The following is a 114,640-nucleotide window of genomic DNA, read 5'->3' as shown; positions in this document are numbered from 1 at the left end:
TCTAGACGGGGCCGCAGGCCACCAGCAACGGCAGGAACGGCGCCGCGACCGAGGCGACGACCACCCCGATCCAGGTCAGCCGGCGGGGCCGGTCCTGCGGGGTGAGGATGCGGCGGAGCCTGATCAGGGCCCCCGAGCCGCCCGCGCCCAGCGCGGTCCGCGGCGCCCGCCCCGCCGCGACCTCGCACATGGCGGTGGCCAGGGCGTCGCGCGAGTGGAGCCGCAGGGCCCGGTCGTCCGCGATCATCTCCAGCAGCAGCGCGGTCTGCTCATGGGCGTGCCGGGCGAGCGGCAGCCCGGGGAAGGCGCGGGCGAACGCCTTCGTGGCGACCTGGACGAGGTGGTGCCGGCCGCGGATGTGGGCCTTCTCGTGTTCCAGTACGGCCCGCAACTGCTCATCGGTCAGCCGCTCCAGCGCCCCGCGGGTGACGACGATCCGACGGGCGCGCCCGGGCAGGCAGTACACCGCGGGCGCCTGGTGCTCGACGACCGTCACCCCGTACTCGGACGCGTCCGAGCCGATCACGGTCAGCAGGTCGGCGTGGCGCCGCCGCTCCCGGCCGGCCTGCCACGCCGTCCACCCCAGCCAGCCGAACGGCAGCGCCAGGATGGTCAGCGGGGCCATCAGCAGACCGACGTCGGCGAGGGAGGCCGGGGAGCTCACGGGCTGCGCGTCCGCGGCCAGCCCGCAGGCCGACAGCAGCCCCACCAGGCCCTCGTGGACGTGCTGCTCGACCAGCACCAGGTGGTACACGGACGAAGCGGTCGCCACGACGAAGGTGAGCATCAGGCCCTGCCAGGCCAGTACGGCGACGGTGGGGGCGCGATGGGCCCACCGGGCGCCGGCGAGCGCGTACGGGACGGCGGCGCCGACCAGCAGCGCGTACCCGGCGAGCGCCGCGGCCGTGATCACGAACCGCTCCGCCGCTTGGCGGCGCGCAGCGCGGAGCGCAGGGCCTGCACCTCGTCGGCGGAGATCTGTTCCACGAAACTGAGCAGCACGCCGGCCGGGTCGGGGTTGCCCTCCAGTGCGTCCTGCATCCGGGCCGCCGCGTACTGCTGACGGGTGCAGGTGGCCCGGTACACCCAGGCCCGCCCCTCCTTCTCGCGGGTGAGCATGCCCTTGTTGTAGAGGATGTCGGCGACCGTCTTCACGGTGCTGTAGGCGATGGGGCGCTTCCTGTTGAGGTCGTCGCGGACCTCCCGGGCGGTGGCGGGACGCCCCCAGTTCCAGAGGCGGTCCATGATCTCCGCCTCCAGGTCACCCAGCTGTCGCACGCCCACTCCCTTCGTCGGCGGCCTCGACACCCCCGCCGTCCAGGCTGCTCATCGTAGTGGTCGCACCGGGGGCCGCCGGGCCGCCGGAGCGGTCGATGGCCTGCTCAGGGACGGCGCAGGCGTTCGCGGTGCGCAGCCGGCGCACCAGCGCGTGGGCCAGCAGCGCGAGGGAGATCACCGCGAGGACCGGTTGCGCCGGGGCCCAGTAGGTCATCGCGCCGCTCATGCCGAGCGCCAGCACGACCAGCTTGTTGCAGACGGGGCAGCCGACGGCGAAGACCGAGAGGACTCCCGCGGCGATCGCCCGGGCCCCGCGCGGCCGGGGCGCGGTCCGGGGCGTCGGGCCGCCGGCGTAGGTGGCGACGAGGAGGCCCATCAGGATCGAACTGCCCGCCCACACCGGGTAGTTCCACCACACGACGGGGGTCATCCGGGTGTAGAGGGAGGACGGTACGACCCCGGTCGGCACCCCGATCACGGCCGCCGCGAGGACGGCCACGACCACCGCCACGGCCCACTGCCGCGGCCTCCACGCTCCCAGCCCCATCAAGGCTCCCGAGCCCATCGCGCCCTCCTTCGTCGACAACGCCAAGGAGCTTAGTAGACCCTGGGTGGCCGAAACACCGGAGGGCACCCTTCGGTATGGTCGGGTCCGGAGGTCACGTGGTGCGTACGGGCAAGTCGATCAAGACAGCGGGTGTCTGGGGACATCTGCTGCTGGTCGTGCTCGCGCTAGGCGTCTTCGCGATGCACACCGTGGGGCACCCCGACGCCGACTCCGGCGCGTCCCACGGCGGCGACCGGATGGCCGCCGCCTCCAGCACGTCCGCCGTGCTCGCCGTACCGTTCGGTTCCGCCGGGCCCCTTCCCTCGGCGCTCTCCCCCGACGGGCCCCACGCCGCCGCGCCGGCGGCGCCGGCCGCCGCAGACGCCGGCGGCGACCACGACGCGGCCGGCTCCGGCATGGCGATGGACATGCTCTCCCTCTGTCTGGCCGTGCTCGGGACCTGGTTGCTCGCCGCCCTGCTCAGGGCCGCGCTCACCCGTAGCGCGGACCGTTCCCGACGCCCGCGCGCGAGTGTCCTCGTCGCTCCCCTGCGGGGTCCGCCGCCGCGCGGCCCCGATCTCTCCTCGCTGTCGATCCTGCGGATCTAGGCCGTACCTCCGCGCCGCGGGCCGCTTTGGCGTGCCCGCACACGGCTTTCGTACGACCTTTCCGACCCTCTCGATCCGGATCCTTCCGATCTTGCGATCTTGCGATCACAGAAGACAGCAAGAGGTAGTGACGTGACTGCTGAGAAGCACACTGAGATGACGCCCGCCCCCGCCCGGGGCCGTCGGGCGGTGCGGCGCGGCGCCCTGGTCGCCGCCGTCGCGGCGACGGGGCTGCTGCTCGCCGCCTGCGGCAACGACGACGACATGGGCGACATGGACCACGGCAAGAAGGACTCCGCCGCCTCCGCGGGCGCGCAGCCGGGTGACAACCCGGCGCCGGGCGCCTTCAACGACGCCGACGTGATGTTCGCGCAGATGATGATCCCGCACCACGAGCAGGCCCTGGAGATGTCCGCGCTGGCGAAGGACCGGGCGCAGGACGCGCAGGTCATCAAGCTCGCCGAGCAGATCGCGGGGGCGCAGGACCCGGAGATCCAGAAGATGAAGTCCTGGCTCGCGGCCTGGGGGAAGCCGGAGTCCGGCGGTTCGATGCCGGGCATGGACCACGGCTCGTCCGGCGGCTCGGGCGACTCCGGCATGGACGGCATGATGACCGACCAGGACATGGCCGCCCTCAAGGCCGCGAAGGGCAAGAACTTCGACACGCTGTTCGCGCAGCTCATGGTCAAGCACCACGAAGGCGCGATCACCATGGCCAAGGACGAGCAGAAGAACGGCAAGAACGCCACGGCGAAGAAGCTCGCCGGCGAGGTCGTCCAGGGCCAGCAGGCCGAGGTCGACGAGTTCACCGCGATCCTCAAGCGGCTCTGACCACGCGGGCCCACCGGGCGCCGGGCCGCCGCAGCGCGGCCCGGCGTCCCCCGGTGCGACGGGCCCGTACGCCTGCGTGCACCGCCTCCGTACGCGGCCGTACGTCCGGTACGTCGCCGCGCCTCCTCCCTTCCGTCTCCACACCCCACGACCTGATCAGGAACCCATGAAGAAGCGCCTCATCGCCCTGTCCGCGTCCACCGTCGCCCTCGCCCTGACACTCACCGCCTGCGGCGGCGACGGCGACGACTCCGACGGCGGGAAGTCCGCCGCGTCCGTCGACATCAGCCACATCCACGGCGTCGGCGTCCACCCCACCGACGGCAAGCTCTACGTGGCCACCCACAACGGCGTGTACACCCCGGGCGAGAAGAACGCGCCCGTCCTCGTGGGCGACCGCAAGGACGACTTCATGGGCTTCACCATCACCGCCGACGGCACCTTCCTCGCCAGCGGGCACCCCGCGCCCGGCCGGGACGCCCCCGCGAACCTCGGTCTGATCGAGAGCGCCGACACCGGCAAGACCTGGCAGGACAAGTCCCTCACCGGGGAGGTCGACTTCCACTCCCTCGACCACGCGCACGCCACCGTCTACGGGTACGACAGCACCAACGGGCTGCTGCGCGTCAGCAAGGACGGCTCCACGTGGGAGACCCGCAGCGAGCTGAAGGCCCTCGACCTCGCCGTCAGCCCCACCGATCCCGACACCGTGCTCGCCACCACCGAGTCCGGGGTCGTCCGCAGCACCGACGGGGGCAAGACCTTCGGCCCCGGCGCGAAGCCCGTGATGGCGTTCCTGTCGTGGTCGGACGCGAAGGCGCTGTACGGCGTCGACCCGGCGGGCAAGATCAGCGTGAGCGCCGACGGCGGGAAGACCTGGAAGGAGACCGGCACGGCGCCCGGCGGACAGCCCCAGGCGCTGACCGCGATCGGCGCCCAGCGGCTGATCGCGGCGACCGGCGACGGCGTGTACGAGTCGCAGGACGGCGGCGCCACCTTCACCAAGCGTCTCGACGTCTCATCGGGCGGCGGCCACTAAGAAGGACGGACCGAGCCGGGGCCCAGGTCGTGTCCGCAAGGCCCCGCGCACGGCCCGCGCCCCTGTTTCACTGCCCCCGTCATGCGCCTGCGGGCCGGGGGGAGGCGTTGAGGAGCGCTGGGGGTCCCCCCACGCCCTTAGGCGTAGGGGGAGGAACTGCGCGAACGACCCGCCACCGGGCCGCAGGCGCCATCCCGGCACGCCGTCACGGCGCTACTGCGTCCGTCGAGGGCTGGGCGGAAGGGCCACGCGGGACGTAGCGGACACGCCTAAGGCACGCCTGAGGCACGGCTGCGGGCGCGGCTGCGGATGCGGGGCGGTTGCGCCGGGCGTTGACTGGAGCCGTGCCGCCCATCGCCCGTCGTACCCGCGGCGCCCGCATCGAAGGATGACGACCCCAGGTGGCCGCACCGGACCCCGACCTGCCGCGCTCGCTGCTCCGGGCGGTCCTCGCCGACCCCGAGCACCTGCCCGAGCACCTGGCCCGGTTCGCGCTGCGGCACATGGGGCCGGTCGCGGACCGCGCGGTGGCCAGGACGCGCGAGCAGCACCCCGGCGCCGAGCCGGCGGAGCTGCGCGCCCTGGTCGTCGCGCGCGGCCGGCGCAACACCGTCACCGAGGGCGCGTTCGTCGGCGGGCCCTTCCTGCTGCTGATCCCGGTGGCGTTCTGCGCGGCGCTGCTGAACCAGGCCCGTACGGTCCTGGAGTTGGCCGGGCTCGACGGTCGGGATCCGACGTCTCCCGAACGGGCGGCTGAGCTGCTGGTCCTCATGGGGGTCCACTCGGACACCGCGAGCGCCCGTGCCGCGCTGGCGGCTCCCGCAGCGCCCCGGGCGGGGGCGCGTCGGACGGTGCTGCGGCCCGGGGCGCTGGGGCGCCTCACACTGCGCATGGCCCGACTGCTCGGGCTGCTCGGGCCGCCGGGCACGGACGGTCACCAGCGGGTCCGGTGGCGCCAGTGGGCCGTGGTCCTCATCCGGTCGGTGACGGTGGGGCTGGTGTTCGTGGTGGGGCTGGTGGCGCCGCTGGTCTGGCTGCCGTACATGGCAGTCTCGTACCACGCGGCGACCGGACGGCTCACCGACCGGGCCGCGCTCTTCTACTTCAGCGAGCCCGCGCCGGCGCGCACGCGGCGGGGCGACCGCAGCGTGCCGGGGCTCGCCCACGCGTACGCCAAGGCGCTGGGCTCGATGGTGCTGCCGGCTCTGGTGACGTTCCTCGTCCTGGTGGCGGGGGTGCGCATCGAGCACTCGCAGTGGCCCGTTGTGACCATGGCGCTGGTCCTGCTCTCGGTGGCGACGGGTGCGTTCTGGCAGGCGCGCCGGGGCCGTCGGCGCCCGCGCCGGGAGTGAGCGCGCGGCACCCGGCGCGTGCGTACGCGGTGGGTGCGGGCCCGCACCCGGCCCCCGACGCGTGCGGGCCCGCCGAAGGCGGTCCGTCAACTGCGGTGTGCCCCGCCCACGCGGGTACCAAAGTATGCGTGGATCCGTCCCGTTCCCATCCCGGGAACCTGGGGGTTCGCCCTAGCCTGCGCGGGTGACTCCAGCTCCCCGCCCCAAGCCCTCCCCCGCCCCGGACCCCGCGGTGGCCCGGCGCGCGCTCCTCGGCTCCCTCGACCGGTCGTTGCGCGCTCTCGGCCCCGGTCGCGACGGCGGCGCGGCGCCCGGCGCGCCGGTCTTCCTCGACGTGCTCCGGGCCTGCGCAGATGCACTGCTGCACGCCGTGCCGGCGGACGTGTGGTGCGCCGTGGCCCTCGATCCGGCGACGCTCTTGGACACCGGCGGGCTGCACGAGCACGGGTTCCCGCAGAGCGTGATGCCGCGCCTGTTCGAGATCGAGCACGCCGACCAGGTCGGGGTGGACAACGTCCGCGCGCTGGCGCGCCGCAGCGCCCCGGCCAGCCTGCTGAGCGCCTCCATGCAGGGGCGGGTGGCGCAGAGCGTGTACTGGCGCGACGTGCTGCGCCCGGTGGGGCTCGCGGACGAGTTGCGGGTGGTGTTGCGCGACGGCTCCCGCACCTGGGGCCTGTTCGTGCTGTGCCGGGGCGCCGCCGCGCTGCCGTTCACGGCCGCGGAGGTCCGACTGGCCTCGGCGATCAGCGCACCGGCCACGGTCGCGCTGCGCCGTTCGCTCCTGCGGACGGGGATCGACCGCGCTGACGTCCCGGACGCGGCGGGGCTGTTGGTGGTGGACGACGAGGGGCGGACCCGGCTGTGCACGGCCACCGCCGAGCGCTGGCTGGCGCTGATCCAGGAGGCCCATCCGCCGCCGGGGCAGCGCTTCCCGTACGCCCTGACGGCGCTGGTCAACCGGGCGCGCACGGCGGGGCTCGGCGTGCAGGTGCGGTCCCGGGCCATCAGCCTGACCGGGCACTGGGTCACGCTCAGCGCCTGGCGGGAGGCGCCGTACGACACCGGGCGGGGCGCGGACGGCGTCGACGACGAAGCCCTGACCTATGTGTCGCTGGCCGCCAGCCACCCGCGGGAGCTCACCGCCATCGTGCTCGACGCGTACGGGCTGACGCCGCGGGAGCGTCAGATCGCCCAACACGTACTGCTCGGGCACTCCACGGCCGAGATGTCGGCGCGGCTGCACATCGCCGAGTACACCGTCCAGGACCATCTGCGGAAGGTCTTCGACAAGGCGGGGGTGCGCAGTCGCCGGGACTTCAGCGGGGAGCTGTTCCAGCGCTGCTACCTGCCGCGGCTGGACGATCCGCCGCTGACCACGGACGGTCGGATGCGCGAGGACGACGGGCGCGGGCGCGGTCCCGGGGCGTGAACGGGTCCGCCCCGCCTCCGGCGGGTGGCTGCCGGGGGCGGGGCGGGAGTGCGCCGGGACGGGACCGGGGCACGCCCGGTCCCGTCGCCGTCGGTCAGCCGAGCGCTGCGATCGCCTGGTTGAACGTCTGGGACGGACGCATGACGGCCGCCGCCTTCGCCGGGTCGGGCTGGTAGTAGCCGCCGATGTCCACCGCGGAGCCCTGCACCCCGAGCAGCTCGGAGACGATGGTCTCCTCCTGCTCGGACAGCGTCTTGGCGAGCGCCGCGAACGCCTCGGCGAGCTGCGCGTCGTCGGTCTGCCGGGCCAGCTCCTGCGCCCAGTACAGCGACAGGTAGAAGTGGCTGCCGCGGTTGTCGATGCCGCCGACGCGACGGGTCGGCGACTTGTCCTCGTTGAGGAAGGTGCCGGTGGCCCGGTCCAGGGTCTCGGCGAGCACCTTGGCGCGGGCGTTGCCGGTGGAGGTGGCCAGGTGCTCGAAGCTGACCGCGAGGGCCAGGAACTCGCCCAGGCTGTCCCAGCGGAGGTAGTTCTCCTTGACGAGCTGCTGGACGTGCTTGGGCGCGGAGCCGCCGGCGCCGGTCTCGAAGAGGCCGCCGCCCGCCATCAGCGGGACGACCGAGAGCATCTTGGCGCTGGTGCCCAGCTCCAGGATGGGGAACAGGTCGGTCAGGTAGTCGCGCAGCACGTTGCCGGTGACGGAGATGGTGTCCTCGCCGCGGCGGATGCGCTCCAGGGAGTAGCGGGTCGCGTCGACCGGCGCCAGGATCTCGATGGTCAGCCCGTCGGTGTCGTGCTCCGGCAGGTACTGCTTGACCTTCTCGATCAGCTGCGCGTCGTGGGCGCGGCCCTCGTCCAGCCAGAAGACGGCCGGGACGCCGGTGGCGCGGGCGCGGGTGACGGCGAGCTTCACCCAGTCCTGGATCGGCAGGTCCTTGGTCTGGCACATCCTGAAGACGTCGCCGGCGGCTACCGGCTGCTCCAGGACGGCGGTGCCGGCGGCGTCGACGACGCGGACGGTGCCGGCGGTGGCGACCTCGAAGGTCTTGTCGTGGCTGCCGTACTCCTCGGCCTTCTGGGCCATCAGGCCGACGTTCGGCACCGAGCCCATGGTGGCCGGGTCGAAGGCGCCGTTGGCCCGGCAGTCGTCGATGACGACCTGGTAGATGCCGGCGTAGCTGCTGTCCGGGAGGACGGCGAGGGTGTCGGCCTCCTGGCCGTCGGGGCCCCACATGTGGCCGGAGGTGCGGATCATCGCCGGCATGGAGGCGTCGACGATGACGTCGCTGGGCACGTGGAGGTTGGTGATGCCGCGGTCGGAGTCGACCATGGCCAGCTCCGGGCCGGCGGCGATCTCGGCGTCGAAGGACGCCTTGATCGCGGCGCCCTCGGGCAGGGACTCAAGGCCCTTGAAGATGGTGCCGAGGCCGTCGTTCGGGCTCAGGCCGGCCGCGGCGAGCGCCGCGCCGTGCGCCGCGAAGGTCTTCGGGAAGAAGGCGCGCAGCACGTGGCCGAAGACGATCGGGTCGGAGACCTTCATCATCGTGGCCTTGAGGTGCACGGAGAACAGGACGTCCTCGGCCTTGGCGCGGGCGACCTGGGCCGTCAGGAACTCGCGCAGCGCCGCGACGCGCATCACGGAGGCGTCGACGACCTCACCGGCGAGCACGGGGACCGACTCGCGCAGCACGGTGGTGGTGCCGTCCTCGCCGACCAGCTCGATGCGGAGCGAGCCCGCCTCGGCGACGACCGCGGACTTCTCCGTCGAGCGGAAGTCGTCGGCGGTCATGTGCGCGACGTTGGTCTTCGACTCCGCGGACCAGGCGCCCATGCGGTGCGGGTGGGCCTTGGCGTAGTTCTTCACCGACGCGGGGGCGCGGCGGTCCGAGTTGCCCTCGCGCAGCACCGGGTTCACGGCGCTGCCCTTGACCTTGTCGTACCGGGCGCGTACGTCGCGCTCCTCGTCCGTCTTGGGGTCGTCCGGGTAGTCGGGGAGGGCGTACCCCTTCTCCTGGAGCTCGGCGATCGCGGCCTTGAGCTGCGGGATCGAGGCGGAGATGTTCGGCAGCTTGATGATGTTGGCGGCCGGCGTCTTGGCCAGCTCGCCCAGCTCGGCGAGGGCGTCCTCGATCCGCTGGCCCTCCTCCAGGCGCTCCGGGAAGTGGGCGATGATGCGGCCCGCCAGGGAGATGTCCCGGCTCTCCACGGCCACCCCGGCGGTGGCGGCGTACGCCTTGATCACCGGCAGGAACGAATACGTCGCCAAGGCCGGGGCCTCGTCGGTGTGCGTGTAGATGATCGTCGAATCAGTCACCGGGTGCTCCGCTCCACTCCACGTCTGCAACATTGCTCGATGTCAAGATATCCGATTGCTCGATGTCAAGATATCTGGTGCTCGTCCCCCTCCCGACAGGCCCCCGCCCACCGGTCCCGAAGGGCCCCTGCCCGCCTGGGGACTGCCGAAGACGTGAGCTGGGTCTCCCGGCGGAGATGGCTTCATGGTTCACTGATCAAGAAAAGCTTTTGGCTCGCTCCAGGAGGCGCCTCCATGCCCGATCGTGACCCCCGGCTCGCTTCCACCGCCGACGTGCGCGCCCGCATCGACACGGGCAAGCCGCACTCCGCCCGCTTCTGGAACTACTTCGTGGGCGGCAAGGACAACTACGAGGTGGACCGGGAGATCGGGGACCAGATCAAGCAGATCTTCCCGGGCCTGGTGGACGTGGCGCGCACCAGCCGGCACTTCCTGGGGCGCGCGGTGCGCCATCTGGCCACGGAGCGGGGCGTCCGCAACTTCCTGGACATCGGCACCGGCCTGCCGACCGCCGACAACACCCACGAGGTGGCTCAGCGTGTGGCGCCCGACGCGCACATCGTGTACGTGGACAACGACCCGCTCGTCCTCGCGCACGCCCGCGCGCTGCTGACCAGCACGCCCGAGGGGAAGACGGCGTACATCGACGCGGACCTGTACGCACCGGAGAAGATCCTCCAGGAGGCGGGCGCCACCCTGGACCTCTCCCAGCCGGTGGCCCTGATGCTCCTCAACGTGCTCGGGCACGTCGCGGACCACGAGCAGGCGAAGGGGCTGGTGTCGTCGTTGATGGCGGGCCTGCCGTCGGGCAGCTTCCTGGTGATCAGCGACTCCACGGCCACCAGCGACGGGATGATCGCCGCGTCGAAGGCGTACAACGACAGCGGAGCCGTGCCCTACTACGTGCGCAGCGTGGCGGAGTTCACCGGCTTCTTCGACGGCATGGAGCTGCTGGAGCCGGGGGTCGCGCAGGTCACCCACTGGCGGGCGGAAGGGGGCGCGGTGCGTGAGGACGTGGACGCCTACTGCGGGGTGGCCCGCAAGCCGTAGGGCGCGCGCCGGGGCGGGACTTCGCGCACGGTTCGTGCACGGTTCGCAGACGGTCTCGGCGCGAAGTCCGGCGTGCGGCGGGAGCTGCGTCGGTCCCCTCCGGCGCCTCGGCCCATGGTTGGCAGGGGGGCGCGGCGGCAACCACCCACGGTCGTACGCCGTCGCTGCCCGGCACCTTCTGAAGGTGCATGACGCGACCTCCCACGGGCTGACGCGGAGCGGGAGTTGTACGCCCTAGCGTCTATCGCATGATGCGACTCACCCGCACCGCCACGGCGGTCGCCCTCAGTTTGAGCCTCGCGCTGCCGGTCGCCGTGGCGTCCTCGGCGTCCGCCGCCTCGGCGCCGTCGGCCGCCCAGTCGGCCCAGGCCCCCCGGAAGCAGGCTCTGCAACTGCCGCGCCCGACAGGTCAGTACGGGGTCGGCAGCTCGGTGCTCCATCTCGTCGACCGCTCCCGCAAGGACCCGTGGGTGCCGACGGCCGACGGGCGCGAGCTGTTGGTGACGGTCCACTACCCCGGGGCGCGCCGGGGCGGTGGCGGCGCCCCCGCCCGGTACGCGACCACGGCGGAGGCCAGGGCGATGGTCGACGGGTTCGGGGTCCAGGGGGTGCCGCCCGAGGTGTTGAGCGCGACGCGCACGCACAGCCGGGTGGGGGCGCGGCCCGCTCCCGGGAAGTTCCCGTTGGTGGTGCTCTCACCGGGCTTCAGCGCCTCCCGGTTCACCCTCACCAACGTTGCCGAGGACCTCGCCAGCCGGGGCTATGTGGTGGCCCTGGTGGACCATGCGTACGAGTCCTTCGGCACCTCGATGCCGGGCGGGCGGACGCTGCCTTGCGTGGCGTGCAAGGCGCTGGACGTGGACGGGGTGCCCGCCAGCGTGGTCACCTCCACACGCGCCAAGGACGTGTCCTTCCTGCTGGACCGGTTGACCGGGCGCCAGGCGGAGCGGCACCACCCCGACTGGTCGAAGCTCATCGACCGCCGCCGGATAGGCATGGCCGGGCATTCGATCGGCGGCGCCAGCGCAGCGTCGACGATGGCGGGCGACCGTCGCGTGCTCGCCGGGGTCAACATGGACGGGGCGTTCTGGGAAGACCTGCCCCCGCAGGGGCTCAGCGGCCGACCCTTCATGATGCTGGGCACGGACGACGACGTGCACCGCCCGGGCGGCCGGGACACCACCTGGGACCGGATGTGGCCCACGCTGGACGGCTGGAAGCGCTGGCTGACGGTGGCCGGTTCGGACCACGGCTCCTTCTCCGACTTCCCGCTGATCCTGGCGCACTTCGGCCAGCCGCAGCCTCCGCTGCCCGCCCCGCGCGCCGCGGACCTGGTGCGCACCTATCTCGCGGCCTTCTTCGACCAGCATCTGAAGGGGGTGGAGCAGCCGGTGCTGGCGGGGCCTTCGGCCCAGCATCCCGAGGTGGTCTTCCACCACCAGCGGTGACGGGTGCCCGCCGTCCGGCGTCCCGTCGGACGGCGGGTCCGCCGCCCCTTCCGTAGCTCCGTCTGGGACCTCAACTCCCCTTTGGTCCAGACCTCTTGACGATAGGTCTGGACCAACCTACGTTGTGCCCAACACCCCCACGTACGTCCTCCAGGCCCCCCACAGTCCCAGGAGGTGAGCGTGCTCGGCCGCACTCCCCCCACACCCCCCTTCGACGCGCCCCGCCCCCTGTCCCCGGTCGCTCGTCGCCGACCACCCGCTGCGGGCGATCTGTGCGGACAGGAAGGGAGCACAGCATGAGAGGTCGTCTGTCCCGGCTGCTCGGAGCCGGCCTGGCCGCTGCGATCGCCGTACCGCTGCTCGCCGCGGTGGCCCCCGGCCAGGCTTCCGGCACCGACGTCACGGAGCGCACCACCGAGCTCCGCGACCGACAGGGCGTGTCCTGGACCGCACCGCAGCGCGCACCCGAGGTGGTGCCCCAGACCGGGGTGCGGGCCGCGGCGCGCGCTTCGGCGGCGGAGACCTGTCCGGTGAAGTCCAAGCCCGCCGGCAAGGTGCTGCACGGCTACTGGGAGAACTGGGACGGCGCGGCCAACGGCGTGCATCCGCCGCTCGGCTGGATCCCGATCACCGACTCCCGCATCCGGGCCCACGGCTACAACGTGCTCAACGCCGCCTTCCCCGTCATCCGCTCGGACGGCACCGTCCTGTGGGAGGACGGCATGGACAGCACCGTCAAGGTCGCCACCCCCGCGGAGATGTGCCAGGCCAAGGCCGACGGCATGACCATCTTGATGTCCATCGGCGGCGCCGCGGCCGGCATCGACCTGAGCTCCAGCGCGGTCGCCGACCGGTTCGTCGCCACCGTCGTCCCCCTGTTGAAGAAGTACAACTTCGACGGGATCGACATCGACATCGAGACCGGGCTGGTCGGCAGCGGCAACATCAACCAGCTCTCCGCCTCCCAGGCAAACCTCATCCGCATCATCGACGGCGTGCTGGCCCAGATGCCGCCGAACTTCGGCCTGACCATGGCGCCGGAGACCGCGTACGTCACCGGCGGCAGCGTCGTGTACGGCTCGATCTGGGGCGCATATCTGCCGATCATCAAGAAGTACGCGGACAACGGCCGGCTGTGGTGGCTCAACATGCAGTACTACAACGGGAGTTACTACGGCTGCTCCGGCGACTCCTACCAGGCCGGCACGGTCGCCGGCTTCCGGGCGCAGACCGACTGCCTCAACCGCGGGCTGGTCATCCAGGGCACCACGATCCGGGTTCCGTACGACAAGCAGGTCCCGGGGCTGCCCGCACAGCAGGGCGCCGGCGGCGGATACATGCCGCCGAGCCTGGTGGCCCAGGCGTGGAACGGCTACGGCGGAGCCCTCAAGGGCCTGATGACCTGGTCCCTGAACTGGGACGGATCGCGGAACTGGACCTTCGGCGACAACGTCAAGGCGCTCCAGGGCCGCTGACGCCCCGTTGAACCGGTGGGCCGCCCTCGCTCTGGGGGCCGGGCGGCCCACCCACCCCCTCCCTATCCCACCGAGCCCACCGAGCCCACGGGCGCGCCTGCCGCCGCCCGGCGCTCCCAAGCCCCACCATGGGCGCGATGAGTGCATGGGAACCGGTGCTGGTCCTGCTGGGCGTCGTTGCGGCGGGCGTCGCGCTCCTGTACGCCGGGGGCGCCTGGCTCGCCGTCGTGCGCCGGCCCCTGGTGGCGGCCCCCTTCAGCGGCGGGCTCACCCCGCGTGAGCACGCCTTCTCCCGCTACCACGCTCGCTGGTACCCGGTCACGATGGTCTTCCTCGCCTTCGACATGGAGATGTTGTTCATGTACCCGTGGGCGACGGTCGTCGTCGACGTGGGGGCGAGCGCGGTGGTGGAGATGTTCCTCTTCCTCGGCATCCTCTTCGCCGCCGTCGGCTACGCCTGGCGCGAGGGGGCGTTCCGATGGGCCTGAGGGCCGCGCTGCGGCGGGCGGCCGTGGCCCGGCCCGGCGTGCTGCTCGTGGCCCTCCCCGGGGCGACCGCCGTGCGGCTCGCGGCGGAGGCCGAGCTCCGTCGGCGTGGCTGGCCGCAGGTCACGGCGCCGGCCGCGGCCAATTTGCTGGTGGTCGCGGGCGACGGCGCGGACGAGGACGGCTGGGTGGAGGCGGTGTGGCGGCAGGTGCCGGCGCCGCGGGCCAGGGTCGGCCTTCCGGCGCCCTCGTCGGTCGCGGCCCGGCTGGACGCGGGAGCGGCGCTGCTGACCCGGCCCCCGACGCCGCCCGGCCCGTACGCCCCTGACGCCACCGGCGCCGTGGAGCGGCCGATGGCGGACCGCGCCGACGACCGCGACGGACTACGGCTGGATCTGCTCCACCTCCCCCTCGGGCCCGCCCTAGCCGACTGGCCGAGCGGACTGGTCCTGCACACCGAGCTCCAGGGCGACGTCGTCCAGCGCGCCGAAGTGGGTCACGTCCCCGCGCCCGAGGGCACTGACCCGTACTGGAACGAGCCCTGGCTGCGGGCGCTGCGCGGGGAGGCGGTGACGCGGGACGAGGCGGCCCGGCGCCGCTGCGCCGCGCACCTCGACAGCCTCGGCCGCTTCCTCGCCGTCAGCGGTTGGCCGGCCGCCGCCGCGGACGCCCGCCGGCTGCGGGACGGCGTCCTCGCGGGCGGCGCAGCGGATCCCGGCCCGTTCGTCCGCCGGGTCTCCCGCTCCCGAACCCTGCGGTGGCTGACCGCCGGGCTCGGCCCCCTGCCGTCCTCGCGCGCCCATGAACTGGGCGTCACGGGGCCGGCTCTGGTCGCCGACGGGGACGCACTCGACCGCGTCCACGTCTGGCTCGACGACGTGGTCCGCAGCGCGGCCGACTTCGGCGACCCCGGGCCGCTGCCCCGTACCGACGTACTCGGGCCCCGGGGCAGGCTGGACCGCGCGCAGCCGCCGTCCGCGGCGCTGCTGGCGGCCCTGGAACGGTTGCTGCCCGGGGCGGAGTTCGCCGCGGCCCGGCTGATCGTCGCCAGCTTGGACCCGGACGTCGACGAGTTGGCGCGGGCGTCGGACGTCGCCCGTGGCTGACGTCGCGCCCCTGTGGGCGACCGTGGTGCTGCCCGTCACGCTGACGGGCGCCGCGCTGGCCACCGCCGCCTTCCACGCGGTGCTCGCCGGCCGCCCGGCCTCGCCCCGGGCCCTGGCGCGCGACGCCGCCGCGCCCGTACGAGAGGGGCTGCGGCTGCTCGCGCAGCAGCCCCGCCGCACGCCGGCCGCCGACACCGCTTTGCTGCGGGTCGGCGTGGTGTTGGTGCCGGTGGCGGCCGTGCTCGCGGGCGCCGTCCTGCCGCTGGGCGCCACCGCCGTCGCCGATCCGCCCGTCGGCGTGGTGTGGTTCAACGCGATGGAGGCGCTGGCCTGGGCCGCGGTGTGGCTGGCGGGCTGGGGGCCGAACTCGGCACTGTCGCTGATCGGCGGCTACCGGTTCCTGGCGCAGGGGCTGGCGTACGAGTTGCCGCACATGTTCGCCCTCACAACGGCAGCGCTCGGCGCCCAGTCGCTGCGCGTGGGGGCCATTGTCGACGCCCAGGAGTCGCTGTGGTTCGTGGTGTGGATGCCGGTGGCGTTCGCGATCTATCTCGCCAGCGCCCTCGCGATGTCGTTCTGGGGGCCGTTCGACCGGCCGACCGGGAGCGACCTGGCGGGCGGGGCCGCGGCCGAGCTGTCCGGGGTGGACCGGCTGGCGCTGCTCGGCGGCCGGTGGTTGCTGCTGGTGGTCACGGCCGCGTTCTCGGTGCCGCTGTTCCTCGGCGGCGGCCACGGGCCCTGGCTGCCGCCGTGGGCCTGGACGCTGGTGAAGACGGCGGTCGTCCTCGCGGTGCTCGGTGTGGTGCGGCAGCGGCTGCCGGCGCTGCGGATGGACCGGTACGTGGAGCTGGCCTGGCTGGTGCTGGTGCCGCTGGTGCTGTTGCAGGCCCTGGTGGTCGCCGTCCTGGTGCTGATCCCGTGACGGCGACGACCATCAGGACGAGCCCGAGCCCGAACCCGGGAGCGCGGTGAGGTGGCGGCGGGCGACGTGGTCTTCTGGGTCCTCGCGGGCGTCGCGGTCGTCGCCGCGGTGTGGGTGTTCCGCTTCGACTCGATGGCCCGGGCGACGTACGCGCTGCTGACCTCGCTGCTGTGCACGGGCGGCGTGGTGGTGCTGCTCGGCCTGGACTACCTGGGCGTGGTGATCGTGCTGATGATGACCGTCGAGATGGCCCTCATGGCGGTGTTCATGGTGATGTTCATGATGAACCCGGCCGGTCTGATGCCGATGGCGATGGTGCACAACACCCGGGGCGCCGCCGTGATCTGCACGGCCCTGTTCGCCGCCCTCGCCGCCGCCGTCGTGCTCACCCCCTGGCCGAAGCCGCGCGGCCGGCCCCCGGCGGATGCGACCGAGCAGCTGGGGCTCTCCCTGATGGGTCCGCAGATGTTGACGATGATGACGCTCGGGATGGCGCTGTTCGCCGCCATCGTCGGCACGGTGGTGCTGGCGACCCGACGCGGCCGGTACGACCGCTACGGCGACGACCTGTCCGCGGCCCGGGCCCACGACCCCGCGCGGGGCGGGGTGGGCCGATGAGCCTGGAAGCCGTACTCCTGCTGGCCGCCGCGCTGCTCGCGGTCGGACTGTTCGGCGCCCTGACCCAGCAGTCGGTCGTGATGCTGATGATGGGTCTGGAACTGATGCTCGGCGGGGTGATCGTGGCCGCCGCCGGCGTCTGGCGGCACGTCGCCCCGGCGTCCGCGGACGGCCAGGTGCTGGTGGTGCTCGCGGTGACCGTGATGGCCGTGGAGATGGCGATCGGCTTCGCGGTGGTCACCGCGCTGTTCCGGGCGCGCGAGGTCGACGTCACCGACGGTGCGACGGAGCTGCGGGGGTGAGCGGGCTCCTGTGGGCGCTGGTCGCCCTGCCGTTGGGCGGTGGGGCGCTGTTGGCGTGCGCGGGGCGCCGCGCCGACCGGATCGCGGCCCCCGTCGCCGTGGCGCTTGGCGCGGTCGGCCTCGGCCTCGCGTGCGCGGCTGCCGTCACCCGACCCGCGGCGCGGGCCCCGCTGTTGGCGGGGCTGCCGTTCCAACTCCGGGTCGACGGCCTGTCCGCGCTCCTCGTGGTGACCGTCACCGCGGTGGCCGCCGCCGTCCTGCTGTTCAGCGTCTGGAACATCGGCCCCGGCGAGGCCCGGGCCCGCTTCTTCGGGCTGATGCTGCTCTTCAGCGGCGCGATGCTGGTGACGGTCACCGCCGCTGACCTGCTCACCTTGCTGATGGGGTGGGAGGTGATGGGGGCGGTGTCCTGGGCGCTGATCGGCTACTGGTGGCGGGAGCCGCGCCGGGTGCGGGCTGCGGGCACGGCGTTCCTCACCACCCGCGCCGCCGACGTCGGGCTGTACGTGGCGGCGGGCGCGGCGCTCGCCGGCGTGCCGTCCGGCTCGCTCGCGCTGGACCGGCTGCCCGAGGCGGGCGAGCCGTGGCTGTCGTTGGTGTGCGCCGGGGTGGTGGTGGCCGCCCTCGGCAAGTCGGCCCAACTCCCCTTCAGCCACTGGCTCTCGCACGCCATGCAGGGCCCGAGTCCGGTGTCGGCGCTGCTGCACTCCGCGACGATGGTGGTGGCGGGGGCGTATCTGCTGCTCCGGCTGGAACCGCTGCTGGCGGCTTCGGGCTGGGGCGCGCCGCTCGTCGCCTGGACCGGTGCCGTGACCGCCCTCGCGCTGGGTCTCGTGGCGGTGGCGCAGCGGGACCTCAAGCAGACGTTGGCCGCTTCCAGTTGCGCCCAGATCGGGTTCATGGTGCTGGCGGCGGGGACCGGGGGCCTCGCCGGGGGAACGTTGCAGCTCATGGCGCACGCCGCGGCCAAGAGCCTCGCCTTCCTCGTCGCGGGCGCGTGGCTGACGCTGCTCGGCACGCAGGTGCTGCCGGCGCTGCGGGGCGCCGCGCGGGCTGACCGCACCACGGGCGCCGCCTTCGTCGTGGCCACGCTCACCCTGGCCGGGCTGCCGCCGCTGTCCCTGTGGGCGGCGAAGGACCTGGTGCTGGCCGCTGCGGTGCGGCACGGGCCGTGGTTGTACGCCACGGGGCTGGCCGCAGCCGTGGTCTCCGCCGTGTACGCCACCAGGGCACTGTGGTTCGTCCTGGTCGGCCGGCGGGGGCGGGCGGCGGCGCCGCCCGCCTCGGCCCGGCTCGCCCTCGTGCCGCTCGCGATGGCCTGCCTGCTGCTGACGCTCCTCGCCTTCCCGCCGCTGCGCGACGCGTTCGTCCGGGTGTTCGGCGCGGGCCCGCAGCCCGAGCCGCACGCCGCCGAGTTCGTGCTCTCCGCCGCGCTGGCCCTTCTCGCCTCCGCCGTCTGCTGGCGGTGGGGCACGGCCCGCACGCCGCTGCCCCGGCCGTTGCGGGGCTGGTTCGCCGACTGGCTGGGGCTCTCGACCGCCGTGCGCGTCCTGGTGGTGCGGCCCGTGCTGGCGACGGCCGGCGCGCTGGCCGCGTTCGACGACCGGGTGCTCGACCGGGCGGTGACGGGGTCGGCACGGGGTGCGGTGCGGCTGGCCCGCCGGGTGGACGCGACCGTGGAGCGGCGGGTGGACGGGGCCGTCCACGGCGTCGCGGGCACCACCGCGCGCCTCGGCCGCCTCGCCCGCCGTCCGCAGACCGGTCGGGTCCACCAGTACCTCGCCCAGGCGGTCTCCGCGTTCGCGGTGCTCTCCGTCGTCCTCGTCCTCTTCGTCGTCCTCGCCGGATCGGGGTGAAGCGCGTGCTCACCGTCCTCGTCCTGTTGCCCACGGCCGTGGCCGCGGCCTTGCTGTGCCTGCCGCGCGGCACGCCGCGGCGGGTGTTCGCGCTGGTGTGGACGGCCACGGCCGCGGTCGAGTTGGCGCTGGCCGTGGTGTTGTGGGCGGGTTACGGCCCGGGCGGCGGCATCCAGCACGAGACGCGGGTGCGGTGGATCCCGAGCGTGGGCATCGGCTACCACGTCGGCCTCGACGGGCTCTCGCTGCCGCTGGTGGCGCTGACGTGCGTGCTGTTCCTGGCGTGCGCGGTGTACGCGCTCGGCGAGCGGCGGCGGGCGCGGGAGTTCGCCGCGCTCTTCCTCTTCCTCCAGACCACCTGCCTCGGGCTCTTCGCGGCCCTGGACCTGATCCTGTTCTTCGTCTTCTTCGACCTGTCCATCGTGGCGATGTACTTCGTCATCGCGGGCTGGGGCCACCGGGGCGCGGCCCGCGCCGCCCTCCAGTTCTTCCTGTACACCTTCATCGGGTCGCTGGCGCTGCTGCTGGGGTTCATCGGGCTGTACCTGGCCGCGGCGCCGCACACCTTCGACATGGTGGACCTGACCCGGCAGAACCCGCTGCCGGGCGCGGGGGCGTACGCCACGCTGGTGCTGCTGGCGGTCGGGGTGGGCCTCGCGGTCAAGACGCCGACGGTGCCGTTCCACACCTGGCTGCCGCCCGCGCACACCGAGGCCCCCGCCGCGGGCTCGGCGATCTTGGCCGGGGTGCTGCTGAAGATGGGCACGTACGGCTTCCTGCGCATCGTGGTGCCGCTGCTGCCGGGTGCCCTGCGGGCGTACGCGCTCGTCTTCGTCGCGGTCGGCGTGGTGTCGGTGCTGTACGGGGCGCTGGTGGCGCTGGCGCAGCGGGACTTCAAGCGCATGGTGGCGTACACCTCGGTCAACCACATGGGGTACGTCGTGCTGGCGGTCGGTGCGGCGGCGGCCGTGTCGTCCCCCGGACCGGGCGCCCGGCACCTCGCGGTCACCGGGTCGGTGGTGCAGATGGTCAGCCACGGACTGCTCACCGGCGCGCTGTTCCTGCTCACGGGGGTGTTGTACGAGCGGGGCCGCACCCATGACATGGCCGCGTACTCGGGGCTCGCGGGCCCGGCACCGGTGTTCGCGGCTCTGACGGGCGCGGCGGCCTTCGCCTCGCTCGGGCTGCCCGGGTTCTCCGGCTTCATCGCGGAGTTCCAGATCCTGGCGGGCAGCCTGGGGCCGCGGCCGGTGGCGACCGTGCTCGCGGCGCTGGGGATCGCGCTGACCGCGGGGCTGCTGTTGCGGGCGGTCCAACGGATCCTGCTCGGGCCGCTGCGGCTGCCGCGCGCGCCCGGTGCGGCCCGGCCCTTCCCCGACCTGCGGGCGCACGAAGCGGGGGCGATCGCGCCGCTGCTGGTGCTCGCGGTGGTCATCGGGGTGGCTCCGCGCTTCTTGTTGGACGTGGTGGAGCCGGCGTCCCGGGCCGTGCTGACGCTGGTGGCACGGTGAGCGGCGCCGTCGTTGCCCTCGATGCCCTGGATGCGGCGGGTGCGGCGGGTGCGCTCGCCATGACGGGCATGGACGAGAACCCGCTCGACCTGCTGCCCGAGGTGCTGTTGGCGGCGTCCGCGGTCGGTGGGCTGCTCCTGGGGTGTTGGCTGCCGCGGCCCCGGCAGTGGCCGGTGGCGGCGCTGGGCTGCGGGGCCGCCGCGGCGGGGATCGTCGCCGCGGCGCTCCAGGCGCCGGGTCCCGCCTTCGGCGGCGCCTTCGCGGTGGACGACGTCACCTCGGCGAGCCGGATCGTCGTCCTCGGCGGCCTGTTGGTCGTCCTCGGGCTCAGCGTCCGCCCGCTGGCCGGGCACCCGCGGCAGAGCGAGTACGCGGTGCTGCTGCAACTCGCCTCCCTCGGCGCCCTGTTGCTGGCCGGCAGCGCGGACCTGCTGCTGCTCGCCGCCGCCTACCTGCTGGCGAGCGTCCCCTCGTACGTGCTCGCCGGCTTCGGCAAGGACGCGGCCGGCACCGAGGCGGCGATGAAGTACTACGTGGTGGGGGCGCTGCTGGGGATCGTCATGCTGGGCGGGATCACGCTGCTGTACGCGGCGGCGCGCGGGGTCGCGTACCCCGTCCTGCGCACGGGGTTGCCCGGCGGGCCGGCGACGCTCGCGACCGCGGGCGTCGTCGCGGTGTCGGCGGGGCTGCTGTTCAAGGCCGGGGGCGTGCCGGGGCACTTCTGGGTGCCGGACGCGGTGCAGGGCAGTGCGGCGCCGGTGGCCGCGTTCTTGACCACGGTGCCGAAGGTCGCGGCGCTCGCCGCGCTGTTCCGGCTGGGTGCGGAGGCGGTGGCGGGCGCGGGAGTGCCCTGGGCGGCGCTGGTGGCCGTGGTCTCGGCGGCGTCGATGACCCTCGGCAATCTGGCGGCCTTCTTCCAGCGGGACGTACGGCGGCTGCTGGCCTACTCGACGATCAGCCAGGTCGGCTATCTGCTGCTGCCGGTGGCGGTGGTGGGGCGCACCGGGCTGGCGCAGCCGGCGCTGCTGTTCTACCTGGCGGCGTACGCGCTGACCAACCTCGGGGCGTTCGCGGTGGTGTGCGCGGTGCCGGGGCGGCGCACGATCGAGGAGTACCGGGGGCTCGGGCGGCGCAGCCCCGCGCTGGCGGGCGCGCTCGCGGTCTGTCTGCTGGGGCTGGTGGGGACGCCGCCGACGGCGGTCTTCCTCGGCAAGGTGACCGCGTTCAGCGCGGCGGTCGACGGCGGCTTGGCGTGGCTCGCGGTGCTGGCCGCGGCGAACACGGTGGCGTCGCTCTTCTACTACCTGCGGTGGATCGCGCCGACGGTGGCGACCGGTGCGGCGGGGGCTGCCGGCGGGGTTGGCTCTGCGGTCGAGGTGCGACCGGCCGCGGTCACCGCGTACGCGGCGGCAGCCGGTTCCGTGGCCCTGGGCCTCGCGGGCGGCCCCGTACTGGCGTTGCTGGAGAACCCGTAGGCCGTCGGCCGGTGGGCTGGGCGATCTTCTCTCATGGATTATTGGTCCAGACCTTTACGAGGGCGCCGATCGCCTTATAGCGTGTTCGCTGGTGAAACATCCCCCACAAGTTTCATCAACCCCCCACAAGGAGTTACGCGTTGACTGGCATCCTCGATGCCGCCCTGTGTCGTTACCGACGGCACAGCACCACCATCCTCCGGGTCTCGGTCGGGCTGGTCTTCGTCTGGTTCGGCGTCACGAAGTTCGTACCGGGCGTCAGTCCGGCGCAGGACGTCGCCACTCAGACCATGGACGTCCTGGCCTTCGGCATGGTGCCCCCGGGGACCTCCCGTCCCCTGCTGGCGCTCTTCGAGACCGCGATCGGCCTCGGGCTGGTCACCGGAGTGTTGTTGCGGCTGGTGTTGGCGGCCTTCTTCCTGCACATGGGCGGAGTCTTCTCCGCCCTGCTCATCCTTCCCGACCAGATGTGGAGCGCCCAGGTGCCGGCCCCCACCATGGAGGGCCAATACATCATCAAGAACGTGGTGTTGATAGCCGCTTGTCTGGCCGTGGCCGCCGACGACGGCCGCCGGTCGGTCGTGCGGCGCGGCAGACACCGGGGCGAAGTGCCCCGGCCGCGCGGCGCCGCCCGAGGGAATCAATGCTGGTCCTCGCCCGGTTGCAACGGAGGTGATCTTTCGATCACCGCCATGGACGAACCGAGGAAGGGCGAGGCGGGCGATGGAGCGAATGCGCACTGTGCTGCATGCGGGGACGAGCGGACTGTCCGGGGTGACGGTCGCGGAACGGCCCGTTCCGTCGGTCGGCCCGGGCGAAGCGCTCATCCGACTGCGAGCAGCCGGGCTCAACCACCGCGACCTGTTCGTGGCGGAGGGCCGCGCCCCGGGTGACGCGCCCCTGGTGCTGGGTGCCGACGGCGCCGGGGTCGTGGCGGCCGTGGGCACCGGCACGGGGCTCGCGGTGGGCGACGAGGTGATCGTCGACCCCACCGTCGGTTGGGAGCGCGCGGCCGAGGTGCCCGAGCTCCCCGAGATCCTGGGCGGCCCGAGCGACGGCACGTTCGCCCAGTACGTGGTCGTGCCGGCGCGCAACGCCCTGCCGAAGCCCGGGCACCTCGACTGGGTCGAGGCGGCGGCGCTGCCGCTCGCGGCGGTCACGGCCTACCGGGCGCTGTTCACCCGGGGCGGGCTGCGCGGCGGGGAGCACGTGCTGCTGCCCGGCATCGGCGGCGGGGTCGCGACGTTCGCGCTGGCGATGGCGAAGGCGGCGGGGGCCCGGGTGACCGTCACGTCCCGGAGCGAGGACAAGCTGCGACGGGCACGTGAGCTCGGCGCGGACCGGGCCGTGCGCAGCGACGCCGACTGGGGCTCCGAGCTGGGCCGGTCCGTGGACCTGGTCGTCGACAGTGTGGGCTCGGCGACCTTCGACGCCGCCCTCGCGACGCTGCGCGCCGGGGGCCGGCTGGTCACCCTGGGCGCCACCACGGGCCCGGACGTCGCGGTGTCGCTGCGCGAGCTGTTCTTCCGGCAGATCAGCGTGATCGGCACCTCGATGGGCAGCGCCGAGGAGTTCGCGGCCATGCTGCGGCTGGTCGCCGAGCACCGGGTGCGCCCGGTGGTGCACGGCACCTTCCCGCTGGCCGAGGGCCCCGGGGCGCTGGCCGCGCTGGCGGAGGGCAGCCAGTTCGGCAAGGTGGTGCTGACGGTCGACTGACCCGCCCGCGGCCGACGGCAGCCGGCCGACCGGCCTCCGCCCCGCAGCCACCCGAACGGTCCGCCGCGCTTGCCGGGGCACCGGCTCGCGCGGATGCTGGCGGATACCCCTGTGCGGGGAGGAGGGCTGGTCGGCCATGGCGGACAAGAGGGCCAAGCGCATCGCGGACTTCATCGAACCCCTGCGGGTGCCTCCGGGTACCGAGGTCGACCTCGCGCAGGACTTCGATCCCCGCTACCGGGCGCACCTGAAGCAGAGCCAGGGCGTGGAGCTGCTGCGCACCGGGGTCGGTCTGCTGGCCGAGTACCAGGCGCGGCTGGCGGCCCAGGACACGTACGGGGTGCTGGTGTGCCTCCAGGCGCTGGACGCCGGCGGCAAGGACGGCACGATCCGGCACGTGATGAGCGGGATGAACCCGCAGGGCGTGCGCGTCACCAGCTTCAAGGTGCCGTCCGCGGAGGAGTTGGACCACGACTACCTGTGGCGGTATGGCAAGCAGCTGCCCGACCGCGGCGGGATCGCCGTCTTCAACCGCTCCCACTACGAGGAGGTCCTGGTCGTCCGGGTGCACCCGGACGTGCTGGACCGGCAGAAGCTGCCGGCACCGGCCCGACGCGCCGGGATCTGGGAGCGCCGCTACCGCGAGATCAACAACTGGGAACGCTACCTCACCGACAACGGCTTCAAGGTCGTCAAGATCTTCCTGAACCTCTCCAAGGAGGAGCAGCGCACCCGCTTCCTCAAGCGGATCGACCTGCCGGAGAAGAACTGGAAGTTCTCCGCGGCCGACGTGCGCGAGCGCCGCTTCTGGGACGACTACCAGCAGGCGTTCTCCGAGATGTTGTCGGCGACCAGCACGCCCTGGGCGCCCTGGTACGTCGTGCCGGCGGACCGCAAGTGGTTCGCCCGGATCTGCGCGTCCGCGGTGCTGGTGCACACCCTGATGGAGATCGACCCCCAGTACCCCACGGTCGGCAGGCAGGCCCGCGAGGACCTGCTCACCGCCCGCCGGGAGTTGGAGGAGGAGGCGCCGCAGGGTGCGGACTCCGATCCGTACGCGAGCGGGCACCCGGACGCCGTGGCCCCGCCCGGCGACGGAAACGGCCGGCGTGGGAAGAAGGGTGGCGGGAAGAAGGGGAAGAAGGGGAGGCACGGCCGTGACCACGGCTGAGCCCGCGGACGACAGCACCGCGGCGCCCGCGTGGTACGCCCGCGAGCCGGCCGAGGTCGCCGCGGCCTTCTCGGTGGATCCCGCCACCGGACTGACCGCGGCCCGGGCCGCCGAACTGCTCAGCCAGCACGGGCCGAACGCGCTGCCCGAGGAGAAGCCGCAGCCCACCTGGCGCCGCTTCCTCGACCAGTATCGCAGCTACATGCAGCTGATCCTGGTGGCCGCAGCGGTCGTCTCGCTGGCGATCGCCCAGTGGAGCACCGGCATCCTGCTGGTGCTGCTCACCCTGCTCAACGCGGTCGTCGGACTGCGCCAGCAGGGCAAGGCGGAGAGCGCGATGAACGCGCTGAAGTCGATGATGAAGGCGACCGCACGGGTCCGGCGCGACGGACGGGAGTCCGAGGTCGCGGCGGAGGAGTTGGTCCCCGGGGACGTCGTGCTGCTCGCGGCCGGCGACCAGGTGCCGGCCGACGGACGCGTCGTCGCCGCCAGCTCCCTCCAGATCGACGAGTCCGCCCTCACCGGGGAGAGCGTCCCCGCGCCCAAGGACGCCCGCACCCTGGCGGGCGACCTCGGCCCGGGCGAGCAGTCGAACATGGCCTTCATGAACACCCCGGTCACCCACGGCAGCGGGGTGCTGGTCGTCACGGGCACCGGCGCCGGCACCGAACTCGGCCGGATCTCCGGGATGCTGACCACCACGCGCGCGGAGCAGTCGCCGCTCACCCGGCAACTCGACAACCTGACGCTGTGGATCGCCGGCGCAGCGGGGCTCACGATGATCGTGATGTTCGCCCTGGGCCGCACCCGGGGCCAGGCGTGGGACACGCTCTTCGTCAGCGCCGTCTCGCTCGCCATCGCGGCCATCCCCGAAGCGCTGCCGACGGTGACCCAGGTCATCCTCTCGGTCGGCAGCCTCAACCTGGCCCGGCGCAACGCCATCGTGAAGGACCTGCCGTCGGTGGAGACCCTCGGCTTCACCTCGGCGATCAACTCCGACAAGACCGGCACGCTGACCATGAACCAGATGACCGTGGTCGAGGTGCTGAGTCCGACCGACCGGTACACCGTCTCCGGCACGGGGTACGACCTCCAGGGCCAGGTCCACCGCGCCGCGGGCTCCACCGCCAGCGTCGAGGACGCGATCGTGCCGTTCCTGGTCGCGAGCGACGCGCAGTTGGTGGACGGCAAGGTCGTGGGCGACCCCACCGAGGGCGCCCTGCTCGTCCTCGGGCACAAGGCGGGCCTGGACATCGCCGCCACCCGGGCGGGGCTGCCGCGGCTCGCGACGCTGCCGTTCGACCCGGACTACAAGCTGATGGCCACCTTCCACACGGCGCGCGACGACGCGGGCCGGGAGGTGGTGCGCTGCTTCGTGAAGGGCGCGGCGCCCGCGGTGCTGGCCCGGGCCGCGACCGCGCTGGCCGACGGGCGTACGGTCCCGTGGACCGAGGAGTCGGCCGAGCGCGCCCGGCAGGCGACCGAGCGCATGGGCAGCGAGGGCCACCGGGTGATGGCGGCGGCGACGCGGGACCTGGACCCCGCGGACTTCGACGCCGACGGGGACCTGCTCGGCTACGTCACCGGGCTGCGGATGACGGCCCTGGTCGGCATGGTCGACCCGCCGCGCGAGGAGTCCCGGGCTGCGGTGGCCAGCGCCCAGCGCGCCCACATCCGGGTCCGGATGGTCACCGGCGACGACGTGACCACGGGCGCGGCGATCGCCCGCCAACTCGGCATCCCCGGCGAGGCCGTCCTCGGCGCGGACTTCGCGGCACTGCCGGAGCACGAGCAGCTGACCCGGATCGACTCCATCGGGGTGGTGGGCCGGGTCGCGCCGGAGCACAAGGTGCTGCTGGCGCAGACGCTGAAGAAGAAGGGCGACGTCGTCGCGATGACCGGCGACGGCGTCAACGACGCGCCCGCGATCAAGGCGGCGGACATCGGCATCGCCATGGGCAGCGGCACGGACGTGGCGAAGAACGCCGGACGGATGATCCTCTCCGACGACAACTTCGCCACGATCGTGTACGCCGTGGAGGAGGGCCGCAAGCTCTACGACAACCTCACCAAGTACATCCGCTTCGTGCTGCTCCTGCTGGTCACCTTCGTGCTGACGTTCCTCGGCGCGACGATCCTCAACATCGCCGCGGGCGAGCCGTTCACCCCGCCGCAGGTGCTGTGGGTGCACTTCGTCGTGAACGCCCCCTTCGGCTTCGCGCTCGGCTTCGACCGGGAGAGCCCGGGGCTGATGCGGCGCCGGCCGCGCCCGCGCGGCGAGTCGGTGCTCACCCCGTCGCTGCTCACCACCGTGGGTCTCAGCGGGCTGGCCCTCACCGTGCTGCTGCTCGGGCTGATCGAGCTCGGCGAGCGGCAGTTCGGGAGCGTGGCGGTCGGGCAGTCCACGGCGTTCACCGCGTTCGCGCTCTGTCTGATCGTGGCCGCGTTCGAGTGCCGCAGCGAGACGGAGTCGATCCTGCGGGCGTCCACCTTCGACAGCAAGCAGATGAACTGGGCGGCGCTCGGTGAGTTCGTGCTCGCGGTCCTGGTGACCCAGTTGGACGGCTTCCGACGGATCCTCGGCACCACCCAGATCGATCTGCGGCAGTTCGGCTGGGCGCTGTTGGCGGCGCTGGTGCTGCTGTGTGCGTGGGAGGCGGCGAAGGCGGTGGGGCGCGCGACCTTGCGGCGGGCGTGAGGAGTTCGCCGCGCACACGCCCGCACTCGCCCGCGCCCGCACTCGCACTCGCACCCGTACTCGTACTCGTACTCGTACTCGTACGGGAGCGTCGGTCCGCTCAGCCCGGTGGGTGCTCGGCGCGTGGCCGCCCCAGGGACTCCAGGGCCGGCAGGGCTTCGCGCAGGCGACGGCGGGCGTCCGGGGGGAGGCGGGTGATGGCCCGGCACAGGGCGCTGGTGGTGTCGCGGCGTGCCGCGTGGAGGACCGCCGAGCCGTCCGCGCTGAGGCCGATCAAGCTCGCGCGCTGGTCCGCGGGGTCGCTGCGGCGGTCGATCCAGCCGGACGCCGCGAGGAGGTCGACCATCCGGGAGGTGGTGGACAGCGAGATGCCCATCCGCGCGGCCAACTCCCCGATCCGCAGCGGGCTGTGCTCCGCCAGGACCCCTAGCGCGGCGAGCCGGCTGGGGGTGAGGTCCGGATGGGTGCGCTGGTCGCCACGGAGCACCGGCGCCAGGTGTTGGAGCGCCGCCCGCAGCCGGCCGGCCGCCTCCGCGTCGGTGACCGGGGCGGGCTCGGAGGCGAGGTCGGGGGCGAGGTCGGGGTCGGGGGCCGTCATCGGGTCCCTCCTTCCTTGTCGTCGTGCACGTACGTGTTCCTCTTCCTCGTCTTCGTGCACGTACTTCCCGCCCCGCAGCAGCGAGGCGAGCGCGGCGATCACACACGCGGCGATGGCGAAGTCGAACGCCACCGACAGGCCCTGGGCGAACGGCCCGGAGATCAGTTGCGGAAAGAACTCACGGCCCGACAGATACGCGGCGTGCCCGGGCGGGAGCCGGTCAAGGACGTTTGTCCCGAGCAGCGTACGCACCGGGTTGTAACCGAGGAGGGAGGCGAACAGCACGCCCACCGGCGGCAGGGCGGCGACCTTCGCCGCGTCGTCCGCCGGCACCCCCTGGGCGGTGAGCCCGTGCGTCAGCGCCCCCGGCAGCGCACTGGCCAGCCCGGCGATCATCAGCGAGAAGAACACCCCGATGGAGAGCACGACGGCGGAGTTCTGGAAGGTGGTGCTGATGCCCGCTCCCACGCCCCGCTGGTCGGGCGGGAGGCTGTTCATGATCGCGGCCCGGTTCGGGGCGGCGAACAGGCCCATGCCGATGCCGTTCAGCAGCAGGATCCCGGCGAAGTAGGGGTACGCGAAGTCGACCGGCAGCGCTTCGAGGGCTGCGAAGCTGGCCGCGGCCAGCAGCATCCCGCCGGTGGCGAAGGTCCGGGCGCCCAGCCGGTCCGAGGCCCAGCCGGAGACGGGCCCGGCGACGAGGAAGCCGAGGGTCAGCGGCAGCATGTAGATGCCGGCCCACAGCGGGGTCTCGGCGAAGCCGTAGCCGTGGCGGGGCAGCCAGATGCCCTGGAGCCAGATGATCAGGATGAACATCAGCCCGCCGCGGCCGAGTGAGGCGAGCAGACCTGCGACGTTGCCCGCGGTGAAGGCGCGGATGCGGAAGAGCCCGAGCCGGAACATCGGCGCGGCCACCCTCGTCTCGATCACGCAGAAGAGCGCGAGGAGCGCGATGCCGCCGCCGATGGCCGCGAGCACGGCCGGGTTCGTCCACCCCATGGGGTGGCCGCCGTAGGGCTGGATTCCGTACGTGATGCCGGCGAGCAGCGCGATCAGCCCGATCGCGAAGGTGGCGTTGCCCCACCAGTCGAGTCGGGCGGGGGCCCGCACGCCCTGGTCGCGCAGTTTGAGGTAGGCCCAGGCCGTGCCGAAGAGCCCGAAGGGCACCGACACCAAGAAGACCAGCCGCCACTCGATCGGCCCCAGCAGTCCGCCGAGCAGCAGGCCGAGGAAGGACCCGGCGATCGCGGCGACCTGGTTCAGCCCGAGCGCGAGGCCGCGGCGGTCCGCCGGGAAGGCGTCGGTGAGGATCGCGCTGGAGTTGGCCATCAGCATGGCGCCGCCGACGCCCTGGAAGACCCGCATGGCGATCAGCCAGAGCGCACCGGCCGTGCCGTGCATCCAGGTCACCGAGAGCAGTACGGAGAAGAGCGTGAAGACGGCGAAGCCGGCGTTGTACATGCGGGTGCGGCCGTACATGTCGCCCAGCCGGCCGAAGCTGACCACCAGGACGGCCGTGACGACCAGATAGCTCATGATCAGCCAGAGCAGCAGTCCGGTGTTCTGCGGCTGGAGCGGGTCGACGCCGATGCCGCGGAAGATGTCGGGCAGCGCGATCAGCATGATCGACATGTTGATCGAGGCCATCAGGACGCCCAGGGTCGTGTTCGACAGGGCGATCCACCGGTAGCCGGACCCCGGCGTCGGGTCCGGTCGTCGCCCCAACGGCGCCGCGGCACGGACCTGGCTCGTTCCCATGGAGATCACTTCCAACGGAACGGTTTACTTGCTTGCCCACAACCAATCTAATGCGCCCGCTCCCACCGGGCCAGGGGCACCGCGCCCGCTCCCACCGGCCCCCCGCCCGGCCCCGCCCGGGCCCACCGTGCGCCACTCCCACGGCCCCGTGCCGCACCGCCTTCCGGACGACCGCCGCGGCCCTTCGACGCCTCACCGCCACCGTGCAGTGATATGACCTGCATGGGACATTTTGCGTGAATCGTCCCTTCCCACGGAGGCATCCTCATGAGCGGGACAGCTACCGCCGACGCCGGCCCCGCCGGCGGCGCGGACACCGAGCCCGGCCCGGTCCACATCCTCTGGATCAACGCGGGGCTGAGCTGCGACGGCGACTCCGTCGCCCTGACGGCCGCGATGCAGCCCAGCATCGAGGAGATCGTGACCGGTGCACTGCCCGGGCTGCCGCCGGTCGCCGTGCACTGGCCGCTGATCGACTTCGAGTGCGGCCCGGTCCAGGGCGCGGACAACTTCGTCGAGTGGTTCTTCAAGGCGGACCGCGGCGAGATCGATCCGTTCGTGCTGGTCGTCGAGGGGTCGATCCCCAACGAGCAGATCAAGCAGGAGGGCTACTGGTGCGGCTTCGGCGACGATCCGGAGACCGGCCAGCCCATCACCACCAGCGAGTGGCTGGACCGGCTGGCGCCGAAGGCCACCGCGGTCGTCGCGATCGGCACCTGCGCCACCTACGGCGGCATCCACGCCATGGCCGGCAACCCCACCGGCGCGATGGGCGTGCCGGACTACCTCGGCTGGGACTGGAAGTCCAAGGCCGGGCTGCCCATCGTCTGCGTCCCCGGCTGCCCCATCCAGCCGGACAACTTCGCCGAGACCCTGACGTACCTGCTGTACCAGCTCGCGGGCGCGGCGCCGATGATCCCGCTGGACGACCGGCTGCGCCCGACGTGGCTGTTCGGGGCGACCGTCCACGAGGGCTGCGACCGCGGCGGCTACTACGAGCAGGGCCAGTTCGCCACCGCGTACGGCACCCCCGAATGCCTGGTGCGGCTCGGCTGCTGGGGTCCGGTGGTCAAATGCAATGTCGCCAAGCGCGGCTGGATCAACGGCATCGGCGGCTGTCCCAACGTCGGCGGCATCTGCATCGCCTGCACGATGCCCGGCTTCCCGGACAAGTTCATGCCGTTCATGGACGCCCCGCCCGGCTCCCACCTCTCCGCGAACGCCAGCTCCGCCTACGGCGCCGCGATCCGTCGACTGCGCGCCATCACCACGAAGACGGTCGACAAGGAACCCAAGTGGCGCCACCCCGGACGCGAGCTGACCACCGGATACCGCTCCCCCTGGTGACCGGCGCCGGCCGCCGCCACCGCCCGCCCCCACCCCCGCACGCGAAAGGGCACGACTGACAGATGGCACCGACGACGAAGGCGGCCGGCGACAAAAGCGGCCTGGTGGAGATGGCTTGGGACCCGATCACCAGGATCGTGGGCAGCCTGGGCATCCACACCAAGATCGACTTCAAGCAGAAGCGGGTCGCGGAGTGCTACAGCACCTCTTCGGTCTTCCGCGGCTACAGCGTCTTCATGCGCGGCAAGGACCCGCGCGACGCCCACTTCATCACCAGCCGGATCTGCGGCATCTGCGGCGACAACCACGCCACCTGTTCCGTCTACGCGCAGAACATGGCCTACGGCGTGAAGCCGCCGCACCTGGGCGAGTGGATCATCAACCTCGGCGAGGCCGCGGAGTACATGTTCGACCACAACATCTTCCAGGAGAACCTGGTCGGGGTCGACTACTGCGAGAAGATGGTCCGGGAGACCAACCCGGGGGTGCTGGAGCGGGCCGAGCGCACCGAGGCGCCGCACGCCGGGGACCACGGGTACCGCACCATCGCCGACATCATGCGCGCCCTCAACCCGATCGAGGGCGAGTTCTACCGGGAAGCGCTCCAGGTCAGCCGGTACACCCGGGAGATGTTCTGTCTGATGGAGGGCCGGCACGTCCATCCCTCCACCCTCTACGCCGGCGGCGTCGGCACGGTCGCCACCGTGCAGCTCTTCACCGACTACCTCACCCGGCTGATGCGCTACGTGGAGTTCATGAAGAAGGTCGTCCCCCTCCACGACGACCTCTTCGACTTCTTCTACGAGGCCCTGCCCGGCTACGAGGAGGTCGGCCGCCGACGGGTGCTGCTCGGCTGCTGGGGCAGCCTGAACGACCCGGACCACTGCGACTTCACGTACCGCAACATGACGGACTGGGGTCGGAAGATGTTCGTCACCCCGGGGATCGTGGTGGACGGCAAGCTGGTCACCAACGACCTCACCGAGATCAACCTCGGCATCCGGATCCTGCTCGGCTCCTCCTACTACGAGGACTGGGAGGGCCGCGACCTCTTCGTCACCCACGACCCGCTCGGCAACCCCGTCGACCCCCGCCACCCCTGGAACCAGCACACCATCCCCGCGCCGCAGAAGCGGGACTTCGACGACAAGTACAGCTGGGTGATGTCACCGCGCTGGTTCGACGGCAAGGAGCACCTGGCCCTGGACACCGGCGGCGGGCCCATCGCCCGGCTGTGGTCGACCGCGCTGTCCGGACTCGTCGACATCGGCTACGTCAAGGCCACCGGCCACAGCGTCAAGATCACCCTGCCGCGCTCCATGACCAAGCCGGAGACCACCTTCGAGTGGAAGATCCCGCAGTGGAGCAACGCCCTGGAGCGCAACCGGGCCCGCACCTACTTCCAGGCGTACGCCGCAGCCGCCGCCCTCCACTTCGCCGAGAAGGCGCTGGACGAGGTGCGGGCGGGCCGCAGCCAGACGTGGGAGAAGTTCGAGGTGCCGGACGAGTCCATCGGCTGCGGCTTCACCGAGGCGGTGCGCGGGGTGCTCTCGCACCACATGGTGATCCGGGACGGCAAGATCGCCAACTACCACCCGTACCCGCCGACCCCGTGGAACGCCAGCGTCCGCGACAGCTACGGCACCCCGGGCCCGTATGAGGACGCGGTGCAGAACACCCCGATCTTCGAGGAGAACTCCCCCGAGGACTTCAAGGGCATCGACATCATGCGGGCCGTGCGCAGCTTCGACCCCTGTCTGCCCTGCGGGGTGCACATGTACGTCGGCGGCGGGCGCACCCTCCAGCAGATGCACGTCCCCACCGGGCTGAGCGGACTGGGCGGATGACGGCCGAGACCTGCGGCGCGGCGGTCCAAGAGGCCCTGGACCGGCTGGCGGAGCAGGGCGAGGACGCCCTGACGGCGGGCGAGGCGCTGGCCCGCGAGCTGATGGCGCTGCACACGGAGGGGCTGACCGCCCTGCTGGCCGGGCTGCCGGCGGACGCGCTCGCCGGGGCGCTCGACGACCCGTCGGCGGCCGGTCTGCTGGTCCTGCACGATCTGCACCCGCAGGACGTGACCGGTCGCGTCGAGCGGGCGCTCGCCTCGGTGCCGCAACTGCGCGCCGAACGAGTGGACTTCGACGCGACCACCGGCGCACTCACCCTGCGCAAGCCGGCGCAGGGCGGCGGCTGCGGCTGCGGCGGCGGGGGCGAATCGGCCGTGGAGGACGCCCTGGCCTGCCACGCCCCCGAGGTCACCTCGATCGTCTGGCGCACCGCGCCCGCCGATCCGCCCCTGCTCCAGATCGGCAGCCGTCCCCCGGCGGCGGTCCGGTGAGCACCCGTCAACTGGACCGCGCGGGCTCGGCGTTGCTGCGCACGCTGCGCCGCCCGGCCGAGCCGGCACAGCGCCCCGAGCGGTGCGCGTTGTGCGGGGTGCGGCTGTCGGGGACGCACCGCCATCTCGCGGACACCGCGGAGCGCTCCTTGGCCTGCGCCTGCACTCCGTGCGCGCTGCTGTTCCAGCGGCCCGGCGCGGCCGGCGGACGCTATCGCCCCGTACCGGACCGGCTGTTGTACGACCCCGTCGGCGCCCCGGGGCCGGACATCTGGGCCCGGCTGCGGATCCCGGTCAGCACGGCCTTCCTGCTGCACAACGCCGACCGGGCGCAGCCGGTGCTGTGCTACCCCAGCCCCGCCGGGGCGACCGAGAGCGAACTGTCCCCCGCCACCTACGAGGACGTCTTCGGCGGCAGCCGGCTCGCCGCCGTCCTGGAGCCGGACGTGGAGGCGCTGTTGCTGCGCCGCAGCGGCAGCGGCGGCAGCAGCGGGTCGGAGCGGATCGAGTGCTTCCTGGTCCCCGTCGACCTCTGTTACGAGCTGGTCGGCCGGATGCGGCGCACCTGGCAGGGCTTCGACGGCGGCGCCGAGGCCCACGCCGAACTCGACGCCTTCTTCGCGGCCGTCGACGAGCGGGCCCGACCCCTGAACGAGGAGTTGTCGCCATGACCGAACTCGCCTTCGCCTGTACGGAAGTGCGGGCCGACCGGCACGCCGCCGGGCCCACGCTGCTGTTCCGGCTGCGGATCACCGCGCCCGAGCACATCCGGGTGCACGCGCTCGCCCTGCGCTGCCAACTGCGCATCGAACCGGCGGGGCGGGAGTACTCCCCCGCCGAGTCGGATCGGCTCACCGGGCTCTTCGGCGAGCGGAAGCGGTGGGCCACCACCCTCAACCCCGTGCAGTTCGCCGAGGTGTCGACGATGGTGCCCGGCTTCACCGGTGAGATGGACGTCGAACTCGCGGTGCCCTGCACGTACGACCTGGAGATCGCCGCCGCCCGCTACTTCCGGGCGCTGGACGACGGGGAGGTGCCGCTGCGGCTGCTCTTCTCGGGCACGGCGTTCAGCGGCCCGGCCGGCTTCCAGGTCACGCCCGTGCCCTGGGACCGGGACGCCACCGTCCGGCTGCCGGTGCGGGTGTGGCGGGAGATGATCGAGCAGCACTTCCCCGGGTGCGGCTGGCTACGGCTGCCGGGCGACCTGATGGACGAACTGCTCGCCTTCCGCGAGCGGCGGGCGCTGCCCTCGTGGGAGGCCACGGTCTGCGCGCTGCTTGAGGCCGCGGCCACCCATGACGAGGTGCGGGAGATCGCGGAGGGCGTGCGATGACGGATGCCGCCACGCTCGCGGACACCGGGGCCACAGGGGTCACAACGGACGCCGAAGTCGAGTCGTACGCAGTGGTGGACTTCCCGCCGGAGCTGGCGCAGCGGTTCACCACGGCCCGCGAGGTCGCCGACGCCGTCCTCTTCGAGGGGTACGTGCTCTACCCGTACCGGGCGTCCGCCGCCAAGAACCGCCTGCGCTGGCAGTTCGGGGTCCTGGTGCCGCCCGCGTACGGGACGGACTCGGCGGAGCCCTCGCACCAGCGGGCCGAGTGCCTGATCGAGCCGCGGGCCGGCGACCGGCTCGCGGTCGAGGTGCGGTTCCTGCGGGTCCAGCACCGCACGGTGCAGCGGGCCGCGGGGCAGGGGGCGGGCCGGACGTTCGAGACCGTGCCGGAGTTGGAACTGCCCGACCGGATCCTCGTGCCGTGGGACGAGGGCGTGGTGGAGCAGGTACGGCTGGTGGTGCCCGTCGAACAGCTGGCGGACGGCGTGCGCCACCCCTTCGTCCTGCCCGCCTCCCACAGCGAGCAGGACGTGACCGACGGCGCGGGACGGGTCGTGGGGCGGCTGGCGCGCGAACGGCAGGAGGTGCGCGCGACCGTACGGCTGACGGCCCGTCCTCTGCCCGGGCCCCACGGCGCGCTGCGGCTGACCGCCGCGGTGGAGAACACCTCGCCGTGGCGCCCCGGCGCCGGTGCCCGCCGGGCGGACGCGCTGCCGCACGCGCTGGTGTCGGCGCACCTGCTGCTCGCCCTGGACCGGGGCTCCTTCCTGTCGGTGACCGATCCCCCTCGGTGGGCGGCCGGCGCGGTGGCCGAGTTGCGCAACGAACACGTCTGGCCCGTGCTGGCGGGCGCTGACGGCCGCGCCGACGCGGTGCTCTGCTCGCCGATCGTCCTGGAGGACCATCCGCGGCTGGCGCCGGAGAGCCCGGGCGCGTTGTACGACGCCACGGAGATCGACGAGATCCTGGCGCTGCGCACCACCGCCCTCACCGACCGGGAGAAGCGGGAGGCCCGCGGCACGGACGAGCGGGCGGGCGCGGCGGTCGACCTCGCGGACTCGCTGCCGGCCGAGGTGTGGGAGCGGCTGCACGGAGCCGTACGGGCGCTGCGCGAGGTCACCGGGGCCGACTCGGCGGCCGAGGGCGAGGGGCGGGCGCTGCCGTGGTGGGACCCGGGCGGCGACCGGGACGTGGACCCGGCGCGGGACCGGGTGGTGATCGACGGCACGTCGGTCGGCGCGGGCAGCCGGGTGCGGCTCGGCCCCGGACGGCGCCGCACCGACGCCCAGGACCTGTTCCTGCACGGCCGTACGGGGGTGGTGGAGGCCGTGTTGCACGACGTCGACGGCTCGGTGCACCTCGCGGTCACCGTGGACGACGACCCCGGCGCGGACCTGTGGCGTCTCCAGGGCCGGTTCCGCTACTTCCAGCCCGATGAACTCACCCCGCTGGGGGAGGCGTGAGGCCCCCCGGGGTGCTGGTCGCCGATGTGCTGGTCGCCGGCGTCGGCAACATCTTCCTCGGCGACGACGGGTTCGGGGTGGAGACGGTGCGACACCTCCAGCGGCTCGGGGTGCCCGAGGGCGTGGAGGTCGTCGACTTCGGGGTGCGCGGGGTCCACCTCGCGTACCAACTCCTCGACGGATACCGCACCTTGGTCCTGGTCGACGCGGTCTCGCGCGGCGGGGAGCCGGGCACGGTGTACCTCATCGAGCCGGACGCTGACGGGGCGGGCGGCGCACCGGTGGAGCCGGGCGGGGCCGTGGCCCTGGACGGCCACGGCATGGGTCCGGACGCGGTGCTGAAGCTGCTCGGCTCCCTGAGCGAGGGCACCGGCGGCACGGCGCCGGAGCGGGTGGTCGTGGTGGGGTGCGAGCCGGCGTCGCTCGCGGAGGGCATCGGGCTGTCCCCGCCGGTGGCCTCCGCCGTGCCGGAGGCGGCCCGGCTGGTCCTGAACGTCATCGCCGAGGAGCCGTCGACCACTGCCGCGTCGAGCACCGCACCGACGGGCCCGACGGGGGTTCACAAGAGCTACGAGAGTCACGACAGAAGGGCGTCGTCATGGTGAAGACCCTGCTCGTCACGGCAGCCGGGGCGGCCGTCGGCGTGGTGCTCTGGCAGATCCTGCCGGACGTCAAGCGCTACTTGCGGATCTCCCGGATGTGACCGGGCGCGCGGTCGGCTCCCGCCCGCGTCCCGGACTGCTGCGAACGGGGTGCGCTCGAAGGCCGCGCCGGCGTGGCACCCCGTCCGGGCCGGCGCCGCCGCGTCCAATGGAGCCGCGCCCGTGCCGTGCGTCCGAGCCGGACGGGCCCGTCGAGCACCACCACCGGGGACCGTCCGCCCCCTTCGCCGTGGAACTGTCGTCGAACTGCCGTGGAATGAGGCGCGCCGATGCACGAGATGTCGATCGCGGTTGCCGTGGTCGAGCAGGTCGCGCGGGCGGCCGAGGAGCACGGTGCGAGCGCCGTGAAGACGGTGGCGCTGGACGTCGGCGAACTCGCCGGCGTGGTGCCGAATGCCCTGGACTTCTGCTTCGCGCTCGCCTGCGAGGGCACCGCGCTCGCGGGCTCCGTGCTGCGGACGCGGACCGTGCCGGCGCGCGCCCGGTGCGCGGCCTGCGACGTCGAGTGGTCCCCCGGGATACCCCCCGACCTGGGCTGCCCGCAGTGCGCGGGCGGCGCGCGGGTCGCCCTGCTGACGGGGCGCGAGTTGCACATCCGCGGCGTCGAGTGGGCCGAGCGCCCCGACAGCGCCCGCGGCTGACCGAAGAGGGTTTAAGGAAACGGGTTCCATGTGCCGTACGGCCGATCTGCGACGGGCAATCCTCGCCCACAACGACGACAGCGCCCGGGCGCTGCGGGCCGCACTGGCCGCCCGCGGCACGGTCGCCGTGAATCTGCTCTCCAGCCCGGGCAGCGGGAAGACGGCGCTGCTGGAGGGGGAGTTGGCACTGGCCCGTGAGCGCGGGGTGCCGGTGGCCGCCCTCACCGCGGACCTGGCGACCGAGAACGACGCGCGGCGGCTGGCCCGCTCGGGCGCTCCGGTGCAGCAGGTGCTCACCGACGGCCTGTGTCATCTGGAGGCCGTGATGCTCCGCGGCTATCTGGCGGGCTGGCTGCCGAAGGACACGCACGTGCTGTTCGTGGAGAACGTGGGCAACCTGGTCTGCCCGGCGGCGTACGACCTCGGCGAGTCGCTGCGGGTGACCCTGGCGTCGGTGACGGAGGGCGAGGACAAGCCGCTGAAGTACCCAACGGCCTTCGGGCTGGCCCAACTCGTGCTGGTGACGAAGGCGGACATCGCGGAGGCCGTCGGCTTCGACGAGGCCGCCTTCCTGGCGAACGTCGCACAGGTCAACCCGGGCGTGGAGGTGGTGTTCACCTCGGCCCGCAGCGGCCTGGGCACGGGCGTGCTGCTGGAGCGGGCCCTCGCCGTGCGGGAGGGCCGGCAGGCGCACCGGCCGGTGATGGCCTCCGCGCCCGCCGCCGACTCCGCTGCGGCCGGCGACCGGGCCTCGGACGACGCGCTCGACCACGTACACGACCACATGCACCATCGGCACGAGGTTCCGCACGAGCACTCGCCCGTACCGGAGCCGGGGCAAGGCCGCGACCACGACCACGGCGGCCGGTCGCGCGACCTGCTCGGCGCGGTCGCCCACGAGCACCCGGCCGTGGACCGCCCGTGACGGTCCACCAGTCTCCGGCGCCCCTGCTGCGGCGCCGGGTCTCGGTGCACGGGCTCGTCCAGGGCGTCGGCTTCCGACCGTTCGTCCACGCGCTGGCCGCCGAGTTGGCGCTGTCCGGACACGTCACCAACACCGGCGACGGCGTGCTCGTGGAGGTGGAGGGCGCGCCGGGTGCGGTGGACGGCTTCTGCCGCCGGCTGGCCACCGACGCTCCCCCGCTCGCGGACGTAGCCGCCGTCCACCAGGAGGACATCGCCGCGACCGGGGCGTCCGGCTTCGCCATCACGCCGTCGCACCCCGATGCCGGCGCGCCCTTGGGCGGCGCCGGGGCGATGATCCCGCCCGACGTCGCGACCTGTGCGCGGTGTCTGGCCGAACTCGCGGACCCGGCGGACCGCCGGTACCGGCACCCCTTCATCACCTGCACCGACTGCGGCCCGCGCTTCACCATCGTCACGGCCCTGCCCTATGACCGGGCGCACACCACCATGGCGCACTTCCCGATGTGCGCCGACTGCGCCCGGGAGTACGCCGACCCGGCCGACCGCCGGTTCCACGCGCAACCCGTCTCCTGCCACGCCTGCGGCCCGCGCCTGGCCCTGGTCGCCCCCGGCGCTGGCGCGCTCGACGGCGCCGCGGCCCTGGCGCGCGCCCGACGCCTGCTCGCCGGGGGCGCGGTGCTGGCGGTGAAGGGCATCGGCGGCTACCACCTGGTGTGCGACGCGCTGAACGCGACGGCAGTGACCTTGCTGCGTCGGCGCAAGAACCGGGGTGACAAGCCGTTCGCGGTGATGGCCCGGGACGTGGCGGGCGCGGCGGAGTTGGTGCACCTGGACGCGGCGGAGCGGGCGGTGCTGACGGGGCCGGCCCGCCCGATCGTGCTGCTCCGGCGCCGGGCCTCGGACGGGGGCGGCGGGGAAGGCCCTTCGCCGCAGGTCGCCGCCGCACTCGACGCCGTCGCCCCGAACGCCCCCGACCTCGGTGTGCTGCTGCCGTACGCCCCGCTGCACCATCTGCTGTTCGGTCTGCCCGGCGATCCGCCCGGGCCCGCGCTGTTGGTGATGACCAGTGCGAACCTCTCCGGCGAGCCGATCGTCACCGACGACGCCGAAGCGCTGTCGCGGCTCGCCGGGCTGGTGGACGCCTGGCTGGTGCACGACCGGCCGATCCGGGTGCCGTGCGACGACTCGGTGGTGCGGGTCGTGGACGGTGCACCGCTGCCGCTGCGCCGCTCGCGCGGGCTCGTGCCGACGCCGCTGCCGCTGCCGACGTCCGTGCCGCCGCTGCTCGCGGCCGGCGGAGACCTGAAGAACGCGTTCGCGATCGCCGAGGGCCCGCGCGCCTGGCTCTCCGGCCACGTCGGCGACATGGACGACCTGGCGACGCTCGACGCATTCGACCGGGCGGTGGACCATCTGTCGGCGGTCTGCGGGGTGCGGCCCGAGTTGGTGGCGAGCGATCGCCACCCCGGCTACCGGTCCGCGCGGCGCGCCGCCGCGCTCGCCGACGGGCGGCGCACGGTGCGCGTCCAGCACCACCACGCGCACGTCGCCGCGGCCATGGCGGAACACCGTCGGGACGGCTCCCGGCCGGTCATCGGGGTCGCCTTCGACGGCACCGGGTACGGCGACGACGGCGCCGTGTGGGGCGGCGAGGTGCTGCTCGCCGACTACGCCGGCTACCAGCGCTTCGCCCGGCTGGCGTACGTGCCGCTGCCCGGCGGGGACGCGGCGGTGGCCCGCCCTTACCGGATGGCGCTCGCGCACCTACGGGCCGCGGGCATCGCCTGGTCGCCCCGGCTCGCCTGCGTCACCGCGTGCCCGGCCGCCGAACGGCTGGCCTTGGAGCACCAGTTGGCGTCCGGGCTGCACTGCGTGCCGACGTCCAGCATGGGGCGGCTGTTCGACGCGGTGTCCTCGCTCGTCGGGATCTGTCACCGGGCCGGGTACGAGGCGCAGGCGGCCGTCGAGTTGGAGGCGGCGGCCCGCGCTCACGGCCCGGTCGACCGCGGCTATCGCTTCGCGCTACACGCGAACAGCGGTGACGACGGTGACAGCGCTGACGGTGGCGACGGTGGTGACGGCGCCCTGTGCGCCGACCCCGGCCCGGTGCTCGCGGCGGCCGTCGCCGACCTGCGCGCCGGGGCGGGCACCGGGCGGGTGTCGGCCCGCTTCCACGCCGCGGTCGTCGACCTCGTACGACGGCTGTGCGCACTCGCCCGCGAACGGCACGGGCTGACTGAAGTCGCCCTCACCGGCGGCGTCTTCGCCAACGCCGTGCTGCTGTCGGGCTGCGCCCGCGGGCTCGCGGCGGACGGTTTCGCCGTGCTGCGGCACCACCGGGTGCCGCCCAATGACGGAGGGCTGGCCCTCGGCCAGCTGATGGTGGCCGCGCACGCCGCGGACCGAGAGGAGGGCGCACCATGTGCCTGGCAGTGCCCGGCAGGGTGATGGAGATCGGCGAGCGGGACGGCACCCGGATGGCCGTCGTGGACTTCGGCGGCGTGGTGAAGGACGTGTGCCTGGAGTACCTGCCGGACCTTCGGGTCGGCGAGTACGCCATCGTGCACGTCGGGTTCGCCCTCCAGCGGCTGGACGAGGAGTCGGCGCGCAGGACGCTGGAGCTCTTCGGCGAACTAGGGCTGCTGCAGGAGGAGTTCGGGGATCCGTGGGAAGCGGCGGCGGAGCAGGCCGACGCCCCGGATCCGCAGTCGGGACCGGAGGCGCGGCGGTGAAGTACTTGGAGGAGTTCCGGGATCCGGCGCTGGCGCGCCGACTGCTCGACGACATCCGGGCGACGGTGACCCGACCCTGGGCGCTGATGGAGGTGTGCGGCGGCCAGACGCACACCATCATCCGGCACGGCATCGACCAACTGCTGCCCGAGGGCGTCGAGTTGATCCACGGCCCGGGGTGCCCGGTGTGCGTCACCCCGCTGGAGGTCATCGACAAGGCGCTGGAGATCGCCGCCCGCCCCGGGGTGGTCTTCTGCTCCTTCGGGGACATGCTGCGGGTGCCCGGCAGCGACCGCGACCTGTTCCGGGTCCGCAGCGAGGGCGGTGACGTACGGGTGGTGTACTCGCCGCTGGACGCGCTGCGGATCGCCCGGCAGAACCCGGACCGCGAGGTGGTGTTCTTCGGCATCGGCTTCGAGACCACCGCGCCGCCCAACGCGATGGCCGTCCACCAGGCCCGCCGGCAGGGCGTGCGCAACTTCAGCATGCTGGTGTCGCACGTGCGGGTGCCCCCGGCGATCGAGGCCGTCATGACCTCGCCCGACTGCCGGGTGCAGGGCTTCCTCGCGGCCGGGCACGTGTGCAGCGTGATGGGCGTCGACGAGTACCCGCCGCTCGCGGCGCGGCACCGGGTGCCGATCGTGGTGACCGGCTTCGAACCGCTCGACATCCTGGAGGGCATCCGGCGCACGGTGCGGCAGTTGGAGCGCGGCGAGCACGTCGTCGACAACGCGTATCCGCGTGCCGTGCGGCCGGAGGGCAACCCGGCCGCGCGCGCCGTGCTGGCGGACGTCTTCGAGGTCACCGACCGCGCCTGGCGCGGGATCGGGGTGATCCCGCGCAGCGGCTGGCGGCTGTCCGAGCGCTATCGGGACCACGACGCCGAACACCGCTTCGCCGTCACGGACATCGCCACCAAGGAGCCCGCCGAGTGCCGCAGCGGCGAAGTGCTCCAGGGGCTGATCAAGCCGCACGAGTGCGCGGCCTTCGGGACCCTGTGCACCCCGCGCACCCCGCTCGGCGCCACGATGGTCTCCAGCGAGGGCGCCTGCGCCGCGTACTACCTCTACCGCCGTCTCGGCGCCCCCGCCGCTCCCCTGGAGGCGAACCCCGTTGGCTGACACCCTGACCGGCGCCGCGCCGGACCTCTCCGGCTGGAGCTGCCCCCTGCCGCTGCGCGACCACCCACGGGTGGTCATGGCACACGGCGGGGGCGGCGCGATCTCCGCCGAGCTGATCGAGAACGTCTTCCTCCCGGCCTTCGGCGGCGCCGCGCTCGCCGGCCTCGCCGACTCGGCGGTGCTGCCCGTCGGCGGGGCGCGGATCGCCTTCTCGACGGACTCGTACGTGGTCCGCCCGCTGTTCTTCCCCGGCGGCAGCATCGGGGACCTCGCCGTCAACGGCACCGTCAACGACCTGGCGATGAGCGGGGCCAAGGCGGCTTACCTGTCCTGCGGGTTCATCCTGGAGGAGGGCGTGGAGACCGCCGTCGTCGGCCGGATCGCCGAAGCGCTGGGGGCGGCGGCGCGCACCGCCGGGGTGGCGGTGGTGACCGGGGACACCAAGGTGGTGGAGGCGGGCCGGGGCGACGGCGTCTATCTCAACACTGCGGGCATCGGGCTGGTCCCGGACGGGGTGGACGTCCGGCCGCAGCGCGCCCGGCCGGGGGACGTCGTCCTCGTCAGCGGCGGCATCGGACTGCACGGCGTGGCGATCATGAGCATGCGCGAGGGCCTGGAGTTCGGCGTCGAGGTGGAGAGCGACTGCGCGGCGCTCGGCGGGCTGGTCGAGGCGATGCTCGCGGTCGCCCCCGATCTGCACGCGCTGCGCGACCCCACGCGCGGCGGGCTCGCGGCCTCGCTGAACGAGATCGCGGCGGCGTCCGGGACCGGCGTCGTGGTGCGGGAGACGGCCGTCCCCGTGCCGGAGCAGGTCGCCAACGCGTGCGCGGTCCTCGGCCTCGATCCGATGTACGTGGCCAACGAGGGCAAGCTGGTGGCGTTCGTCGCCCGGGACGACGCCGACGCGGTGCTGGCGGCGATGCGGGCGCATCCGCTCGGCGCGGACGCCGCGGTGATCGGGGAGTGCGTGGCGGAGCACCCGGGCATGGTGGTCGCCCGCACTCCGCTCGGGGGGACGCGGGTGGTGGACCTGCCGCTCGGGGAACAGCTCCCCCGCATCTGCTGACGGCGCCACGGGCGGGGGTCCGCGGCCCGCGCACCCCCGGTCGGGGCGGAGTACGGTGAAGGGAGCCGGGGTCGCCCCGGGCGCCCCGGGTGAAGGAGGTGCGCCCGGTCATGGACCAGGACCGCGCCGGCCGTCTGGTGGCGGCGCTGCGCAACCGTCGGGTGATGGCCCACGTCGTCGAGGCGGGGGTGTACGAGTTCGGCATCCGGGTGGTGCTGGACCAGGACGTCGAAGCCCTGTGGGACGTGGACGGGGCGGCGGGGCTGGACGCGGAGATCGTCAGCGACGGCGTGCTGATCGGCTTCGTACCGCACGTCCCGGGGTCGGAGGGGTTCAGCGACGACCAGCTCGTCGAGGCGATCGCGACGACGCGCTACGACACCCAGGGCCTGCATCCACCCGCCGACCAGGCGCCGCTGCCGCCGCCCGCGCCCCATCCGGACGCCGCCCCCGGCCCCGCCGCGCCGGAACCGCCGGTCGCCCGCTACCAGCGCCGGGCCCACTGGTTGAAGCGGGGCGGGCGATGACGCCTCCGCCCGCGTCCGACGGCGTCGTCGACGTCATCCGTACCTCACGGCTGCGCAAGGTGTACCCGGGCGCGGACTTCGCCGCGGTGGACGGGATCGACCTCAGGGTGCGGCGCGGCGAGATCTTCGGCCTCCTCGGCCCCAACGGCGCCGGCAAGACCACCACCGTGGGCATGCTGACGGGGCGTGTGGTGCCCACCTCCGGCACGGCGCTGATCGGCACCGTCGACGTGGTGGCGCAACCGGCGCGGGCCAAGCAGATCATCGCCGCGGTGACCCAGGAGAACACCCTGGACCGGGCGTTGGACGTCCGGGAGAACCTGTACTACCACGGGCTGCTGTTCGGGATCCCGGCCCGTGCCTCGCGCGAGCGGGCCGACGCGCTCCTCGACGAGTTCCGGCTCGCGCGCTGGGCGCGGTCCTCGGTGTACGCGCTGTCGGGCGGCATGGCGCAGCGGCTGATGCTGGCGCGCGCCGTCTTCCACCGGCCCGCGGTCCTCTTCCTCGACGAGCCGACGGCCGGCCTCGACCCGCAGGGCCGGCTCGCGCTGTGGGAGTCGTTGGCGCAGCTGATGGCCGACGGCCAGACCATCTTGCTCACCACGCACAACATGGAGGAGGCGGACCGCCTGTGCGACCGGGTCGCGATCATCGACCACGGCCGAATCCTGGCGCTGGACACCCCGGCCGCCCTCAAGCAGGGGCTGGGCGCCGACACCACGGTCACGGTCGTCGCCAAGGGCCCGGCCGCCGAGCTGGCGGCGGTGCTGCGCCGTGACGTGCCGGAGGTGGTGCGCAGCCGGCTCACCGACGGCGGGGTGGAGCTCCAGGTCAAGGGGAACGACCGGCTGCTCGCCCGGGTGGTGGCGAGTGCGGAGGCGGGCGGTTTCGACCTGGTCGACCTGTCGTTGGCGCAGAGCAGCCTGGAGACCGTCTTCATCAGCCTCACGGGCAAGGAGCTGAGGGAGTGAGGAAGTGAGGGGAGTGATGGTGTGGTGATCGACGTCGAGCCGCCGCGGTCCAGCGCTGCGGCGGCCCGCAGTGCGCTCTCCGCGCTGATCCGCCGGGACCTGCTCGTGCTGCGGAAGAACTTCGGCGAGTTCGTCGGCCGGACCGTGATGCAGCCGTTCCTGCTCGTCTTCGTCTTCCTGTACGTCTTCCCGGTCATCGGACAGGGCGTCGGCTCGGCGGGCGGCACCGCCGGCGAGTCGGAGTTCGCGACCGTGCTGGTGCCGGGGGTGGTGTCCATCGCGGTGATGTTCCAGGGCATCCAGTCGGTGGCGATCCAGATGTCCCAGGAGTTCGGCTACACCCGGGAGATCGAGGACCGGGTACAGGCGCCCTGCCCCATCTGGCTGGTGGCGGTCGCCCGGGTGCTGTCGGGGGCCGTGCAGGGCGTGATCTCGGCGGTCATCGTGCTGCCGATCGCGGCCGTGGTACACGCCCCGGGGGTCCATCCGGACCTGCACGTCCACTGGTGGATCGTGCTGACCCTGATTCCGCTGGCGTGCGTGGCGATGACCTCGCTCGGGCTGCTGCTGGGCACCACGTTCGAGCCGCGGAACATCGGGGTGATGTTCGGCTTCGTGATCCTGCCGCTGGTCTTCCTCGGCGGCACGTACTACCAGTGGACCGCGCTCGCACCGGTACACATCGGAGGATTCCCCTGGTTGCAGTCGCTGGTGCTGCTCAATCCGCTGATCTACATCAGCGAGGGCATGCGGGCCGGCTTCACCGATCTGTCCCATCTGCCGCTGTACGTCATCTACCCCGTGCTGCTGGCGTTCTGCGTGCTCTTCCTGGGGCTCGGGCTGCGCAACTTCCGGCGTCGCGTGCTGTCCTGAGCCGCCGCCCGCGGCCCGTTCCCGGCCGCCGTCACCGCAATTGACGTCTCATCAGATGTCCTATGCGTGAAGCCTCGTGGGACAGATGCCGAAGAAGGGGGACAAAGGGCAGGCCGTGACACGGATGCCCTCTTGTTGCACCACGTCCCGGTCCCCCACGATGACTAACGGTTCTTGACCCGTCCATGTCGCATGGGCGGGGTTTCCTTCTGCTCCACGCACGTTCCCTGCACCTCTACTCCGCGGCCGAGAGCGCCGCCAGCGCAAGGGAGACTTCGTGGTACGACGAACCGAGGGCACCAGACGCACCAGACGCACCCCGCGAGCCGGCCGCAGTTCGGCCGCGCGTTCGCTGCGGCTGCTGTGCGCGGCCCTGACCGCACTCGTCCTCTTACCCGTCGGCCAGGGGACGGCGGCGGCCCTCCCGGCAGCCGACCCCTCGCCCCCGGACCGCCGGGCGGCGGCCGAGCGCAAGATCGAGCCCGAGCTCAGGGCGCGGCTCGACAGCGGCAAGGCCGCCTTCTGGGTCCACCTCGACGGCGCCGCCGATCTGAGCGCGGCGTCCCGCGCCCGCACCAAGACCGCCAAGGCCGCGGCCGTCCTCGACGCCAAGCGGGCGCACGCCGACCGCAGCCAGGCCGGGGTCCTCAAGGCCCTCGCGTCGCTGCGGGTGGAGCACACCTCGTACTGGATCGTGAACGCCGTGCGCGTGGTCGCCGACACCAAGGTCGCCGATGCCCTGGCGCAGCGCGCCGACGTCACCCGGATCGACGCCGAGGACCGGCTGGCCCTGCCGAAGCCGCTTCCGGGCGGGTCCGAGAACACGGTGAACGCCGTCGAGTGGAACGTCGACCGGATCGGCGCGCCGCAGGTCTGGTCCGAACTCGGGGTGCGCGGCGAGGGCGTCGTCGTCGCCAACATCGACAGCGGCGTGGACTTCCAGCACCCCGCCGTCACCAACCAGTACCGGGGCCGCGGCGCCGACGGCAGCTTCACCCACGACTACAACTGGTTCGACCCGGCGAACGTCTGCCCGACGAAGGCGCCGTGCGACAACAACAACCACGGCACCCACACCATGGGCACGATGGTCGGCGACGACGGCGGCGAGAACAAGATCGGCGTGGCGCCGGCGGCCCGCTGGATCGCCGCCAAGGGCTGCGAGACCTCCTCGTGCTCCCAGGCGTCGCTGATCGCCTCCGGCCAGTGGATCGTGGCGCCCACCGATGTCAACGGGGCCAATCCGCGGCCCGACCTCGCCCCCGACGTCGTCAACAACTCCTGGGGCAGCGCGGCCCACAACCCCTGGTACAAGGAGATCGTCGCCACCTGGCGGGCGGCCGGGATCTTCCCCGCGTTCTCCAACGGGAACAACGGCCCGGCCTGCGCCTCCAGCGGCTCGCCCGGCGACTATGTCGCCTCCTACAGCTCCGGCGCGTTCGACGTGAACAACGCCATCGCCAACTTCTCCTCGCGCGGCGCCGGTGACGAGGGCGGCATCAAGCCGAACCTGGCCGCGCCCGGCGTCAACGTGCGCTCCGCGATCCGGGCCGGCGCCTACGGCTCCCTGTCCGGCACCTCGATGGCCTCACCGCACACCGCGGCCACGGTCGCCCTGGTCTGGTCGGCGGCCCCGGCGATCCGCGGCGACGTGGCACAGACCGAGGCGCTGCTCGACCAGAGCGCGATCGACGTCGACGCCACGACCTGCGGCGGCACCCCCGCCGACAACAACGTCTTCGGCGAGGGCCGGCTCGATGCGCTGGCCGCCGTGCGCGCAGCCCCGCGCGGCCCCGTCGGCGCCCTCGACGGCACGGTCACCTCGGCCGGGGCGCCCGTCGCCGGCGCCAGCGTCGTCGCCAAGGGCCCGATCGACCGCACCGCGGTGACCGCGGCCGACGGCCGCTTCTCCTTCCCCGCGCTCTCCGCGGGCGACTACGCGCTCACCGTCGCCAAGTTCGGCTACACGTCGGCCACCGGCTCCGCCACGGTCACCGAGAACGCCGCCGTCACCCGGGACTTCGGCCTCGTCCAGGCCGCTTCCGGGAAGGTCACCGGCACGGTCGTGGCGCCCACGGGACCGGCCGCCGGCGCGACCGTCACGGTCGTCGGCACCCCCGTCACGGCCACCACGGACTCCGCGGGAGCGTTCGAGGTCACCCTGCCGCACGGCACCTACGACCTGCGCGCCACCCATCCCGCCCGCTGTGTCACCGCCGGCACCAGCCCGCTCACCGTGGCCGGGGACACCACCGCCACCGTGACGCTGCCGGAGCGCACCGACACCTTCGGCCACGCCTGCACCACCGGTGACCGCGCCTTCGTCGCCGGCACCCGGGCCCTCGCGCTGACCGGCGACAACACCACCGAGCGGGTGGAGTTGCCCTTCCCCGTACCGCTGTACGGGAAGAACCACACCGTCGCCCACGTCGGCACCAACGGCACCCTCAGCTTCGGCGGCCCGCACACCTCGGACGCCAACACCTCGATCCCGAACGCGGCCACCCCGAACGCGACGCTGTACCCCTTCTGGGACGACCTGGTGGTCAGCGGCGGGGACTCCGCCGTGCACACCGGCGTCGTCGGCACCGCGCCGAACCGCGCGTACGTGGTGGAGTGGCGCAACGTCGTGCACTGGTCCGGACCGGGCGAGAAGTTCTCGTTCTCCGCGGTCATCGGCGAGGACGGCAGGATCTCCTTCCACTACAAGGGCACCGGCGGCGCCGGGTTCAAGAACGGCTCCAGCGCCACCGTCGGGGTGGAGAACGCCACCGGCACCGACGCGTTCCTCTACTCCTTCAACGCCCCCGTCGTCACCGACGGCCTGTCGATCTCCTTCCGCACCACCAAGCACGGCGTGGTGCGCGGCCAGGTGTTGGACGCCAACGACGGCAAGGGCGTCGACGGCGCCGACGTCACCGTGGGCACGGGCGCGTCCGCGGTCACCGTCACCACCGGGTCCGACGGCGGATACCTCGCCCAGGCCCCGCAGGGCGCCCAGCCCCTCGCGGTGAGCGCACCCGCCTACGAGCCGGTGCAGGGCACGGTCGCGGTCGAGCCTGACGCGGTCGCCCGCGACACCCGCTCCCTGCGCACCGGCAAGGTCACCCCGTCGCTGCCGGCGCTCGACGTCGTCGCCCCCGGGGACCAGCGGCGCACCCGCTCGCTGGAGCTGACCAACCCCGGCTCGGGGACCTCCTTCGCGGTGGCCGAGGACGCGCCCTGGCTGAGCGTCAGCCCGGCCGCGGGCGAGTTGGCGACCGGTGCGAAGCAGCCCCTGTCGCTCACCGTGGACACCGCGGGGCTCGCCCCCGGCACGGTGCTGAAGACGGAGTTGCGCATCGAGTCCCGCAGCGGGCGGACCCCGGTGCTCGCCGTGCCGGTGACGGTCGTGGTGCCTCGCTACCAGGCCGCGTTGGACATCGGTGCGAGCGCCGGATCCGTGGACGCGCTCGGTGACGCCTGGGTCCCGGACCGCAAGTACGCCAGCGGCTCCTACGGCCACCAGGGCTCGTCCGGCGTGCGCTCCACCGGTCGGACGATCTCCGGCACGAGCGATCAGGCGCTGTTCCGCACGGCGCGCGAGGGCATGTACGAGTACCGCTTCGACCAGGTGCCCAACGGGGTCTACACGGTCGAACTCGGCTTCGCCGAGGTGTCGGCCACCCGGCCGAACAAGCGGGTCTTCGACGTCATCGCGGAGGGCACTCAGGTGCTGCCCGCCCTGGACGTCGCGCTGGAGGCCGGCTCGTACGCGGCGGTGCAGCGGTCGTACACGGTGACCGTGACCGACGGGACGCTGAACGTGCGCTTCGTCGCCCGCGCCGGCTACGGCAAGCCGATCATCAACGCGCTACGGGTGACGGACCGGCCCGACAAGGGCTGACCGCGCCGCTGGGCACAGGTCGTCCCGTCCGGCCCGGCCGGGCGGGACGACGACCGTCACTCCTTGAACCACTCCCCGAAGCCGCGGGGCCCGGTCCCGAAGTGCCGCGCGGGCGGCCGGGCGCCGGGCGGGTGGGGCACGACGTCCTCGGCGGGCGCGGCGCCGTTCGCCGACGGCGAGCACACCAGGGCGCTGCGGCTGCCGCACTGGTTCTGCCGGCGGATCTCGCCGGCGACGACCAGGGCGGTGGCCGCGGGTGCAGGTGCGGGTGCGCCGTCGGTGGCGAACAGGGCTGCGCATCGCATGGGTGACGCCTTTCCACGTTGCTCGGGCGCGGGGGTCCGTGCCGCCGCGCCGCGTGAAAACGTAGGCCGCGCGTGTCAGCGAACGCTCAACGAACCGTCAACGCGTTCGTGTCACCCGTCGCCAACGCGGTTGCCCGAGCAGGCGTGCGGTGCGGCAATGTTGGCGTCTGCAGGCCGTCTGTGGCTTGTCGCGCAGTTCCGCCCCCGTGCCCGCAGGGCACGGGGGCGGAACTGCGCGAGCAACCCACCACCGGGCGGAGGTCGCCACGATCGCCTGGCCGCCCACGGCGGGGCCGCGTTCGTTTAAGGGGCCGCATCCACGGACAGGGGCGCGCCGATGGTCCTCGGCAGGGGATAGATCCGCTCCGGCGGAAGCAGGCGCTGCGCCTTCGCGGACTGGCCCGACTGCACCAGACGGCCGATCTTGACGGCCTGCGAGGTGATGTCGGTGATCTCGGTGACCCACTCCTCGGCGTAGGTGCGCACCAGGGAGCGACCCACGCCGACCTGGATGCTGTAGTGGTTCAGCGCGGCCCCGCGCAGGGACCGCTCCGGGTCCCACTGGACGTGCACCTGGGCGTCGGCGAGCCGGGCCGGGTCGCCGGTGGTGAGGACGGCCCGCTTCAGCGCCTCCTCCCAGCCCTCCCGGGTGATCCGCACCGCGAGGACGCGGGTCTGCCCGGGCTTGGCGGCCCAGTTGCTGCGGTGCATCAACCAGCGGAAGGAGGGCTTGATCCAGGTCATCCGGGAGTACGAGAACGGCGGCACGAACCGCTGGGCCCGTACGGCGGGCTCCGCGACGGCCGGCGCGTACGCCTGGTAGACGACGATCGTCCGGGCATCGAAATCGGCTCGTATCTGACGCTGTGACACCATGCGCCGCACCCTGCCAGCCAAGGCTCCACCAGGGCGAACGAATTTCCGCGGCCGACGTGGGGTCCGTTTAAGGTCACGGCGTGGAGCGATCGATTCTGCCGTCGCACAAGGCGGCGGCGCAGGCGACGGGCCGGGAAGGGGCGGGTCGATGAGCGACGGCGCCGCCTGTGCCGTGTCCGTGGTGCTGCTGGCCGTGGTCCTCGGCTGGGCCGTGGTGCGTCCCCGGGGGTGGCCGGAGGCCGTGGTCGCCGTGCCCGCTGCGGGGGTCGTGATCGCGGTGGGTGCGCTGTCGCCGGCCGGGGCCGCGGCGGAGGTCGCGGAGTTGGGGCCGGTGGTCGGCTTCCTCGCCGCCGTGCTGGTGCTGGCGCACCTGTGCGACGAGGAGGGGCTGTTCCGGGCGTGCGGTGCGTGGGCGGCGCGGGCGTCGAGGCGGCGCGGGTCCCTGCTCGGGCAGGTGTTCGTGCTGGCGTCGGCGGTGACCGCGGTGCTCAGCCTGGACGCGACGGTGGTGCTGCTGACCCCGGTGGTGTTCGCCACCGCCGCCCGCCTCGGCGCCCGGCCCAAACCGCACGTGTACGCCTGCACGCATCTGGCGAACACCGCTTCGCTGCTGCTGCCGGTGTCGAATCTGACGAACCTGTTGGCGTTCGAAGCGAGCGGGCTGTCCTTCACCCGGTTCGCCGCGCTGATGCTGCTGCCGTGGCTGGTGGCGATCGCCGTGGAGTACGCGGTCTTCCGCCGGTTCTTCGCCGCGGACCTGAGCGCGCCGCTCACCGGCCCGGCGCCCGGGGTGGACGAACGGGTGCCGGTGCCCCGCTTCGCGCTGCTGACCGTGCTCGCCACGCTGGCCGGCTTCGTGGTCTTCTCGGCGCTGGGCGTCGAGCCGGTGTGGGCGGCGGCGGCCGGGGCGGCGGTGTTGGCCGCCCGGGCGCTCGCCCGGCGCCGCACCAGCCCGCGCGCGCTCGTGGGGGCCGCGGCGCTGCCGTTCCTCGCGTTCGTCCTCGCCCTCGGGGTGGTGGTGCGTGGCGCGGTGGAGAGCGGCCTGGGGGACGTGCTGGGCCGGCTGGTCCCTTCGGGCACGGGCCTGGCCGCGCTTCTTGGCCTCGCCGCCCTCGCCGCGGTCCTCGCGAACGTGATGAACAACCTCCCCGCGACGCTGGTCCTGCTGCCGTTGGTGGCGCCCGCCGGCCCGGCCGCGGTCCTCGCGGTGCTGCTGGGGGTGAACATCGGGCCCAACCTCACTTACGCGGGGTCGTTGGCGACCCTGCTGTGGCGGCGGATCGTCCAGGCGCACTCCGCGGCGAGCGGTGCGCCGGTCGACGCGGGCGTCGGGGAGTTCACCCGACTGGGGCTGCTCACGGTCCCCGCCGCGCTCGTACTGTCGACGGTGGCCCTGTGGGCGTCGCTGGCCGTGTTCAGCACGTGATCGGTGACCGGAAGCTGATCGGCACCGGAACGGAGCCTGGTGTGAGCGTCGTCCTCGTCTGGATCGTGGAGGGCACCTGGCCGGCGTGCGTGGACGCCGCGCGGGCGCCCGCGCGCGCGGCGGAGCGGACGGTGTTGCTGCACGTCACGGATGCGCAGACGGCGGGGGCTGCCCGTGGCGCGTACGCCGGGCTGCTGGGCCGCACCCCGCCGCCCGGGCACCGTCCGCCGGGGCCCGCCGAGGAGGTGGAGGAGTTGGCTTCGGAGTCGTCCCGCCGTCTGCTGGCCGCGGCGCAGGAGCGGTTGGGCGTGCCGTGCACCCTGGTGTCCCGCACCGGCAGGCCGGAGCGGGAGGTGGTGGCCGCGGCCGACCGAGCCGACCTCCTCGTCTGCGCCCGGGACGGGGACCGGGCCCGGCCGGGGCCGCACAGCCTCGGACCCGCGACCCGGTTCGTCGTCGACCACGCGCCGTCGGCCGTCCTGTTGGTGTGGCCGGACCCCCCGCCGGCCGGGGACCCCCTCAGCCCCGGTGGACCACGTCCGTGAACGGGCCGGGGCGGGCCGTGAGTTCGCTCCAGGTGCCCTGCTGCACCACCCGCCCGTCGGCGAGCACCGCGATCCGCTCGGCCCGTCGGATCGTCGCGGGCCGGTGGGCGATCAGCAGGACCGTGCAGTGCGGCAGCGCCGCCGTCACCTCCGCGTCGCCCACCCCGTCGAGCATGGCCGTGGTCTCGTCCAGGACGAGCACCCGGGGCCGGGTGAGCAGGGCGCGGGCGAGGGCGACCCGGGCCCGCTGCCCACCGGAGAGGGTGGCGCCGCGCTCCCCGACGACCGTGTCGTAGCGCTCGGGCAGTTCGCGGGCGATCCGGTCGACGCCGGTGGCCGCGGCCACCTCGCACAGGGCCGCGTCGTCCGCATCGGGGGCGGCGAGCCGCAGGTTGTCGGCGAGGGTGCCGTGGAAGAGGGGGGCGTCCTGGCCGACGACGGCGACCGTGCGCCGCAGGTCGGCGTCGGCGAGGTCCCGCAGGTCGACGGCGATGCCGTCGGCGGCGACGAGTTCGACGTGGCCGTGCGCCGGGTCCCAGTACCGGGCCAGCAGGTGCGCACAGGTCGACTTGCCGGCGCCGGACGCGCCGACCAGGGCGAGCCGCTGCCCCGCGGGCACGTGCAGGTCGACGCCGTCGAGGACGGTGCCCGCGCCGTACGCGAAGTGCACGTCGCGCAGCCGTACGCCGAGCGGGCCGGCGGGTACGGCGCGGGGCCGGTTCGGTTCGGGGGCGAGCGCGGGGGCGCTGACCGCCGCCCGCACCCTGCTGGCGGCGGCGCGCAGTCCGCTCGCCTGGCCGAGTGCGGCGCTCGCGTCGGCGACCGGCGCGAGGGAGCCGAGGGCGAGGGCCATCGCGGCCGGGGCCCAGGCCGCGCCGGCGCGGGCGTCGGCGGCGAGCGCGACGACGGCGACGACCGCGGCCACCACCAGCAGATCGCGCCCGGCGCCCGTCTTCGCCTCGAAGGACTGCTCGGCGCGTTGGGCCGCGCCGAGGGCGGCGCCGTCGGCGCGCAGCCGCTCCCGCATCCGCCCCAGCGCCCCGAAGGCGAGGAGTTCGCGCAGTCCGTCGACGGCCTCGACGGCTCGGGAGGAGAGCCGGGCGGCGGCGGCACGGGTGCGGGCCGCCCGCGCGGCCCGCCCGGCGCGTTCGTCGACGAGCGGCAGCAGCGCGAGCACGGCCGCGGCGAGCAGGACCGGCGGCACGAGGCCCGGTTCGACCGTGGCGAGCACGCCCACTCCCCCGCCGAACACGGCTGCGGTGGCGGCGAGTTGGGCGACGGCGTGGGCGTAGAAGAACTCCAGCGCCTCCACGTCGGCGAGCGCGGCCGACGCCAGGTCTCCGCTGTCGCGGCCGTCCACCCGCGCCGGGGCGCTGCGGGCGAGCCCGTCGTACACCCGGATGCGCAACTCGGCGAGGACGCGGTAGGCGAGGTCGTGCGAGAGGTCCATCTCCCACCACGTCGCCACGGCCCGCAGCACGACCAGGCCGATCAGGGCGAGGACGGTGGGGGCGGCGGGAGCGGAGCGGTTCGCCACGGCGGTGCCGACGGTGTGGGCGGCGAGGGTGACCAGGGCGACGAGCGCCGCTTGGGCGAGCAGGGCGGCCAGCACGGTGCGGGCGGTGGTGGCCCGGTGGGCGAGCAGCACGGGCAGTAGGAAGCGGAGCGAGCCGCGGAGCGGAGCCGGATCCGCCGGGCGCGCCGACGGTGCGTCAGCGGGGGCGATCGGGTGGGTGGTCGTCATGCTGCCTGCCCCGCCTTCGCGAGCCGGGCGTACACGCCGCCGGCGGCCAGCAGCCCGGAGTGTTCGCCGGTGGCCTCCACCGTGCCCGCGTCGAGGACGACGATGTGGTCGGCGTGGCGCACCGACGCGAGCCGGTGGGCGACGACGAGACAGGTGCGACCGCGGGCCGCGGTCAGCAACTCCCGTACTATCCCGGCCTCCCGGCGCTCGTCCACGGCGCTGGTCGCCTCGTCGAGCACCAGGACGGGTGCCTCGGCGAGCAGGGCGCGGGCGAGCGCGACGCGTTGGCGCTGGCCGCCGGAGAGCGTGGCGCCGCGTTCGCCGACGACGGTCGCGTACCCCTCGGGCAGCCGCAGGATCTCCTCGTGCACGCCGGCGGCGCGGGCCGCGGCGTGCAGTTCGTCGTCGCCGGCCGACGGGCGGGCCAGCCGGAGGTTGTCGGCGACGGAGGCGTGGAAGAGGTAGGTGTCCTGGGATACGACGGCGATGCCGCGGCGCAGTTCGTCGAGGGCGTACGCGGTGGTGGGCGCGGAGCCGACCAGGACGCGGCCCCGGTCCGGGTCCCGGTGGCGCACCAGCAGCCCGAGGAGGGTGGACTTGCCCGCTCCGGAGGGTCCGACGATCGCGGTGGTGCACCCGGCGGGGGCGGTGAAGCTCACTCCGGCCAGGGCGGGTCGGGCCGCGCCCGGGTGGGTGACGTGCACGTCGTCGAAGCGGACGGCGGGTGCGCTCGTCCAACTGGCGGGGCGGGTGCCGGCGTCGGGCACGCCGGCGGGGGCGGTGCGCAGGGCCGCGATGCCGTCGGCGGCGGAGACGCCGAGGTAGCCGGCGTGCCACTCGCGGGTGAGGTCGCGCACCGGTCGGAAGCACTCGGAGGCCAGCATCAGCAGCAGATAGGTGGTGGTGGCGGTGGTCTGCCCCGAGGCGGCGGACCAGCAGGCGACGAGGGCGGCGGCCACGGTGCCGCCCTGCACGGCGAGGTCCGTGATGCCGGTGTCGACGAGGGATACGCGGAGCTTGGCGACGGTGGCCCGGTGCAGGGCGTCCGAGCGCTTCGCGAGCCGGGCGCGGGTGCGGTCGACGGCGCCCGCCGCCCGGAGCGTGGGCATACCCTGGAGGGCTTCCAGGTAGTCGGCGGAGAGCGCTTCGTACGCGCCCCAGTGCTGCTGTCCGCGCCGCGCGAGCAGGCCGTCCCACCAGCGGGGCGCGAAGAGCGCGAGGACGAGGGCGGGGCCGAGCGCGAGGGCGGCCCACGGCTCTGCGGCGGCGACCGCGATCAGCAGCAGCGGCGGCAGGGCGAGGGTGACGGCCAGTTGGGGCAGATAGCGGGAGACGTAGGCGTCGACGCCTTCGACGCCGTCGACGAGGACGGCGCGCAGCGCCCCGGCCCGGTCGTCGGCCGTGCGCGCCGGGCCGAGGGCCCCGAGGCGGTACAGCAACTGGTCGCGCAGGGTGGTCCGGACGGCCGCGCCCGCGGTCAGCGCCAGGTGTCGCTGCACCTGGGTGAGCAGGGCCCGCAGCAGCACGCTCGCCCCGACGCCGGCGAGCAGGGCGGGCAGGCGTCCGCTCGCGCCGCGGGCGATGTCGGCGAGGGCCAGGGCGAGGAGCACGGCCTGGGCGACGTGGGTGGCGGCCATCGCCACCAGCAGCGCGGTGGCCCGGGCGAGCGGGCGGCCCGCGGTGCGGGCGGCGCGGACGAGTTCGGGGTGGAGCATCATGCGGCGTGGTGTTCCTCTGCTGTCCTGGGTCCGGGGACGGCGGGGCCGTCGCGCCGGGCGGGGTCGGGGGCGCTGCGGCGCCGTCGTGGTGCGCCGAGGGCGAGGGCGTGCAGCACCCAGCCGTCGCCGGTGGGCCCGCCGACGGCCGCGCCGAGGTCGGCGCACTGCCACGACCCGACGGGCCGGGCTGACAGGCCGAGTGCGGTGGCGGCCAACTGCGCGTGGCCCACGCCGTAGCCGGCGAGCAGGTGGTCGCGGCGGACGCGGGCGGGCGGCGCTCCGGTGGGGCAGCCGACGGCCAGGAGCACGGCGCCGGTCCCGGCGAGCCATCCCTGTCCGGCGGCCCAGGCGGCGAGCGTCGGCAGGACGGGGCCGGTGGCGACGGTGCGCAGCCCGGCCGCTGCCTTGGTGCGGGCGGCCAGCAGCCCCGGTCGGTCGCCGCCGACGGCGACGTACCAGCGCGGCCCGCCCGCCGCGGCGGCCCGGGCCGCGGCGAGGACGTGCCCGAGTGCGGTGTCGTCGGGCCGGTCGGCGGTGGCGAGGGTGGCGAGCGGGGCGCTGCGGCGGCGCAGGATGACCGCGCGGGACGCCCGCGGGGGCGCGGTGCGCCAGGTGCCGTTCCGGCTGCCGGCCGCGGCGACCAACGACAGGGCGTGGCGGGCTTGGGCGAGGTCCGGGTGGTGGTCGTCGGCCGCGTCGGGTGCGGTGCCTGCGCGGTCGGGCGCGCTGCGGCGCGGCCAGGAGCTGAGGATGCCGGTGCGGGTGAGGCGGACGACGGCGAGCGGCACGGCCCCGGCCGTCTCCCGCACTACTCCGCCGTCTCTTTGGGCGGGTGCGGGAGGGACGCCGTCGGCGGCCAGGTCCAGGCTGTAGGCGTATGCTCCGGCGGCGACGAGCGCGGCGACCGCGTGTCCGGCGTCGAGCAGCGTCAGCGGCCAGGCCCGGTGCCGGTAGTGCGCGACGGTGGCTTCGGGCGCCACGCCGAGAATCGCGAAGGTGCCCGGGGGCGCCGGTCGCGGTGGCGGACCGAGGGGGTGGAGCCGGTGGGTGCGCGGATCGTACGCGTACTGCCCGGGCGGCACTCCGGAGCCGGTGCCGGCCAACAGCCGTACGCGGACGGGGTGCAGCGCGCCGGCGGAAGGCACGGGCCGCAGCCGGCCGCCGGCCAGGGAGTGCCGCAGCAGCGGGTCCAGGGCGAGGGGCACGGGCAGCCCGCGCAGCTCGGGCCCGGCGGCGGGGCGGTGCGGCAGGTCGGGCCCCGGGGCCTCGTTGGAGCGGGCCCGCAGCAGCGCGGCGGACAGCGGCGTCGGCATCGTCGTCATCTCACATGTGGGGCGGTGGTACGAGGGTGAAGTCCGCCGGTGCGGCAGGGCGTTCGGTGCGCCAGCCGCGTTCGAGCGCGGCGCTGCCGAAGCGGGGGCAGCCGAAGTAGCCGAACGCGGCGGGCGCGTTGGGCACCAGTCCGGTGACCAGGACGCGGGCCACCCGCAGCGCGGTGAGCGCCACGTCCTCGGTGGTGAGGTCGAGGGTGAGGACGCGGTGTCCGGCGTCGGCGAGTCGGGCGTCCAGCCGGGCGCGGCTGCCGGGCTCGACGGCGTCGACGGGCACGGTGCCGAGCACGGGCGCGGTGAAGCGGCGCGCGAGCGGCGCGGTCCGCGGATCGAGCCACACCTGTACGTGCGCGCCGAGGTCGCGGACGGCGGCGAAGTCCTCGCCGCACGCGTCGAGGTAGCGCCGGTCCGGCCGGTGGTCCAGGTACAGGCCGCGGGCCAGCAGCCCGGCTTCGACGGCCTGGAAGACCCAGCCGTCGGGCCCGGTGGTGCCCTGGGTGAACACCCAGGTGTGCACGGCTTCGAGGACGGCCTTGCGGACGGCTTCGGCGGGGTCGAAGCGGCAGGCGAACCCGGCCGCGTACAGGCCGCGTTCCCGGTCGTGGACGAGGGCGGCCATGCAGGGCGCGAACTCGGACGGCATCTCGACGGCGTGCACCTCAAGGCCGCACCCCGCGAGGTCGTCGAGGAGCCGGGGCACCGAGGCGAGGTCGATGCCGCGGGTGGGTCCGTCCAGGTGCCACCACAGCTCCAGCGCGTCGCGTTCGACGACTTCGAGGAGGCCTCGTTCGACGGCGTCGGCGAAGCCCGCTCCGGTGGCGATGCCGGCGTAGTTGAGGTGGTGGGTGCGGGGCAGCCGGCGCCACTGTCCCTGGCGCCAGTTGAGGTGGGTGAGGGAGACCGGTGCCCAGCACGGCCGCCCGGCGTCGTCGGCCCGCGCCCACAGGGCCGGGGTGTCGGGGGTGAGGGGGCGGTAGGGGAAGCCGGGCCTGCGGTGCTGCCAGTCGGCGTATGTCGGCACCTGTCCCGGCCCGTACACCCGCTCGCCCTCGGCCTTGAGTTCGGCGGCGGTGGCGAGCCGGGGGGAGGCGGGGTGGCCCGGTGGTGCCAGGCGGTTGCCGCAGTAGCGCTCCACGGCCTCGGCGACGGCGGCGAGCCGGGCGCCGTCGGGGTCGCCGAAGGTGGTGCCGAGCGACACCCGGTCGGCGGGCCAGGCGCCGAAGCGGCGCGCGTCGGAGACGTTCGCGGTCATCGCGGTGTAGCGGGGCGGCGCCCCGTCCGGGTGCGGTACGGGGGCGACGTCGCGGACGATGCCGCAGACGGGGTCCACGAGGTGGTCGAGGGGCAGCGGCGGGTTCACGGGCGTGGTCGTCGTCATGTGCACATCTCTTCGATGGGGTCGGCTACGGCGTCGGCGCGGCCCAGGCGGGCGGCGGGCAGCAGCAGCGCGCTGCCGCCGGGGTGCACGGTGCGCCGGGAGGGAGCGAGCCGGACGGCGGTCACGGGGTCCTCCCCGGTGTGCGGATTGCGTGCGTGGGCCGGAAAGTGGTGTCCGGCGACTTCGATCCGCAGCCGGGTGGCGACGGGCAACCGCCGGGCCAGGAACCCGAGATCGACGCGGACCGCCGCGCCGTTTCGCGAGGGGCGGGCGGTGCGGGCGCTACCCACGGCGACCGGTTCGGCGCGGCCGTGGGAGTCGAGGGCGACGAGGCGGACGAACCAGTCGGCGCACGGCGTGGTGGCCTCGGCGCGCAGGCGTACGGACGCGGGCCCGAGCAGGTCCAGCGGCCGGGTGAGCGGTTCGGTGACCAGCAGGGTCCGATCGGTGCGGTCCGGGTCGACGCGCAGGTCGTCGGAGCGGACCGGGCGCTCGGGGTCCGCGAGGAACGTGGCACCGTGCAGCAGGCGTACGCCGTGGTCGTCGAAGGGGTACGCCCGGGCGTCGCCCTCCGGTACGGCTCCGTCGGCCCGGTACCAGCGGGTGGTGCCGGCGAGCGCGACGACGCCGCGGGCGCCCTGCCGCAGGGTGCCGTCGCAGGCGGCCCGCGCCCAGCGCGCGTACGCCTCCCCCACCGCGATGTGCTGCCGGGCGCCGGGTCCCGGGTCGGCGGTGAGCGCGTGTCCCCAGGGGCCGACGAGCAGTCGGGCGGGCCCGCCCCAACGGCGCCACAGGGCGAGGGTGTCGGCGGCGAACGGGTCGTGGGTGCCGCCGACGGCGAGCAGCGGTACGCGGGCCGTGGCGGCGCGGGCGACGACCAGGTCTTCGCGGCGGGCGCCCCACACTCCGCGCCAGGACGGCAGAGGTCGGCCGAGCCGCTCGGGCAGCGTCGCCACCGGCAGGTGCGCCAGCAGTTCGGGGGCGCGGGCCAGTCGTACGTCCAGCGCCGTCGGGTCGGAGTCGGTGCGGTCGCCGTGCGCCGCCCACCAGCCGGCGCGCCCGAGCAGCCGCTCCACGCCGGAGCGTTCGCGGGCGACTTCGGCGGTGCCGAGCGCGGGCACGGCGGCGATGACCGCGTCGGGCGCCTCCGCGGCCGGCGGGGCGGGGGTGGCGCGGTCGCCGGTGACGGTGACGAGTGCGCAGTAGGCGGCGTACGACGCCCCGACGGCGACGATCCGGCCGTCGCTCCAGGGTCGTTCGCGCACCCAGCGCACGGTGGCGGCGCCGTCGGCCGCCTCGTGTTCGTAGGGGCGCCATGCGCCGGGCAGGGCGGAGCCGTGTCGGCCGCGGACGTCCTGGACGACGACGGCGAAGCCGCGCGCCGCCCAGGCGCACGCCTCCGCGGTGTGGCTGCCGCGGCCGTAGGGGGTGCGGATCACGACGGTGGGGTGTCGGCCCGCTCGCCGGGCCGGCGGGAGGTGGACGTCGGTGGCGAGCCGGCTACCGGGCGCGGGCACGAGGACGGTGCGCATCACGGCGCCGCCTCGGCGGTCGGCATCGGGGTGCACGCGGGCACCGGGAGGATCGGGTGGGTGGTGAGGGTGAGGTCCCTCAAGTCCAGCCGTCGCAGCAGGAGGTGTGGGGGGTCGGTCGCGCCTCGGACGAGGTCGCCGACGAGCAGGGCGGCGGTGTAGGCGGCGGTGACGGCGGTGTGCCCGGCCCCGTCGTGCCCGTGCGACGCGGCCCAGTAGGCGTCGAGTTCGCGGTGCGCGGGGGTCGCCGCGAGCCTGCGCATGCGTACGTCGGCCGACGTCACGTCGTTGGCGTCAAAGGCGGCTGGCTCCACCCAGGCGTGGGCGCCCTCGCGGTGGCAGCGCAGCCAGGCGGTCCCTTTGCGGGCGAGCGCGTCCGCGGCGTCCCACAGTTTCGGGGGTACGGGCCGGTCCAGGCACCAGACGACGGCGCAGCGGGATCCGGCCTCGTGGGCGCGGGCGGTGAGGCGGTCGGGGTCGGTGGGTTCGGGTCGCGCTCCGACGTCGGCCGCGAGCCGTGCGACGGGCTCGGTCAGGACCCGGTCGCCCAGCAGCAGGAGGGTGGTTCCGGCGAGCGGCGGGCGGGGGCCGGGCCGGTCGCGGGGTGCGTTCGCGGTGACGTATCCGGCGTCCTGGAAGGCTTCGACGAGCCGTCCGAGGGCGCCGGATTCGTCGCGCGGTGCTTCGGTGTCGGCGCTGACGCCGTCGAACAGCCGCAGCAGCTCCACCGCGGGCACCTCGCCGGTGTCCACCCGCAAGAACGCCCCGTCGGGCGTCCGCAGCGCGAGGCCCCGACCGGGCACGGTGACCAGGGCGGCACCGGGGACGAGACGGGGCGTGTTCAACTCGGGGCTCCTCAACTGACGGCGGTCGGAACTTCTGCGGGACGTACGGGATGCGGGTACGGGATGCGCGACGTACGGGGATGTGGGATGCGGGGCGAAACCGGGGCCGCCCCGGGGGAAGCACGGGCGGGGGGCCCCGGTGGGGACCGGTCCGGGTCACCGACGTCGGTGCCCGAGGTCACATGGCTGCCCTCGGAGCGGTGATCCCGGACCGGCGGCCGTCACTGGGCGGCGTTCGCCTCGACGGCCGCGTCCGCCGCGTCCACGCCGTCCGCAGCGCCGTCGAACGGGTTGTCGACGAGCGCGTTGGAGTGGGTGGCGGACAGGTGGGCGAGCTGGGCCGGGTCGGCGACCGGGGCGAACACCTTGTGCTGGTCCATGAGTTGGATCCCCTTCGGTTGCTGGTGTGCCCGCGGCTGCGAGCACCCCTCGACACTAATGAATATGATTTTCATTCCGCAATAGCTGATGGGGGTGGGAGGGAGTGATCCGGGTAACACACCGGCCACCCGCCGCCGGGGTCGGTGCCCACCCGGCCGACGACGCCGAAGACCTCGGCCAACAACTCGGGGGTGACGACCCGTGCGGGCGGGCCGTCGGCGTGCACCCGGCCGTCGCGCAGGGCCACGATCCGGTCGGTGAACCGCGCGGCCTGGCCCAGGTCGTGCAGGACCATCACCACGGTCAGGTCCCGCTCCCGGCGCAGCCGGGCCACCGTCGACAGCACGTCGAGTTGGTGCCGCAGGTCGAGATAGGTCGTCGGCTCGTCGAGCAGCAGCACCCGGGTGTCCTGGGCGAGCGCCATCGCCAGCCGTACGCGCTGCCGCTCCCCGCCCGACAGGGACTCCACCAGCCGGTCGGACCAGTCGGCGACGCCGACGTCGGCCAGGGCCCGGGCGCACACCCCGTCGTCGGCGTCGCGCAGCATCCCGAGCGGACCGCGGTCCGCGTACCGCCCCTGGCGCACCAGTTGGCGCACCGTCATCCCGGCGACGGGCGGGGACGACTGGTGCAGCAGGGCGACGCGGCGGGCCGCGGTGCGCCGGGAGAGGCGGGCGAGGTCGTCGCCGCCGAGCAGGATCCGGCCGCCGGTGGGGCGCAGCAGCCCCGCGCAGAGCCGCAGCAGGGTGCTCTTGCCGCAGCCGTTCAGCCCGACCAGGGCGACGGACTCGCCCGCCCGTACGGACAGGTCCACGCCGCGCAGGACGGCGCGGCCCGGGTAGCCGAACTCCACCGCCCGTACGCGGATCACCGCGGGGGCGTCGCTCTCGTCCGGCACGTGCTGGCCCTCCGTCACGTTCTTCCGTCGATTCGTCGTGGTCCCCGTGCCCGGGGCCTTGCGTCCGTTCACGTCCCCTCCCCCGTCGTACGGCGGGCGACCAGCAGCAGCGCCAGTGCACCCGCACACGTCGTCAATGCGCCCGTCGGCACGCTCAGCCGGTCCGCGTCCAGGGCGTGGGTGAGCACCCGCGACAGCCCTTGCGCCGCGGCGTCGGCGCCGGTCACGACGGCCGCGCCCAGCAGCGCCGCGCCGGGCAGCGCCGTACGCAGGTCCGCACCGAACAGCGCGAACGCCAGGTGCGGCACCAGGAGTCCGACGAAGCCGAGCGCGCCGACGGCGGCGACCGCGCCCGCGGTGAGCGCCACCGCACAGACGAGGGCGGCCAGTCGGGCGCGGCCGGGACGCAGGCCGCAGGCCGCGGCCTGGTCCTCGCCCAGCCGCAGCAGCGTCAGCGGCACCGCCAGCGACCAGGCGGCGAGCAGCCACAGCACGGCCCACGGCCACAGCAGCGTCCAGTGCTCCCAGACCCGGCCCTCGGTGGAGCCGACGAGCCACTGCACCACGCTGCCCAACTCGCCCGGAGCGACCAGCAGCACCATCGCGGTGAGGCCGGTCAGCGCCGCGGACACCAGCACCCCGTGGATGGCGGCGTCGTGCGGATCGGTCCGCTGCCGGCCGGCGAGCAGCCACAGCAGGCCCGCACCGGCGAAGCCGCCGGCGACGGCTGCGACGACCACGGAGGCCGGTGACCACCAGCCGGCGAGCCCGGCCCCGGTGGCGGCGACCGCGCCGAGCACGGCGCCCGGGGTGACGCCGGTGACCTCGGGTCCGGCGAGTGCGTTGCGCAGTGCGGACTGGAGCACCATGCCCGCGACCCCGAGGCAGGCCCCGGCGCCGAGCGCGACCAGTGCGCGCGGCATCCGCAACTCCCACACGACGTGCCGGGTCAGCGGGTCGCCGCCGCCCGTCAGCGCCTCCCACACCTGCGCCGGGCCCGCGGCGCGCCCCACCACCAGATCGGCGCAGCCCACGCAGACCACCAGAGCGCACAGCAGCACGAGCCGCTTCATGCGGCGGCCCCTTCCGCGCCCTTGGCCCCGCGCGGGGCACGGCGTTTGAGCAGCAGGACGCCCGCGGGGACGCCGAAGAGCGCCGTCCACGCGCCGACCGGGGTCTCCACCGGGGCGAGCGCGAGGCGCGCCGGCAGGTCGGCCAGGGCCACCACCGCCGCGCCGAACGCCACCGACCAGGGCAGCAGCCGCACCGCGTCGGCGGTGGGCCGCAGTCGGCGGGCGAGCGCCGGGGCGAGGAAGCCGACCCAGGCGACGGGTCCGCAGACCGCGACGACCGGGGCGATCAGGACGACCGCGACGGCGAGCGCGGCGAGTCGGGCGCGGTGCACCCGGACCCCGAGGGCGCGGGCGTCGTCGTCGCCGAGCCGCAGCACCGACAGCACGGGCGCGGTGAGCACCAGCGCGGGCACGGCGACCACCAGCCACGGCCCGAGCCCGGTGACGTCGTCCCAGGTGCGGGCGGACAGGCTGCCCAGCAGGTACCGGTAGATCAGTTGGAGGTCGAGTTGGTCGGCGAGGACCATCAGCACCAGCAGCGCGGACTGGAGTGCGGCGGTGATCGCGGCGCCGCCGAGCAGCACGGCGGACGGGCTGCGGGCGGCGCCGGCCGCGAGCAGGGTGAGCGCCCCGCCCAGCGCCGCTCCGCCGATCGCGAGGAACGGCCGGAGGGCCAGCGGCACCGAGAGGGCGAGCACCAGCGGGGCGGCGACGCCGAGCGCGGCGCCGGAGGAGACGCCGAGCAACTCCGGTACGGCGAGCGGGTTGCGCAGCGCCTCCTGGAGGACGAGCCCGGCGGCGCCGAGGCACGCGCCGGCGACCAGCGCGAGCACGAGCCGGGGCAGCCGCAGCTCGGTCACCACGAACTCGTCGGCCAGTTCGGTCACCGGGACCTGCGGCGTGCCGAGGGTGAGGCCGTAGCAGGCGAGCAGCAGCGCCCCGGCGACCAGGGCGAGGGCGCGGCTCACCGCAGCTTCGCCGTGGCCTCGTCGATGACGATGCCGAGGGACCGGGTGCCCCGGCCCTTGGCCCAGACTTCGGCGTCGACCTCGTGGACCCGGCCGTTCTTGACCGCGGGGATGCGCTTCCACAGCGGGTTGTCGGCGAGCTTCTTCGCCAGGGAGTCGTCGGCGCCGGCGGGGCCGCCGAAGGACAGCGTCTCCACGAAGAGCACGTCGACCTCGCGGGCGAGGATCTCCTCCAGGCTGTAGCCGCCCTCGACGCCGCGGCTCTTCCAGGGGTAGTGCGACAGCTTGGGGAAGAGGCCGGCGGTGACGTCGGTCCCGGGGGCGGCGACGCCGAAGTTCTCGTCGCTGCCGAAGATGATCAGGCTGGTGCGGTCGCTGGGGTCCTGCTCGGCGGCGGCCAGCTTCTTACGGAACGTCCGCTCGGCGCGCTCGCCCTGTTCGGTGCGGCCGGTCAGGGCGGCGAGGTCCCGCAGGTAGCGCACGCTCTGCTCCCAACTGCCGGGCTGCACGGGCCAGAAGACGGTGGCGCCCTTGAGCGCCGGGGCGAGCTTTCCGTGGGTGTCCGTGAGGCCGATGACCAGGTCGGGCCGGTGGGAGAGGACGGCTTCGACCTCGGGGCTGAGGAAGCCGCCGGGGATCTTGGGGATCTTCGCCGCCGCGTCCGCGCCGAGGAAGCCGGGGTGGGCGAGCAGGTCCGAGTTGGTGGCGACGGGGGTCATGCCCAACTCGGCGAGCACGTCGTCGCAGAGGGCTACCAGGCACACCACGCGTTCGGGTGGCTTGGGCGTGCTCACGGTCACCTTGTGGACGTCCGTGACGCTGCGCGCCGCGGCTATCGGGGCGACCTGCACATCGGTCTTCTTCCCCGTCTCGGCCTTGCCGTCCTCATCGGCGGCGGTGGTGCAGCCCACCAGCAGGCCCCCGATGACGGCGGTGGCGAGCCATCGGCGGCCCGTCCAGGCGCGTGTACGCAACATCGCGACCCATCCCCTTCACTCATTTTTGCGGCTTTTGTCTGATCTCGCTCATGGCGACGCGTCGGGTCGACGGTCGGCACGACAACGCGCCACATGATAATCATTTCCATTAAATCGATGTTCATCAGCCTCTTGGGAGCCACCGTGACCCGCTTCGACGCCCTGCCGCCCCGTCTACTCGTCGCCGACCAACGCGCCGGCTCCATACGGGTGTTGGAGCTGCCGAGTGGAGGGTTGATCGGCTGCGTGCCGGGGCGGCACCTCGCGGAGCACGCCGGCTTCCTCGCGCTGCCCGGGGACCGCAGCGCCTTCGTGGACGACCGGGCCGGGGAGCTCGTCGTCCTCGATCCGTACGGCCCCGACCACGGCCGCCCCCTCGTCGCGGCCACCGCCCCCGTCGCCGCGCCCGCCGAGCACCTGGCCGTCGATCCGTCGGGCCGGCTGGTCGCCGTGACCACGGGGCTCGGCCACAACGAGGAGCCGTGGAGCGATCTGCTGACCGCCGTGGACCTCGGCGCGGACGGCGGCCCCCGGGCAGTCCGGGTCCGCACCCGGGTCGGGGAGCCGGGCGTCACGCTGCTGGCCCCGCCCGATCCCCCCACGTCACCGGACGCCTTCGTGGTGCTGCGCCACCGCGAACCGGGCGCGCTGGCCGCGTACCGCTTCGGGGACCTGATGGCGGCGGTGCCCTCCTGTCCGCCCGTTTCGCCCCTGGCGGAGGTGGAGCTGCCCGACCACGACGGCCACGGGGACGCCCACGACCCAGTGACGGGCCGGCTGTTCGCGGCGGCCGGCTCCGGGGTGCACCGCGCCCGCCGCACGCCCGGTGGGCTCGCCTTGGAGCCCCCGCTGCCCTGGGGCGGCGAAGGGCGCGGCTACTACCTGCGGCTGGACCCTGTGCGGCGCACTCTGTGGTCGTGCGTACGCGGCGGCCCCACCGACCCCGGGGCATGGCCGCAGTGGTCCAACTGCGCCTGGTGGCACCACTTGGACACCGGGCGCGGCGGCCGGATCGCCCTCGGTCCCGGGCTCGTCTTCCGTCTGGCGGTCACCGCCCGTCGCATCGCCTTCGCCCGGGTCCACCCCGACGGCGACGAAGTCGTCCTGGTCGACCCGCTCGCGGCGCGCGTGACGGCCCGGGTGCCCCTGCCGCCGATGGACGGGGCACCCCGCCCGGGCGGCACGCCCTGGGACGGGGTGCAGCGCAGGGCCGTCGCCGCGTCACCGGCGCACGACCTGGTGGCCGTCTCCCGCGGCGGCCACGGCGAGATCCACCTCGTCGACGCGGTACGCGCCGCCGTGCTCGGCACGCTGCACGTACCGACCCCGCTCGACGACGGAGGTCATCTCGCGCTGGTGTCACCCGGTGACGGGGCGGCGGACGACCCGGTGGGACGGTGAGCCGGCGCCGCGGGCGCTCAGCGCCGGTCCCGCCACAGCCGGCGCCGCGTACGGGGCTGGTCCACCGGCGGCTGCTCCTCGCGCTCCGGTTCCGCCATGCCCAGTTCCGCCGCCAGTTCCCTGCGCTGGGCGGGGTGGAGCCGATGTCCATGGCGATCGACGGCGTACTCCGCGAGCTGCCGCAGTCCCTGTGCCAGCAGTGCGCGCACGAAGTCCCGGTACAGCTCGGAGAACATCCGGGCACCGTCGACGATCGCATGCGCGCAGACCGTCAGCCCTCGGGCCTCCAGTCGGCCGAGGAGGTCGATGACCTCGACGCGGGACCTGGTCCTGGTGACGTCCGCCAAGGCGCTCACAACCCGTTCCTCAAGCCCCACCTCGCACAGGTGGGCCATGGCCACGACCCGCTCGTCCACACTGTGTTCGGCCCCGGTGACCAGGGCGCGGATCGCCTCGGGCGTGGGCTCCTCGACGTCGCCGGGCGGCGGGTCGGCACGCCGACGCACGAGGACCCGCAGGAGCGAACCGTCGAGCGCGGCGTGCGCCGCGTCCAGGGCCGGCAGCCGGCCGCGCGCCGCGTCCGGAGCCGTCTGCACCTGGTGCGTGAGGACCAAGAGGGCTGCGTCGTCCAGGTGTTCGGCGCGCAGGGCGGCCAAGGCGTCGACGAACATCCGGTCACCGAGGCTCAGCCAGGGGGCGAGCACGTCGGCCACGGGCCGTTCGGCCGCGTGCAGGGCGAGCGCCATCTCGGCGAGCCGGGCGAGCGGCAGGTTCAGCACGACGTCCACGATGCGCGCCCGGTCCCGTACCGCAGCCGGACCGTCCAGGAGGACGAGCAGTTCCACCACGTCCTGGTCCGAGCGGGTGGCGGCGTCCCGCAGCAGGCGTTCGGCGTCCAGCGGGCGGCCCATCGAGCGCAGGGCGATGACCAGTTCGGGGGTGCGGGCCACCGGGCGGCGAAGGGCGGCGGTGGTGAACAGCTGCAGCACGGACCCTTCGTGCCCACGGGCGTGCAGCGCCTCGGCGAGCGCGCCGACCCCGTCGACGGAGAGCGCTTCCGCGGCCCGTTCCAGCGTCACGGAGCAGCGGTCGTCCATCCCGGCCGCCCACAGCGCCTCGCACAGCGCGGCCGTCCCCTCGACCGTCGTGAACGCGTCGACGGCGGCGTGCAGCAGCCCGCCGGCGTCGGCGCGGTGGCCGCTCTCCTCCATGACCTGGAGCACCCGCACCAGTTCCTCGGGGCTGAGGGTCACCAGGACGGCCGGCTGGCGGTAGAGGTCCAGGGCTTCGGTGACGCGCTCGATGGCCACCAGCGCCTGTGCCAGACGAACCGTCTCGCGCGGCGAGGACGTCGACGCGGCGGCGAGTACCCGTTGGGCCTCCTCGTCCAGTTGGGCCGACCACAGCGCGCCGGCGAGGCCGAGGATCTTCTCCGTGGTGTGCAGTCGGTCGACGGCCACCGCCAGCACGGCGTCCACGTCCTGCTTGCGGCCCGCCGCCCGCAGGGCGCGGAGCGTGCCCGCGACGTCCTCGGGCGCCCGGCGGGCGATCGCGCGCCGCAGCCGTGTCGCGTCGTCGCCGTCGTCGTCGCCGTCGTCGCCGTCGTCGCCGTCGTCCAGGGCGTGCAGCGCGCTGAGGGCGGCGGCGAGGTCGTCCGGGGTCCGCTGCGCGGCGGCGGTGGTCAGCACCGTGTCCGCCTCGTCCGTACGCCCCTGTTCCCGCAGCATCCACACCAGCGTCGCCACCTCCTGCGCCGGGCGGGTCGCGGCGGCCAGTTCCAGCAGTTCGGCGGCGGCGTCGGCGTCCGTCTGCCGCAGTCGGGCGGCGTGTTCGGCGAGCGCCCGGGGCTGGGCGCGCAGGGCGTCCCGCAACCGCTCGGGCACGGTCGTCGCGTGCCGTGACGGCCCGGCCGCGCGGCGCGGGTCGTCGGTCAGTCCGTGCCGGTTGCGGACGAAGGCGAGGGAGCGGCCCGTGTTGCTCAGGCGCTGCTGCGGCAGGGGGAGGCCCTTGGCGCGCAGTTCGCCGAGCAGGTGGTCGTAGAGGGCGGGCGCGCCGATCAGGGGGCCCGCGCCGGGCACGCCCCGGTCGAGCAGTCGGATGAGTTCGCCGGTGAAGGCGGTGTGCCGCTCGCCCGGGGGCGACAGGGCCTGGCGGTTGGCCGCGCAGGCGGTGAGCAGATAGCTGCCGGCGATCCGGGTCTGCTCGGCGACGGTCACCCCTCGGCTCTCCCCCACGCCGTCGGGCCCGCCCATGCCGCCGGCCATCGCCACCCCGCCGTAGCAGCAGTCGAGGATGACGACCTTGTTCACCTTCCGGCCGGCTTCCAGCACCTCCCGGCGCACGGCGTCGAAGTCGACGCAGGTGTAGGGGCGTTCGGGGTCGGTCGACGACAGGGCGAGCAGCAGGCCGTCGACGTCCGGGGCGCGCAGTCCGTGGCCCGCGTAGTAGACGACCAGGGTGTCCGTGGCCCGCTGGGCTCCTTCGCGCACGGCGTCCAGGAACTCCCGGGACGTGGCGGGGTCGACGAGTCGGGTGCAGCGCTCGGGCGGCAGGCCCCACACGCTGGGGTCTTCGAGGAGCCGTCCGAGGCCGTCGAGGTTCTGCGCCACCGCGGGCAGGTCCTCAAGGGTGGGCGCGGAGTAGGCGGCGGTGCCGATGAGGACGGCGTACGAGCCCTGGGGGTCGGCGAGTTCCATCGTCAGGACGCCCCGGGGGTGGATCCGTCGGGTCTCGGTGCCGGCGGGTCCGACGGTGCGGGGGGCGCGGGCAGAGGCTCGGCCGGGGGCGTGGGCGGGAGCGTCGGCGGGGCGGACAGGACGTCGACGAGTCTGCGGACCGCCTCGTCCGAGCCGCCGTCCACGGTCACGGTCAGCCCGTCGGACGGCCGGGTGAAGGTGAGGACGGCCCGGCTGCGGCGGGCGGCGCGCCAACCGACGTACGCCAGGGCGAGGTTGGCCGCCCCTAAGGAGTGGGTGAGGACGACGTTGACGACGTCCAGGCCGCCGCTCATGGCGCCGGGCACCGGCACGGCGGCGAGGCTCACCTCGCCTGGCAGGTCCTCGTCGTCCCTGAGCCAGCGGAAGAGGTCCCGGAGCGCGGGGCCTTCCTCAGGGTCGGACACCTCGATCGTCAGCAGCATCCCCACGCCCCCTGCGCCCTTCTGGCGCCGCCCGCACGGCCGCCGGTACCGAGCCTGTCACACCGGCTCCCGGCGCGCGGGCGCATCGCGCCGATTGCGCGGCGACGTGCCGCCGTGGTGGTGGTCGAGCGGGGCGTGGGGGTCGCCCGTCACCGGGGTGTGGTCGACGTGGACGGTGGCCGCGGTCAGTCGGGGCACGGCGTGGATGAGGGCGTGTTCGGCGGCCACGGCGAGTGCGTGCGCCCGTACGACGGTCAGGTGCGGGTCGACGACGACGTCGACTTCGCCGCGCAGCCCGTGGCCGACCCAGCGCAGCCGGACGCGCCCCACGTCCCGGATGCCGGTGACGGAGCGCAGGGCCTGCTCGGCGTCGGCGACCAGGCGCGGGTCGACGCGGTCCATCAGCCGGTGGAACACCTCGCGGGCGGCGTCCCGCAGCACGAACAGGATCGCCAGGGTGATCAGCAGGCCGACGACGGGGTCGGCCCAGCGCCAGCCGAGGGCGGCGCCGCCAGCGCCGAGCAGGACGGCGAGGGAGGTGAAGCCGTCGGAGCGGGCGTGCAGTCCGTCGGCGACCAGTGCGGCCGAGCCGATCCGGCGTCCGGTGCGGATGCGGTAGCGGGCCACCCACTCGTTGCCCACGAAGCCGATCAGGGCCGCGGCGGCGACCGCCGGGAGGTGGCTGACGTCCCCGGGGTCGAGCAGCCGGTCGAGCGCCTGCACGGCGGCGAGCGCCGCGGACGCCGCGATCACCAGCACGATCACGACGCCCGCGACGTCTTCGGCGCGGCCGTAGCCGTAGGTGTGGCTGCGGGTGGCCGCCCGGCGCCCCAGGACGAAGGCGACGCCGAGCGGGACCGCGGTCAGGGCGTCGGCGGCGTTGTGGACGGTGTCGCCCAAGAGGGCGACCGAGCCGGACAGCGCGACGACGACCGCCTGGAGCGCGGCCGTCGCCCCGAGGACGGCGAGGGAGAGCCACAGGGTGCGCAGGCCCTCACGCGAGGTCTCCATGGCGGGGTCGACGCGGTCGGCCGTGGTGTGGCCGTGCGGCGCGAGGAGATGCGCCAGCCGGTGTCGCGTCCGATGGTGGTGTGCCGGGCTGCGAGGGGCTGCCATGGGACCACCATGGCAGGTGATTCCCATTGCAGCTACTGCCGTCCTACCATGGCTGACCAGGTGCGATGCGGTTGCAGTTGCCTGTGGCTCGTCAGCTGGCGGCGGTCAGCACGATGCGGCGCTGCTCCTCGCGGTGTTCGCGCAGGCTGGCGCGCAGTTCGTCGAGGTCGTCGGGGCGGCCCTCGTCGAGGGTGGCGAACACGGGGTGGAGTTCGACCAGGCTGCGGGCGGCGTTCGCGCCGGCGAACAGCAGCAGCTGCTCGGGGTCCGCGTCGGGAAGCGACCGCACGTCGCGGTAGCCGGTGAGGAAGACGTCGAGCAGTTCGGCGTGCGCGGAGGCGGGCCGGCCGTGGTCGGTCAGGTCGCGTACGGCGTGCGCGACGTCGGCGGCGTACCAGGACAGGGCCGCCTCGTCGAAGTCGAAGGCGGTGGGGGTCTCGCCCTGCCAGGCGAGGTTGTCGAGTTCGAAGTCGCCGTGCACGACGCCGTAGTGCGCGGGGTCGCGCGGCAGGCCGGCGAGCCGGGCGGCGAGCCGTTCGACGGCGGCGGTCAGGTCACGGTCGTCGGCGAAGAGCGCAGCGGCCCGGCCGATGTCGTCCAGTGCGTGCCCGAGGCCGTCGCCGAGGTCGGCGGCGGACTCGTGGGTACGGGCGAGCAGGGCGCCCCAGGCGAGGGCCTGTGCGGCGGTGAGGTCGTCGAGTTCGACCTCGTCGCCGGGGGCGCCCTCAAGGCACATGGCGCGCACGGTGCCGAGCGGGGTGTCCACCGGCTCCACGAGTCGATCGGCGGCGGAGCGGACGAGGGGGGCGATGGCGAGCCCCCGGCCGTGGAGGCGGTCCATGAGTGCGGCGACGGTTTCGAAGCGGTGGAAGGCGGCGTGGCGTTCGGGGACGAAGCGCAGATAGCGTTCCGCGTCGGGCTCGGGGGCGTCCGGGACGACGAAGACGTGGGAGGCGCTGGATCGCCACCAGCGGGCGGCGCCGGGCTCGTGGCCCCAGTGGGCGGCGACGGCGTCGGCCACCGGCGAGCGCCACTCCTCGTCAACCAGTCGGGCAAGTCCGCTTATTTCGGTGAGTTGCATCATGGCTTCCCACCCTTCAGCCCCGTCCCGGGCCGCCGCAACGTCTTTTCGGCGGCCCGGGGGCGAAGGCGGTGTGCGGGTCAGCCGGCGGCGAGGGCGCGGGCCTCCGCGGCGATCAGCGCGGCGCGGGCGGCGGGCACGCCCCGGCCGGACTGGTTCTCGGCCCAGCGGGCGAGTTGGGTGTGGTGTCCGTGGCCCAGCATCGTCGTCATGGTGGCGACGCGGTTGGCGTCGGCGCCGGAGGTGAGCACCAGGTGGGCGAGGCCGGTGCGGCTCGCGCGGACGGTGAAGGTGGCGTCGGCTGTGGTGGTGCCGCCGGGCCCGGTGGCGGTGGCTCGCAGGCGGTGTTCACCGGCGGCGAGGGAGGTGAGGTCCAGGGGCTTGCCGACGGGTACGGGGGCGCCGTCCACCGTGAGGGTGACCTTCTCGGCGCCGGTGGACTGGACGGCGGCGACGGGTGCCTGGGCGCGGTCGAGGCGGGCGCCCGGCGCGGGCGAGGTGATCTCGACCCCGGGCGCGGCCGGCCGGTTCTGGAGGTACGCGGCGTTCCACCCGGTCAGCTCGGCGGGCCGGTTGGTGATGATGCCGTCGACGCCGGTCTTCTCCAGGGCCCGCCAGCGCTCGGGGCTGTCGACCGTCCAGACCCACACGGCCACGCCCGCGGCGTGCAGGTCGGCCACGATGCCGGGGCGCTGGCGCAGCGCGTCGTCGGAGGGGTTGTAGGAGGCGAGTCCCAGTTCGCGGGCGAGGGCGACCGGGTCGGCGTCGAGGCTGCCGCGCAGCAGGCCCAGCGGGAGCTCCGGGGCCAGTTCGCGGACGTGCTTCAGGGTCTCGACGTCGAAGCTCTGCACGAAGACCCGGTCGGCCATCTTGCGCTCGCGCACGGCGGCGACGACGGCGGCGACCTCGTCCCGGGTGTGCCGGCCCTTGATCTCCAGCAGCATGTCGCCGCCGCGGGTGCGCAGGTCGTCCAGTTGCGCGACGAGGGTGGGGACCCGGGCCCCGGCGTAGGCGGGGGCGAACCACGACCCGGCGTCCAGGCGGTCGAGTTGGGCCGCGGTCAACTGGCGGATCGCGCCGGTGCCGTCGGTGGTGCGGTCGACCGTGGTGTCGTGCAGGACGTACGGAACGCCGTCCTTGCTCGGCTGGACGTCGTTCTCGATGTACTCGGCGCCGCCGCGGCGGGCCGCCTCGTCGGATACGAGGGTGTTCTCGGGGGCCGCGGACGAGGCGCCGCGGTGGGCGATCACGGTCAGCGGGGAGCCTTCGGGGCGCAGATAGCCGCGGCCGGGGAGTTCGGTGACCTTGAGGTCGTCGAAGGAGACGGTGGCGCCGTTGACGACGAGGGCTTCCACGCCCTTCTCGGAGCGGGCGAGGCGGGTGGTGCGCAGCGCTTCCTTGCCGTCGAAGAACCAGCGGGCCTTGGTGCCGTGGACCTCGACGGCGAGTCGGACGTCCCGGCCGGTGCCGGCGGCCGTGGGTGCGGCGGCGGTGTCGGTGACGTTCCAGGCGCCGGCGGCGGTGCGCTCGGCGAACTCCAGGCCGTTGCCGGCGGTGCTGTTGCTGCGCACGGTGGCGATGGACCACGGCACGGCGCCGTCGGCGGGCACGTCGAGGCCGAGTGCGGCCCAGCGGGCGGAGTCCCTTACGGACTCGAAGCGGGCGGTGACCTCGATGCGGAAGTTGTCGAGGTGTTCCCCGAAGGTGATCCTGCTCTGCTGGCCGGAGTCGGCGGATGTGCCGTGCAGCCGGCCGTCCTTCACCTGCCAGGCGCCCTCGACCGCGCGGAAGCCGGCGGGCAGGGAGGTGCCGGAGAAGTCGGTGGAGAGCACGACCCGGGCGGCGGCGGTGGCCGTGGCGGGCGTCGCGGACGTGGGCGCGGCGGTCGACAGGGAGACGACGGCGGCGGTGGCCAGCAGCAGGGACGGGGTGCGCCGCGCGCGGCGGGCGCCCGACGGGCGACGGGAGCGCAACGGGAGGCGGGTGCGCGATGTGAGGCGGGTTCTGAGCGACATGGCCGGCACCCTACGGAATGCACGGGAACGCGTGTGTACCGCGAAACGAATGTGCGCCGGCGCGGTCGTGGCCGGGTGTCGACGCCGCGGTGAACGAGGGCGCGGAGAAAGGCGCGTACCAGGTACGGGGAGGCACGGGGCAGCGGGCGAGGGAGGGGCCCGGGGCCGGCGCTCGCGCCTTCCCCGGGCCCCGGGCCCCTCCTTCACCAGACCGGTGCGGACGTCACACCAGAGAGGCCGTCACGTACCGTTTGCCGGCGTCGTTCTCGACGAACACCTCCTTGACGTCCTTGCCCGCGACGGCCGCCGAGCCGTCGAGGTTGGCGCCCTTCTCCTTGTTGCCGACCACCCAACTGCCCGCGACCTCGCGTTTGCCGTCCTTGGATACGACCACCAGCCGGCACAGCTCACCGGCGGGGATGCCGCTGACCGCCGCGTTCACCCGGACCCAGTCGGAGGTCGGGGTCATCCGCACCGCCATCCGGGCGCCGGTGGCGGTGTCGGTGCCCGAGCCGAACTTGGTCTCCGGCACCACGGGCGGCGCGGAGATCGTCGGCGGCTTGGGCACCGCCTCCGTCTCGCCCTCGTCCGCGGTGGTGCGCCCGACGAGGAAGCCCGCGCCCAACACGGCCGCGGCGACGGCGGACGCGGCCACCGCGAGCATCACCCTGCGCCGGCCGTCGGACCGCGAGCGCTCGGCGTGCACCTGGCGCAGGGTCCGTCGGAGCATCAGGTCACCGCCCTGCGGCGGCCCGTCGAGGAAGGCTTCCGGTGGCACTTCGCCGAGGGTCGCCTCCAGGTCCCTCAGGGCTTCGAGTTCCACACGGCACCCCTCGCACTCGGCCACGTGGCCTTCGATCCTGCGCTGTTCCTCCTCGTCGAGGGCGCCGAGCACATAGGCGCCGAGCAGTTCGCCGTCATGCTGCTGGATGCTCATGCCACTGCCTCCTTCAACACGACCAGCCGACCGGTTCTCGGTTTCTCCCCGTACTGCTCTCTCAGGGCCTTCAGCGCATAGTGTGACCGGGATTTGACCGTCCCGGCGGGAATTCCGAGGACCTTCGCCGCCTCGGTGACGGTGCGTCCCTGGAAGTAGATCTCCACCAGCACGTCCCGGTGGTCCGGGGACAGCTTGTCCAGGGCCTCCATCACCACCATGGAGTCGACCACCGCCTCGGCGTGGTCGTGCGCCACGGGTCCGCTCGTCGGCGACTCGGCGACCTCGGTGGGTCGCGCCGCCTTCGCCCGGCTGCGGTCCGTGATGATGTTGCGGGCCACGGTGAGCAGCCAACCGCGGACGGAGCCCTTCCCGTTGGTCAGCACCTCCTGGTGCCGCCAGGCCCGGATGAGCGTCTCCTGGACCACGTCCTCCGCGGCGCTGCGGTCCCCCGTCAACCGTTGCGCGTACGCGAGCAGGGCTCTGCCGTGTTCCTCGTACAGCGCCCGGACAAGTACCTCATCGCTCGACTTCTGCCGAGTGCGCGACCACAGTGCCGCCATCCACTCACTCCGTCCTTGGCCGGTCCGATGTCTTCAACACGGACGCGGGGCCGGGACGGTTCAGCCGGTGGACGGTCAGGGGCGCGCCGCGCGGCAGTCGCGGCCCTCGTTGAGGCAGTCGGCGACCTCGGCGCGCTGTCGGTCCGACATGACGTTCACGGACATGGCGTGGTCGGTCCTCGGGTCGCGCCGCTGCTCGGGGAAGGAGTCCACCGCGAAGGCGACCTTCTCGGGGAGGTCGTAGGTGAGGGTGATCCTCAGCTCCGGGACGGGGAAGGTGGCGGCCGGGCAGGCGCCGTTGGCGGCGGGGAAGACGATGTGCGCGCGGTGTCCGTCGCTGTCGGGGTGGAGCCCGTTCCAGCAGCTGGGGAAGGAGAACGTACGGGTCAGGTCACTGCCGGCCGGGCAGCGGGGGTACTTGGTGGTGGTGCGGTCGGGGGCGCTGGAGCAGCCCCACCTGGCCCGGACGTGTTCGTCGGTGGTGGTGGCGGCCACCGGGTCGCCGGTGATGGTCCGCAGCCCCGCCGGCTGGGGGACGACCTCGCTGACCGGGCTGCCGTGGTAGGCGATGCGCACCGACGACGGGACGACGATCTGGCCGGTGTTGCCGTGCTTGCCGCCGCCGTGGGCCTCGGCGTCCGAGCCGGCGCGGTCCAGCCGGCGCAGCACGGGCCAGAAGTACGCCGAGCGGTCGTCGCCGCGGCAGGTGGTGGGCGCGGCGGCGAGGCTGGCGTCCGTGGAGCGGGCGTTGGTGGTGGTGTTGCCGACGTACTCGTGGGTGTGGTGGGCGCCGCCGACGAGGCCGGGGGAGGTGACGAGGTTGTCGGTGTTGTAGTGGCCGCGTTCGTTGCGTCCGCACTCCACGGTGTACGTGCCGGTGGAAGCGTCGGGTCCCGGGGGCGGCGCGGCGGGGGGCGCGGGGACGTCGGCGAGGGCGACGTAGGCGCTGTCGGGCGGCGCGCCGTCGGCACCGGCCGGGCGGTTGGCGACGATCGCGGCGACGAGGACTCCGACGCCCAGCGCGAGCACGGTCACGTTCCTCGTCAACTTCTGCTTTGCCGCTCGTAGTTGAATCGCCACTCAGTAAGCGTTTCACCTTCCGTTCGGCTGTTCAACAACTTGTGGTTGAACCTTTCATCCGGCTGATCCGTGTGTCGGACACGACGGGAGCGTCCCGTCGGTTCCGCCGGCTGGAGGGCTGATGGCCGAGATTGACATGCCCGGCACGGAGGTGCAGAGCATGGGTGAGCTCCTGGGTCGGGTGATGGACCTGATCGAGACCCGGTCGGCCGGGTTCGACGCGGTCGCCGTCGGTCCGCCGCTGGCCGCGGCCGGGTCGAACTTCGACGACCGTTGGAACGACGGCCGCTTCCAGCTCAAGCGCGAGTGCAAGACGTTGAAGGACGGGTGCGAGGCGATCGTCAAGGCGTTCGCAGACGCCGACAAGGAGATGGCGTCCGCGCTCAAGGAGGGCGGCAACGGCGGGGCGAAGCAGTGAAGCGCCCGGACGACACCCGCGACACCGAGACCACCCAGACGACCGACGGTTCCACCCACCGAGGAGGGGCGCACGTCCCATGGACGAGCAAGCCGAGCCGCACACCAGCACACCCGCGCACCCGGCCGCCCCGGACCGGGCACCGGACTCCTTCGGCATCGCGATCCCGGAGACCTGGGCGCACTACGACCTCGACGGGGACGGCCTCGTACCGGTCCGCGCCGAGATGCTGCGCCAGGCGCCGAAGAAGGCCGACCGGGACCTGATCAACGCGATGTTCCGCAACGCCCGGCGCATCCTCGCGACGGCCCGGCAGCACGGCGCCCTGTACGCCGCGGGCACCACCACGATGTACGAGGACGGCCTGCTGATGGCCGGGGTGATGATCTTCAGCCTGAGCCCGCCGCCGGGCGAGACGTTCTCCGCCCAGGAGTTGGCCCGGCAGTTCTCCACCACGGGGCGCCGCCGCAAGCACAGCGGGGTGGAGCGCCGGTTCACCACGGTCGAGTTGCCACGCATCGGCCGGGTCGGGCGGCTGACGGGCGTGGAGCAGAGCGACGTGGCGCACGGTGTGTCGTCCAAGATGCTGGTGATGCACACGGTGGTGCCGGTGCCCGGCTCCCGGCGCGTGCTGGTCATCACGTGCTACAGCCCCAATCTGCCGCTGGCCGACCAGTTGAACGAGGTGTTCTCCGCGATCACCGGCACGTTCTCCTTCGAGTACGCGCCGCAGGGCGAGCCCGCCGCCGTCGGCGCCGGCACCTGACGGGGTCGCAGAAGGGCCCGGACCGTGGAGACGGTCCGGGCCCTTCGTGGTGCCGGCGCGGTGTCAGGCGGTGAGCGCCGCGCCGTAGTTCTGTGCCGTCGGGGCCGGCCTGGGCACCCGGACGGTCCGGTAGCGGCCGTCCCCGAGGTGCACGTGGGCCCGGCCCGGCTCGCTGTCCGCGCCCAGGATGCCGTGCGGCACCCGCAGCCCCACGATCTCGCCGTCCGTGACCGAGCGCGGGGCGAGCAGTGCGCCGCACCGGTTGCGCCGCATCGTGGACGGCCAGCCGGGCAGCCCGCTGAGCAGCGCCTCGTTGTTGCCGGCCACGACCAGTCCCCAGCCGTCGCCGGCGCTGCCGCGCGCCAGGGCGAACAGGTCGCCGTCGAGTTCGGAGTTCACCATCACCTCTCCGTCGTCGACGATCACCGCACCGGCCGGGCTGTCGACCCGGCCGAGGGCCGCCCGGAAGTCGGTGACGGCGAGGTCGGCGTCGCCGAAGACCTCGACCACCCCCTCCTCGTGCGCCAGCGCGCGCAGCGGCGACGCGAGCGGCGCGACCACGACGACCTTGGTGCCCTGGGCGAGCAGGGAGCGCGCCATGGTGAGTGCGACCGTGCTGCGCCCGGACCGGGGCGGCCCGGCGATCAGGAAGGACGGCACCCGCGACAGGTCCGTGCCGACCGCGGCGAGTTCGTCGCCGCCGACGCCGACCATCGCCCACAGCGGCGACGTCCGGGGCGGCCGGCTCTGCCACGCCTCGGCGAAGTCCATCTCGTCGGGCAGCACGTCCACCCGGAAGGGGCGGAGGTCGGCGGGCACGTGCCGGTCCCGCTCCCGCACCCGTTCGGCGAGCGCGGTCAGCGCCTCCGCCTGGGCCGGGCCGGAGGGGTCGGCGGCGATCAGCGCGATCTGGGCGCTGCGGCCGGTGCGCACCTCGACGGCGCGACCGGGCGGCAGGTTCTCCGGGACGGTCCGCGGGGACAGGCCCACCATCGAGTAGTCGCTGCGCTCGTTGAACCGGGTCACCAGCTTGTCCTCGGTGCTGGAGGAGAACCGGCCCTGCGTCAGCACCCGGTCGCCGGTGGCCACCACGTGGACGCCGGCGCTGGCGCCCTCGCGCAACAGCGCCACCAGCGCGTCCATGACGCTGCCCTGGTCGTACTGGCCGAAGTCCCGTTCGAACGCCTCGAAGCGGTCGATCAGCACGACGAGGTGCGGCGGGCGCTCGTCCTCGGGCAGCTGCCGGCGCAGTTCGGTGAGGTCGGACGCGCCGGCCCGGCCGAGCAGGACGCGGCGTCTCGCGGCCTCCTTGGCGAGCCGGTCCAGCAGCCGGCCCACGCGCTCGATCTGGGTGCGGTCCACGACGGCGCCGCAGTGCGGCAGCCGGCTCAGCACCGTGAGGGCGCCGTTGCCGCAGTCCAGCCCGTAGAGGTGGACGTCGGCGGTGCTGTGGGTGTCCGCGATGGCGGAGGCCAGCGTCCGCAGGGTCTGGGACCTGCCGCCGCGGGGCGAGCCGATGAGGTGCAGATGGCCCATGGAGTCCAGGTCGAAGGCGAGCGGGCGGCGGATCTGCTCGTCCGGCAGGTCGAGCAGTCCGTACGCGACGGGGGCGAGGGCGCTCGGCACCGCGGCGCCGAGGTCCACGGTCGCCTCGGGGGCGTCCGCGGCGGGCTCCGGGAGCGCCGCGGCGATCTCGTCCAGGGTCAGCAGCTCGGGCAGCGGCGGCAGCCAGGGGCGGCGCGGCGGGTCGACACCGAGTTGCTCGGACGCCTCCCGTACCGCCGTGACCAGCACCGCGAGGTCGGTGATGGGCTGCACGGCGGTCGGCTCCGCCGCCGTCGTGCGCCGCGGCGGCGGGTCGCCCAAAAGCTCCCAGTGGACCTCGGTGAGCGTGGGCGCGGGGCGTTCGGTGCGCTGGGTCGCCTTCTGGGCACGCCGGCCGCCGATGCGTCCGGTCTGGAAGGGCAGCAGGGCGGCGTGTCCCAGGCGCGCGTAGGCGCGGCCGGGGGTGCGCGGCGACAGTTCGCCGGCGTCGGGGCTGTCGATGATGTCGCGGCTCTCGCTGACGTCGGTGGTGCGCAGCGCGATCCGCAAGTTGGTGTTGGCGCGGATGTCGGCGGTGACGGCGCCGGACGGCCGCTGGGTGGCGAGGATCAGATGGATGCCCAGCGAGCGTCCGCGCTGGGCGATGTTGACGAGCCCGGAGACGAAGTCGGGCAGTTCGCGCACCATGGAGGCGAACTCGTCGATGACGAGGACGAGTCGGGGCAGCGGATCGAGCCCGGCACCGCTGGCCGTCTTGGCTGCTTTGTCCATGTAGTCGTCGATGTCCTTGGCGCCGGCGTCGGCGAGGATCCGCTCGCGCCGCTTGAGCTCCGCGCCGAGGGAGACCAGGGCGCGCTCCACGAGGTGGGTGTCGAGGTCGGTGACCATGCCGACGGTGTGCGGCAGCAGTTCGCACTCGGCGAAGGCGCTGCCGCCCTTGTAGTCGACGAGGACGAAGTTCAGCTCGTCGGGCCGGTTGGCGACGGCGAGGGAGGCGACCAGGCTCTGGAGGAGTTCGGACTTGCCGGAGCCGGTGGTCCCGGCGATCAGCGCGTGCGGGCCGTCCGCGGCGAGGTCGACGGCGAAGGGGCCGTCGACGCCTTCGCCGAGCACGGCCCGGGTGGTGCGTCCGCCCAGGGTCCAGCCCGCGGCGACCGCGTCCGCCGTCGGCGGCTCCAGGCCGAGGACGTCCAGGAGCCGGGCGGAGGACGGCAGCAGGGTCTCCTCCGCGTCGTCGCCGACGTCCCGTACGGGGGCGAGGGCCCGGGCGACGCCGACGGCCCAGCCGCGGTCGGGGGCGTCCATCAGCACGCCCGCGACGGGGTCGGCGGAGTCCTGCTCGACGCGTAGCCCCTGGGCGGTGGCGACGGCGACGGCCTGGCACTCCTCGGGCAGCATCCGGGCCTCGTCGTCGATGCACAGCGCGTACACGCCGTAGGCGGGGCCTTCGCGCAGCAGCGGGATCACTCCGGGCAGGGAGCGCAGCCTACGGGCCCCGTCGAGGACGACGAGGACGTCGGGTTCGCCGGCGGCGCCGCCGCGCGGTGCCCGGTCGCCGGCGGCCCGCCGGGCGGCGACGACGGCGGTCAGTTCGGCGATCCGGCGCCCCACGGACTCGGCGGTCGGCCCGGCCAGGCTGAAGGTGTCCTCGCCGATGGGGGCGGTGTGCGGCAGCCAGTGCAACCAGGACCAGCGCTCGGCGTCCCCGGCCCGGTCGCGGTTCCCCGACAGTACGCAGATCCGCAGGTCGGAGGGGCTGTGCAGAACGGCGCTCTGGCCCACGAGCCAACGCACCAGCGGGTCGGCCACCGCTCCCCCGGCGACCCCGATGACCCCGGCGGCGCGCAGCGAGACCGCGACCGGGACGGCGTGGGTGGTACGGGTGAGCATCCGGCGGTGCTCGGCCTCGGTGGGGTCCTCCAGCTCCAAGTACGCCGGCCGGTCGGCCACGCCGAGGCGCAGCACCAGGAAGTCGTCGTCCCGCCAGCGCCGTTCCCACAGCCGTTGGCGGGGGCCGGTGGCGATCAGGGTGACGAGGGCGGGGTCGGGGCAGGCGGCGCGCCGGGCGCGCTGTTCGGCGAGGACCGCTTCGGCCACGTCCGCGTCGAGTTCGGTCTTGCGCTGCTCGTACTCCTTCATCTGGTCCTCGTAGTTCTCCTTGCCGCGCCGCTTGTTGGACACCTGGCTGGCGATCGCGATGACCGGGGAGAGCAGGCCGAAGACGAGGAAGCGGATGTTGCCGAAGACGACGACCGCGACGAGCGCCATCGCCAGCGGCGCGAAGATCATCACGAGTTGGAGCGGGTTGCGCGGCGGCTTCGCCGGCGGCATCGGCAGTCGGAACTTGTCCCGCACGGGCGGGGGCAGCAGCCGCGGCGGCCGGTTGTAGTCGAGGCCCGCGCCGTCCTCGGAGGGCTGGAGGGCCGCGTCGGGCCGGGACGGCTCGGCGAGTTCCAGCAGCACGGGACCTGCGGTGAGGATCCCGCCGACGGGGAACGGCGTCCACTCGGGCACGGGTGCGTCGTCGAGTCGTACGCCGTCGGCCGCGGCGCGCACGTTGGCGGTGCCGTCGGCGGCGACCTTGAGGTGCGCCGCGGTCCCGGGCAGCCCCTCGGCGGCCAGGTGCAGGGGGTGGTGCGGATCGGACCCCACGGCGTACTCGCCCGGCGGCAGCCGGAAGACCGCGCCGGCGCCAGTCCCTCCGACGGCCCTGAGTTCGGCCACGCCGTCCGGTTCGGCGCCGGGCAGCGGCAGGGGCCCGCCGATGCCGAGCAGCCCCCCGGGCCGCAGCTCCAACTCGCCGACGGGCCGGTCGTCGGGGAGCCGTTCGGCGCCGCGGTAGAGCGCCGGTCGAGGATGGGACTGCGTGCCGTGCAGGTGGTGGGCGATCTCCGCGGCGAGGTCGCCGGCCGGCACCGCGGGGTCGGTCTCGATCAGGAAGTCCGCGCTCTGTCCCTCTTCGGGGTCGACCGCGGTGACGGTCAGCCGCATGGCGCTCCTCATGCTCGCGTGGGCGGTACGGGGTCGGTCGGGGGCGGGGCCGGGGGCGGGACGCATCGCCCCCCGGGGCGGGCGGCGGTCAGCCGCGCAGGCTGGCGCCGAGGTCGCGGTCGAGCTGGGCGAAGCCGTCGCCGACGCCCTTCATGTACTTGGACACGCCCTGGAGCCCCTGGACGACCGAGTCGTACCCCCTGAAGAAGTCCTCGCAGAAGTCGGTGAAGTCGGTCTTCGCGGAGGGGGTGTTGTAGCCGTCGGCGACCAGGGCGCGCAGTTCGGTCTGGATCGCCTGGAGTTGGGCGATCGCGGTGTCGTACTGGTTCATGGTGTTGGCGGCGGTCTGGTTGAGCTTCTCGTCGTTGACGATGTAGTCGGCCATGGCTGGTCCTTCGGGTGTGGGTGACTGACGGGATGTCGGGTGGGGTGCGCGCCGCGCGGCGGTCTTCGGGCCGTCACCGGGCCGGGTGGGCCCGGTGACGCCTGCGCACTGTGAACACGTGCGGGTGTGCGGTGCGGTTCAGCGGATTCTCAGGACGTCGACGACAGGGCCGGATCCGGGGTCGGATTGAGGTTCTCCGTGTCCTGGTTGTTGTTCAGGTTGCCGATGGTCTTGGTGGGAATGCCGGCGAGTCCGGTCTCCAGTCCGTTGGTCTTGAAGCCGTACTGGTTCTCCAGCTTCTTGTTGGCCAGGCCGTTCGCGAGGCCGTTGCCCGCCTTAACTCCGGCGTTCTCCAGGGCCGTCTGCGGATCGACGCCGAGCTCGTTGATCTGGTATCCGGCGGTGACGAGGTTGCTGATCAGGCCCTTGATGATGTTGGTGGCGGCCTCGTATCCGTAGTCCTGGTACTCGTTCACCGCCGTGGGCGAGCCGGCGTAGGCGTCGTACTCGTGGGAGGCCGAGTGCTGCTCCTTGAAGGAGCCGCCCGGGTCGAGCTCCAGCGTCTTGCCACCGCCGTCGGTGACCTTCACGGCGCCGCTGTCGCCGGCCTTGACGGTGAAGGTGGCCGCGTTGTCGCCGCCGGTGTTGACGGTGCCGCTGACGCCGCTGTTCTTCACGGTGAAGGTGTCGGTCTGGCCTCCCTTGGTGCTCTGGAAGTCGGCGGAGCCGTTGGGGTTCTGGGTGATGGTGATTCCGCTGCCGGCGTCGGTCGTGGTCGCCGTTCCGGTGTTGGTGTTGAAGGTGAGGGTGGTGTTGCCGCCGGTGGGCGGGGTGAAGGTGGGCGGGTTGCCCGCGGTCACCACGCCGCCGTTGCTGAGGGTGATCGTCGCCGGTGGCAGGGGGCCGCCGGCGGTCGGTGCCGGGGGCTGGACGACGCCGGGGCCGACGAGGTTGCCGCCCGGTGTCACGGTGACCTTGTCGTTCGCTCCGCCGGCGGCGCCGGGTACCGAGACCTCGAAGAAGGGCCCGCCGAGGCCCTTCACGTCGAAGGTGTCGCCGTGCACCGTGGACCCGCCGCCCTTGGTGGGGATCTCGACGCTCGGTCCGGCGTTGTCGCTGCCGCCGACGGTGAAGGTGGGCTGGGCCTTGGGCGCCGGGTTGTTGGGGTTGTTCGGTCCGTCGAAGAGGCCGGATTTCTGGCCGGCCGTGCCGGCGTTCTCCACGAAGCCGTCGGAGGTCTTGACGATGGTGGTGTTGCCGGTGTTGACGGTCGTCGGGCCGCCGAAGAACCCGCTGTGCGCGATGCTGCCGCCGTCGCCGAACGCGGGCACGTTGATCTGGCCCTTGCCGTCGCCCGTCACCGTGCTGACGGTGGTGTCGCCCGGCTGGTCGCCCACCGGGTTGCCCGCGGTGTCGACGGTCGCGCCGTCGACCACGTTCCCGGAGGGCTTCAGTTCGACGACGCCGCCGGGGGCGAAGGAGCCGGTCGCCGGGCCGTGGTTGACAGTGACGACCCCGTCGAGGCCGTTCACCTGGGTGGGGTGGTGCACGGTCGTGGTGCCGGGGTCGAAGGTGGGGTCGGAGCCGGGGGTGGTGATGGTGATGCCGCCCTGCCCGTTGTTGAGGGTGTTGCCGCCGCCTTCGAAGGTCGGCACGCCGAGGGCGCCGGTGTTCGGCGGGGTGGTGACCGTGCCGCCGTTGTTGGCGGCCGTGATGGTCGCCTTGCTGGGCGAGTTCTGCACGGTGACCTGGCCGTTGGGGTCGATGCTGTGGCCGATCCCGCTCTTGTCCTGCACGGTGTTGACGGTGGTTCCGTTGTCGCCGCCGGTGAAGGTGGTGGTGAAGCCGTCGTTCTTCACCGTGGTGGTGTTGCCTGCGGAGGCGATGGAGTCCCCGTTGGCATTGGTGATCTTCGCGTCGCCGGGCGTCGTACCGCCGCCGCCTTCGGCGGGCGCGGTGCCGAGCGGACCCACGTCGGCCTGGTCGCCGCCGGGTGCGTTGACGGTGAACGAACCGTCGTTGCCCACGTTGACGGTGGTCGGCGCCGCGCCCTCGCCGGGCGTCGGGGTGATCTGGGCGTTGCCCCCGCCGGGGGTGGTGACCCCGGCCCCGGGGGTGGTGATGCCCCCGGGGGTGACGGTGGAGTTGTTGGTGCCGCCGGCGCCGTCGGGCGTGGCGATGTCGACGGTCGGCTTCCCCGCCGGGTCGGTGCCCGTGGTGACGGTGGCACCGCCGGTGTTGACGGTCTGGGTCTCGTCGATGCTGAAGCCGCCGTCGACGTCCGATGCGGTGGTGTGGTCCGGGGTGTGCACGACCGTGGTGTTGGCGCCGGCGGGTGCCTGGCTGGTGGTCTGCGGGCCGCCCTGCCCCGCGTTCACGGTCGCGGACGCCGCGGGCTTGGTGTTCACGGAGGTCTGTGCGCCGCCGTTGTTCAGCGTCGAGGAGCTGCCGTCGGAGGTGGTGACGGTGACCGGGCCGCCGTTGGCCCCCGGAGCGACCGTGACCGTGGGGTTGCCGCCGCCGGCGACCGTGGTCTGTCCACCGGGGCCGGTGGTGAGGGTGGTGTTGCCCTGTCCGACCGACGTGGTGCCGTCGGGTGCGGTGGTGACGGTGCCGGTCGGGTTGGCCCCGGGGGTGCCGGGCAGCGTGGTGCTCTGTCCGCCCGGCCCGTTCACCGAGGCGAAGGGGCCCGAGGTGACCGTGGTGCTGGCGCTGTTGATGGTCAGCACGGTGCCGTTGCCGGGGTTGACCGTGATGACGGGCGCGCCGGTGCCGTCGAGGCCGATGGACGCGTCGCCGTGCTGAACCGGTTGGGCGGCGGTCGGCTGTGCGGAGTGCGGCCCGGTGGTGATCGCACCGCTGTCGTAGGTCTTGACGGTGAGGACGCCGTCGTTGCCGACGGTCACGTCCAGGCCGTCGGCGGTGACCACGGTCGGTCCGCCGCTCCCCGAGGGCGCGACCTTCGTGGTGCCGGTGTCGGCGGTGCCGTCCGGGGACAGCTTGATGCCGCCGTTGTCGAAGGAGCCGTCGGGCCCGATGGTGAAGGAGGTGCCGTTCGGGCCGGGTGTGCTGAGGGTGTGGCCCTGGGGTCCGAAGGCGACCGTGCCGTTCGGGCCCGCCAGGTTGCCGGTGCCGGGGCCCGTGCCGGTGGTGTTGCCGACGGTGACGGTGCCGGCCGGGTCCACGGTGACCTTCGGGCCGGTGCCGGGGGTGATGTCGAGGGTGCCGGCCGGGCCGTTGAACTGGACCGTGCTCGGGTTGGCCGCGCCGGTGTTCACGGAGAAGCCGTTGCCGTTCAAGGCGGTGCCGACCGGGCTGCCGCTGGTGTTGACCGTGGCCGTGCCGTCCGGGTTGATGACGGTGGTGGTGGCGCCGTCCTGCACGGTGACCGGGTTGGCGCTGCCGGCCGGCGGCAGGGTGACGGTCTGTCCGTTGTCGCCGCCCGTGAAGGTGACCTTGCCGGCCGCGTCGATCCCGATGGGGTTGTTGTCCAGGTTCACCGTGCCCGGGGCGTTGGCGTTCGTCGTGATGGTGTGGTTGCCGCCCACATCCAGCGTGATCGTGCCGTCGCCCTTGTTGACGCCGGCGACGGGCAGCGCGGTGCCGGGCGGGTTCGGGACGTCGAAGACGGAGATGGTGTTGTTCTGGTTGTCGATGGACGCCGTGTCCGTGTTGACGGTGTTGAACTGACCGTTGTTCGAGACCGAGAGGCCGCCGTCGGGGGTGCTGATGCCGCCCTCGTTGAAGATGAACTTCGGCGGGGCCGGCACGTCCGGCTGGGGTCCCTCGGCGTTGTTCTGCTGCGGAACGTTGACCTCGGGGGCGTTGTTCTGCGGAAGGTTGACCTGTGGGGCGTTGACGTCCGGGACGTTGCCTCCGGGGAGGTTTCCGCCGCCCTGGATGACGTCGTTGTTGACGGGCAGGGGGTCCGGGAGGATCAGGTCCGGGTCGTTGAGGTCGACGCCACCAATGTTGCCGATGTCGCCGGCGTTCCCGTTGTTCCCGTTGTTCCCGACGGGGTTGTTGCCGCCGTTGGCATTCGTTCCGTCGGGGACGTTCACGTTCGGCGTGTTGACGTCGGGCGTGTTGACGTCGGGCGCGTTCACGTTCGGCGCGTTCACCGTGCCGTTGTTGCCGCCACCGATGTTGCCACCGCCGGCGTTTCCGCCACCGGGATTTCCGCCGTTGGCGTTCCCGGGCAGGTTCACGTCCACCTCGCCGGGCTGCGCCCCCTCCGCGGGCGCCGGGGGCGGCGGCTTGGGCCCGGCGATCGTCGTGCCGTCCGGCCCCCGGGAGATCTCGCCGAAGGGCCCCGAGGTCGTGAACCCGCCGGGGTTCAACGTCGTGTTGAGCGACGAGCCGCCCTTGACCGGAGTCTCCACCGTGGTGGTGGTGCCGTCGGAGATGACCTTCTCGCCCTTGGGCGACTCGATCGTGTTGACCCCGCCGGTCGTCTCGGAGCTGAAGCCGTCCGGGGTGTCGGTCTTCGTCGAGACCACGGGCGCAGGCGCGGGCTTGTCCTTGGGCGGCTTCTGCCCGCCCGGGTCGATCTTCGTCTCGGTCTTCAGCCCCCCGGGCGTGGTGATGGCGGTCTTGATCGCGCCCGTCTCCGGGTCGGACGACGTCTTGCCCTTGATGCCGTGGAAGCCGGTGTTCTGCGAGAAGCCCACGCCGTCCACGAAGAGGAGGTTCTTGAACGCGAAGTTCCCGTCCGCGCCGACGCCGAAGCTCTTGGTGGAGAACGCCTTGTCGATGTTGCTCTTGAACTTCCCCTTGACGGTGAAGGCGTTCTTGATGTTGTTGGCGAACGTCGTTCCGCCGAAGGCCCCGAGTGCGCCTCCCACCGCGGCCCCGATCGCCCCGCCGATCGCCGCCGCCTTCGCGTCGAAGGCCTTCTTCTCGGCCAGTGCGGTGATGCCCGACGCGGTGAAGCCCAGGGCGAACTCCGTGCCCGCGTCGATGACGATCTTGCCCGCCAGCGCCTTGGCCGGGGTGATCTTGATTCCGGCGATGCCCTTGCCGAGCGGTCCGAAGAACTTCCGGAAGGCGGTGGACCCCTGGAGGATCTTGGCGATGGCCGCCGAGCCCTTGCCCACGCCCGCGCCGGCCTTGGCGAGCAGCGGCGCCAGCTTCGACAGCTTGGCGATGCCCGCACCGATCTTCCCCAGGCCGCCGAGCAGCACGCCGCCCGGCACCAGGGTCAGGATCCCGATGATCAGCTCGCCCACGTCGATCTTGCCCTGGGAGACCATGCGGATGATCGAGAAGGTGAGCAGCGCGGCCCCTAGGAGCAGCCCCACCACCGGCAGGAAGATCGAGATGATGCCGACGAGGATGCCGGCGATGATCTCGATGAAGGGGTTGTCGGCGAGGAAGTCGCCGATCTTCTTCAGGTCGCTGCGCTCCGGGATCGCGTCGCCGGCGGCGTCCCGGAGCGTGACCGAGGCCCGGTTGGAGGCGTCCTCGCGCAGGTTCCGCGCGTCGTTGGCGAGCCCGGTGGCGCGCTGCATCTCCTGCTTGGCCGCATCCACCCGGCCGCGTTCGGCATCGTTCGCCGCGACCTGCTCCGGCGTGGCGTCGGCGGCCGGATCGGCGACCTCGGTCTTCGCCGCGTCCTGGTTGGCGAGCCCGATGTCGATCGCCTGGTCCAAGATGCCCTGGGCGTTCTCCAACTCGCCGGCGTAGTCGTTGTACGCGTCGGAGGCCCGCTGGAAGGAGTTGCGGGTGGACTCCAGCATCCGCGGCACTTCCTTGATGCGCTCCCGCAGGGCGTCCATCGCCTGGCCCTTGCCGTTGCGGATGCGTCCGTCGCCGCGCAGCAGGTCGAACGCCTCACCGGCCTTGTCACCCAGTTCCCGGTAGGTGCCGGAGAGGGTGCGGATGTCCTCGGGGCTCCCTGGGGTGGGGTCCTCGCCGAACCCCAGGATCTCCCATCCCGTGGTGTGTCGTCGCGCCATCTGTCGGCCTCCTGGCTCCTGGTCTGCTCACCGAGCCAGGCACGTACCGGGACCGTCGAGCGGTTCAGCGCGGTCGCCCGGCACCGGTCGTAGGGCTTCCTGCGCACTCCGGTTGAACCGAACCGCGGGCCCCGCGCGTGTGGACCGCGACGCGCGCCGGCGGCGTGCGTGCGCACCTGGCGGAGGAGGAGACAGGAAGATGCGAGACGCCCCCATGAGTGAAACCGGTCAGGGCACGGCGCGACGGCGACAGCGACACCGGCGGCACGGCCGACTGCCGGCCGCGGGCCCGGCGGTGGTGTCGGGTCTGGTGCTGTGCACGGTGCTGCTGCTGCCGGCCCCGGCGTACGCGCTGGCCGTCGGCGGGCCGCCGGCCCGGGTGGACACCCTCGCGGCGGCCAACGACCTCACCAAGTTCTACGTGGTCAAGTCGCCGGAGGAGAACGGCGGTCGGGTCGACGGCCTCGCCGACATCGCGGGCCGCACCCTCGGCGACCCGGACCGCTTCCAGGAGATCCTGGTGCTCAACACCGGGCGGCAACTGCCGGGCGGCGAGGTCTTCGTCAGCGCCGAGCAGGTAGTCCCCGGCTTCGCGCTGCGGCTGCCCGTCGACGCGGAGGGCGCGGACGTGCAGTTCGGCGCGCTGCCCGACGAGGCGGGCCAGCAGGGTCCGCAGCAGCAGTCGGGGAACGGCACCCAGTCCCCGACGGGCGCGGCGGCGCCGCTGACCAACCCCAACCGGTCCAAGAGCCCCCTGGACAAGCTCAACGACCAGGTGCCCTTACCGCTGCTGTTCGGCGGCATCGCCGGCGTCGCCGCCCTGACCGTGGCCATCATCGCCCGGCGCAAGCTGGCCCGGGGCCTGCGGGCGCTCGGCCGGGGCATCGCCGCCGTCGCCCGGGTGCTGCGCCCCCGGCTGCCGCGCCCGATGGCGCTCGCACTGCTGCGCCGTCGGCGGGCCGCGCTCGCGCGCAGGCTGGCCGCCGACACCCGCACCCCGGTGGTGATCCGCAGCGCGCTGGACGAGTTGGTGCGCACCGGCAGCAAGGAGTCGCCGACCCGGGTCTACACCGTGCGCGCCGCGCCGTCGGGGCTGACGGCCGCGGTGTCGGGGGCGGGCCGGGCGCCGGCGCCCTGGACGGCGATCGCGCCCAACGACTGGCGGCGCGAGGGCCTGCCGTCGGCGCTCGCGTACAACGGCGCAGCGAAGAGGACCGATGCGAAGGATCCGACGGGGATCGGGGAGCTGACCGTCATCGCATCGGCTGGCGCGGCCGAGGGCGAGGAGGAGCCGGAGTCCTGGGCCGCGCACCTGACGCTGCCGCACCTCGCCCGCGTCGGCGTCGACCCCGACGGCGCCCAGGTGATGGTGGGCCTCGGCCAGATCAACGGTGCGCTGAGCGTACGGGGTGATCTGCGGGTGGCCGGAGACACGGTCACCGCACTCGCCCACGGCCTGCTCGAACTGCCGTGGCAGAACACGGTCGTGGTGGCGGTGGACCCCGATGCGAGCGCCCTGCCCGGGCTGCACGGCGTGGTGCGCGTCCGCTCGGTCGCCGAGGTGCGGGACCGGGCGCCGGCCGCGGTGTTCGAAGCGGCGGAGGACCTGGGGCTCGGGCTGGTCCGCTCGGCCACCGGCCGCGGCGAGGTGACCGGCTTCCTGTTGGTGCTGCGGCCCCCGAACGGCGAAGAGGCCCGGGCCCTCGCCGAGCTGACGTCCCCGCGCGGCGGCTGGACGGTGCTCACCGTCGGGGATGTCCCGGGCGCGCACTGGCGCTGGTACGCCGAACCCGAGGGCACGGTGGACCTCGGGGTGCTGGGGCTACGGGTGACGGTGCCCGCCCCGCTGGCCGCGGCCGGCGATCGGATCTGACACCTGCGCACCGAACGCCGTCCACCGAGCGATCGCCTGAACGACTGAACGACTGAACGACTGAGCGCCTGACCGACTGGCCGATCCCCTTTTCCCGTATTCCGGAATCGCCCCGGTGTTCCTTTGCCGCGGGCGCATTCCGGCATGCCGGCAAATTGGGTCAGAGCACCCCGCGGAACGCCGCTGGAAAACTCTTCCGGATTTCCTTCGCAATGGCTGAACCGCTCAGCGCAGCAGATCGTGTTGATGGCGAGACCGAACAAGGAACGGCACGAAAGCGCCGGACAGTGAACTCCGTCCCGGCGGCCGGCGGCCTCCTCCCCGGCCCCGGGACGGTCCTGAGCACCAAGAAAAACCCATCGCAAGAATCGCGTCCCGCACACGGACTCACCGGCGCACGGCATGCCCAGGGCAGCCCGGTTGCGCACACCCGAAGGACGTGGCGCGGTGCACGCGGAAATCCGAGAAGGAACTGAGGAGCAGTCATGCGGAACTGGCGGATCGCGACGGTCACGGCGACGGGTACGGTGGCGGCGCTGCTGCTGCTCACCGCCTGCGGTGGCGAGGACGGCGGCGACAAGAAGGCGGACTCGGTCGCCCAGACCCCGGTCGCCGCCCAGGGGCAGGCCGCCGGTGTGCGCCCGGTGACGGCGGGCAAGCTGAGCATCTGGAAGAGCGGGCCGCTGGGTCCCGTGGTCACCGACAGCGCCGGCTTCACGCTCTACCGCTTCGACAACGACACCGCGTCCCCGTCCAAGTCGACGTGCGACGGCGACTGCGCGAAGGCGTGGCCGCCGGTGCTGGCCGCGGACGCGGCGGCGGCCGAGGGTATGGACGCCAAGCTCCTCGGCAAGGTCACCCGCTCCGACGGCACGCAGCAGCTGACCTTGAAGGGCTGGCCGCTGTACCGCTTCGCTAAGGACACCCAGCCGCGCCAGACCAACGGGCAGGGCGTGGGCGGCACCTGGTTCGCGGCGGCTCCCGACGGCAACAAGGCGACGGCGGCTGCGGCCGGCGCCACCACGGGCGGCGGATCGGGCACCGGTACGGGCACGGGCTCGGGCGAGCAGCCGGGAGCCGCGCTTCCGCCGCTGTCGGTCCGGGACGACGCCAAGCTGGGCCCGATCGTCCGGGACGCCAAGGGCCGTACGCTGTACCGCTTCACCAAGGACACGGACTGGCCGATGAAGTCCAACTGCACCGGCCCGTGCCTGGAGAAGTGGAAGCCGGCGAAGATGCTCGACAAGGCGGCCCTGAAGGGCGTCCAGGGCATCGACCCGAAGCAGGTCATCGAGTTCAAGCGCCCCGACGGCACCCGTCAGCTGACCATCGACTGCTGGCCCCTGTACTGGTTCACCGGTGACAAGGCGCCCGGTGACACCAGCGGTCAGGGCGTGGGCGGCACCTGGTTCGCGGTCCGGGCGGACGGCAAGCTCGCCAAGTGACGTCCGGTCGTACGCGAGGGGCGGGGCGGTTTCCCTGGAGGGAGACCGCCCCGCCCCTTTGTGTCGGGCCGGCGCTTGAGGGCCGGCCCTTGAGAGTCGGCCCCTGAGGGGCGTCCCGTCAGCGGAAGACCTGGCCGCGGACCGCGCCGCGCGGGAAGTCCGCCGTGTTGAGGGTGACGTAGAAGCCGCCCGGCTTGGCGGCGAGGTCCCGCAAGGTGGCCGGGTCGGTGACCTCGACGGTGCCCGAGACGGCGATCAGGGTGCGCGGCAGCGGAGTGGTGAAGAGCGGGACGGCGACCTCGCCGCTCTGCCCCAGCGCCCCCCGGTGGACCTGGGCGGCGGTGGGCGGTTCGAGGTTCACCCAGGCCAGGGAGTAGTTCAGGGCGCCGCCCTTGCCGGGGTCGAGGGAGACCGTGGTGTGGGCGTCCTTGTCGCCCTTCGGGGCCCCTTCGCCGCCGGACTCCTGGCGTCCGTCCGCGAGCGCCCGCAGCGCGCCGTCCGGGATGACGCCGAGCGGATCGACGGGCTGGCCGGACTCGGTGAGCGGCCCGCGCAGCACGCCACCGGCCGGCACGGATCCGTCGCCCGTCGACTCCCCCGGGCCCAGGTCCACGGTGAACTCCCCGGGCCGGGTCCTGAGCCGTTCCGCCTGCGCCGGGTCGGTGACGGTCATCCGCCCGGCGACGGAACGCGCCCCTGCGGGCAGGCCGTTGCCGAACAGCCCCGCCACCGCCTGGTCGCCGCCCGCCCGTACGCCGGCGGACCGCGGCGGGCCCGTCCCGCTCCACGTGAGCGAGAAGGTGACCCGGTCACCGCTGATCCTGAGCAGTGCGACGACCCTCGCCCCCCGTCCGCCGTCGAGCCGGGCGATCAGCGAGGTCCCCTCCTCGGTGGCGGCCGGTGAACTTCCCCGCGCAGCGGCGGCCTGGGGCTTCGCCCCCGCGGCCGGCGCCCTCGACGTGCCGTCCAAGCCGGCGCAGCCCGCCACCGAGGCGGTCAGCAACACGACTTGGGCGGCGACCAGCACTCTGCGCATCTTCGTACGTCCTTTCACCTGGACCACAGCGGGCGCCCGAAGGCGCCGACGGGTCCGCACATCCGGGTACACGAAGCACGCACCCCGGGCGCCGGGGGTTCACCGGCAAAATCCTTCGCGGCCCGGGCGCGGGCGCCGGTAGCGTGCGGCGATGACCCACGAGAATCCGCTCGCTTATCTGTTGGGCCTCGAAGGACTCGCGCTGCTGCGGACCTTCACCGGGGAGTACGACGGCGAGTTCGCCGCGGCGAGGATCGCCGAGGTGCGCAGACTGCTCGACGACGAGCGGTTGGCGCGTGCGGGCGTGGAGGTCGACCGGATCGACCCCGGCGAGGGGTACCGGATCTGGTCGCGGACCTACGACTCCCCCAACTCCGCCTTCGACACGGACGGTCCCGCGCTCGGGGACCTCCTCGACGGCCTACCGGCCGGCACCGCGCTGGACGCCGCTTGCGGCACCGGTCGCATGTCCGCCGTCCTCGCCGACCGGGGGCACGCGGTCATCGGTGTGGACGGCTCCCCCGACATGCTCGCCCGGGCCCGCGAACGCGTCCCCGACGGCGATTTCCGCACCGGTGACCTGCACCGGCTGCCGGTCGCTGACGCATCGGTGGACCTGGTGGTGTGCGCCCTGGCGCTGACCCACGTGCCCGATCTGCGGCCGGTGCTGGCGGAGTTCGGCCGGGTGCTGCGCCCGGGCGGACACCTGGTGACCTCGGACGTACATCCTGAGCAGGTGGCGCGCAGTGCGGTGCCGGCGCTACGGGACGACGACGGCCGGCCGGGTCGGTTGGCGAGCCACGTCCACCGGATCGGGGACTACGTGCGGGCAGCGCTCGCCGCGGGGTTCGCCGTGCGGAGTTGCGAGGAGCCCCGTCCGGTCGTGACGCGTCCCGAACCCTCGCAGGCAGCGGGCGACCCGGGCACGGCGGTGGCGAACGGTCCTTGGGAGCTGTGGCCGTGGTCGCTCGCCGCGCTGGTGCCCGAAGCGGCCCGGGCGGCGTCGGCCGACGTGCCGGGTGTGGTGGTGTGGCACTTCCAGCTCGCCGAGGGGTGAGGTGCTGCCTGGGGCTGCGCTGAGGTGCTGCCTGGGGCCGCCCTCAGCGCAGCCCCAGGCAGGGCAGCCAGGCGCGGTCGCCGTCGTGGGCGGCGGTGAGCAGGGCGCTCAGCACGCCGGTGGCGCCGCCCAACAGCCCCGGGTTCAGCTTCGTCCGTACGGCGGGGTCAGCGAGGCGTCGTTCCAAGTGGTGCAGGAGCCGGGTGCGCAGGAGCACCGCGACGGGCAGGCGGGCGTGCCGGGCGAAGGCGTCGGTGACGGCGAGGATGCCCGCCGCCCCGTGGCAGAGCCCGAGGAGGTCGATCGGCTCCTCCCCGAAGAGGTGGAAGTCCTCGTCGAAGCCGTCGGCGAAGGTCGTGAAGGCGTCCAGCGCCCACTCGGAGGTCTCCTGGTCGTCGATGGTGCGGGCGCCGTCCCACACGGCCCAGGCGACCCCGGGGTTGCCGTAGCACCACGCCTGGCGGGGGCGGGGGCCGGGCGGCGGCGGGCCTTCCAGCCCCGCGCCGTCCCAACTGCGGATGCCCCGGTCGTCGTCGAAGGACTGGCGGGTCAGCCAGTGGACGGCGTGGTGCAGGGCGCCGGTGAGGTGCGGCTCGGGTCCCAGGCGCCGTACGGCGGCGGTCAGCGCGGTCGCGACCCCGGCCACGCCGTGGCCCATGCCGGTGTTGATCCGGCCGTGCAGCCAGGACAGCGTGGGGTGCTCGGCGTACGGCCCGGTGCGTAGCCGCGGCAGGTCCGCGTGGTCGCAGAGCGCCGCGAGGTGCTGGGCGAACGTCAGCAGGGGTGCGGTGCCCGAGGTGCCGGCGGACAGGGCGAGGAGGACGCCCGCCGGGCCGGTGATGAGGTCGTAGTCGGGGAACCCGACGGATTCGGTGCCCCACGGGCGGCGCTCGGCCGCGTCCACGAGGCGGTCGCGAAGGCTGTCGGCGACGCGCTGCAGCGGTGGGTGCAGGCGCGCTGCGTGGTCGAGCCCGACGAGGGTGCCGGCCAGGCCGTCGTGGAGTCCGTGGCGCGGTGAGCCGTGGCCGATCGTCTGCACCCACTGGGCGACGGCGCGGCGCGCACTGGCGGTCGCCCGGGGCGCGCCTGCCGCGGTGACGATCCAAGCGAGCACGGGGATACCGGGGTCGGCGCCGGCGTCCGGCCCGGCTCGGTATCCGTCGAGCAGGTCCACGGCCAGGGCGAAGGGGTCGAGGTCGGGGGCGGGGGTGTGCTGGGCGCTGGGCGACATCGGCTCTTCTGTCGGTGTGACGGGCCTGTGGAGGAAGGGCTGGGTGAGCCGCCCGGTAACCGTGCCCGGGCGGCTCTGTTCGATCAGCAGACGCCGATGACGCTGCAGATCAGGACGGTGCACAGGCCACTGCAGGCTCCGACGGCCGTGACCGCCTGGTCGGCGGTGGTGGGCAGGTCGGTGCTGGTGACGCGCTCGTCGAGCTGGTCGATCAGTTCGTCGAGGTCCGCGATCTTGATCAGTTCGTCGGTGGGCATGGAACCTCTCTCCTTTCGGGTGGATGGGTGGTGACCGTCCCGGCCGCCGTCCCCCGTGCAGGGGTCGGGGCGGGAACGCCTTGGGTGAGGGCGGCTGCGGCGAGCGCCGCGAGCGCCTCGGGGTCCCGGGTGCGGGAGATCCTCAGCAGCAGTTGTCCGGCGACGGCGGCGCCCTGGTGCGTGGGGTCGCGCAGCGTCAGGTGGTCCGGGCCGGGCAGCATCTCTTCGACCAGGAGCTCGTCACCGGGCCGGCTGGCGCACATCCGTTCGACGAGCGTCAGCGTGGGCAGCGCTTCCAGGTCGACGGGCATGGGCTTGGCGTCGTGCGCGGGCCGGACGAAGACGAAGCGCGGCAGCCGGGCCGAGTGCCGCAGCGCGGCCAGGGCGCGGGCCTTGGCGAAGTCCCCGACGCGGGGCGACCACAGCAGGGCCCGGGGCACCCGCCAGGTGGCCGGGGCCACGACGAGGTCGCCGCCGACCGTCAGCCGGGGCATCCGTACGACCTCGTCGGCCGGGCGGTCGAAGGCCGCCGCGGGACAGTCGAGCCGGATGACGGTGCCCGCCGCGGGGTGGCTGGCGCGCAGCAGCAGCCCGACGAGCAGGTTGTACGGCGGCATGGGGGCGCGGGTGGCGTGGTACACGGGCACGATCCGCTCGCCGTCGGCCTCCGCGACGGCGCGGGTGCCGGGTGCGGCGCCGAGCGGGGCGCGGCGCAGGGTGATCCGGTCGAGCGGAAGGTAGCGCTGGGGCGGGCCGCCGGGGGTGCAGTACGCGGCGTGGTGCGGATCGCCCGTCCACCAGCGGGTGGTGACGGGTCGTCGCACCGCGTTCGCCGCGCGCTCGCCGACCGGTGGCACCAGCAGTTCGACGAAGCGGACGCCGGCACGGCGCTCCACCGCGGCGAGGAAGGCGCGGTAGCTCTCGACGGGTCCGTAGCGGCCGTGCAGGGCCTTGAGTCCGTCGGCGAACCGGGCGTCGAGGACACCGGCGGCGGACGCGGTCTCCAGGACGGCGACGGGGCCGGTGGGGCCGACGAGCGGGCGCAGCAGGCAGTCGAGCGGCCAGGCGGGCAGGGCTTCGGCGGTGGACGGCGCGCCCACCGAGTCCAGCAGGGCGTGGTCTAGGTCGATCGTCTCCTCGCCCCGGTGGCGGTCGACGTGGGTCAGCAGACGGTCGTAGCCGGAGCCGGGGACGTGGGCGGGGTGCCAGCCGGTGTACCGGCTGGGGTGTGCCCCTGCGGGCACGGCGTCCTGTTCGGGGAGCAGTTGGGCGAGCAGGGCGCTGAGGGGACGGGGGTGGTCGTCGAGGGCCTGGGCGCCCGGCGGGGGTGCGGGGGCGGGCGCGGTCAGCTGGTCGGCCTGGCGGAGCGCCACTACACGGGCGGCCACGGCGAGGGCCCGTTCGACCCGGGCGACGCCCGCGTCCGGGACGGTGGCGTCCACGGCGCGGTACGAGTCGACGAACCAGCCGTCGCCGTCGGCACGGGGCCGGGGCCCGGTTGCGGCACTGGGGCCCGGGGACGGGGCGGGGCGCGGCTGGGGCAGGGCTTCGGGCCCGGTCACGTGCACGGGCGGGACCCAGGCGCTGGCGTGGTGGCGCGGGGTGCCGCAGGGCTGGAGCACCCCGAGGCGGACGAGGTGGCTGAGGAAGGCGCGCAGCGCACCGGAGCTGCCGGGGCCGGCGGCTCCGGTGAGGGTGCGCTCCAACTCCGCGAGCGGGCGCGGTCCGTCGGCCAGCAGGGCGAGCACCGCGTCCAGCGGCGGGGTGCGGCGCACGGCGACCTGACGCATCCGGCCGGGTTCGTCGGGGTCGACTCCGTAGCAGCGCAGGCGTCCGTCGGGGTCGGTGACGTGCAGGGCGGCGGGGGCGTACGCGACGGGGGCTTCGGTGTCCCACGGGTCGGCTGCGGTGAGCCGGGCGCGCAAGCCGTGGACGTTCTCCGCGGTCGTGGCGGCGAGCGCGCCGACCACGGCCCCCGGGGGCAGCAGCCGGGCGCCGGCCCAGCCGTTGACCCCGCCGACCGGGACGAGCGCGACGTGACAGGCCCACCCCCGGGGCGTCGTCTTCACCGCCGCGCGGGCGACGGCGCGCCACAGGTATCCGCTGCGCTTGCGCAGCCGCTTGCCGGTCCAGGTCTCGCCGCGGGCGAGGTACGCCGTCACTTCCTGGGTCAGCCCGGGCGTCGCCGCGTCGACGAAGGTCCGCAGCACGGGACTCTGGTCCAGCAGGGCCCACGACAGGGCGCCGATCCGCTGCCGCTCGGCGACCAGCGCCCGCTCGATGTCGGCCTGGACGACGTCCGCTTGCTGGGCGGCACGCACCAGGGCGGTGCCTTCCCTGGCCAGTCGTGCGGGCGCCGCCGTCAGCCGGTCCAGCAGTCGGCACTCCTCGGGCCGGGGCGCGGCGCCGGAGTGCAGTCGCCTGCGCAGCGCCAGCAGCGCGTGCCGTTCGGTGTCGGACAGCCGGGGGTCGGGGACGACTTCGCCCAGCTTCTCGGCCAGGCGCCGGGCGCGCCCGGTCTGCCGTACGGCGGCGTCGGCGTGCGCGGCGAGCCGGGCGAACAGCAGGGGATTGCCCGCGCCGGTCCACAGCGAGCAGGGGACGGCGGCGACCCTCGCCAACGCCGCGGTGCCCAGCAGCGGGAAGGGCACCCTGCGAACGGAGCCGACGTCGACCATGTCAGACCACCCCGTCGTCGGCGAGGGCTTCGGTGAGCAGACACTGTCGGGAGGCGGGAATCAGGCCCCGGTTCCAGTGGAAGATCACGGCGTACGCGGCGGCGCGGCGCGGGCCGCGCACGGCTTCGCCGGATTCGAAGTAGCCGCGGCGCCACCCCTCGGCGGCGCGGGCCACCGCGGTCCGGTGCTGCGCCAGCACCGCGGGCCAGTCCCCCGGGAGGGCGGCGAGGGCTTCTTCGCGCGGCCGGCCCCACCACTGCCGGATCCCCTCGGCGGCCCGGCGCCGCTCGGCGTCCGCCAGCCCGCCGGGGAGCGCCCGCCCGGTCTCGGCCCGGACGGCCTCCCACACCCCGCGGTGCTCCCACCCGACGACTTCGAGCCCGGCCAACAGCTCGCGCACCAGCAGCAGGGACACCCGCCACGGTGCCGGCGCGGGCTCGCCGCCGCTCCCGGTGTGCAGGTCCAACCAGGCCAGGGAGTCCGCGGTGAACAGCTCGTGCACCCACGGCATGGCGGCTTCGCCGCCGAACAGATAGCTCTCCGGCTCGTACACCGCGGCCACCGGCGGTGCCGCGAGCTCGTCGAAGGCTTTGGTCCGCTCCAGCAGTTCGGCCCGCAGATCGGCGGTGTCCGCCACCTCCGCGGCCTGGAAGCGCACCCTGAGCCCGGGGGGCTTGTGCATGAAGAAGAAGGCGCTGGCCCCGTCCGCCAGGACCTCGCGGGCGGTGTCGGCGAGCTTGCCGTACAGATCCACCAGGGACGATTGACGGGGCGTCACATTGAGCTGCACCCAACTCGCCTCGGGATGCGGGGCCTTGGTCACCGCTCCCCCTTTCGCCGCGCCGCGGGCTGACGTTCCTTTCCAGAGAGAGAATTTCCTGATATCCATGGCATTCAAACGAATGCCGCACTAAGTCATATAATGCGCATCATGCTCTTTGCGTATCTGTGTGACGCCGTCACCGAGGACGCGCTCCAGTGACCGCCGTCGAGAACGACGGCCGGGTGCGCCGGGTGAACCGCCCCGGTGCACCTACCTGAGGAAGTCCGAGCAGACGTACGTGGCGGGATCCCCCTCCTGGGGCTGGACCGTGATGGGGACGTCGTCGGTCCGTCTCGTTCCGCTGACGTCGAGCACGGCGCGCGCCCGTGCCATGCTGCACACCAACTGGCCCACCATGTTGCGGTCCTGGACCGAGAGGCCGTCCAGGTGCGGGAGCGGCACGTGGACCGTGACCCGGTCGGCTCGGACCCTGACGTCGTACCTGCCGTAGTAGAAGTCCGCCCCCACCAGAGTGGAGAGCCCGGACTCGCGCTCCGCCTGCGTCGGCCCCTGCCCGAGGAGCTTGAGGACCTGGACGGGCTCGGACAGCGTTTCCAGCGGAATGTCGGGGCGCGCCACCGCCTCCAGGCGGCCCGCCTGGGACACGAAGTACAGCCGCAGCCCCTTGGTCAGCCCGCCGGCGGACTGACCGCCGTCGACGACGCCGGTGGGGCGCACCCCGCACCCGGCGAGCAGTACGAGCACCACCGCCACCACGGCCGCCAGGGTCCTGCGCCTCACCGCTCCTCCTCGCAGGTCGCCCGCCACGGTATGCGCAGGGTGAACACCGCGCCGCCGTCGGGGCCGTTGGCCGCGTCTATGGTGCCGCCGTGCAGTCGGGCGTTCTCCAGCGCGATGGCGGTGCCGAGACCGCTGCCCTCCGAGCGGGTGCGCGCGCTGTCCGCCTTGTAGAAGCGGTCGAAGACCTGCGCCAGGACCTCGGGCGCGAGCCCCGGGCCCCGGTCGGCGACCTCGACGGCGATCCGGGAGCCGGCCCGGTCGGCGGACAGGGTGAGGGTGACCGGTTCCGCTCCGTGCCGCAGCGCGTTGCCCACGAGGTTGGCGACGATCACGTCGATGCGCCGCCGGTCCACCGCGGCCACGACCCCGTCGGGCAACTCCACGCCCACCCGGTCGGTCCAGCCGCGCAGGGAGAGCGTGGCGCGGACGGCCGCCGCGAGGTCGGTGTCGGTCACGTTGAGCCGTGCCGCGCCCGAGTCGAAGCGGGACATCTCCATCAGGTCCTCCACCAGCCGGGCCAGCCGCGCGGTCTCCGCGCTGACGGTGCGCGCGGCGCGGGCCGCGTCCGGCGGCAGTTGCGCCGCGTCCTCGTCGAGGACGGTGGCGACCATCGTCATCGCGGCGAGCGGGGTGCGCAGTTCGTGCGAGACGTCGGCGACGAAGCGCTTCGCCCGTGCGTCCTGCTCGCGCAGCTCCGTGACGGACGCCTCCAGGGCGTCCGCCGTCTCGTTGAAGTCCCGTGCCAGGTCGGCCAGTTCGTCCCGGCCGCGGACCCTGACCCGGATGCTGAGGTCACCGGCCGCGTGGCGGCGGGTGGCGCGCCCGAGTTCGCGCACCGGGCGCAGCACGGTGCCGGCGGCGAGGAGCGCGAGGGCGGTGGCGAGCAGCACCACCGGCACGATGCCGGTGCGCACCGCGTCGACCACGCCCGTGGTGTCTTCGAGCTCCGCCCGCAGTGAGGTGACGGCGAAGACGTCGAGGCCGGACGGCACGCCCCCGTCGGCGGTCACGGGGGTGCCGACCACCAGGTACGGGCTGCCGTTCCACTCGACCCGCTGGAAGCTCATCCGGTTGCGGGTGCTGACGGCCTCGCGCAGCCCGGGGGTGATCCGGGAGCGGTCGGCGGACGCGTCGGACGAGGCCGTCAGCGCGCCGTACTGGACCACCACGAGGGCGTCGTCGCCGAGCCCGTCCGCGACGCCGTTCGCCAGCTCGGTCAGCGACACCTCGTCCGGCGGCATGTCGAAGTCCGCTGCCGCCTGTTCGACGCGGTTGCGGAAGTCGTTGCGCACGGCGTCCTGCTTGCGCTCCAGGACCGCGGTGCGCGACTCGCGGTAGGCGAGCGCGGTCGCGGTCACGCCGCTGGCCAGGGCCACGAGCACGAAGGCGACGACGAGACGGGTGCGCAGCCCGCCGAGCCGCCGCAGGGCCCGCAGCACGGGGCGGCCCTCGCCCCGGGCGCGCTGCGGGCAGCGGCGCCCCAGGCGGCGGCGCACGCTCACACCGGCCCGAAGCGGTAGCCGAAGCCGCGGACCGTCTGGATGTACCGCGGCTGCGCGGGGGTGTCCTCGATCTTCGCCCGGAGCCGGCCGACCGCCGCGTCCACCAACCGGGAGTCGCCGAGGAAGCCGTGCTCCCACACCGCTTGCAGCAACTGCTCGCGGCTGAAGACCCGCGCCGGCGACGCCGAGAGTTCGAGCAACAGGCGCAGCTCCGTGGGCGGCAGGGTGATCGGTGCGCCGCGCTTGCTGACGGTGAGCCCCGCCCGGTCGATGACCAGGCCCGCGTGGTTCTCGCCGCGGGCCGACCGCACGGGCTCGGCGCGGCGCAGCGCCGCACGGATCCTGGCCTCCAGCACCGGTGCGGTCACCGGCTTGACGACGTAGTCGTCGGCGCCGGCCTCCAGGCCCCGGACCACGTCGCCGTCGTCGCCGCGGGCCGTGAGCATGATCACCGGCACGGTGGAGCCGGTGGCCCGCAGCTGTCGGCAGACCTCGAAGCCGTCGATGCCGGGCAGCATCAGATCGAGCACGGCGAGTTCGACGGCGGCGCCCGCCGGGCCGGCCAGCAGGGCGAGCGCGGCTTCGCCGGTGGCGGCCGTATCGACGTCGTAGCCGTGCCGGCGCAGCACCAGTTCCATGCCGTCGCGCACGGACACGTCGTCCTCGATGAGCAGTACACGGGCCATGGAGCCGATTATGCGTGACGGTTTTCGCTGTTCAGGACCGGTGGGAGCGGTCGGCTGGGCAATCTCGCGCATTGTTACCTGCTCATCATGTGGCGATGGTCGAATCACCATCTGGGCGGCTGACGGTCGTGCCATGACCATCCACACCACCTCCCGCGGCGCCGCCCGGCTGCGGCTCGCAGCGGTCGTCGTCGCCCCTCTGCTCGCCTTCTCCGTCGCCTGCGGCGACGACGGCGAGGGCGTGCGCGCGGACGGCGGCGAGATCGCTTCCGTACCGCTGGAGCCGAGCCCCGACGCAGCCAGGGGCAAGGGCGAGGGGCAGGGGTCCGCGAAGCCCTCCGCGCAGGGGAAGAGCGCCTTTTACGACGCTCAGATGGAGTACGTCCGGTGCATGCGGACCAAGGGCGGCTCGAAGGACTACCCGGACCCCAAGCTCAGCGGCTACCTGGACTGGGACGCGATCAACGAGATGCCCGACCGGGTCGGCGGCGGCCAGGGCCACAAGGGCGGCAAGGACGGCATCTGCGGCCCGGAGCTGCGCGCGGCGGGCAACCTGGAGCCCCAGCGCGACAAGCAGCAGGACTACGAGTCGTTGATGGCGCACGCCACGTGCATGCGCGACGAGGGCGTCTCCCGGTTCGCCAGCCCGACGCTGTCGGGCGGCGGGGTCATGCCGGGCGGCGAGCCGAACCCCGTGTCCCCGGTGCTCGACGAGAAGTCACCCGTGTACAAGAAGGCCCGCGAGGCGTGCAAGGGCAAGCTGCTCGAAGGTCTGGACGGGATGCAGTAGATGAAGCGCCGTACCGGTTTCCTCATCGGCGGCACGGCGGTGGCCGCCGCACTCGGCGCGGGCGCCCTGGTGTACGACGGCGGGAACGTCGAGGCCGCGGACGGCCGCGGCGACCTGCCGCCGGCCACCGCCACCGTCACCCGGGCCGACCTCGTGCGGTCCACCACCGTGGACGGCACGATCGACTTCGCCCAGCGCCGCGCGGTCAGGTCGGCCGCGCCCGGCACGGTGACGGTCGCGGCGCGGGAGGGCGCGAAGGTCACCCGCGGCCGGGCGCTCTTCGAACTCGACGACAAGCCCGTCACCCTGCTGTACGGGCCGGTGCCCGCCTTCCGCGAGATGAAGGTCGGCGCCCGCGGCAGCGACGTGCTCCAACTGGAGCGCAATCTCGTCGCCCTGGGGTACGGCAGCGGGATCCACGTCGACCCGCGCTACGACGAGGGGACGGCAGCCGCCGTCAAGCGGTGGCAGAAGTCGCTGAACCGCACCCCGTCGGGCACGGTCGGCCACGGGGACGTCGTCTTCCAGCCCGAGGAGGTCACCGTCGTACGGGCCGACGCGGCGCTCGCCGACCGGGTGGGTCCGGAGACGACCGTCCTCACCGTCGCCTCCACCCGGCCCGTGGTCCGCGCGGAGCTGGAGCAGGGCGACGTGTCGCTCACCGCCCCGGGCACCCGGGTCGAGGTGACCTTGCCCAGCGGCGCGCGGGCACGGGGCGGGGTCACGGGGACGGTCCGCCCGCAGGAACCGGGCGGACCGGCCGACGCGCCGGCACAGAACGGCATCACGGTCGAGGTCGCCCTGGACGGCGGCGCGTCCGCGGTCTCCGAGGAGGACGCCAAGGCCACGGTGAGCGTCCGGTTCGTCCGCGAGAGCCGCAAGGGCGTCCTCACGGTCCCGGTGGAGGCGGTCGTCGCGCTGCGCGGCGCGGACGGCGGCTACGGCCTCCAACTCGTCGAGGGCGCCACCTCCCGGATGGTGCGGGTGGAGACGGGGATGACGGCCGACGGCCGCATCGAGGTCAGCGGCGCGCAGCTCGCGGAGGGCCAGGAGGTCGGGGTGGCCGAGGAATGACGACCCCGCACTCCCCGGACGCCGCCCCCGACCCCTCACCCGCGCGCGACGCGCTCCCCGTCGAGACGGTCACCGTGCCCGGAGCCGTCCCCGTCGTCGAACTGCGCGACGTCGGCAAGTCGTACCCGGGCGGCGTGCACGCCCTGCGCGGGGTGAGCCTCACCGTCCACGCGGGCGAACTGGTCGCGATCGTCGGCCCTTCGGGCTCCGGGAAGTCGACCGTGCTCAACGTCGTCGGCACGCTCGACGCGCCCACGACGGGCACCGTGCGGGTGGCCGGGTACGACGTGGCCGATCTGTCCGACGCCCAACTGTCCGCGCTGCGCGCCCGCCACATCGGCTTCGTGTTCCAGCACTTCCACCTGGCGGCGGGCCGCGACGCGGTCGACAACGTCGCGGACGGGCTGCTGTACGCGGGGGTGCCCCGCCGTCGGCGCCGGGCCCGCGCCCGCGCCGCACTGGAGCGGGTACGCCTCGGTCACCGGCTGGGCCACCGGCCCGCGGAGCTGTCCGGCGGGGAGAAGCAGCGGGTGGCCATCGCCCGCGCGCTGGTCGGCGAGCCGGACCTGCTGCTCGCCGACGAGCCGACCGGCGCCCTGGACACGGCGTCCGGCGAGGTCGTCGTGGACCTGCTGCACGAGCTGAACGCGGCGGGCACCACCGTCTGCGTGATCACCCACGACCAGGACGTCGCGGACGCGCTGCCGCGCCGGGTCCGCTTCCGGGACGGCGAGGTCGTCTCCGACTCCCGTACCGGGCAAGCCGGCTCCCGCACCGGGAAGGCGGGTGCGCGATGAACGCCCGCGACCCACACGCCCGCGCCCCGAGGTCACCGCGACTGCGGCCCGCCCGGCTGGCGCCGGCCGACGTGCTGCGCCTGGGGGCGGTCGGGCTGCGCGCCCGGCGCGCCCGCGTCGTGCTGTCCGCGCTCGGCATCGCCATCGGAATCGCGACGATGGTCGCCGTGGTCGGGCTCTCGCACTCCAGCCGGGCGGACCTGATGGCCCGGCTCGACCGGCTGGGCACCAACCTCCTCACCGTCGAGGCGGGCAAGGACGCCGAGGGCAACGAGGCGAAGCTGCCGAAGTCGGCGGTGGCCATGGTCGAGCGCATCGGCCCCGTCCAGCACGCGACGGCCACCGGGGACGTGCCCGCGCAGGTCCGGCGCAGCGACGTGGTGCCCAAGGAGCGGACCGCGGGCGTCAGCGTCCAGGCGGCGCGCACGGACCTCCTGACGGCGCTGAACGCCGAGGTGGCGCAGGGGACGTGGCTGACCGCGGCGAACGAGCGGCTGCCGGTCACGGTCCTCGGCTCGATCGCGGCCCGGCGCCTGGGCGTCACCGCGCCGGGCGAGAAGGTGGTGATGAACGACGAGTACGTGGTCGTCGTCGGCGTGCTCGAACCCGTGGAACTGGTGCCCGTCCTGGACCGGGTGGCGCTGGTCGGCTTCCCCGCTGCGGAGGAGTACCTGGGTTTCGACGGGCATCCGTCGATGCTCTTCGAGCGCTCCCCGGACGCCACGGTCGAGGACGTGCGCACCGTCCTGCCCCGTACGGTCAACCCCGGTGACGCGGGTTCCGTCAAGGTGTCGCGGCCCTCCGACGCGCTCGCGGCGAAGGCCGCCACCGACGAGGGCCTCACCGCGCTGATGCTGGGCCTGGGCGCGGTGGCGCTGTTGGTCGGCGGGGTCGGCGTGGCCAACACCATGGTGATCTCGGTGTTGGAGCGCCGGGCGGAGATCGGTCTCCGGCGGGCGATCGGGGCCACCAGGGGCGCGATCCGCGTCCAGTTCCTCACGGAGTCCCTCCTGCTGTCGGCCATCGGCGGCGCGGGCGGCGCGGTCCTCGGTGCGGCGGCCACGTTCGGCTTCGCCCTGGCGCAGGGCTGGACCCCGGTGGTGCCGGTGTGGTCCTTGGCGGGCGGCTTCGCGGCGACGCTGGTCATCGGCGTGCTGGCGGGGCTGTATCCGGCGGTGCGGGCGTCGCGGCTGCGGCCCGCGGTCGCCCTCAGCGCGACGTGACCTGCTGGCCGGTGGATCCGTCCGCCGGCCGGTCGTCGTCCGGTACGGCGGACAGCGGTCTGGCGACGTCCTCCAGGGCGCGGCCTTCTGCGGCCACGGCGAAGAAGGCGGCGACGAGTCCGGAGGCGACCATGAGGGCCGCGCCGATGCCGAAGGCGAGCACGGCGTCGGAGACGACGCCGCTCTCCGTCAGCCCGGCGAAGACCAGCGGCCCGGTGATGCCGCCGGCCGCGGTGCCGATGGCGTAGAAGAAGGCGATGGACATCGCCCGGGTCTCCATCGGGAAGACCTCGCTGACGGTCAGATACGCCGAACTGGCGCCGGCCGATGCGAAGAAGAGCACCACGCACCAGCACAGGGACATCGTGACGGCGTTCAGCACGCCGGCGCCGAACAGGGCGGCGGTGCCGAAGAGGGCGGCGGTGCCGAAGAGCAGCAGTCCGGAGAGCAGGTACGTGCCGGCGATCATCGGCCGTCTGCCCCAGGTGTCGAAGAGGTGGCCGAGCAGCAGCGGGCCGAGGAAGTTGCCGAGGGCGATGACGGCGAAGTAGTAGCCGGTGCTGCCGCTCGGCACGTCGAAGAAGCGCACCAGGATGGAGCCGAAGCCGAAGGTGATGGCGTTGTAGAGGAACGCCTGGCCGATGAAGAGGGCGAAGCCGAGGACGGCGCGCCGGGGGTAGCGGCGGAAGACCGTGCGGGCGATCTCGCCGAAGCCGATGGTGCCGCGCTGGTGGATCGTCATCGTCGCGGTGGCGCGGGGCACCGGGCGTCCGCGTTCCCGTTCGATCCTGTACTCGACGTCGTCGACGAGCAGTTCGGCGTCCGGGGCGCGGCCGTGGATCAGCATCCACCGGGGGCTCTCGGGCACGTTGCGGCGGACCAGCAGGATCACCAGGCCGAGGACGACGCCGAGGCCGAAGGCGAGGCGCCAGCCGACGTCCGCGGGGAAGAGCGCGGTGTTGAGCGCGACGACGGACAGCAGCGCGCCGCCCATGGCGCCGAGCCAGTAGCTGCCGTTGATGATGAGGTCCACCCGGCCGCGGTACTTGCTGGGGATCAGTTCGTCGATGGCGGAGTTGATGGCGGCGTACTCGCCGCCGATGCCGAAGCCGGTCAGGAAGCGGAAGAGGAAGAACCACCAGGCGGAGAAGGAGAGCGCGGTCATCGCGGTGGCCGCGAGGTAGACCGCGAGGGTGACGAGGAAGAGCTTCTTGCGGCCGTAGCGGTCGGTGAGCCGGGCGAAGAACAGCGCGCCCGTGCAGGCGCCCGCCACGTACAGGGCCGCCGCGACCCCGGTGACCTGGGCGTCGGTGATCGTCAGCCCGCTGCCGCCCTCGGAGATCCGACTGGCGATGGACCCGACGACCGTCACCTCCAGGCCGTCGAGGATCCACACGGTGCCGAGGCCGACGACGATCATCCAGTGCCACCGCGACCACGGCAGCCGGTCGAGGCGTGCGGGCACCGCCGTGGTGACGGTGCCCGTCGCGTCGTGTGCCTGCCGGGCCATCGCCGCGCCTTTCGTCCTGGCGCCGGCCGTCCGCGAGCCGCGGGCCGGCCGTCGCGCCGATCAGCCGTACCACGTACCCCACTGGGGCAAACCCCCGCACCGGCATGCGGCCCACACCTTTGGGACGCCTCCATGGCTGGCGAGTGCCGCTGCCTCGGCAGCGCAGTAGCACCGCGATGGGTGTGCACTGATGGCGTCTGCGGCCCGGTGGTGGGCTTGTCGCGCAGTTCCTCCCCCTGTGCCCTGCGGGCACGGGGGCACCCCCACCTACGCCCAGAGGGCGTGGGGGGGGACCCCAGCGCCACCTGTCTCACTACCCCCGTCATTCGCCTGCGGGCCGGGGTGAAGGTTCTTAGGGGCGCGGGGAACTGCGCGAACAGCCACAGACGGGCCGCAGACGCCATGACCGCACACGCACCACGGCGCCCCGCGCGCCAGTCAAGGCGCGGCACTGACGCACGGGCCACGCGGGGCCTTGCGGACAGGGCCTGGAGCGCAGGTTATCGGCCAGAGATCCGGAAGCGCTTGACTTCAAGTCAAGTTGAGGTTGCACGCTGGGATCATGACGCAGACGACGACGGCGCACAGCCGCTCCACCACCCCTGCCGGCTTCGACGACCTCGGGCGGCTGATGTCCCTGATGACCGGGGACGAGAAGCACGGTCCCGCTGCCACCTCCACCCTCGACGCGCTGTGGGTGCTCTACGACCGGGTGCTGCGGGTCTCCCCCGCCACCGCCGACGCCCCCGACCGGGACCGCTTCCTGCTCTCCAAGGGGCACGGTCCGATGGCGTACTACGCCGTGCTCGCCGCCAAGGGCTTCTTCCCCGAGGCGCTGCTGCCGAGCTTCGGCGGGTACGACTCCCCGCTCGGGCACCACCCGGACCGGGTGCTGGTGCCCGGCGCGGAGATCGGCAGCGGCTCCCTCGGGCACGGGCTGCCGCTCGGCGTGGGCACGGCCCTCGGGCTGCGGGCCCAGGGGCGCACCGACTCCCGGGTGTGGGTGCTGATCGGGGACGCCGAGTTGGACGAGGGCAGCAACCACGAGGCCATCGCCTACGCAGGACCCGCCGGGCTCACCGCGCTGCACGCCCTGGTCATCGACAACCGTTCGGCCACGCACGGTTGGCCCGGCGGCATCGCGTCCCGCTTCGAGGCCGCGGGGTGGTCCGCGACGACCGTGGACGGCCGCGACCACGAAGCCCTGTACGCCGCGTACACCCAGCCCCACCCCGGGCGTCCGCACGCGGTGGTCGCCGTGGTCGACCCCAAGGAGGACATCGGCGAACCCAAGGCCGCCTGAGCCTCCGCTGGCATCCACCGAACGACCCGACCCGATCTGATCTGAGGAACTTCCGCCATGGACACCATGCGTGACCGCTTCATCTCCACCACCTCCCGGCTGCTCGACGAGGACCCGCGCCTCGCCGTCGTCCTCGCGGACATCAGCGCCGACGGCTTCGAGCCGGCCCGACGGGCCCACCCGGACCGGGTCGTCAACGTGGGCATCCGCGAACAGCTGTTGGTCGGCGTCGGCGGCGGTCTGGCGCTCGCCGGCCTGCGGCCCGTCGTGCACACCTTCGCCAGCTTCCTCGTGGAGCGCCCCTTCGAGCAGGTCAAGTTGGACCTCGGCCACCAGGACGCCGGGGCCGTGCTGGTGAGCGCCGGCGGCTCGTACGACTGGCCGGCCGGCGGCTTCACCCACATGTCACCGGGCGACGTGGCCCTGTTGGACACGCTGGACGGCTGGACGATCCACGTGCCGGGCCACCCGGACGAGGCGGAGGCGCTGTTGCGCACCGCGGTCCGGGGCGACGACCGGGTGTACGTGCGCCTCTCGCTGCAGGAGAACGAGCAGCCGCTGCCCGTCACCGGCGGGGAGTTCCTCACCCTGCGCGAGGGCCGCTCCGGCGTCGTGGTCGCGGTGGGCCCGATGCTGGACGCGGTGACCGAGGCGGTGGCGGATCTCGACGTGACCGTGCTGTACGCCACGACCGTGCGCCCCTTCGACAGCGCAGCGCTGCGGCGGGCGGTCGAAGGGGCCGCCGCCGACGTGGTGATCGTCGAGCCGTATCTCGCCGGCACCTCCACCGCCGCCGCGAACGACGCCCTGGCCCACGTGCCCCACCGGGTCCTGGGACTCGGGGTGGGACGCAAGGAGCTGCGCCGCTACGGGCAGATGGCGGAGCACCTCGCGGCCCACCGGCTGGACGCGGCCTCCCTGCGCGAGGACGTCACCCGCTTCCTCGGGCCCGGCGCGCGCTGACGTGGTCCACCGGGCGCCCGGGGCGCCGTCACGCCCACAGCAGCACGGCGCCGAGCAGCAGCAGGTTGCACACCCCCTGGGCCGCGGCGCAGGCCAGCGCCGACCCGGTGACGGCGCGGCAGATGCCCAGGGCGAGGCCCATGAAGAAGACCGACGGCAGGACGCCGCAGACCACCTTCACGTTCAGCGGGTTCAGTCCGTAGTCGCCGAGGTGGACCGCCGCCCAGCCGGCGGCGGTGGTGACGATGGCGACGTGGGTGTTCCAGCGCTCCTCGACGGCGCGGAAGAGGACTCCGCGGTAGCAGACCTCCTCGACGAGGGGGACGAGGACGCCCATGGCGAGCACCATGGCCACCGCGTCCGCCCAGGGCGCCCCGGGGACGAGCCCGTCGAAGATCCTCGGCACCCACGAGGTCCAGTTGTCGTCCGCGGTGCCGAAGACGGCGCGGTTGGCGAGGAACGCCTCCGCGTAGACGAGGGCCACCACCACGGTGCAGACGACGAGTGCGCCGGTGCGGTCGCTGCGGCGCACGCCCATGGTGGGCCAGCGCTCCCGGCCCACCACGAGCAGGGCTGTGGCGCTCAGCGCCACAGAGAGCGCCATCAGCACGAAGCTGAAGGCGCCGGCGACCCGGACCGCGGCGAGCAGGGCGAAGAGGACGACCGCGGTGGTGAGGAGGTCGGCTTCGGTGCGCCGGTGCAGCCGGGTGAGCGGTCCGGGCCGCCGGGTCGGCGGCGCGGGGCGTCGCGTGGTCACGGTTGCTCACCCCGCTCCGGCGCGCCGCGGGGTGCGGCGCCGCAGGGTGGGGAACCACCAGTTGTAGCGCCGTAGCAGCAGCAGGGTGGCGGGCACGAACAGGATCCGGATGACGGTGGCGTCCAGGAGCACCGCGGTGCCGAGCCCGGCTCCGTACTGTTGCAGCATCAGGGTGGAGGACAGCGCCATCGTGCCGAGGCTGCCGGCCATCACGAGGCCGGCGGCGTTGATGACCCGGCCGGTGTCCACGACGGCGGCCAAGGTGGCCTCGTCCTGTGGATGTCCCTTGCGGATCAGATCGCGGACCCGGGTGACGAGGAAGATCTCGTAGTCCATGCCGAGCCCCATCATCAGCACGGTCAGGAAGATCGGCAGGTCGTCGATGACGACCTCCCCGCGCAGGTGGTGGAAGATCAGCACGGTGATGCCGATGGCCCACACGTTGCTCAGCATGATGGTGGCGATCAGCCGCAGCGGGACGAGCAGGGACCGCAGGGTCAGTGCGAGCATGACGAAGACGCCGATGCTGACCAGGGCGACCATCTGCCAGAAGCTGGTGCGCAGCGCCGCCCCGTACTGGAGGTCCACCTGGGTGGCTCCGCCGATCGTCAGCTTTCCGACGTCCCCGCCGGCGGCGCGCAGCGCGTCGTCGATCCGGTCGACCGTGTCGGCCGCCGCGGACGAGTAGGGGTCGTCCGCCAGCACGACGACGAAGCGCAGGGTGCCGTCGCGGGCGACGTGGTCGCCGAGGAAGGCCCGGTCCTGTCGCTGTTGGGCGGCGTCCCAGGGGCGGCCGAAGGGCTGGGTGGCGGAGTCGACGCCGGCGACCCCCTCGACGGCGGCGATGCGTTCGGTCAGCCGTGCCACGGCGTTGCGTCCCTCGTCGGTGAGTTGTCCGTCGCGCACCACCCCGTCCGCGGCTTCGCCCACGACGGTGGTGGGCAGCACCGCGCTGTCGCCCCAGGCGGAGGCGAGGGCTTCGTACCCCGTGCGGGAGTCGGTCACCGGGCTCAGCTTCACCGGGTCGGACGTCGAGCGGTTGCCGGCGGCCAGCAGGGCGAAGGGCACCGTGGCGGCGAGGAAGACCAGGACGACGGCGACTTTGCGGCGGCGGGCGAACTCGGCCGTGCGCCGCAGGTGCCGGCCCATGGCCCCCTGTCGCTCCAGGTCGGACAGCGGGGCGCGGCCCAGGGCGAAGAAGCGGTCGCCGAGCAGCACCAGCAGGCAGGGGGTGAGGGTGAGGGCGGCGGCGAACACGATGGGGATGCCGACGAGTCCGCCGTAGCCCAGCGGGGGGATCCAGTCGACCGGTGACAGCAGGGTCGCGCCGAAGGCGAGCACCACGGCGCCGGCGGCGAGCAGCATGCTCTCGCCGGCGTGGACGGTGGCGTGCAGCGTGGCGTCCCTGGGAGACCGGCCGGCGAGGCGTTCCTGACGGTAGCGGGAGGACAGCAGCATGCTGTAGTCGACGCCGGCGCCCAGCATCACGAACTGCATGATGGTCATCGTGAACTGGGTGAGCGTCACCTGGTGGGAGAGGCCGAAGAGCGCGGCTTCGCTGACGCTCATCGACAGGCCCACCACCGCCAGGGTGAGCACGGCGGGCACGAGGGCGCGGAAGAAGAACAGCAGGACGACGAAGATGATGCCGTACGCCACCGTCTCCATCAGCACGGTGTCCGACTCGGCCTTGTCGTAGGTGTCGTGGATGAGGGCGAGTTCACCGGTGACGTGGACCTTCGCCGCGGCGTCCGCGCCGTCCGCTTCGGCTGCGGCCAGTGCGCCGCGGGCGGCCTTGCGCAGCCAGTCGACGTCCGGGTCTCGATCGCCCTCGACGGGATGGGCGACGGACACCACGGCGGTCCTGCCGTCCTTCGCGATCAGACGGTCCACCGCGTCGGCGGGCACCGGGAGGGGGAAGTCGCGCCAGTCGGCGGCGATGGCGGCGCTGCGGGCGACGTCTGCCACCCGCCCCTCGTCGCCGGCCGCGGCGGTCTCACGCGCGGCGGGTACGAGGGCGGGCGGAACCGCGCCGCGGCGGGTCAGGGCGTCGACCGCGGCGGCGCGTTCGGCGGCCGTCGCGGTCGCGCCACCGGCCTGCTGCCACAGCCGGGTGAGGAACTGCTCGGTGGCGTCACGGAACACGGTGTACGCGGACGAGGTGGCGGCGATGTCGCCGTCGCGCCGTCGGGCGTCGAGCTCTTCGTCGAGGTCGGCGAGGGCCGCCTTCAGCTGCGGGGCGTGGACGTCGGGTGCGGTGAGCACCACGTTGAGTTCGCGCTCGGAGCGCTGTGGGAAGGAGCGTTTGGTCAGCTCGTCTACGCGGGCGCTGCTGGTGCCGGGGACCACTTTGGACGCGCCCTGGTCGGTGAGTTGGGACGTCAACTGCCCGCCGATGGGCATGCACACCGCGATGAGCACGGCCCACAGCAGGATCACGGTCTTGGGGCGGGCGATGAGCCGGCGGGCGAAGGCGTGCAGTGCGCGGTGCACCCGGCCGCCGTCGGGCGGGGAGCCGTCCGCGGCCGGCCCCGCCGGCGGCGCGGGCCGGGTGACAGGGGGGTTCGTCATCCGACGCCGACCTCCTCGCCGCGGGCGTCGGGCCGGCCCTGACGGGGTGCTGCGGGCTTGTGCCCGGTGACGGTGACGAAGGTGTGCTCGATGTCGAGTCGGCCCTCCCGGCGCAGCAGGTCGGCGAGGCCGTCTTCGACCCGGCTCAGGACGAGTTGTTCCCGGCCCCGGTCCACGGCGGTCTTGAAGCCGGCCGCCGCGCCCGAGCGCTGGACCCACTCCAGGACGGCCGCCGGGGTGTGCGCGGGGATGACCTGGCTGCCGTCGCGTTGGACGTCGACGGTCAGCCCGGCCTTGGTGAACCAGCGCGCCACCACGGCCGCGTCCTTCGGCAGGGCCACCCGGATCAACCCGGTGAGCAGGGAGGGGTCGTCGGCGAAGACCTTCTCCAGTCGGCTGGTCAGGGCTTGGTGGGCGTCCGCCCTGGTCTCGATCACCATGACGTGGCCGCCCGGCCGCAGGACGCGTTCCACCTGGGCGAGGAGCCGGGCCGGTTTGGCGTAGCAGATGGCCCAGCCGACGACGACCACGTCGGCGCTGCCGCTCGGCAGGCCGCGGACGAAGCCCTCCATGTCGCCGTCGGACATCTCCACGTGCAGCCCGGGCGACGCCTCGACGAGCGGCAGGACCTTGCGCCGGGCCACCTCCAGCATGCCGAGCGACTTGTCGACCGCCAGCACGGCGCCGTGGCCGTCGAGTCTGCGGACGATCTCGGCCGTCAGGTGGCCGGTGCCGCAGGCCAGTTCGACCACCGTGTCACCGGGCGCGACGGGGACCTCGTCGAGCGCGGCGGTGGAGTGGCCGCCCATCACGGGGCTGAAGTACGTGTCGTAGTCGGAGCTGGCGGCGTCGTAGTCGGCGGTCGGGTCGGCGTGCGACCGACTGAGGGTCAGGCGCAGTGCGCGGGCGGCCAGACCTAAGCGGGACATGAGGACTCCTCGGTGCGGAAGGGTGTGCGGGAAGGGGGGCACTACGGGGTTCATGGCGGGGGCGGTGTGGTGCGGTGGGCGTGGGAGGTCGCGGCCAGCCGCAACAGTGCGCAGGCGCAGGCGAGCGCGCTGGCGACGGCCCGGGTCTCCGGCAGTCGCCACAGGCCCAGGGCGCAGCCGACGCCCACCGCGGCGGTCAGCCACAGGGCCGGGTACGCGGCGCCCGTCCGGCTGGGGTCCGCACCGGCGGGGCCCCGGGCGTCGACGCCGAGTACCCCGGTGACGAAGCCGGTGGCCACCGCGGTGACCAGGAGCGGAACGAGGGCGGCGGCGCCTGCGTCGACGGGGACGGCGACGGCGATGCTCAGGGCGAGCAGTGCGGCGGCCACCGCCGTGCCGCGGCCGTCCGGTGTGCGGGCGCCCCGGCACCTCGCCGTCGCCCGGGCCAGGGCCAGGCCCGCGGCGAGGGCGAGTGCGGCGCCGGGCAGCAGGATTGCTACGCCGCCGAGGGCGCCGGGCTCCTGCG

Annotated in this window: 93 protein-coding genes and 1 pseudogene (1 of these 94 running past the window's edge); 51 read left to right on the top strand and 43 right to left on the bottom strand. The window is 73.9% G+C overall.

The window, feature by feature from the left end:
- Position 1: 1 nt before the first annotated feature.
- The 3 genes from ABZ842_RS19485 to ABZ842_RS19475 are packed head-to-tail and all read right to left on the bottom strand — an operon-like array spanning position 2 to position 1,843.
- Positions 2–913, bottom strand: a complete 912-nt coding sequence (locus ABZ842_RS19485; protein ID WP_361537972.1) for a M56 family metallopeptidase — start codon at positions 911–913, stop codon at positions 2–4.
- Positions 910–1,278: a BlaI/MecI/CopY family transcriptional regulator gene (locus ABZ842_RS19480; RefSeq protein WP_361537970.1), complete on the bottom strand. Its 369-nt coding sequence runs from the start codon at positions 1,276–1,278 to the stop codon at positions 910–912. Before ABZ842_RS19480 ends, ABZ842_RS19485 begins: the two co-directional genes overlap by 4 nt.
- Entirely contained in the window at positions 1,262–1,843 is a 582-nt protein-coding gene (locus ABZ842_RS19475) for a hypothetical protein (protein ID WP_361537968.1), read from the bottom strand. Before ABZ842_RS19475 ends, ABZ842_RS19480 begins: the two co-directional genes overlap by 17 nt.
- A gap of 77 nt (positions 1,844–1,920) precedes the next feature.
- Between ABZ842_RS19475 and ABZ842_RS19470 the strand changes: the two genes are divergently transcribed.
- The 5 genes from ABZ842_RS19470 (at position 1,921) to ABZ842_RS19450 (ending at position 7,084) form a co-directional block, all read left to right on the top strand.
- Positions 1,921–2,433, top strand: coding sequence for a DUF6153 family protein (locus ABZ842_RS19470; protein WP_361537966.1), 513 nt, complete (start codon positions 1,921–1,923; stop codon positions 2,431–2,433).
- A gap of 156 nt (positions 2,434–2,589) precedes the next feature.
- The gene (locus ABZ842_RS19465; protein WP_361538034.1) at positions 2,590–3,264 is read left to right on the top strand and encodes a DUF305 domain-containing protein; all 675 of its coding nucleotides are present in this window, start codon (positions 2,590–2,592) and stop codon (positions 3,262–3,264) included.
- 166 nt (positions 3,265–3,430) lie between these two features.
- The gene (locus tag ABZ842_RS19460; RefSeq protein WP_361537964.1) at positions 3,431–4,303 is read left to right on the top strand and encodes a F510_1955 family glycosylhydrolase; all 873 of its coding nucleotides are present in this window, start codon (positions 3,431–3,433) and stop codon (positions 4,301–4,303) included.
- A 401-nt stretch (positions 4,304–4,704) separates the two neighbouring features.
- The gene (locus ABZ842_RS19455; RefSeq protein WP_361537962.1) at positions 4,705–5,655 is read left to right on the top strand and encodes a hypothetical protein; all 951 of its coding nucleotides are present in this window, start codon (positions 4,705–4,707) and stop codon (positions 5,653–5,655) included.
- Between the two features lie 184 nt (positions 5,656–5,839).
- Positions 5,840–7,084, top strand: a complete 1,245-nt coding sequence (locus ABZ842_RS19450; RefSeq protein WP_361537960.1) for a helix-turn-helix transcriptional regulator — start codon at positions 5,840–5,842, stop codon at positions 7,082–7,084.
- 94 nt (positions 7,085–7,178) lie between these two features.
- Here the strand turns inward: ABZ842_RS19450 and ABZ842_RS19445 are convergent, their stop codons facing one another.
- Complete coding sequence (locus tag ABZ842_RS19445) at positions 7,179–9,398, bottom strand: NADP-dependent isocitrate dehydrogenase (protein WP_361537958.1); 2,220 nt, start codon at positions 9,396–9,398, stop codon at positions 7,179–7,181.
- A gap of 234 nt (positions 9,399–9,632) precedes the next feature.
- Here ABZ842_RS19445 and ABZ842_RS19440 point away from each other — a divergent pair, with 234 nt between their 5' ends.
- The 15 genes from ABZ842_RS19440 to ABZ842_RS19370 all read left to right on the top strand — a co-directional run bounded on the left by ABZ842_RS19440 (position 9,633) and on the right by ABZ842_RS19370 (position 27,231).
- A complete protein-coding gene (locus ABZ842_RS19440) occupies positions 9,633–10,448 on the top strand; it encodes an SAM-dependent methyltransferase (protein ID WP_361537956.1) in 816 nt (271 codons plus the stop codon).
- A 248-nt stretch (positions 10,449–10,696) separates the two neighbouring features.
- Complete coding sequence (locus ABZ842_RS19435; RefSeq protein WP_361537954.1) at positions 10,697–11,896, top strand: alpha/beta hydrolase; 1,200 nt, start codon at positions 10,697–10,699, stop codon at positions 11,894–11,896.
- Positions 11,897–12,192: 296 nt separating this feature from the next.
- Entirely contained in the window at positions 12,193–13,371 is a 1,179-nt protein-coding gene (locus ABZ842_RS19430; RefSeq protein WP_361537952.1) for a chitinase, read from the top strand.
- A 137-nt stretch (positions 13,372–13,508) separates the two neighbouring features.
- A complete protein-coding gene (locus ABZ842_RS19425; RefSeq protein WP_361537950.1) occupies positions 13,509–13,859 on the top strand; it encodes an NADH-quinone oxidoreductase subunit A in 351 nt (116 codons plus the stop codon).
- On the top strand, positions 13,850–14,962 hold the full coding sequence (locus ABZ842_RS19420) for a hypothetical protein (protein ID WP_361537948.1): 1,113 nt from the start codon (positions 13,850–13,852) through the stop codon (positions 14,960–14,962). Before ABZ842_RS19425 ends, ABZ842_RS19420 begins: the two co-directional genes overlap by 10 nt.
- On the top strand, positions 14,955–15,884 hold the full coding sequence (locus tag ABZ842_RS19415) for an NADH-quinone oxidoreductase subunit H (RefSeq protein ID WP_361537946.1): 930 nt from the start codon (positions 14,955–14,957) through the stop codon (positions 15,882–15,884). The genes ABZ842_RS19420 and ABZ842_RS19415 overlap by 8 nt, the downstream gene beginning before the upstream one ends.
- Positions 15,885–15,935: 51 nt before the next feature.
- Positions 15,936–16,502 (top strand): NADH-quinone oxidoreductase subunit J, encoded by a 567-nt coding sequence (locus tag ABZ842_RS19410; RefSeq protein ID WP_361537944.1) that lies wholly within the window; start codon positions 15,936–15,938, stop codon positions 16,500–16,502.
- Complete coding sequence (locus ABZ842_RS19405; protein ID WP_361537943.1) at positions 16,499–16,804, top strand: NADH-quinone oxidoreductase subunit K; 306 nt, start codon at positions 16,499–16,501, stop codon at positions 16,802–16,804. The genes ABZ842_RS19410 and ABZ842_RS19405 overlap by 4 nt, the downstream gene beginning before the upstream one ends.
- Entirely contained in the window at positions 16,801–18,660 is a 1,860-nt protein-coding gene (locus ABZ842_RS19400) for a proton-conducting transporter membrane subunit (protein ID WP_361537941.1), read from the top strand. Before ABZ842_RS19405 ends, ABZ842_RS19400 begins: the two co-directional genes overlap by 4 nt.
- A gap of 5 nt (positions 18,661–18,665) precedes the next feature.
- Entirely contained in the window at positions 18,666–20,171 is a 1,506-nt protein-coding gene (locus tag ABZ842_RS19395) for an NADH-quinone oxidoreductase subunit M (RefSeq protein WP_361537939.1), read from the top strand.
- A 59-nt stretch (positions 20,172–20,230) separates the two neighbouring features.
- On the top strand, positions 20,231–21,646 hold the full coding sequence (locus ABZ842_RS19390) for an NADH-quinone oxidoreductase subunit N (RefSeq protein ID WP_361538032.1): 1,416 nt from the start codon (positions 20,231–20,233) through the stop codon (positions 21,644–21,646).
- A 140-nt stretch (positions 21,647–21,786) separates the two neighbouring features.
- Positions 21,787–22,539 (top strand): DoxX family membrane protein, encoded by a 753-nt coding sequence (locus ABZ842_RS19385; protein WP_361537937.1) that lies wholly within the window; start codon positions 21,787–21,789, stop codon positions 22,537–22,539.
- Complete coding sequence (locus ABZ842_RS19380; RefSeq protein ID WP_361537935.1) at positions 22,421–23,362, top strand: zinc-binding dehydrogenase; 942 nt, start codon at positions 22,421–22,423, stop codon at positions 23,360–23,362. Before ABZ842_RS19385 ends, ABZ842_RS19380 begins: the two co-directional genes overlap by 119 nt.
- 136 nt (positions 23,363–23,498) lie before the next feature.
- Positions 23,499–24,533 carry a polyphosphate kinase 2 family protein gene (locus ABZ842_RS19375; RefSeq protein ID WP_361537933.1) on the top strand — a complete coding sequence of 345 codons (1,035 nt, stop codon included), beginning with the start codon at positions 23,499–23,501 and terminating at the stop codon, positions 24,531–24,533.
- Entirely contained in the window at positions 24,520–27,231 is a 2,712-nt protein-coding gene (locus ABZ842_RS19370) for an HAD-IC family P-type ATPase (RefSeq protein WP_361537931.1), read from the top strand. The genes ABZ842_RS19375 and ABZ842_RS19370 overlap by 14 nt, the downstream gene beginning before the upstream one ends.
- Before the next feature lie 100 nt (positions 27,232–27,331).
- On the opposite strand, the gene ABZ842_RS19365 is transcribed toward ABZ842_RS19370, so the two are convergent.
- Together ABZ842_RS19365 and ABZ842_RS19360 are read right to left on the bottom strand one after the other, a co-directional pair.
- Positions 27,332–27,829, bottom strand: a complete 498-nt coding sequence (locus tag ABZ842_RS19365; RefSeq protein WP_361538030.1) for a MarR family transcriptional regulator — start codon at positions 27,827–27,829, stop codon at positions 27,332–27,334.
- 54 nt (positions 27,830–27,883) lie between these two features.
- Positions 27,884–29,587: pseudogene (locus ABZ842_RS19360) on the bottom strand (MFS transporter); the annotation flags it as partial.
- A 267-nt stretch (positions 29,588–29,854) separates the two neighbouring features.
- Between ABZ842_RS19360 and ABZ842_RS19355 the strand changes: the two are divergent.
- The 17 genes from ABZ842_RS19355 (at position 29,855) to ABZ842_RS19275 (ending at position 49,477) form a co-directional block, all read left to right on the top strand.
- The gene (locus tag ABZ842_RS19355) at positions 29,855–30,934 is read left to right on the top strand and encodes a hydrogenase expression protein HypE (protein WP_361537929.1); all 1,080 of its coding nucleotides are present in this window, start codon (positions 29,855–29,857) and stop codon (positions 30,932–30,934) included.
- A gap of 62 nt (positions 30,935–30,996) precedes the next feature.
- Positions 30,997–32,781, top strand: a complete 1,785-nt coding sequence (locus ABZ842_RS19350; RefSeq protein WP_361537928.1) for a nickel-dependent hydrogenase large subunit — start codon at positions 30,997–30,999, stop codon at positions 32,779–32,781.
- Complete coding sequence (locus ABZ842_RS19345) at positions 32,778–33,272, top strand: thioredoxin (protein ID WP_361537927.1); 495 nt, start codon at positions 32,778–32,780, stop codon at positions 33,270–33,272. The genes ABZ842_RS19350 and ABZ842_RS19345 overlap by 4 nt, the downstream gene beginning before the upstream one ends.
- Positions 33,273–33,304: 32 nt before the next feature.
- On the top strand, positions 33,305–33,943 hold the full coding sequence (locus ABZ842_RS19340) for a DUF5947 family protein (RefSeq protein ID WP_361538028.1): 639 nt from the start codon (positions 33,305–33,307) through the stop codon (positions 33,941–33,943).
- Positions 33,940–34,605 (top strand): DUF6084 family protein, encoded by a 666-nt coding sequence (locus ABZ842_RS19335; RefSeq protein WP_361537926.1) that lies wholly within the window; start codon positions 33,940–33,942, stop codon positions 34,603–34,605. The genes ABZ842_RS19340 and ABZ842_RS19335 overlap by 4 nt, the downstream gene beginning before the upstream one ends.
- Positions 34,602–36,071 carry a hypothetical protein gene (locus tag ABZ842_RS19330; protein WP_361537925.1) on the top strand — a complete coding sequence of 490 codons (1,470 nt, stop codon included), beginning with the start codon at positions 34,602–34,604 and terminating at the stop codon, positions 36,069–36,071. Before ABZ842_RS19335 ends, ABZ842_RS19330 begins: the two co-directional genes overlap by 4 nt.
- Positions 36,068–36,676 carry a hydrogenase maturation protease gene (locus ABZ842_RS19325; RefSeq protein WP_361537924.1) on the top strand — a complete coding sequence of 203 codons (609 nt, stop codon included), beginning with the start codon at positions 36,068–36,070 and terminating at the stop codon, positions 36,674–36,676. The genes ABZ842_RS19330 and ABZ842_RS19325 overlap by 4 nt, the downstream gene beginning before the upstream one ends.
- Positions 36,677–37,002: 326 nt before the next feature.
- Entirely contained in the window at positions 37,003–37,374 is a 372-nt protein-coding gene (locus ABZ842_RS19320) for a hydrogenase maturation nickel metallochaperone HypA (RefSeq protein WP_361537923.1), read from the top strand.
- A 28-nt stretch (positions 37,375–37,402) separates the two neighbouring features.
- Entirely contained in the window at positions 37,403–38,299 is an 897-nt protein-coding gene (hypB, locus tag ABZ842_RS19315) for a hydrogenase nickel incorporation protein HypB (protein ID WP_361537922.1), read from the top strand.
- Positions 38,296–40,749 (top strand): carbamoyltransferase HypF, encoded by a 2,454-nt coding sequence (hypF, locus tag ABZ842_RS19310; RefSeq protein ID WP_361537921.1) that lies wholly within the window; start codon positions 38,296–38,298, stop codon positions 40,747–40,749. Before hypB ends, hypF begins: the two co-directional genes overlap by 4 nt.
- Positions 40,722–41,033 carry a HypC/HybG/HupF family hydrogenase formation chaperone gene (locus tag ABZ842_RS19305; RefSeq protein WP_361537920.1) on the top strand — a complete coding sequence of 104 codons (312 nt, stop codon included), beginning with the start codon at positions 40,722–40,724 and terminating at the stop codon, positions 41,031–41,033. The genes hypF and ABZ842_RS19305 overlap by 28 nt, the downstream gene beginning before the upstream one ends.
- Positions 41,030–42,154, top strand: a complete 1,125-nt coding sequence (gene hypD / locus ABZ842_RS19300; RefSeq protein ID WP_361537919.1) for a hydrogenase formation protein HypD — start codon at positions 41,030–41,032, stop codon at positions 42,152–42,154. The genes ABZ842_RS19305 and hypD overlap by 4 nt, the downstream gene beginning before the upstream one ends.
- Positions 42,147–43,220 (top strand): hydrogenase expression/formation protein HypE, encoded by a 1,074-nt coding sequence (gene hypE / locus ABZ842_RS19295; RefSeq protein WP_361537918.1) that lies wholly within the window; start codon positions 42,147–42,149, stop codon positions 43,218–43,220. Before hypD ends, hypE begins: the two co-directional genes overlap by 8 nt.
- 110 nt (positions 43,221–43,330) lie before the next feature.
- On the top strand, positions 43,331–43,747 hold the full coding sequence (locus tag ABZ842_RS19290) for a hypothetical protein (protein WP_361537917.1): 417 nt from the start codon (positions 43,331–43,333) through the stop codon (positions 43,745–43,747).
- Positions 43,744–44,718 carry an ATP-binding cassette domain-containing protein gene (locus ABZ842_RS19285; protein WP_361537916.1) on the top strand — a complete coding sequence of 325 codons (975 nt, stop codon included), beginning with the start codon at positions 43,744–43,746 and terminating at the stop codon, positions 44,716–44,718. Before ABZ842_RS19290 ends, ABZ842_RS19285 begins: the two co-directional genes overlap by 4 nt.
- Before the next feature lie 21 nt (positions 44,719–44,739).
- The gene (locus tag ABZ842_RS19280; protein WP_361537915.1) at positions 44,740–45,591 is read left to right on the top strand and encodes an ABC transporter permease; all 852 of its coding nucleotides are present in this window, start codon (positions 44,740–44,742) and stop codon (positions 45,589–45,591) included.
- Positions 45,592–45,868: 277 nt separating this feature from the next.
- Positions 45,869–49,477, top strand: coding sequence for a S8 family serine peptidase (locus ABZ842_RS19275; RefSeq protein ID WP_361537914.1), 3,609 nt, complete (start codon positions 45,869–45,871; stop codon positions 49,475–49,477).
- A gap of 56 nt (positions 49,478–49,533) precedes the next feature.
- Here the strand turns inward: ABZ842_RS19275 and ABZ842_RS19270 are convergent, their stop codons facing one another.
- Positions 49,534–49,782, bottom strand: a complete 249-nt coding sequence (locus ABZ842_RS19270) for a hypothetical protein (RefSeq protein WP_361537913.1) — start codon at positions 49,780–49,782, stop codon at positions 49,534–49,536.
- Between the two features lie 303 nt (positions 49,783–50,085).
- Entirely contained in the window at positions 50,086–50,658 is a 573-nt protein-coding gene (locus tag ABZ842_RS19265; protein WP_361537912.1) for a DUF4291 domain-containing protein, read from the bottom strand.
- Positions 50,659–50,806: 148 nt separating this feature from the next.
- Between ABZ842_RS19265 and ABZ842_RS19260 the strand changes: the two genes are divergently transcribed.
- Positions 50,807–52,084 (top strand): SLC13 family permease, encoded by a 1,278-nt coding sequence (locus tag ABZ842_RS19260; protein ID WP_361537911.1) that lies wholly within the window; start codon positions 50,807–50,809, stop codon positions 52,082–52,084.
- 41 nt (positions 52,085–52,125) lie between these two features.
- Complete coding sequence (locus tag ABZ842_RS19255) at positions 52,126–52,629, top strand: universal stress protein (RefSeq protein WP_361537910.1); 504 nt, start codon at positions 52,126–52,128, stop codon at positions 52,627–52,629.
- On the opposite strand, the gene ABZ842_RS19250 is transcribed toward ABZ842_RS19255, so the two are convergent.
- From ABZ842_RS19250 to ABZ842_RS19200, 11 genes are all read right to left on the bottom strand, one after another.
- The gene (locus tag ABZ842_RS19250; RefSeq protein ID WP_361537909.1) at positions 52,604–54,373 is read right to left on the bottom strand and encodes an ABC transporter ATP-binding protein/permease; all 1,770 of its coding nucleotides are present in this window, start codon (positions 54,371–54,373) and stop codon (positions 52,604–52,606) included. The two genes, ABZ842_RS19255 and ABZ842_RS19250, sit on opposite strands and share 26 nt — an antisense overlap.
- Positions 54,370–56,091: an ABC transporter ATP-binding protein gene (locus tag ABZ842_RS19245; RefSeq protein ID WP_361537908.1), complete on the bottom strand. Its 1,722-nt coding sequence runs from the start codon at positions 56,089–56,091 to the stop codon at positions 54,370–54,372. Before ABZ842_RS19245 ends, ABZ842_RS19250 begins: the two co-directional genes overlap by 4 nt.
- Positions 56,088–57,413, bottom strand: coding sequence for a nitroreductase (locus tag ABZ842_RS19240; RefSeq protein ID WP_361537907.1), 1,326 nt, complete (start codon positions 57,411–57,413; stop codon positions 56,088–56,090). The genes ABZ842_RS19245 and ABZ842_RS19240 overlap by 4 nt, the downstream gene beginning before the upstream one ends.
- Position 57,414: 1 nt before the next feature.
- The gene (locus ABZ842_RS19235) at positions 57,415–58,782 is read right to left on the bottom strand and encodes a YcaO-like family protein (RefSeq protein WP_361538026.1); all 1,368 of its coding nucleotides are present in this window, start codon (positions 58,780–58,782) and stop codon (positions 57,415–57,417) included.
- 14 nt (positions 58,783–58,796) lie between these two features.
- Positions 58,797–60,332, bottom strand: a complete 1,536-nt coding sequence (locus ABZ842_RS19230; protein WP_361537906.1) for a CocE/NonD family hydrolase — start codon at positions 60,330–60,332, stop codon at positions 58,797–58,799.
- The gene (locus tag ABZ842_RS19225; protein ID WP_361537905.1) at positions 60,332–61,177 is read right to left on the bottom strand and encodes a hypothetical protein; all 846 of its coding nucleotides are present in this window, start codon (positions 61,175–61,177) and stop codon (positions 60,332–60,334) included. The genes ABZ842_RS19230 and ABZ842_RS19225 overlap by 1 nt, the downstream gene beginning before the upstream one ends.
- Before the next feature lie 221 nt (positions 61,178–61,398).
- Positions 61,399–61,557: a streptamidine family RiPP gene (gene amiA, locus ABZ842_RS19220; RefSeq protein ID WP_361537904.1), complete on the bottom strand. Its 159-nt coding sequence runs from the start codon at positions 61,555–61,557 to the stop codon at positions 61,399–61,401.
- A gap of 71 nt (positions 61,558–61,628) precedes the next feature.
- On the bottom strand, positions 61,629–62,528 hold the full coding sequence (locus ABZ842_RS19215; RefSeq protein WP_361537903.1) for an ABC transporter ATP-binding protein: 900 nt from the start codon (positions 62,526–62,528) through the stop codon (positions 61,629–61,631).
- Positions 62,525–63,529: an iron ABC transporter permease gene (locus tag ABZ842_RS19210; RefSeq protein WP_361537902.1), complete on the bottom strand. Its 1,005-nt coding sequence runs from the start codon at positions 63,527–63,529 to the stop codon at positions 62,525–62,527. The genes ABZ842_RS19215 and ABZ842_RS19210 overlap by 4 nt, the downstream gene beginning before the upstream one ends.
- Positions 63,526–64,497 carry an iron ABC transporter permease gene (locus tag ABZ842_RS19205; protein ID WP_361537901.1) on the bottom strand — a complete coding sequence of 324 codons (972 nt, stop codon included), beginning with the start codon at positions 64,495–64,497 and terminating at the stop codon, positions 63,526–63,528. The genes ABZ842_RS19210 and ABZ842_RS19205 overlap by 4 nt, the downstream gene beginning before the upstream one ends.
- A complete protein-coding gene (locus ABZ842_RS19200; RefSeq protein WP_361537900.1) occupies positions 64,494–65,474 on the bottom strand; it encodes an ABC transporter substrate-binding protein in 981 nt (326 codons plus the stop codon). The genes ABZ842_RS19205 and ABZ842_RS19200 overlap by 4 nt, the downstream gene beginning before the upstream one ends.
- A 117-nt stretch (positions 65,475–65,591) precedes the next feature.
- Here ABZ842_RS19200 and ABZ842_RS19195 point away from each other — a divergent pair, with 117 nt between their 5' ends.
- Positions 65,592–66,875 (top strand): hypothetical protein, encoded by a 1,284-nt coding sequence (locus ABZ842_RS19195; protein WP_361537899.1) that lies wholly within the window; start codon positions 65,592–65,594, stop codon positions 66,873–66,875.
- A 17-nt stretch (positions 66,876–66,892) separates the two neighbouring features.
- Here the strand turns inward: ABZ842_RS19195 and ABZ842_RS19190 are convergent, their stop codons facing one another.
- The 8 genes from ABZ842_RS19190 to ABZ842_RS19155 form a co-directional block, all read right to left on the bottom strand.
- Positions 66,893–69,571 carry a caspase family protein gene (locus ABZ842_RS19190; protein WP_361537898.1) on the bottom strand — a complete coding sequence of 893 codons (2,679 nt, stop codon included), beginning with the start codon at positions 69,569–69,571 and terminating at the stop codon, positions 66,893–66,895.
- A 2-nt stretch (positions 69,572–69,573) separates the two neighbouring features.
- Complete coding sequence (locus ABZ842_RS19185; RefSeq protein WP_361537897.1) at positions 69,574–70,014, bottom strand: hypothetical protein; 441 nt, start codon at positions 70,012–70,014, stop codon at positions 69,574–69,576.
- Positions 70,015–70,071: 57 nt separating this feature from the next.
- Entirely contained in the window at positions 70,072–71,130 is a 1,059-nt protein-coding gene (locus ABZ842_RS19180) for a cation diffusion facilitator family transporter (RefSeq protein ID WP_361537896.1), read from the bottom strand.
- Between the two features lie 91 nt (positions 71,131–71,221).
- Positions 71,222–72,214: a phosphotransferase gene (locus ABZ842_RS19175; RefSeq protein ID WP_361537895.1), complete on the bottom strand. Its 993-nt coding sequence runs from the start codon at positions 72,212–72,214 to the stop codon at positions 71,222–71,224.
- A gap of 77 nt (positions 72,215–72,291) precedes the next feature.
- The gene (locus tag ABZ842_RS19170; protein WP_361537894.1) at positions 72,292–74,226 is read right to left on the bottom strand and encodes a glycerophosphodiester phosphodiesterase family protein; all 1,935 of its coding nucleotides are present in this window, start codon (positions 74,224–74,226) and stop codon (positions 72,292–72,294) included.
- A gap of 223 nt (positions 74,227–74,449) precedes the next feature.
- Complete coding sequence (locus ABZ842_RS19165) at positions 74,450–75,163, bottom strand: zf-HC2 domain-containing protein (protein WP_361537893.1); 714 nt, start codon at positions 75,161–75,163, stop codon at positions 74,450–74,452.
- Positions 75,160–75,726 carry a sigma-70 family RNA polymerase sigma factor gene (locus ABZ842_RS19160; protein WP_361537892.1) on the bottom strand — a complete coding sequence of 189 codons (567 nt, stop codon included), beginning with the start codon at positions 75,724–75,726 and terminating at the stop codon, positions 75,160–75,162. The genes ABZ842_RS19165 and ABZ842_RS19160 overlap by 4 nt, the downstream gene beginning before the upstream one ends.
- Positions 75,727–75,801: 75 nt before the next feature.
- Positions 75,802–76,773 carry a DUF1996 domain-containing protein gene (locus ABZ842_RS19155; RefSeq protein WP_361537891.1) on the bottom strand — a complete coding sequence of 324 codons (972 nt, stop codon included), beginning with the start codon at positions 76,771–76,773 and terminating at the stop codon, positions 75,802–75,804.
- A 154-nt stretch (positions 76,774–76,927) separates the two neighbouring features.
- Here ABZ842_RS19155 and ABZ842_RS19150 point away from each other — a divergent pair, with 154 nt between their 5' ends.
- Positions 76,928–77,224, top strand: a complete 297-nt coding sequence (locus tag ABZ842_RS19150; protein ID WP_361537890.1) for a hypothetical protein — start codon at positions 76,928–76,930, stop codon at positions 77,222–77,224.
- A 79-nt stretch (positions 77,225–77,303) separates the two neighbouring features.
- On the top strand, positions 77,304–77,990 hold the full coding sequence (locus ABZ842_RS19145) for a hypothetical protein (protein ID WP_361537889.1): 687 nt from the start codon (positions 77,304–77,306) through the stop codon (positions 77,988–77,990).
- Between the two features lie 63 nt (positions 77,991–78,053).
- On the opposite strand, the gene ABZ842_RS19140 is transcribed toward ABZ842_RS19145, so the two are convergent.
- The 3 genes from ABZ842_RS19140 to ABZ842_RS19130 form a co-directional block, all read right to left on the bottom strand.
- The gene (locus tag ABZ842_RS19140) at positions 78,054–82,526 is read right to left on the bottom strand and encodes an FtsK/SpoIIIE domain-containing protein (RefSeq protein WP_361537888.1); all 4,473 of its coding nucleotides are present in this window, start codon (positions 82,524–82,526) and stop codon (positions 78,054–78,056) included.
- 88 nt (positions 82,527–82,614) lie between these two features.
- Positions 82,615–82,911 carry a WXG100 family type VII secretion target gene (locus ABZ842_RS19135; RefSeq protein ID WP_361537887.1) on the bottom strand — a complete coding sequence of 99 codons (297 nt, stop codon included), beginning with the start codon at positions 82,909–82,911 and terminating at the stop codon, positions 82,615–82,617.
- A 149-nt stretch (positions 82,912–83,060) separates the two neighbouring features.
- Positions 83,061–88,868 (bottom strand): putative T7SS-secreted protein, encoded by a 5,808-nt coding sequence (locus tag ABZ842_RS19130; protein ID WP_361537886.1) that lies wholly within the window; start codon positions 88,866–88,868, stop codon positions 83,061–83,063.
- Between the two features lie 214 nt (positions 88,869–89,082).
- Here ABZ842_RS19130 and ABZ842_RS19125 point away from each other — a divergent pair, with 214 nt between their 5' ends.
- Together ABZ842_RS19125 and ABZ842_RS19120 are read left to right on the top strand one after the other, a co-directional pair.
- A complete protein-coding gene (locus tag ABZ842_RS19125; protein ID WP_361537885.1) occupies positions 89,083–90,741 on the top strand; it encodes a hypothetical protein in 1,659 nt (552 codons plus the stop codon).
- Between the two features lie 485 nt (positions 90,742–91,226).
- On the top strand, positions 91,227–92,186 hold the full coding sequence (locus ABZ842_RS19120) for an SCO0930 family lipoprotein (protein ID WP_361537884.1): 960 nt from the start codon (positions 91,227–91,229) through the stop codon (positions 92,184–92,186).
- Positions 92,187–92,304: 118 nt separating this feature from the next.
- On the opposite strand, the gene ABZ842_RS19115 is transcribed toward ABZ842_RS19120, so the two are convergent.
- A complete protein-coding gene (locus tag ABZ842_RS19115; RefSeq protein WP_361537883.1) occupies positions 92,305–93,222 on the bottom strand; it encodes a CHRD domain-containing protein in 918 nt (305 codons plus the stop codon).
- Positions 93,223–93,373: 151 nt separating this feature from the next.
- Here ABZ842_RS19115 and ABZ842_RS19110 point away from each other — a divergent pair, with 151 nt between their 5' ends.
- Positions 93,374–94,279, top strand: coding sequence for a class I SAM-dependent methyltransferase (locus tag ABZ842_RS19110; RefSeq protein ID WP_361537882.1), 906 nt, complete (start codon positions 93,374–93,376; stop codon positions 94,277–94,279).
- A 43-nt stretch (positions 94,280–94,322) separates the two neighbouring features.
- On the opposite strand, the gene ABZ842_RS19105 is transcribed toward ABZ842_RS19110, so the two are convergent.
- The 7 genes from ABZ842_RS19105 to ABZ842_RS19075 all read right to left on the bottom strand — a co-directional run bounded on the left by ABZ842_RS19105 (position 94,323) and on the right by ABZ842_RS19075 (position 102,197).
- On the bottom strand, positions 94,323–95,510 hold the full coding sequence (locus ABZ842_RS19105) for a lanthionine synthetase LanC family protein (RefSeq protein ID WP_361537881.1): 1,188 nt from the start codon (positions 95,508–95,510) through the stop codon (positions 94,323–94,325).
- 83 nt (positions 95,511–95,593) lie between these two features.
- Positions 95,594–95,767, bottom strand: a complete 174-nt coding sequence (locus tag ABZ842_RS19100) for a hypothetical protein (RefSeq protein WP_361537880.1) — start codon at positions 95,765–95,767, stop codon at positions 95,594–95,596.
- Positions 95,749–98,445 carry a lantibiotic dehydratase gene (locus tag ABZ842_RS19095; RefSeq protein WP_361537879.1) on the bottom strand — a complete coding sequence of 899 codons (2,697 nt, stop codon included), beginning with the start codon at positions 98,443–98,445 and terminating at the stop codon, positions 95,749–95,751. The genes ABZ842_RS19100 and ABZ842_RS19095 overlap by 19 nt, the downstream gene beginning before the upstream one ends.
- Position 98,446: 1 nt before the next feature.
- Positions 98,447–99,268 carry a thiopeptide-type bacteriocin biosynthesis protein gene (locus ABZ842_RS19090; RefSeq protein WP_361537878.1) on the bottom strand — a complete coding sequence of 274 codons (822 nt, stop codon included), beginning with the start codon at positions 99,266–99,268 and terminating at the stop codon, positions 98,447–98,449.
- Positions 99,269–99,478: 210 nt separating this feature from the next.
- Complete coding sequence (locus ABZ842_RS19085; protein WP_361537877.1) at positions 99,479–100,009, bottom strand: hypothetical protein; 531 nt, start codon at positions 100,007–100,009, stop codon at positions 99,479–99,481.
- A complete protein-coding gene (locus ABZ842_RS19080; protein ID WP_361538024.1) occupies positions 100,006–101,493 on the bottom strand; it encodes an ATP-binding protein in 1,488 nt (495 codons plus the stop codon). Before ABZ842_RS19080 ends, ABZ842_RS19085 begins: the two co-directional genes overlap by 4 nt.
- A 14-nt stretch (positions 101,494–101,507) precedes the next feature.
- On the bottom strand, positions 101,508–102,197 hold the full coding sequence (locus ABZ842_RS19075) for a response regulator transcription factor (protein WP_361537876.1): 690 nt from the start codon (positions 102,195–102,197) through the stop codon (positions 101,508–101,510).
- 133 nt (positions 102,198–102,330) lie between these two features.
- On the opposite strand from ABZ842_RS19075, the gene ABZ842_RS19070 reads away from it, so the two are divergent.
- The 4 genes from ABZ842_RS19070 to ABZ842_RS19055 are packed head-to-tail and all read left to right on the top strand — an operon-like array spanning position 102,331 to position 106,081.
- Positions 102,331–102,987 carry a hypothetical protein gene (locus ABZ842_RS19070; protein ID WP_361537875.1) on the top strand — a complete coding sequence of 219 codons (657 nt, stop codon included), beginning with the start codon at positions 102,331–102,333 and terminating at the stop codon, positions 102,985–102,987.
- Positions 102,988–104,061 carry a peptidoglycan-binding protein gene (locus ABZ842_RS19065; protein WP_361537874.1) on the top strand — a complete coding sequence of 358 codons (1,074 nt, stop codon included), beginning with the start codon at positions 102,988–102,990 and terminating at the stop codon, positions 104,059–104,061.
- The gene (locus ABZ842_RS19060) at positions 104,058–104,858 is read left to right on the top strand and encodes an ABC transporter ATP-binding protein (RefSeq protein ID WP_361537873.1); all 801 of its coding nucleotides are present in this window, start codon (positions 104,058–104,060) and stop codon (positions 104,856–104,858) included. Before ABZ842_RS19065 ends, ABZ842_RS19060 begins: the two co-directional genes overlap by 4 nt.
- Positions 104,855–106,081, top strand: coding sequence for an ABC transporter permease (locus ABZ842_RS19055; RefSeq protein WP_361537872.1), 1,227 nt, complete (start codon positions 104,855–104,857; stop codon positions 106,079–106,081). Before ABZ842_RS19060 ends, ABZ842_RS19055 begins: the two co-directional genes overlap by 4 nt.
- Here the strand turns inward: ABZ842_RS19055 and ABZ842_RS19050 are convergent.
- Positions 106,068–107,591, bottom strand: coding sequence for an MFS transporter (locus ABZ842_RS19050; protein ID WP_361537871.1), 1,524 nt, complete (start codon positions 107,589–107,591; stop codon positions 106,068–106,070). The genes ABZ842_RS19055 and ABZ842_RS19050 overlap by 14 nt on opposite strands.
- Before the next feature lie 562 nt (positions 107,592–108,153).
- On the opposite strand from ABZ842_RS19050, the gene ABZ842_RS19045 reads away from it, so the two are divergent.
- Together ABZ842_RS19045 and ABZ842_RS19040 are read left to right on the top strand one after the other, a co-directional pair.
- The gene (locus tag ABZ842_RS19045) at positions 108,154–108,894 is read left to right on the top strand and encodes a transketolase (RefSeq protein ID WP_361537870.1); all 741 of its coding nucleotides are present in this window, start codon (positions 108,154–108,156) and stop codon (positions 108,892–108,894) included.
- A 57-nt stretch (positions 108,895–108,951) separates the two neighbouring features.
- Positions 108,952–109,857, top strand: coding sequence for a transketolase (locus ABZ842_RS19040; protein WP_361537869.1), 906 nt, complete (start codon positions 108,952–108,954; stop codon positions 109,855–109,857).
- Between the two features lie 28 nt (positions 109,858–109,885).
- Here the strand turns inward: ABZ842_RS19040 and ABZ842_RS19035 are convergent, their stop codons facing one another.
- The 4 genes in view from ABZ842_RS19035 to ABZ842_RS19020 are tightly spaced (at most 50 nt apart) and all read right to left on the bottom strand, a layout consistent with a single transcriptional unit that may run on beyond the window.
- Positions 109,886–110,614, bottom strand: coding sequence for a CPBP family intramembrane glutamic endopeptidase (locus ABZ842_RS19035; RefSeq protein ID WP_361537868.1), 729 nt, complete (start codon positions 110,612–110,614; stop codon positions 109,886–109,888).
- A gap of 6 nt (positions 110,615–110,620) precedes the next feature.
- Positions 110,621–113,185 carry an MMPL family transporter gene (locus ABZ842_RS19030; RefSeq protein WP_361537867.1) on the bottom strand — a complete coding sequence of 855 codons (2,565 nt, stop codon included), beginning with the start codon at positions 113,183–113,185 and terminating at the stop codon, positions 110,621–110,623.
- Complete coding sequence (locus ABZ842_RS19025) at positions 113,182–114,114, bottom strand: methyltransferase domain-containing protein (protein ID WP_361537866.1); 933 nt, start codon at positions 114,112–114,114, stop codon at positions 113,182–113,184. The genes ABZ842_RS19030 and ABZ842_RS19025 overlap by 4 nt, the downstream gene beginning before the upstream one ends.
- Before the next feature lie 50 nt (positions 114,115–114,164).
- Positions 114,165–114,640 carry the 3' portion of a hypothetical protein gene (locus ABZ842_RS19020; RefSeq protein WP_361537865.1) on the bottom strand. It continues 100 nt past the right edge of the window, so the window shows 476 of its 576 coding nt (coding positions 101–576); its start codon lies off the right edge, out of view; the stop codon is at positions 114,165–114,167.

The sequence above is a fragment of the Streptomyces sp. NPDC047315 genome (assembly GCF_040643215.1).
Taxonomy (GTDB): Bacteria; Actinomycetota; Actinomycetes; order Streptomycetales; family Streptomycetaceae; genus Streptomyces.
The sequence above is the reverse complement of the archived record's forward strand: the minus strand, read 5'-3'. Positions and strand labels throughout refer to the sequence as shown.

Excerpts from the sequence above, each read along its gene's own strand:
- ABZ842_RS19345 (WP_361537927.1), top strand. The coding sequence starts at position 32,778 with ATGACGGCCGAGACCTGCGGCGCGGCGGTCCAAGAGGCCCTGGACCGG.
- ABZ842_RS19460 (WP_361537964.1), top strand. The coding sequence starts at position 3,431 with ATGAAGAAGCGCCTCATCGCCCTGTCCGCGTCCACCGTCGCCCTCGCC.
- ABZ842_RS19425 (WP_361537950.1), top strand. The coding sequence starts at position 13,509 with ATGAGTGCATGGGAACCGGTGCTGGTCCTGCTGGGCGTCGTTGCGGCG.
- ABZ842_RS19390 (WP_361538032.1), top strand. The coding sequence starts at position 20,231 with ATGACGGGCATGGACGAGAACCCGCTCGACCTGCTGCCCGAGGTGCTG.
- ABZ842_RS19030 (WP_361537867.1), bottom strand. The coding sequence starts at position 113,185 with ATGACGAACCCCCCTGTCACCCGGCCCGCGCCGCCGGCGGGGCCGGCC.
- ABZ842_RS19040 (WP_361537869.1), top strand. The coding sequence starts at position 108,952 with ATGGACACCATGCGTGACCGCTTCATCTCCACCACCTCCCGGCTGCTC.
- ABZ842_RS19180 (WP_361537896.1), bottom strand. The coding sequence starts at position 71,130 with ATGGCAGCCCCTCGCAGCCCGGCACACCACCATCGGACGCGACACCGG.
- ABZ842_RS19185 (WP_361537897.1), bottom strand. The coding sequence starts at position 70,014 with ATGCTGCTGACGATCGAGGTGTCCGACCCTGAGGAAGGCCCCGCGCTC.
- ABZ842_RS19240 (WP_361537907.1), bottom strand. The coding sequence starts at position 57,413 with ATGACGACGATGCCGACGCCGCTGTCCGCCGCGCTGCTGCGGGCCCGC.
- ABZ842_RS19440 (WP_361537956.1), top strand. The coding sequence starts at position 9,633 with ATGCCCGATCGTGACCCCCGGCTCGCTTCCACCGCCGACGTGCGCGCC.
- ABZ842_RS19265 (WP_361537912.1), bottom strand. The coding sequence starts at position 50,658 with ATGGTGTCACAGCGTCAGATACGAGCCGATTTCGATGCCCGGACGATC.
- ABZ842_RS19105 (WP_361537881.1), bottom strand. The coding sequence starts at position 95,510 with ATGTCGCCCAGCGCCCAGCACACCCCCGCCCCCGACCTCGACCCCTTC.
- ABZ842_RS19375 (WP_361537933.1), top strand. The coding sequence starts at position 23,499 with ATGGCGGACAAGAGGGCCAAGCGCATCGCGGACTTCATCGAACCCCTG.
- ABZ842_RS19250 (WP_361537909.1), bottom strand. The coding sequence starts at position 54,373 with ATGACGACCACCCACCCGATCGCCCCCGCTGACGCACCGTCGGCGCGC.
- ABZ842_RS19305 (WP_361537920.1), top strand. The coding sequence starts at position 40,722 with ATGTGCCTGGCAGTGCCCGGCAGGGTGATGGAGATCGGCGAGCGGGAC.
- ABZ842_RS19025 (WP_361537866.1), bottom strand. The coding sequence starts at position 114,114 with ATGTCCCGCTTAGGTCTGGCCGCCCGCGCACTGCGCCTGACCCTCAGT.
- ABZ842_RS19260 (WP_361537911.1), top strand. The coding sequence starts at position 50,807 with ATGAGCGACGGCGCCGCCTGTGCCGTGTCCGTGGTGCTGCTGGCCGTG.
- ABZ842_RS19475 (WP_361537968.1), bottom strand. The coding sequence starts at position 1,843 with ATGGGCTCGGGAGCCTTGATGGGGCTGGGAGCGTGGAGGCCGCGGCAG.
- ABZ842_RS19055 (WP_361537872.1), top strand. The coding sequence starts at position 104,855 with ATGAACGCCCGCGACCCACACGCCCGCGCCCCGAGGTCACCGCGACTG.
- ABZ842_RS19050 (WP_361537871.1), bottom strand. The coding sequence starts at position 107,591 with ATGGCCCGGCAGGCACACGACGCGACGGGCACCGTCACCACGGCGGTG.
- ABZ842_RS19285 (WP_361537916.1), top strand. The coding sequence starts at position 43,744 with ATGACGCCTCCGCCCGCGTCCGACGGCGTCGTCGACGTCATCCGTACC.
- ABZ842_RS19270 (WP_361537913.1), bottom strand. The coding sequence starts at position 49,782 with ATGCGATGCGCAGCCCTGTTCGCCACCGACGGCGCACCCGCACCTGCA.
- ABZ842_RS19100 (WP_361537880.1), bottom strand. The coding sequence starts at position 95,767 with ATGCCCACCGACGAACTGATCAAGATCGCGGACCTCGACGAACTGATC.
- ABZ842_RS19195 (WP_361537899.1), top strand. The coding sequence starts at position 65,592 with ATGTTCATCAGCCTCTTGGGAGCCACCGTGACCCGCTTCGACGCCCTG.
- ABZ842_RS19070 (WP_361537875.1), top strand. The coding sequence starts at position 102,331 with ATGACCATCCACACCACCTCCCGCGGCGCCGCCCGGCTGCGGCTCGCA.
- ABZ842_RS19470 (WP_361537966.1), top strand. The coding sequence starts at position 1,921 with ATGGTCGGGTCCGGAGGTCACGTGGTGCGTACGGGCAAGTCGATCAAG.
- ABZ842_RS19200 (WP_361537900.1), bottom strand. The coding sequence starts at position 65,474 with ATGTTGCGTACACGCGCCTGGACGGGCCGCCGATGGCTCGCCACCGCC.
- ABZ842_RS19290 (WP_361537917.1), top strand. The coding sequence starts at position 43,331 with ATGGACCAGGACCGCGCCGGCCGTCTGGTGGCGGCGCTGCGCAACCGT.
- ABZ842_RS19125 (WP_361537885.1), top strand. The coding sequence starts at position 89,083 with ATGAGTGAAACCGGTCAGGGCACGGCGCGACGGCGACAGCGACACCGG.
- amiA (WP_361537904.1), bottom strand. The coding sequence starts at position 61,557 with ATGGACCAGCACAAGGTGTTCGCCCCGGTCGCCGACCCGGCCCAGCTC.
- ABZ842_RS19120 (WP_361537884.1), top strand. The coding sequence starts at position 91,227 with ATGCGGAACTGGCGGATCGCGACGGTCACGGCGACGGGTACGGTGGCG.
- ABZ842_RS19335 (WP_361537926.1), top strand. The coding sequence starts at position 33,940 with ATGACCGAACTCGCCTTCGCCTGTACGGAAGTGCGGGCCGACCGGCAC.
- ABZ842_RS19175 (WP_361537895.1), bottom strand. The coding sequence starts at position 72,214 with ATGATGCAACTCACCGAAATAAGCGGACTTGCCCGACTGGTTGACGAG.
- ABZ842_RS19165 (WP_361537893.1), bottom strand. The coding sequence starts at position 75,163 with ATGAGCATCCAGCAGCATGACGGCGAACTGCTCGGCGCCTATGTGCTC.
- ABZ842_RS19320 (WP_361537923.1), top strand. The coding sequence starts at position 37,003 with ATGCACGAGATGTCGATCGCGGTTGCCGTGGTCGAGCAGGTCGCGCGG.
- hypB (WP_361537922.1), top strand. The coding sequence starts at position 37,403 with ATGTGCCGTACGGCCGATCTGCGACGGGCAATCCTCGCCCACAACGAC.
- ABZ842_RS19405 (WP_361537943.1), top strand. The coding sequence starts at position 16,499 with ATGAGCCTGGAAGCCGTACTCCTGCTGGCCGCCGCGCTGCTCGCGGTC.
- ABZ842_RS19140 (WP_361537888.1), bottom strand. The coding sequence starts at position 82,526 with ATGCGGCTGACCGTCACCGCGGTCGACCCCGAAGAGGGACAGAGCGCG.
- ABZ842_RS19095 (WP_361537879.1), bottom strand. The coding sequence starts at position 98,445 with ATGGTCGACGTCGGCTCCGTTCGCAGGGTGCCCTTCCCGCTGCTGGGC.
- ABZ842_RS19210 (WP_361537902.1), bottom strand. The coding sequence starts at position 63,529 with ATGAAGCGGCTCGTGCTGCTGTGCGCTCTGGTGGTCTGCGTGGGCTGC.
- ABZ842_RS19420 (WP_361537948.1), top strand. The coding sequence starts at position 13,850 with ATGGGCCTGAGGGCCGCGCTGCGGCGGGCGGCCGTGGCCCGGCCCGGC.
- ABZ842_RS19350 (WP_361537928.1), top strand. The coding sequence starts at position 30,997 with ATGGCACCGACGACGAAGGCGGCCGGCGACAAAAGCGGCCTGGTGGAG.
- ABZ842_RS19160 (WP_361537892.1), bottom strand. The coding sequence starts at position 75,726 with ATGGCGGCACTGTGGTCGCGCACTCGGCAGAAGTCGAGCGATGAGGTA.
- ABZ842_RS19135 (WP_361537887.1), bottom strand. The coding sequence starts at position 82,911 with ATGGCCGACTACATCGTCAACGACGAGAAGCTCAACCAGACCGCCGCC.
- ABZ842_RS19045 (WP_361537870.1), top strand. The coding sequence starts at position 108,154 with ATGACGCAGACGACGACGGCGCACAGCCGCTCCACCACCCCTGCCGGC.
- ABZ842_RS19130 (WP_361537886.1), bottom strand. The coding sequence starts at position 88,868 with ATGGCGCGACGACACACCACGGGATGGGAGATCCTGGGGTTCGGCGAG.
- ABZ842_RS19245 (WP_361537908.1), bottom strand. The coding sequence starts at position 56,091 with ATGATGCTCCACCCCGAACTCGTCCGCGCCGCCCGCACCGCGGGCCGC.
- ABZ842_RS19110 (WP_361537882.1), top strand. The coding sequence starts at position 93,374 with ATGACCCACGAGAATCCGCTCGCTTATCTGTTGGGCCTCGAAGGACTC.
- ABZ842_RS19465 (WP_361538034.1), top strand. The coding sequence starts at position 2,590 with ATGACGCCCGCCCCCGCCCGGGGCCGTCGGGCGGTGCGGCGCGGCGCC.
- ABZ842_RS19190 (WP_361537898.1), bottom strand. The coding sequence starts at position 69,571 with ATGGAACTCGCCGACCCCCAGGGCTCGTACGCCGTCCTCATCGGCACC.
- ABZ842_RS19230 (WP_361537906.1), bottom strand. The coding sequence starts at position 60,332 with ATGCGCACCGTCCTCGTGCCCGCGCCCGGTAGCCGGCTCGCCACCGAC.
- ABZ842_RS19150 (WP_361537890.1), top strand. The coding sequence starts at position 76,928 with ATGGCCGAGATTGACATGCCCGGCACGGAGGTGCAGAGCATGGGTGAG.
- ABZ842_RS19060 (WP_361537873.1), top strand. The coding sequence starts at position 104,058 with ATGACGACCCCGCACTCCCCGGACGCCGCCCCCGACCCCTCACCCGCG.
- ABZ842_RS19355 (WP_361537929.1), top strand. The coding sequence starts at position 29,855 with ATGAGCGGGACAGCTACCGCCGACGCCGGCCCCGCCGGCGGCGCGGAC.
- ABZ842_RS19145 (WP_361537889.1), top strand. The coding sequence starts at position 77,304 with ATGGACGAGCAAGCCGAGCCGCACACCAGCACACCCGCGCACCCGGCC.
- ABZ842_RS19330 (WP_361537925.1), top strand. The coding sequence starts at position 34,602 with ATGACGGATGCCGCCACGCTCGCGGACACCGGGGCCACAGGGGTCACA.
- ABZ842_RS19435 (WP_361537954.1), top strand. The coding sequence starts at position 10,697 with ATGATGCGACTCACCCGCACCGCCACGGCGGTCGCCCTCAGTTTGAGC.
- ABZ842_RS19115 (WP_361537883.1), bottom strand. The coding sequence starts at position 93,222 with ATGCGCAGAGTGCTGGTCGCCGCCCAAGTCGTGTTGCTGACCGCCTCG.
- ABZ842_RS19430 (WP_361537952.1), top strand. The coding sequence starts at position 12,193 with ATGAGAGGTCGTCTGTCCCGGCTGCTCGGAGCCGGCCTGGCCGCTGCG.
- ABZ842_RS19170 (WP_361537894.1), bottom strand. The coding sequence starts at position 74,226 with ATGTCGCTCAGAACCCGCCTCACATCGCGCACCCGCCTCCCGTTGCGC.
- ABZ842_RS19075 (WP_361537876.1), bottom strand. The coding sequence starts at position 102,197 with ATGGCCCGTGTACTGCTCATCGAGGACGACGTGTCCGTGCGCGACGGC.
- ABZ842_RS19365 (WP_361538030.1), bottom strand. The coding sequence starts at position 27,829 with ATGACGGCCCCCGACCCCGACCTCGCCCCCGACCTCGCCTCCGAGCCC.
- ABZ842_RS19065 (WP_361537874.1), top strand. The coding sequence starts at position 102,988 with ATGAAGCGCCGTACCGGTTTCCTCATCGGCGGCACGGCGGTGGCCGCC.